The organism is Streptomyces amakusaensis (assembly GCF_039532665.1).
GTDB classification, from domain to species: domain Bacteria; phylum Actinomycetota; class Actinomycetes; order Streptomycetales; family Streptomycetaceae; genus Streptomyces; species Streptomyces amakusaensis.
Genome location: NZ_BAAASB010000025.1, coordinates 1 through 99,563, shown reverse-complemented (window position 1 = coordinate 99,563; position 99,563 = coordinate 1). Strand labels below are relative to the sequence as shown.

At 71.0% G+C, this 99,563-nt stretch carries 38 protein-coding genes; 14 read left to right on the top strand and 24 right to left on the bottom strand.

Translation table 11 applies throughout. The features are described 5' to 3' along the window. From ABD371_RS31720 to ABD371_RS31705, 4 genes are all read right to left on the bottom strand, one after another. The coding region (locus ABD371_RS31720) for a type I polyketide synthase (protein ID WP_381735653.1) at positions 1 to 2,068 on the bottom strand (2,068 nt) is incomplete at its 3' end. Positions 2,069 to 2,233: 165 nt separating this feature from the next. Next, positions 2,234 to 22,507, bottom strand: a complete 20,274-nt coding sequence (locus ABD371_RS31715; RefSeq protein ID WP_344484721.1) for a type I polyketide synthase — start codon at positions 22,505 to 22,507, stop codon at positions 2,234 to 2,236. Between the two features lie 24 nt (positions 22,508 to 22,531). Continuing rightward, complete coding sequence (locus ABD371_RS31710) at positions 22,532 to 32,869, bottom strand: type I polyketide synthase (protein WP_344484719.1); 10,338 nt, start codon at positions 32,867 to 32,869, stop codon at positions 22,532 to 22,534. 107 nt (positions 32,870 to 32,976) lie between these two features. Continuing rightward, positions 32,977 to 57,387, bottom strand: a complete 24,411-nt coding sequence (locus ABD371_RS31705) for a type I polyketide synthase (RefSeq protein WP_344484716.1) — start codon at positions 57,385 to 57,387, stop codon at positions 32,977 to 32,979. A gap of 254 nt (positions 57,388 to 57,641) precedes the next feature. On the opposite strand from ABD371_RS31705, the gene ABD371_RS31700 reads away from it, so the two are divergent. Further along, positions 57,642 to 58,766: a nucleotide disphospho-sugar-binding domain-containing protein gene (locus ABD371_RS31700; protein WP_344484713.1), complete on the top strand. Its 1,125-nt coding sequence runs from the start codon at positions 57,642 to 57,644 to the stop codon at positions 58,764 to 58,766. A 122-nt stretch (positions 58,767 to 58,888) separates the two neighbouring features. Here ABD371_RS31700 and asnB read toward each other — a convergent pair whose 3' ends face one another. The 4 genes from asnB to ABD371_RS31680 form a co-directional block, all read right to left on the bottom strand. Next, positions 58,889 to 60,733: an asparagine synthase (glutamine-hydrolyzing) gene (gene asnB / locus ABD371_RS31695; protein ID WP_344484710.1), complete on the bottom strand. Its 1,845-nt coding sequence runs from the start codon at positions 60,731 to 60,733 to the stop codon at positions 58,889 to 58,891. A 288-nt stretch (positions 60,734 to 61,021) separates the two neighbouring features. After that, positions 61,022 to 62,569 (bottom strand): PH domain-containing protein, encoded by a 1,548-nt coding sequence (locus ABD371_RS31690; RefSeq protein ID WP_344484707.1) that lies wholly within the window; start codon positions 62,567 to 62,569, stop codon positions 61,022 to 61,024. After that, a complete protein-coding gene (locus ABD371_RS31685) occupies positions 62,566 to 63,066 on the bottom strand; it encodes a PH domain-containing protein (RefSeq protein WP_344484704.1) in 501 nt (166 codons plus the stop codon). Before ABD371_RS31685 ends, ABD371_RS31690 begins: the two co-directional genes overlap by 4 nt. A gap of 69 nt (positions 63,067 to 63,135) precedes the next feature. After that, positions 63,136 to 63,702: a hypothetical protein gene (locus ABD371_RS31680; protein WP_344484701.1), complete on the bottom strand. Its 567-nt coding sequence runs from the start codon at positions 63,700 to 63,702 to the stop codon at positions 63,136 to 63,138. Between the two features lie 181 nt (positions 63,703 to 63,883). Here ABD371_RS31680 and ABD371_RS31675 point away from each other — a divergent pair, with 181 nt between their 5' ends. Both ABD371_RS31675 and ABD371_RS31670 read left to right on the top strand, forming a co-directional pair. Continuing rightward, the gene (locus ABD371_RS31675; protein WP_344484698.1) at positions 63,884 to 65,137 is read left to right on the top strand and encodes a sensor histidine kinase; all 1,254 of its coding nucleotides are present in this window, start codon (positions 63,884 to 63,886) and stop codon (positions 65,135 to 65,137) included. After that, complete coding sequence (locus tag ABD371_RS31670; RefSeq protein WP_344484695.1) at positions 65,134 to 65,751, top strand: response regulator; 618 nt, start codon at positions 65,134 to 65,136, stop codon at positions 65,749 to 65,751. Before ABD371_RS31675 ends, ABD371_RS31670 begins: the two co-directional genes overlap by 4 nt. Before the next feature lie 53 nt (positions 65,752 to 65,804). On the opposite strand, the gene ABD371_RS31665 is transcribed toward ABD371_RS31670, so the two are convergent. Together ABD371_RS31665 and ABD371_RS31660 are read right to left on the bottom strand one after the other, a co-directional pair. After that, the gene (locus ABD371_RS31665) at positions 65,805 to 68,726 is read right to left on the bottom strand and encodes a helix-turn-helix transcriptional regulator (protein ID WP_344484692.1); all 2,922 of its coding nucleotides are present in this window, start codon (positions 68,724 to 68,726) and stop codon (positions 65,805 to 65,807) included. Between the two features lie 263 nt (positions 68,727 to 68,989). Continuing rightward, on the bottom strand, positions 68,990 to 69,754 hold the full coding sequence (locus ABD371_RS31660; protein WP_344484689.1) for a thioesterase II family protein: 765 nt from the start codon (positions 69,752 to 69,754) through the stop codon (positions 68,990 to 68,992). Between the two features lie 561 nt (positions 69,755 to 70,315). On the opposite strand from ABD371_RS31660, the gene ABD371_RS31655 reads away from it, so the two are divergent. Next, a complete protein-coding gene (locus ABD371_RS31655) occupies positions 70,316 to 70,738 on the top strand; it encodes a DUF350 domain-containing protein (RefSeq protein ID WP_344484686.1) in 423 nt (140 codons plus the stop codon). A gap of 98 nt (positions 70,739 to 70,836) precedes the next feature. Here the strand turns inward: ABD371_RS31655 and ABD371_RS31650 are convergent, their stop codons facing one another. Genes ABD371_RS31650 through ABD371_RS31640 form a run of 3 tightly spaced genes read right to left on the bottom strand, consistent with a single transcriptional unit; the run spans position 70,837 to position 75,016 of the window. Next, the gene (locus tag ABD371_RS31650; protein ID WP_381734141.1) at positions 70,837 to 72,081 is read right to left on the bottom strand and encodes an NAD(P)/FAD-dependent oxidoreductase; all 1,245 of its coding nucleotides are present in this window, start codon (positions 72,079 to 72,081) and stop codon (positions 70,837 to 70,839) included. Between the two features lie 50 nt (positions 72,082 to 72,131). Beyond that, positions 72,132 to 73,562 carry an FAD-dependent oxidoreductase gene (locus ABD371_RS31645; RefSeq protein ID WP_344484680.1) on the bottom strand — a complete coding sequence of 477 codons (1,431 nt, stop codon included), beginning with the start codon at positions 73,560 to 73,562 and terminating at the stop codon, positions 72,132 to 72,134. Between the two features lie 5 nt (positions 73,563 to 73,567). Continuing rightward, entirely contained in the window at positions 73,568 to 75,016 is a 1,449-nt protein-coding gene (locus tag ABD371_RS31640; RefSeq protein WP_344484677.1) for an FGGY family carbohydrate kinase, read from the bottom strand. A 337-nt stretch (positions 75,017 to 75,353) separates the two neighbouring features. On the opposite strand from ABD371_RS31640, the gene ABD371_RS31635 reads away from it, so the two are divergent. Then, positions 75,354 to 76,346 (top strand): hypothetical protein, encoded by a 993-nt coding sequence (locus ABD371_RS31635; protein WP_344484674.1) that lies wholly within the window; start codon positions 75,354 to 75,356, stop codon positions 76,344 to 76,346. A 119-nt stretch (positions 76,347 to 76,465) separates the two neighbouring features. Beyond that, positions 76,466 to 77,995: an amino acid permease gene (locus tag ABD371_RS31630; RefSeq protein ID WP_190124317.1), complete on the top strand. Its 1,530-nt coding sequence runs from the start codon at positions 76,466 to 76,468 to the stop codon at positions 77,993 to 77,995. 68 nt (positions 77,996 to 78,063) lie between these two features. Here the strand turns inward: ABD371_RS31630 and ABD371_RS31625 are convergent, their stop codons facing one another. Then, positions 78,064 to 78,483 carry a DoxX family protein gene (locus ABD371_RS31625; RefSeq protein WP_344484669.1) on the bottom strand — a complete coding sequence of 140 codons (420 nt, stop codon included), beginning with the start codon at positions 78,481 to 78,483 and terminating at the stop codon, positions 78,064 to 78,066. 303 nt (positions 78,484 to 78,786) lie between these two features. On the opposite strand from ABD371_RS31625, the gene ABD371_RS31620 reads away from it, so the two are divergent. Next, complete coding sequence (locus ABD371_RS31620; protein ID WP_344484666.1) at positions 78,787 to 79,050, top strand: hypothetical protein; 264 nt, start codon at positions 78,787 to 78,789, stop codon at positions 79,048 to 79,050. 199 nt (positions 79,051 to 79,249) lie between these two features. Further along, a complete protein-coding gene (locus ABD371_RS31615) occupies positions 79,250 to 80,374 on the top strand; it encodes a hypothetical protein (RefSeq protein WP_344484663.1) in 1,125 nt (374 codons plus the stop codon). Here ABD371_RS31615 and ABD371_RS31610 read toward each other — a convergent pair. Continuing rightward, complete coding sequence (locus tag ABD371_RS31610; RefSeq protein WP_344484660.1) at positions 80,325 to 81,095, bottom strand: GNAT family N-acetyltransferase; 771 nt, start codon at positions 81,093 to 81,095, stop codon at positions 80,325 to 80,327. The genes ABD371_RS31615 and ABD371_RS31610 overlap by 50 nt on opposite strands. Before the next feature lie 56 nt (positions 81,096 to 81,151). Continuing rightward, on the bottom strand, positions 81,152 to 82,009 hold the full coding sequence (locus ABD371_RS31605; RefSeq protein WP_344484657.1) for a class I SAM-dependent methyltransferase: 858 nt from the start codon (positions 82,007 to 82,009) through the stop codon (positions 81,152 to 81,154). Positions 82,010 to 82,235: 226 nt separating this feature from the next. Here ABD371_RS31605 and ABD371_RS31600 point away from each other — a divergent pair, with 226 nt between their 5' ends. Next, the gene (locus ABD371_RS31600; RefSeq protein WP_344484653.1) at positions 82,236 to 83,687 is read left to right on the top strand and encodes a N,N-dimethylformamidase beta subunit family domain-containing protein; all 1,452 of its coding nucleotides are present in this window, start codon (positions 82,236 to 82,238) and stop codon (positions 83,685 to 83,687) included. On the opposite strand, the gene ABD371_RS31595 is transcribed toward ABD371_RS31600, so the two are convergent. Beyond that, positions 83,671 to 84,402 carry an HAD family hydrolase gene (locus tag ABD371_RS31595; RefSeq protein ID WP_344484650.1) on the bottom strand — a complete coding sequence of 244 codons (732 nt, stop codon included), beginning with the start codon at positions 84,400 to 84,402 and terminating at the stop codon, positions 83,671 to 83,673. The two genes, ABD371_RS31600 and ABD371_RS31595, sit on opposite strands and share 17 nt — an antisense overlap. 6 nt (positions 84,403 to 84,408) lie before the next feature. Further along, positions 84,409 to 85,572 (bottom strand): serine/threonine protein kinase, encoded by a 1,164-nt coding sequence (locus ABD371_RS31590; protein ID WP_344484647.1) that lies wholly within the window; start codon positions 85,570 to 85,572, stop codon positions 84,409 to 84,411. Positions 85,573 to 85,875: 303 nt separating this feature from the next. Here ABD371_RS31590 and ABD371_RS31585 point away from each other — a divergent pair, with 303 nt between their 5' ends. The 4 genes from ABD371_RS31585 to ABD371_RS31570 all read left to right on the top strand — a co-directional run bounded on the left by ABD371_RS31585 (position 85,876) and on the right by ABD371_RS31570 (position 90,371). Next, entirely contained in the window at positions 85,876 to 87,177 is a 1,302-nt protein-coding gene (locus tag ABD371_RS31585) for an extracellular solute-binding protein (RefSeq protein ID WP_344484644.1), read from the top strand. Positions 87,178 to 87,235: 58 nt separating this feature from the next. Further along, positions 87,236 to 88,234 carry a carbohydrate ABC transporter permease gene (locus ABD371_RS31580; protein WP_344484641.1) on the top strand — a complete coding sequence of 333 codons (999 nt, stop codon included), beginning with the start codon at positions 87,236 to 87,238 and terminating at the stop codon, positions 88,232 to 88,234. A 128-nt stretch (positions 88,235 to 88,362) separates the two neighbouring features. After that, the gene (locus ABD371_RS31575) at positions 88,363 to 89,130 is read left to right on the top strand and encodes a carbohydrate ABC transporter permease (protein ID WP_344484636.1); all 768 of its coding nucleotides are present in this window, start codon (positions 88,363 to 88,365) and stop codon (positions 89,128 to 89,130) included. A gap of 143 nt (positions 89,131 to 89,273) precedes the next feature. Beyond that, complete coding sequence (locus ABD371_RS31570) at positions 89,274 to 90,371, top strand: radical SAM protein (RefSeq protein ID WP_344484633.1); 1,098 nt, start codon at positions 89,274 to 89,276, stop codon at positions 90,369 to 90,371. A gap of 28 nt (positions 90,372 to 90,399) precedes the next feature. On the opposite strand, the gene ABD371_RS31565 is transcribed toward ABD371_RS31570, so the two are convergent. The 3 genes from ABD371_RS31565 to ABD371_RS31555 are packed head-to-tail and all read right to left on the bottom strand — an operon-like array spanning position 90,400 to position 93,010. Continuing rightward, positions 90,400 to 91,386 carry a GHMP family kinase ATP-binding protein gene (locus tag ABD371_RS31565; RefSeq protein WP_344484630.1) on the bottom strand — a complete coding sequence of 329 codons (987 nt, stop codon included), beginning with the start codon at positions 91,384 to 91,386 and terminating at the stop codon, positions 90,400 to 90,402. Continuing rightward, positions 91,383 to 91,937: an NUDIX domain-containing protein gene (locus tag ABD371_RS31560; RefSeq protein WP_344484627.1), complete on the bottom strand. Its 555-nt coding sequence runs from the start codon at positions 91,935 to 91,937 to the stop codon at positions 91,383 to 91,385. Before ABD371_RS31560 ends, ABD371_RS31565 begins: the two co-directional genes overlap by 4 nt. Further along, on the bottom strand, positions 91,934 to 93,010 hold the full coding sequence (locus tag ABD371_RS31555) for an NAD-dependent epimerase/dehydratase family protein (RefSeq protein ID WP_344484624.1): 1,077 nt from the start codon (positions 93,008 to 93,010) through the stop codon (positions 91,934 to 91,936). The genes ABD371_RS31560 and ABD371_RS31555 overlap by 4 nt, the downstream gene beginning before the upstream one ends. A gap of 302 nt (positions 93,011 to 93,312) precedes the next feature. On the opposite strand from ABD371_RS31555, the gene ABD371_RS31550 reads away from it, so the two are divergent. Next, positions 93,313 to 94,968, top strand: a complete 1,656-nt coding sequence (locus ABD371_RS31550) for an NAD-dependent epimerase/dehydratase family protein (RefSeq protein WP_344484621.1) — start codon at positions 93,313 to 93,315, stop codon at positions 94,966 to 94,968. 126 nt (positions 94,969 to 95,094) lie between these two features. Here ABD371_RS31550 and ABD371_RS31545 read toward each other — a convergent pair whose 3' ends face one another. The 3 genes from ABD371_RS31545 to ABD371_RS31535 all read right to left on the bottom strand — a co-directional run. After that, complete coding sequence (locus tag ABD371_RS31545; RefSeq protein ID WP_344484618.1) at positions 95,095 to 95,796, bottom strand: nitroreductase family protein; 702 nt, start codon at positions 95,794 to 95,796, stop codon at positions 95,095 to 95,097. Positions 95,797 to 95,866: 70 nt separating this feature from the next. Further along, on the bottom strand, positions 95,867 to 98,029 hold the full coding sequence (locus tag ABD371_RS31540) for an ATP-binding protein (RefSeq protein WP_344484615.1): 2,163 nt from the start codon (positions 98,027 to 98,029) through the stop codon (positions 95,867 to 95,869). A 5-nt stretch (positions 98,030 to 98,034) separates the two neighbouring features. Further along, positions 98,035 to 99,563: hypothetical protein (locus ABD371_RS31535; RefSeq protein WP_344484612.1), on the bottom strand; the 1,529-nt coding region annotated here is incomplete at its 5' end.

The following is a 99,563-nucleotide window of genomic DNA, read 5'->3' as shown; positions in this document are numbered from 1 at the left end:
CCCCACCGATCGCCCGACTCCGCAACGCGACCACCCGAGCCGCATCCTCCAACGACAGAATCCCCGCCACACACGCAGCCGCGATCTCACCCTGAGAGTGACCGACCACCGCACCCGGGCGCACCCCGGCAGCGCGCCAGACCTCAGCCAGCGACACCATCACCGCGAACAGCGCCGGCTGCACCACATCCACACGCTCCAACGACGGAGCGCCGTCGACACCCCGCAGGACATCGCTCAGCGACCAGTCCGTGAACGGCTCCAGCGCCTTCGCACACTCATCCACCCGGGCAGCGAACACCGGCGAAGCGTCCAACAGGCCCGCAGCCATCCCCACCCACTGCGAACCCTGCCCCGGGAACACGAACACCGTCTTCCCCGACACCACCGAACCACTCACCACACCAGCAGCGAGCGAACCCGACGCCACCGCCCCCACACCCGCCACATGATCCGCCAGCACCACCGCACGATGATCCAAACCCGCACGCGACGACGCCAACGACCACCCCACATCCACCACACCAGCATCGGGAACAGCCGACAACCACCCCGACAACCGCTCCGCCTGCCCACGCAACGCCACCGCACTACGCCCCGACAACACCCACGGAACAACCGACAGGTCGGAACCCGGCTCCACCACCTCAGCCGACTCCTCCACCGGAGCCTGCTCCACAATCACATGCGCGTTCGTCCCACTGAAACCGAACGACGACACACCCGCACGACGGGGATGTGTGGTCTCGGGCCAGGCCGTCGGCTCGGTGAGCAGGGAGACCGAGCCCTCCGACCAGTCCACATGGGGCGAGGGCTCGTCGATGTGCAGGCTCTTCGGCAGCACGCCGTGGCGCATGGCCATGACCATCTTGATGACGCCGGCGACTCCGGCGGCGGCCTGGGTGTGGCCGATGTTCGACTTCACCGAGCCCAGCAGCAGCGGCTGTCCGCCGGCACGGTCCTGGCCGTAGGTGGCGATCAGAGCCTGGGCCTCGATGGGGTCGCCGAGGCTGGTGCCGGTGCCGTGGGCCTCGACGGCGTCGACCTGGTCGGCGGAGAGCCGGGCATTGGCCAGGGCCTGGCGGATGACGCGCTGCTGCGACGGCCCGTTGGGGGCCGTCAGACCGTTCGAAGCGCCGTCCTGATTGATCGCCGAACCGCGTACCAGGGCAAGGACCGGATGACCGTTGCGCCGCGCGTCGGAGAGCCGCTCAAGGAGCAGCACTCCCACGCCTTCCGCCGGGCCGAATCCGTCGGCTCCCGCCGCGAAGGCCTTGCAGCGCCCGTCCGCGGACAGTCCGCGCTGCTTGCTGAACTCGACGAAGAGTCCAGGCGTGGACATCACATGGACGCCGCCCGCGAGCGCGAGGGAGCATTCGCCGTTGCGCAGCGCCTGCGCCGCCAGATGCAGCGCGACGAGCGAGGCCGAGCAGGCGGTGTCGACGGTGACCGCCGGGCCTTCGAGACCGAAGGTGTACGAGAGCCGGCCGGACATCACACTGGCAGCGTTGCCGGTGCCCAGATGGCCCGCGTAGTCCTCAGACGCCTCCAGGAGCGGGGTGAGGTAGTCGGAGCCGTTGATGCCGACGAAGACACCCGCCTGGCTGCCGCGCAGGGACGAGGGGTCGATACCCGCCCGCTCGAACGCCTCCCACGAGGTTTCGAGGAGAAGACGCTGCTGAGGGTCCATCGCCATCGCCTCACGCGGCGAGATCCCGAAGAACGCGGCGTCGAACGAGGAGGCGTCACGGAGGAACCCGCCCTCGCGGGTGACCGACGTGCCCTGGTCGTCGGGGTCGTCCGAGAAGAGATTGTCGAGGTCCCAGCCCCGGTCCGCCGGGAATTCGGTGAGTGCGTCCCCGCCGGAGACGATCAGTTCCCAGAGTTCCTCGGGAGAGTTCACACCGCCCGGGAAACGGCAGCTGATCGCCGTAATGGCGATGGGCTCATGGGCCTGGCTCTCGATTTCCCGCAGCCGTCCGTGTGCCTCATTGAGATCCGTCGTGACCTTCTTGAGGTACTCGCGGAGCTTTGCTTCGTTCGCCACTGGCGCTTCACCTATTCGCATGGTCGAGATCGTGGAGGTATTCGCACGCGCTCGGAATGTCTTGGGGTGTCTCAGGTGTCTCAGGTCTCTCGGTCCAAGACCTGAGGCGTCAGATCCTGGTTCCTGAATTCGGGGTCCGGTGCCGGACGTACCGCCGGGCTCCCGGCGGTACGTCCGGCTTCCGGGTCACCCCTGGCCGAACTTCTGGTCGATGAGGGCGAACAGCTCGTCGTCGCTCGCGTCCTCGATCTCCTTGGCCCCGCCGTCGCCGTCCGCCGCCCGGGCGTCGTTCCACTGGCTCAGCAGGGCCTGGAGGCGCACCGCCACCCGCGCGTGCGCGGCCTCGTCGCCGACCGTGGCCGACAGTTCCTCGGGTGCCAGCGAGGAGAAGGTGCTCTCCAGCCGGTCGAGTTCCTCCATGACGGAGAGCTTGCGCTCGACCGGTTCCGGGGCCACCTCGCTCAGCAGGTGCTCGGCGAGCGCGGCCGGGTTGGGGTGATCGTAGACCAGGGTGGCCTGGAGCCGCAGGCCGCTGGCGGCCACCAGCCGGTTGCGCAGCTCGACCGCCGTCAGCGAGTCGAAGCCCAGCTCCTTGAAGGCCTGCCCGCCGCCGATGGCCTCGGCCGACTTGTATCCGAGCACGGCGGCTACCTGACCCCGTACCAGATCCAGTACGGTCCGCTCCCGTTCGGCGGCCGACAGCTCGGCCAGCCGGTCGGCGAGCGTGCGCTCCCCCGTGCCGCCAGCCGTCGCGTTCGTCGCCGCGTTCGCCGCGTTCGTGCGGCTCGCGCTCCGCACCGACCTGCGCGCCGGGGTCCGTACCAGGGAGCGGAACATCGGCAGGACGCCGCCGTCGGCGGCCCGTGCCCGCAGGGTCGCGGAGTGGATTCCGACCGGCAGGAGTACGGCCTCGTCCATCGTGACGGCGGTGTCGAAGAGCGCGAGGCCCTCCGCCGCCGACAGCGGTGCGACACCGCCCCTGGCGGCCCTGCTCCGCTCCGCCTCGGTCAGCCGGCCCGCCATGCCCTTCTCCTCGGCCCACATGCCCCAGGCCAGGGAGAGCGCGGTGAGTCCGCGCGCCCTGCGGTGCCGGGCGAGCGCGTCGAGGAACACATTGGCCGTCGCGTAGTTGGCCTGTCCCGCGCCGCCCAGTGTGCCCGCCGCGGCCGAGAACAGGATGAACGCCGACAGATCGAGATCGCGCGTCAGCTCGTGCAGATGCAGCGCCGCCTCGGCCTTCGGCCGCAGGACCAGGTCCATTCGCTCCGGAGTGAGCAGATCCACGACTCCGTCGTCCAGTACGGCCGCGGTGTGCACGACAGCCGTCAGCGGACGGCTTTCCGGCACGGACTCCAGCAGCCCGGCCAGCGCGTCCCGGTCGGCCACGTCGCACGCCGCCCAGGTCGCCTCGGCCCCCAGCTCCCTCAGTTCCGCCGTCAGTTCGGCCGCGCCGTCGGCCCGCCCGCCCCGCCGGCTGGTGAGCAGCAGATGCCGTACGCCGTGCTCCGCGACCAGGTGCCGGGCGAAGAGCCCGGCCAGCCCGCCGCTCGCACCGGTGATCAGCACCGTGCCCTCCGGGTCGATCCGGCGGGCCGTCGTGGCCGGGAGGCCCGTACCTGGCCCCGTACCGAGGCCCGTACCGAGGCCCGTACCGCCGCTCGTCCTGGCCAGCCTCGGTACGTACGGCGCACCGCCGCGTACGGCCGTCTCGGGCTCGGCGGAGGCGAGGACCCCCGGCAGTGCCCGGCAGGAGCCGGCGGCCGAGTCCGCGCGACCGGGATCGAGGTCGACGAGTACGAAACGGTCCGGGTTCTCCGTCTGCGCCGCGCGCAGCAGCCCCCACACCGGAGCGTGCGCCAGATCGACGTCCGTCTCCTCGTCGGTGGCCACCGCGCCGCTGGTGACGACGGCCAGCCGCGCGCCGGCGAACCGGGCGCTCTCCAGCCAGCCGCGTACGAGCCCCAGCGCCCGGTGCGCGACCTCGCGCACTTCCCGCGCGAGGTGCGCGGCCTCCGTGGCCGTGTCGGCGGAGAGGGGCCGCGCCCGGTCCGCGATGAACGGTACGAGAACCGTGTCCGGCACCGGGCGTCCGGCCGCGACCGCCGCGTCGAGCGCGGCCAGGTCGTCGTACGCGTCGGCGGTGAGCCCGGCAGCCGTCAGCCCGGCGAGCAGCGAACGGTCGCCGTCTGCGTCCCCGACGACGGCGAGGTTCATGAGCCCCTGATGTCCAGGTGCCCGGGTGGGCACCCAGTCGAGCCGGAACAGCGAGTCGTCGGCCCCGGCGGGCGTCACCGCGGACGCCACCGCGAACCGTTCGGCGTCGACCTCCTCCGTCACCAGCGCTTCGACCGAGCCGACCGGCACCCCCTTCTCGTCGCTCAGGGCGACGGAAACGGTGTCCTGGCCGCCCGGGGTGAGGCTCAGCCGCAGGACGTCGGCCCCGACGGCGTGCAGCCGCACACCGCGCCAGGCGACGGGCAGCCGACCCGTGGCCGTGTCCTCGGCAGTGGCCGCGAGCGCCTGCGACGCGGCGTCGAGGAGCGCCGGGTGGAGCGAGAACCGCCCGGCCGAGATGTGCTGCTCCTCGGAGAGCCTCGCCTCAGCGTAAAGCTCCGCACCGCGCGTCCACACCTGGGTCAGGGTCCGGAAGGCCGGCCCGTGGTGGAGACCGGCGGCCGTCAGACACTCGCGCACCGCGTCGACGGAGACCGGCCGGGCCCCGGCGGGCGGCCACTGCGCCGACTCCTGCGGACCGTCGGCGTCCGCCGCGCCGCCCCCGGCAGAGAGGAAGCCCATGGCATTGCGCGACCACGCGCCACCCGCGAGTTCGTTCCCGCCCTCGGGCTCGACCCTGCTGTGCGCCTGTACCGCGCGCCGCCCGGTCCCGTCCGCCGCGCCCACGGTGAGGCGCAGCTGTACGGCTCCCTTCTCGGGGAGCACGAGCGGCGCTTCGAGCGTCAACTCGTCCACCGTGTCACAGCCGACCTCGTCACCGGCGCGCACCGCCAGCTCGATGAAGGCCGCGCCGGGAACCACGACGGTGTCGGCCACCATGTGGTCGGCGAGCCAGCCGTGCGTACGGAGCGAGAGCCGGCCCGTGAAGAGGAACCCGTCCGAGTCCGGCAGCTCGACCGCCGCCCCCAGCAGCGGATGCCCGGCCTTGCCGATACCGACCGAGGCAACGTCGTCGAACTCGGCGAACGAGTCGATCCAGTACCGCTCCCGCTGGAAGGCGTACGTCGGCAGATCGACCCGCTGTGCGCCGGTGCCCGCGAAATACGCCGTCCAGTCGACGGCGATGCCCCGCGTATATGCCCTGGCCAGGGCCGACGTCACCGTCTCGGCCTCCGGCCTGCCCTTGCGCAGAACCGGCAGGAAGGCGGCGGCCTCAGCGTGCTTGACGCAGTCCTGGGCGAGGGCGGAGAGGACTCCGTCCGGGCCGAGTTCCACGTACGAGGTGACTCCGGCGGCTTCGAGGGCGCGGACGCCGTCGAGGAAGCGGACGGCCTCACGGACGTGGCGTACCCAGAAGTCCGCCGAGCCCATCTCGTCCGTGACGAGGGCGCCGGTGAGGTTGGAGACGACCGGGATCGTCGGGCTGTCGTACGAGAGTCCCTCGGCGACTTCGCGGAAGTCGGCGAGCATGCCGTCCATGTGCGGCGAGTGGAACGCGTGGCTGACCGTAAGACGCTTGGACTTGCGGTCGGCGAACTGCTCGACCACGGCGAGAGCAGCGCTCTCGTCACCCGCGATGACCACCGACTGCGGACCGTTGATCGCGGCGATGCTCACCCGGTCGGTCAGGAGCGGGAGGATCTCGTCCTCCGAGGCCTGGACGGCGATCATCACACCGCCGGTGGGCAGCGCCTCCATCAACCGGCCACGCGCCGCGACCAGGGTGCAGGCGTCCTCCAGCGAGAACACCCCCGCCACATGCGCAGCCGCGATCTCACCGATCGAATGACCGGACAGGAAGTCGGGGCGTACGCCCCAGCTCTCCAGGAGCCGGAAGAGGGCAACCTCGACCGCGAACAGCGCGGGCTGCGTCACCGCCGTCTGGTCGAGAGCACCGCTCTCATCACCGAACAGTGCTTCCTTCAGCGACAGATCGCCGGCGAACCCGGCACACACCGCGTCCAGAGCGTCCGCGAAGGCCGGATACACCTCATACAGCTCACGGCCCATCCCCAGCCGCTGACTCCCCTGGCCGGTGAACAGGAACGCCACCTGGTGGTCGGGGTTCACGATGCCCCGAATCGTCTCTGCAGAGTGGTCTCCCGTGGCCAGTGCGGTGAGTTCCGCCAGGAATCCGTCCCGGTCGGCGGCGACGAGCACCGCACGGTGATCGAGCGCCGCCCGTCCGGTCGCGAGGGAGAGTCCGACATCCACCGGGCGGACCGCGCTGTCGGCCACGAGACGGCCGTGCAGACGCTCCGCCTGCTCGCTCAGGGCCGCCTCGGTCCGGCCGGAAAGAACCCACGCGGTCGTCGCGGGGATGCCCTCGGACCTGCCGCTATCCGGCTGATCAACCGAGGTCAAAGCCGTCCCGGCAACGGCCGGGGCCTGCTCCAGGATGGTGTGGGCATTCGTACCGCTCACACCGAACGACGACACGGCTGCCCGGCGCGGACGGCCGGTCTCCGGCCACTCCACCGCCTCCGTCAGCAGGGAGATGTCACCGGCCTCCCAGTCGACCTGAGGAGTCGGAGCGTCGACGTGCAGGGTCTGCGGCAGGACCCCGTTCTGCATCGCCAGCACCATCTTCATCACCCCGGCGACACCGGCAGCGGCCTGCGTGTGACCGATGTTGGACTTGATGGAGCCCAGCAGCAGCGGACGGTCCTCGGACCGGCCCTGGCCGTAGGTGGCGAGGAGGGCCTGTGCCTCGATCGGGTCACCGAGCCGGGTGCCCGTGCCGTGCGCCTCCACCGCGTCCACATCCGTGGTCGAAAGCCCGGCACTGGCCAGAGCCTGGCGGATCACCCGCTGCTGGGAGGGGCCATTGGGGGCGGTGAGCCCATTGGACGCGCCGTCCTGGTTGACCGCCGAACCACGGACCACCGCGAGGACCGAGTGACCGTTCTTCCGGGCATCGGAGAGCCGCTCCACGAGCAGCATGCCGACACCCTCACCCCAGCCCGTACCGTCCGCACCGGCCGCGAACGCCTTGATACGACCGTCCTCCGCGAGCCCGCCCTGACGGCTGAATTCGACGAACGCGCCCGGAGTGGACATCACCGTCACACCACCGGCCAGCGCCAGCGAGCACTCACCGTTCCGCAGCGCCTGCACCGCCAGGTGCAGAGCGACCAGCGAGGCCGAGCAGGCGGTGTCAACGGTGACGGCGGGACCTTCGAGACCGAAGGTGTAGGAGAGCCGGCCGGACACCACGCTCGCCGAGTTGCCGGTGCTCATGAAGCCGTCGCCGCCGTCGGCCGAGTTCAGCACGAGGGAGAGATAGTCCTGGCCGTTGGTGCCGACGAAGACACCCGCCTGGCTGCCGCGCAGGGACGAGGGGTCGATGCCCGCCCGCTCGAACGCCTCCCACGAGGTTTCAAGGAGAAGACGCTGCTGAGGGTCCATCGCCAGCGCCTCACGCGGCGAGATCCCGAAGAAGCCGGGGTCAAAGTCAGCCACGTCGTACAGGAAGCCGCCCTCACGGGTGTACGAGGCGTCCTGCCCGTGTCCCGTGCCGAACAGCGACTCCGCGTCCCAGCCACGGTCGGCCGGGAACTCACCCATGGCGTCCCCGCCGCTCTCCAGCAGCTGCCAGAGGTCCTCCGGGGTGCGTACGCCGCCGGGGAAGCGGCAGCTCATCGCCACGATCGCGATCGGATCGTCATCGGTGGCGACCGCGAGCACCGTCGGCACGGCCACCTCAGCCTCCGTACCGAGCAGCTCGCCACGCAGATACCCCGCGAGAGCGACCGACGTCGGGTAGTCGTAGACCAGCGTCGCCGGGAGACGCAGCCCGGTCGCCGCGCCCAGCCGGTTCCGCAGCTCGACCGCCGTCAGCGAGTCGAAACCCAGCTCCTTGAACGCACGTCCCGCGCCGACGGTCTCCATACCCATGTGGCCAAGTACTCCGGCCACTTCCTTACGGACGAGATCGACCAGGACCCGGTCCCGCTCCGAGGCGGAGAGTCCCGCCAGCCTCCGGGCCGGCGAATCTTCCTCGGCTGAACCCTGGCCATCGCCGTCACGGTCGGCGGACACGCCATCCGCGAGAAGGCCGAGAGCACGCTGTGCCTCAGGCAGTTCCGCCAGAAGTCCACTGGCCCGTACCGCCGTGAATCCGGGTGCGAATCGTTCCCACTCGACGTCCACAACGGTGATCACTGCGTCGTTTCCACCCACAGCCTGCCTCAAGGCGCTCATGGCCGCGTCCGCATTCATGGGCGGTACTCCGCCCCGGCGCATGCGCGCGTCGAGAGCGTCGTCAGCGGCCATGCCACCGTCCGCCCACGGACCCCACGCCAGCGACGTCGCCACCAGACCATCAGCACGACGCTGCTCCGCCAAAGCATCCAGATAAGCATTCGCAGCCGCGTAGTTCGCCTGCCCAGCGGTTCCCCAGGTGCTTGTGACGGAGGAGAAGAGGACGAAGGCGTCCAGCTCGATCCCGAGTTCACCCGTCAGCTCATGCAGATGCAGAGCCGAGACAGCCTTGGCGCGCAGGACGCTCTCAAACCTGTCCGGGGTCAGCGCATCGAGTACGCCGTCGTCCAGGACACCCGCCGTATGCACCACAGCCGTCAGCGAACCCGACACCGAGGACAGCAGTACACGCAGAGCGTCACGGTCAGCGGCGTCACACGCCACCACCTCAGCCTCAACACCCAGCCCGGCCAGCTCCGCGACAAGCTCCACCGCGCCCGGGGCATCCATGCCCCGACGGCTCGTCAGCACCAGACGCTCAGCACCCGCGCCCGCCAACCACCTGGCGATCCGACCACCCAACGCGCCCGTACCGCCCGTGACCAGCACCGTGCCACCCGGCACCCAGCCCACAGCACCCGCAGCACGAGGAGCACGCACCAACCGCCGGCCGAACACACCCGACGAACGAACCGCAACCTGATCCTCACCCCGGCCCCGACCCGCGAGCACCCCCACCAGGCGAGCAGCCGCACGATCGTCCAGAACGGAGGGGAGGTCGATCAGGCCGCCCCAGCGCTCGGGAACCTCCAGAGCAGCCACCCGGCCCAGACCCCACACACACGCCTGAAGCGGCGACACCAAACGGTCAGAACGGCCCACCGACACAGCGCCACGCGTCACACACCACAGCGGGGCCACAACATGAACATCGCCCAGCGCCTGCACCACACACACCGTCGACACCAGCCCGGACACCTCGTCCAAAGCCAGCAACGACACCACACCAGAAACAGAACCAGAACCGGCGTCGCTCAGCAGACCGGCCAGAACCTCACGATCCACACCCGACCCGACCTCAACACGCCGGACCTCAGCACCACGACCCGCCAGAACACCCACCACAGCAGCGTCATCGACACCCGCCGGCACCAACACCAGCCACACACCCGACAACCCAGCACCCGACACATCCGCCAAAGGCTTCCACGACACCCGATAACGCCAGGCATCCACCTCCGACTGTTCCTGTCCGTGTCGCCGCCAGGCCGAGAGGGCCGGGATCAGCTCGCTGATGGGTGCGTCACCGTCCACATCCAGCTCGGCGACCAACGACTCCAGGTCTTCCCGCTCCACCGCGTCCCAGAACCGAGCGTCCACCCCGCCGACGAGCCCCTCGGCGACCGGACCGGCCGTCGACAAGGAAGGCTGCGGCCAGTAACGCTGCCGCTGGAAGGCGTACGTCGGCAGGTCCGCCGGCTGAACCCCGGAGCCGGAGTAGTAAGCGGCCCAGTCAATGGCGATGCCGCGCACATGCGTCTTGGCCAGGGCCATGGTCACCGTCTCGACCTCATCACGCCCCGCGCGCAGGAGGGGCACGAAGGCCGCGTCCGTACGCTCGGCGCAGTCCTGGGCGAGGGCGGAGAGGATCCCGTCGGGGCCGAGTTCGAGGTAGGTGGTGACTCCGGCGGCTTCGAGGGCGCGGACGCCGTCCAGGAAGCGGACCGCCTCACGGACGTGGCGTACCCAGAAGTCGGGAGTCGACATATCGTCGCCGACCAGCGCACCGGTCAGGTTGGAGACGACCGGGATCGCCGGGGAGCCGTACGAAAGGGTCTCGGCGACCTCGCGGAAGTCGGCGAGCATGCCGTCCATCAGCGGCGAGTGGAACGCGTGGCTGACCGTAAGACGCTTGGACTTGCGGTCGGCGAACTGCTCAACCACGGCCAGAGCAGCGCTCTCGTCACCGGCGATGACGACGGACGTCGGACCGTTGATCGCCGCGATGCTGACCCGGTCGTTCAGCAGCGGAAGGATCTCCTCCTCCGAGGCCTGCACGGCGATCATCACACCGCCGGTGGGCAGCGCCTGCATCAAACGCCCACGCGCCGCCACCAGCGTGCACGCATCAGCCAGCGAGAACACCCCCGCCACATGAGCAGCCGCGATCTCACCAATGGAGTGACCGGACAGGAAGTCCGGCCGCACACCCCACGACTCAAGCAGCCGGAACAGCGCCACCTCGACCGCGAACAACGCCGGCTGCGTCACCGCCGTCTCATCGAGAGCACCGCTCTCATCACTGAACAGCGCTTCCTTCAACGGCACATCAAGACGCCCGCACACCTCATCCAGAGCGTCCGCGAACACCGGATACGCGCCGTACAACTCACGACCCATCCCCAGCCGCTGACTCCCCTGCCCCGTAAACAGGAACGCCAACTTCCCACCCACCGGAGAACCCTCAACCACACCAGCGGCGGAACCACCACCAGCCAGCACAGCCAACCCCGCGAGGAAACCCTCACGCCCGTCAGCCACCACCACCGCGCGGTCCTCGAATGCCGACCGACCAGTGGTCAGCGTGCGACCGATGGCGGAGAGGTCCGCTTCCGGTGTGGCGAGGAGCTTTGCGCGCAGGTTGGCGGCCTGCGCGTGGAGTGCGGTGGTGTTCTTCGCGGAGAGCACGAGCGGAAGGGCGGCGAGCCGCGCAGGGGCCGCCGGGGTCTCGGCCGACTCGGTCTCAGGGGCAGCCGGGGCCTGCTCGATGATGGTGTGGGCGTTCGTACCGCTGAAGCCGAACGACGAGATGCCCGCGCGGCGCGGACGGCCGGTCTCCGGCCACTCCACCGCCTCCGTCAGCAGCGAGACCTCACCGGCCTCCCAGTCGACCTGGGGGGACGGCTCATCGATGTGCAGGGTCTGCGGCAGGACCCCGTTCTGCATCGCCAGCACCATCTTCATCACCCCGGCGACACCGGCCGCAGCCTGCGTGTGACCGATGTTCGACTTGATGGAGCCCAACAGCAGCGGCCGGTCCTCGGACCGGCCCTGGCCGTAGGTGGCGAGGAGCGCCTGTGCCTCGATCGGGTCACCGAGCCGGGTGCCCGTGCCGTGCGCCTCCACCGCGTCCACATCCGTGGTCGAAAGCCCGGCGCTCGCCAGGGCCTGACGGATCACGCGCTGCTGCGAAGGCCCGTTCGGAGCCGTCAGCCCGTTGGACGCGCCGTCCTGGTTGATCGCCGAGCCACGCACGATCGCGAGAACGGGGTGCCCGTTGCGCCGCGCGTCCGAGAGCCGCTCCACAAGGAGCATGCCGACGCCCTCGCCCCAGCCCGTGCCATCGGCAGCCGCAGCGAACGCCTTGACACGGCCGTCGGCCGCGAGACCGCGCTGACGGCTGAACTCGATGAAGGTACCCGGGGTGGACATCACTGTCACACCACCGGCCAGCGCCAGCGAGCACTCACCGTTCCGCAGCGACTGAATGGCCCAGTGCAGCGCGACCAGCGAAGCCGAGCAGGCGGTGTCGACCGTGACGGCGGGACCTTCGAGACCGAAGGTGTAGGAGAGCCGGCCGGAGACGACACTCGCCGCGTTGCCCGTACCCAAGTGGCCTTCAAGGCCTTCTGGCTCTTCCAGCAGAACGGACAGATAGTCCTGGCCGTTGGTGCCGACGAAGACACCCGCCTGGCTGCCGCGCAGGGACGAGGGGTCAATTCCCGCCCGCTCGAACGCCTCCCAGGAGGTTTCGAGGAGAAGACGCTGCTGAGGGTCCATGGCGAGGGCCTCGCGCGGCGAGATCCCGAAGAAGTCGGCGTCGAACTCGGCAGCGTCGTACAGGAAGCCGCCCGCGCGGGCGTACGAGGTGCCCTGCGCGCCGGGATCGGCGTCGTACAGCGACTCGACGTCCCAGCCACGGTCGAGCGGAAGGTCCGAGATGGCGTCACCGCCGGTGACGAGGAGTTGCCAGAGGTCTTCCGGGGTGCGTACGCCGCCGGGGAAGCGGCAGCTCATCGCCACGATCGCGATCGGATCGTCATCGGTGGCGACTGCGGCGGGAAGCAGCGTGTCAGCGACCCGCACACTGCCCACCAGATCACCGCGCAGATACTCCGCGAGAGCCGCCGACGTCGGATAGTCGTAAACCAGCGTGGCCGGGAGGCGCAGCCCGGTCGCCGCGCCCAGCCGGTTCCGCAGCTCGACCGCCGTCAGCGAGTCGAAGCCGATCTCACGGAACGCACGTCCTGCCTCGATGTCGTCCGCGCCGGAGTGCCCGAGCACTTCGGCGACCTGCGCCCTGACGAGTTCAAGGATGAACGGCTCGCGGTCCGCCTCGGTCATCTTCTGAAGCCGGGCGACGAGCGACGATACTGCCCGCTCGGAGCGGTCGTCACCGTTGTCTGCCCCGATGGGCGCAGTCGCTGCCTCAGGGAGTTCCGCGAGGAGGTTGCTGGGGCGTACCGACATGAATCCGGGTGCGAACCGCGCCCAGTCGAAGTCAACAACGGTCAAAGCCGCATCGGTGGAACCGACGGCCTGCTCAAGCACGGTGATCGCGAGTTCCGCGTCCATGGGCGGTACTCCGCCCCGGCGCATGCGTGCGTCGAGAGCGTCGTCGGCGGCCATGCCGCCGTCCGCCCACGGACCCCACGCCAGCGACGTCGCCACCAGACCGTCAGCACGACGCTGCTCCGCCAAAGCATCCAGATAAGCATTCGCAGCCGCGTAGTTCGCCTGCCCCGCCGCACCCACCGTGCCGCTCATCGAGGAGAACAGGACGAAGGCGTCCAGCTCGATCCCGAGTTCACCCGTCAGCTCATGCAGATGGAACGCGGAGACAGCCTTGGCACGCAGGACGTTCTCAAACCTGTCCGGGGTCAGCGCATCGAGCACGCCGTCGTCCAGGACACCCGCCGTATGCACCACAGCCGTCAGCGAACCCGACACCGTGCCGAGCAGTACACGCAGGGCATCGCGGTCGGCGACGTCACACGCCACCACCTCAGCCTCAACACCCAGCCCCGACAGCTCCGCGACCAGCTCGGCAGCCCCGGGGGCATCCATGCCCCGACGGCTCGTCAGCACCAGACGCTCAACACCAGCACCCGCCAACCACCGCGCGACCCGACCACCCAACGCACCCGTACCGCCCGTGACCAACACCGTGCCACCCGGCACCCAACCCACAGCACCCGCAGCACGAGGAGCACGCACCAACCGCCGGCCGAACACACCCGACGAACGAACCGCGACCTGATCCTCACCCCGGCCCCGACCCGCGAGCACCCCCACCAGGCGAGCAGCGGCGCGATCGTCCAGAACGGAGGGGAGGTCGATCAGGCCGCCCCAGCGCTCGGGAACCTCCAGAGCAGCCACCCGGCCCAGACCCCACACACACGCCTGAAGCGGCGACACCAAACGGTCGGAACGACCCACCGACACAGCGCCACGCGTCACACACCACAACGCCGCACCCACACCAGCGTCACCCAACGCCTGCACCACACACACCGTCGACACCAGCCCGGACACCTCGTCCAAAGCCAGCAACGACACCACACCAGACACAGAACCGGCATCAGCCTCAGCCAGCAGAGCCGTCAGCACCTCACGATCCACACCCGGCTCAACCACCACACGCCGGACCTCAGCACCACGACCCGCCAGAACACCCACCACAGCGGAGTCATCGACACCGGCCGGCACCAACACCAGCCACACACCCGACAACCCAGCACCCGACACATCCGCCAACGGCTTCCACGACACCCGATAACGCCAGGCATCCACCTCCGACTGCACACGCCGATCCCGACGCCACGCCGACAGAGCCGGAACCAACTCCCCGAGCGACTCCTCACCCACACCCAGCTCAGCAACCAGAGACGAGAGATCCTCACGCTCCACCGCATCCCAGAACCGAGCGTCCTCACCACTGGCGAGCCCACCGACGACCGGACCGACCGTCGACAAAACGGTCTGCGGCCAGTAGCGCTGCCGCTGGAAGGCGTACGTCGGCAGATCCACACGCCGCGCGCCGCTTCCGGCGAAGAACGCGACCCAGTCCACAGCCACCCCACGCACATGCGCCTGAGCGAGAACGGTGACAACCGTCTCCGCCTCGGAACGCCCCTTACGCAGAACCGGCAGGAAAGCAACGGCAGCGCTGTCGGTGACGCAGTCCTGGGCGAGGGCGGAGAGGATCCCGTCCGGACCGAGTTCGACGTACGAGGTGACCCCGGCAGCCTCCAGTGCGCGGACACCGTCCAGGAAACGGACCGCCTCTCGGACATGGCGCACCCAGAAGTCCGCCGAGCCCATCTCGTCCGTGACGAGGGTGCCGGTCAGGTTGGAGACAACTGGAATCGTCGGGCTGTCGTACGAAAGGGTCTCGGCGACCTCGCGGAAGGCGTCGAGCATCCCGTCCATGTGCGGCGAGTGGAACGCGTGACTCACCGTAAGACGCTTGGACTTGCGGTCGGCGAACTGCTCAACCACGGCGAGAGCAGCGCTCTCGTCACCCGCGATCACGACCGACGTCGGGCCGTTGATCGCGGCGATGCTCACGCGATCGTTCAGCAGCGGAAGGATCTCCTCCTCCGACGCCTGGACGGCGACCATCACACCACCCGTGGGCAGCGCCTGCATCAGGCGACCACGAGCAGCGATCAGGGTGCAGGCGTCCTCCAGCGAGAACACCCCCGCCACATGAGCAGCCGCGATCTCACCAATCGAATGACCGGACAGGAAGTCGGGACGCACACCCCACGACTCAAGGAGCCGGAACAGCGCCACCTCGACCGCGAACAACGCCGGCTGCGTCACCGCCGTCTCATCGAGAGCACCGCTCTCAACACCGAACAGCGCTTCCTTCAACGGCACATCAAGATGCGCGCAGATCTCATCCAGAGCATCCGCGAACACCGGATACGCGCCGTACAACTCACGCCCCATCCCCAGCCGCTGACTCCCCTGCCCCGTAAACAGGAACGCCAGCCCACCACCCGTCACCGAGGACTGCACCAGACCCGGTACGGGCTCCCCTGCCGCCAGTGCGGACAGTCGGGAGGTCAGTGCGGGGCCGTCGGTGCCGAGGAGGACGGCTCGGTGTTCCAGGGCCGCGCGGCTCGTCGCCAGGGAGTGGGCGAGGTCGAGTGCGCCCGGGGTGCCGGAGGCGGTCACAAGGTCGGTGGCCGTGGTGCGGAGCCGTTCCGCCTGGGCCCGGAGGGCTGCGGGGGTGCGGCCCGAGAGGAGCCACGGCAGCACCGGCAGGGTGCGGGGCGCGCTCGGAGCGTCGGCGCTCTGCGGAGCCGGAGCAGGAGCCAGGGCCGGAGCCGGGGCCTGCTCGATGATCGCGTGCGCGTTCGTACCGCTGTAGCCGAACGAGGAGACGCCGGCCCGGCGCGGACGGCCGGTCTCCGGCCACTCCACCGCCTCCGTCAGCAGGGAGATGTCACCGGTCGACCAGTCCACGAAGGGGGTGGGCTCGTCGATGTGGAGGGTCTGCGGAAGCACCCCGTGGCGGATGGCCATGACCATCTTGATGACACCGGCCGCGCCGGCCACGGCCTGGGTGTGGCCGATGTTCGACTTCACCGAGCCCAGCCACAGCGGACGGCCCTCGGGCCGTCCCTGGCCGTAGGTGGCGAGGAGCGCCTGAGCCTCGATCGGGTCGCCGAGGGTCGTGCCGGTGCCGTGCGCCTCGACGGCGTCGATGTCGGGGGCGGTGAGACCCGCGTCGGCGAGGGCTTCGCGGATGACGCGCTGCTGCGAAGGACCATTCGGGGCCGTCAGACCGTTGGACGCGCCGTCCTGGTTGACGGCGGTGCCGCGTACGACGGCGAGGACGGGGTGGCCGTTGCGGCGGGCGTCGGAGAGGCGCTCCACGAGGAGCATGCCGACGCCTTCGGACCAGCCGGTGCCGTCGGCGGCGGCGGCGAATGCCTTGATGCGGCCGTCGGCGGCGAGGCCGCGCTGACGGCTGAACTCGGTGAACGCGCCCGGCGTGGACATGATGGTCACCGCACCGGCGAGCGCCATCGAGCACTCGCCGCGCCGCAGCGCCTGGGCGGCGAGGTGCAGGGTGACGAGGGAGGAGGAGCAGGCGGTGTCGATGGTGACCGCCGGGCCCTCCAGGCCGAAGGTGTAGGAGAGCCGGCCGGAGACGACACTCGCCGCGTTGCCCGTACCCAGGTGGCCTTCGAGGCCGTCGGCGTCGTTCAGCCAGAGCTGGAGGTAGTCCTGTGCGTTGGAGCCGACGAAGACGCCGGTTCGGCTGCCGCGCAGCGCCGTCGGGTCGATCCCGGCACGCTCGAAGGTCTCCCAGGTGGTCTCCAGCAGGATGCGCTGCTGGGGGTCCATGGCGAGGGCCTCGCGCGGCGAGATCCCGAAGAAGGGGGCGTCGAACTCGGCAGCTTCGTGCAGGAAGCCGCCCTCGCGGGCGTAGCTGGTGCCTTCGCGGTCGGGGTCGTCGCTGTAGAGGGTGTCGAGGTCCCAGCCTCGGTCGGCGGGGAAGCCGGTGATGCCGTCGCGGCCGTCGGCGAGCAGCTGCCACAGATCCTCGGGGGATTCGACGCCGCCGGGGAAGCGGCAGCTCATCGCGATGATCGCGATGGGGTCGTCGTCCTCGGCGCGGGCGCGTCCCGTCGGTGCGAGGGCCGTGCCCGGAAGGGCGGCCGGGTCGAGGCCGGCGGTGAGGTCGCCGACGAGTTCGTCGCGCAGATGGGCGGCGAGCGCGGCGGCGGTCGGGTAGTCGAAGACGAGGGTGGCGGGCAGTCGGCGGCCGGTGGCGTCGCCGAGGAGATTGCGCAGCTCGACGGCGGTGAGCGAATCGAAGCCGAGTTCCTTGAAGGAGCGGCCGGGCTCGACGGAGGCGGGGCCCGGGTGGCCGAGTGCCGTGGCGACCTGTCGGCGGACCAGTTCGAGGAGGGTGCGGTCCTGTTCGGCGGCGGAGAGTGCGGCGAGGCGCTGTCGCAGGCCGGACTCGCCGTCGGAACCGGCCGTTCCGCGCGCGGTTCGGCGGGCGGGCACTCGTACGAGGCCGCGCAGCAGGGGTGACATCGTGCCGGCGGCGGCCTGGGTGCGCAGGGCGGTGAGGTCGGCGCGCATCAGGACCGGGGCGGCGTGGCCGGTGCGGTGGGCGAGGTCGAAGAGTTTGAGGCCTTCGTCCGAGGAGAGCGGGGGCAGTCCGGCACGCCGCATCCGGGTGATGTCGGCCTGGTCGAGTCCGCCCGCCATGCCCGCGCTGTCGGCCCACAGGGCCCAGGCCATGGAGGTGGCGGCGAGTCCCTGGGCGTGCCGGTGGTGGGCGAGGGCGTCGAGGAAGACGTTGGCGGCGGCGTAGTTGCCCTGTCCGGGGCCGCCGAAGACACCGGCGATGGAGGAGAAGAGGACGAAGGCGGAGAGGTCGAGGCCGTGGGTCAGCTCGTGCAGATTCCAGGCCGCGTCGACCTTGGGGCGCAGCACGGCGGAGAGCCGTTCGGGGGTGAGGGAGGAGATCACTCCGTCGTCGAGCACACCGGCGGTGTGGAGGACGGCTCCGAGCGGGTGTTCGGCGGGGACTGCGGCCAGCGCGGCGGCGAGGGCGTCCCGGTCGGCCGCGTCGCAGGCCGCCCAGGTGACGGACGCGCCCGCTTCGGTGAGGTCCGCGGTGAGCTGTTCCGCTTCGGGGGTGTCGCCGCCTCGGCGGCCCATCAGCAGCAGGTGCCGTACGCCGTGTTCGGCGACGATCCGGCGGGCGACGAGTCCGCCCAGCATGCCGCCCGCGCCGGTGATGAGGACGGTGGCGTCAGGGGCGTACGGGGTGGTGTCCTGCGGAGCGGCGGTGATCCGGGCGAGTCGCGGGGCGAGCACGGAGCCCGCGCGCAGGGCGAGCCGCGGCTCGTCGCCGGCGAGGGCGGCGGGGGCGGTGCCCGGGGCTGCGGCCGGGTCTGTGGCCAGGGCTGCGGACAGGGCGCTTACGGAGGCGTCCTGGCCGTCGGTGTCGATCAGCAGCAGCCGGTCCGGGTGCTCGGACTGGGCCGAGCCGAGCAGTCCTCGTACGGCCGCGTTGACGGGGTCGGTCAGCGGGTCGTCGTCGGCTGCGGCGACCGCGCCCCGGGTGAGGACGACGAGACGGGTGGCGGCGAAGCGCTCGCCGGTGAAGGGCTCGTCGCCGAGCCAGGTCCGCACTGTTTCGAGGGCGTGCCGGGTGGCCCGGTGCACGGCTTCGGCGGAGATGTCGGCGACCGGTGCGTAGCCGATGAGGACGGCGTCGGGCACGTCGGCTCCGGCGTCGACGGCTGCCGCGAGACCGGCCAGATCGGGGTAGGAGGCGACGTCGCCGGGCAGGGCGGTGATGCCGTCCAGTGTGCCGAGGACCGCCCAGCGGCCCTGGGGTGTCTCGGTGCCGGGGGCAGCGGGCAGCGGCGTCCACTCGGTGCGGAACGCCGACTCGTGGCGTTCGGCGCCGGCGGACCGGACCTGGTCGGCCGTCACGGTGCGCAGGACGAGGGAGTCGACGGTCGCGACGGGTGAGCCGGTCGCGTCGGCGATCTCCAGGCGTATGCCGCTGGGGCCCGCCGGGGAGAGGCGTACGCGCAGTGCCTCGGCACCGGCCGCGTGGAGGGTGACGCCGCTCCAGGCGAAGGGGAGGCGGCCTTCGCCGTCGGTGCCGCCGAGCACGCCGAGCCCGAGGGTGTGCAGTGCGGCGTCGAGCAGGGCGGGGTGGAGTCCGAAGTCGCGCGCGGCGGCGGCGTTCTCCTCGGGCAGGGCGACTTCCGCGTAGACGCTGTCGCCGTGCCGCCATGCGGCGGTGAGGCCGCGGAACACCGATCCGTAGGCCATGCCGACCTCGACGAGGTCCGGGTAGAGGCTGTCGGTGGGGATGACCTCCGCGCCCGCCGGGGGCCACTGGGCGGGCATCGCGTCCGGCTGGGCCGGCTGGGCCGTGCCCTGGGCGAGGACACCGCCGGCGTGCCGGGTCCACGGTTCGTCGGCGGCGCTGTCCTGGATGCGGGAGGAGAGCGTGAACGCACGGCGTCCGCTGCCGTCCGCGTCCGGGGTGCCCACATGTATCTGGACCTGTACCGCGCCGCGCTCGGGGAGTACGAGCGGCGCTTCCAGCGTCAGTTCCTCCACGGTGTCGCAGCCGACCTGGTCGCCGGCCCGGATCGCGAGCTCCACGAAGGCGGTGCCGGGCAGCAGGACGGTGTCCATGACCGTGTGGTCGGCCAGCCACGGGTGGGTGTCGAGGCCGAGACGGCCGGTGAAGAGGAACCCGTCCGAGTCGGCGAGCGCCACCGTGGCCCCGAGCAGCGGATGCCCGGCCGCTTCCAGTCCCGCGGCGCTCAGGTCGCCGGGGCCGGTGGCCGGTGCGATCCAGTAGCGCTGCCGCTGGAAGGCGTACGTGGGCAGGTCGACGCGGCGCGCGCCGGACTCCGAGAGATGCGCCTGCCAGTCGACGGCGATACCCCGGGTGTGGGCCTTGGCGAGAGCGGTAACGGCGGTCTCGGCCTCGGGTCGGTCCTTGCGGAGTACGGGGATGAAGGCCGCGTCCGTACGCTCGGCGCACTCCTGGGCGAGAGCGGAGAGGATCCCGTCCGGGCCGAGTTCCACGTACGTGGTGACTCCGGCGGCTTCAAGGGCGCGGACGCCGTCGAGGAAACGGACGGCTTCGCGGACGTGGCGTACCCAGAAGTCAGGAGTCGACATGTCATCGCCGACCAAAGCACCGGTCAGGTTCGAGACGACCGGGATCGCCGGGGAGCCGTACGAAAGGGTCTCGGCGACCTCGCGGAAGTCGGCGAGCATGCCGTCCATGTGCGGCGAGTGGAACGCGTGGCTGACCGTCAGGCGCTTGGTCTTCCGGTCCGGGAACCGCTCGACCACGGCGAGAGCGGCGCTCTCGTCACCCGCGATCACGACCGACGTCGGGCCGTTGATCGCGGCGATGCTCACGCGATCGTTCAGCAGCGGAAGGATCTCCTCCTCCGACGCCTGGACGGCGACCATCACACCACCCGTGGGCAGCGCCTGCATCAGGCGACCACGAGCAGCGATCAGGGTGCAGGCGTCCTCCAGCGAGAACACCCCCGCCACATGAGCAGCCGCGATCTCACCAATCGAATGACCGGACAGGAAGTCGGGACGCACACCCCACGACTCAAGGAGCCGGAACAGCGCCACCTCGACCGCGAACAACGCCGGCTGCGTCACCGCCGTCTCATCGAGAGCACCGCTCTCATCACCGAACAGTGCTTCCTTCAACGGCACATCGAGATGCGCGCAGATCTCGTCCAGAGCATCCGCGAACACCGGGTACGCGCCGTACAGCTCACGCCCCATCCCCAGCCGCTGACTCCCCTGCCCGGTGAACAGGAACGCCAGCTTCCCGCCCACCGGAGAGCCCTTGACCACACCCGTGGCCGACCCACCGTCGACCAGCGCCGCCAGCCCCGCGAGGAGAGCCTCACGGTCCGCCGCCACGACCACCGCGCGGTCTTCGAAGGATGCCCGACCGGCGGCGAGTGAGTGGGCGATGTCGACCGGGCGGACCTCGGAGTGCCGCTCGACGTGGGCGTACAGAGCGCTCGCCTGGTCGCGCAGGGCGTCCTGCCCCTTGGCCGAGAGCAGCCACGGCACCATCGGCGGGGCGGTGGTCCCGTGCTCAGGGGCCGAATCGGCGAGGGCCTGAGACGGGACAGGGGCGGGGGCGGGGGCCTGCTCGATGATCGTGTGGACATTGGTGCCGCTGACGCCGAAGGCGGAGACGCCGACGCGGCGCGGACGGCCGGTCTCCGGCCACTCCACCGCGTCCGTCAGCAGCGACACGCCACCTGTCGACCAGTCGACGTGCGAGGTCGGCCGGTCGACGTGGAGGGTCTTCGGAAGCACCCCGTGGCGCATGGCCATGACCATCTTGATGATGCCCGCGACACCGGCGGCGTTCTGGGTGTGGCCGATGTTGGACTTGAGCGAGCCGAGCCAGAGGGGACGGTCCTCGGGACGGTCCTGACCGTAGGTGGCGAGCAGCGCCTGTGCCTCGATCGGGTCACCCAGGGTGGTCCCCGTGCCGTGCGCCTCGACGGCGTCGATGTCGGCGGGGGTCAGCCGGGCGCTCTCCAGGGCCTGGTGGATGACGCGCTGCTGCGCGGGGCCGTTGGGTGCGGTGAGTCCGTTGGACGCGCCGTCCTGGTTGATCGCAGAGCCGCGTACGACGGCGAGGATCTGGTGGCCGTTGCGCCGCGCGTCGGAGAGGCGCTCCACCAGCAGGACGCCGACGCCCTCGGACCAGCCGGTGCCGTCGGCGGACTCGGCGAAGGAACGGCAGCGGCCGTCGGGGGACAGCCCGCGCTGACGGCTGAACTCGACGAAGACGTCGGGGCCGGCGAGCACGGTGACGCCCGCGGCGAGCGCGAGGGAGCACTCGCCCTGGCGCAGCGCCTGGACGGCCATGTGCAGGGCGACGGAGGAGGACGAGCAGGCCGTGTCGATGGTGGCGGCCGGGCCCTCAAGACCGAAGACGTAGGCGAGACGGCCGGACACCACGCTGGAGGCGGTGCCGGTGAGGAGGTGGCCCTCCACCCCGTCGGGCAGATCGTGCGAGCCCGCTCCGTACGCGTTGGCGGACGCGCCGACGAAGACTCCCGCCCGGCTACCGCGCAGGGAGGCGGGGTCGATCCCGGCGCGCTCGAAGACCTCCCAGGAGGTTTCGAGGAGGAGCCGCTGCTGCGGGTCCATGGCGAGGGCCTCGCGCGGCGAGATCCCGAAGAAGCCGGGGTCAAAATCGGCGGCGTCGTGCAGGAAGCCGCCGTCGCGGGCGTAGGTGGTGCCCTCGTGGTCGGGGTCGGGGTCGTACAGCGACTCGATGTCCCAGCCGCGGTTGACGGGGAAGCCCGAAATGGCGTCGCCGCCGTTCTCGACGAGGCTCCACAGCTCCTCGGGCGAGCGGACGCCGCCGGGGAAGCGGCAGCTCATGCCGACGATCGCGATCGGTTCACGCGCGGCGTCGGTCAGCTCTTGGTTCCGGCGACGCAGCCGCTCGGCTTCCTTCAGGGAGGCCCGCAGCGCTACAACGACTTTTTCGTTGGGGGTTGTCATCACTTACTCCGCACTTCGGGCGCGTCAGGAACGGTTGCTGTCGTTGTCGCTGTCGGGGCCGCTGAGCCCGTCGAGATCGTGATCGTCGAGGTCGCCGAGGGCCAGACCGAGGAGGTCTTCGAGGTCCATCGAGTCGATGGAGGAGCCGTCGGGGGAGTCGCCCTCGGCGGCGGGGCTCGTGGCGTCGGCGGGGGTGTCGGGTCCGGCGAGCCGCAGGAGGGTGTCCAGCAGCCCGGCCTGGCGGATCCGGCCCAGGGGGATGGTGGCCAGCGTCCGGCGCAGCTCCGCCTCCTGCGGGTCGGTGCCGGCGGCGGGGCCGACGGGGTCGCCGGTAAGTTGCGGGAAGAGGGTGTGCAGCAGATGCCCGGCCAGTGCCCGCGGGTTGGGGTGGTCGAAGACAAGGCTGCTGGGAAGCCTCAGGTCGCATGCCTCGCCCAGTCGGTTCCGCAGTTCGACGGCGGTCAGCGAGTCGAAGCCGAGGTCCTTGAAGGCCCGGTCGGGTGCGACCGCTTCGGCGGACGCGTGGCCGAGTGCGGCTGCGACCTGTTCGCGCACGAGCCCGAGCAGCGCCTCCTCCCGGTCGTTCGCCGGAAGCTCCGAGATCCGCCGGAGTACGGCGGGCGTGCCACCGTCGGCGGTCCCGGCGGTGCCTTCGGCGGCCGTGGTGCCGGTGCGCAGCGCTTCCCGGACCTCGGGCAGTTCGCCGATGAGCGGCCGGGGCCGGGCGGCGGCGAACACGGGGGCGAAGCGGGCCCAGTCGACGTCCGCGACGGTCAGGGCCGCGTCCGGGCCGGTGACCGCGCGCTCCAGCGCCAGCAGGTTGGCCGCCGGGTCCATGGGCGGCAGCCCTCGGCGGCGCAGCTGCTCCTCCGCGTCGCCCTCCGCCGCCATGCCGCCGTCGGCCCACGGGCCCCAGGCGATGGCCGTGGCCGTGAGACCACGGGCCTTGCGCTGTTCGGCGAGCGTGTCGAGGAAGGCGTTGGCCGCCGCGTACGCGCCCTGGCCGCCGCTGCCCCAGATGCCGGCGATGGAGGAGAAGAGGATGAACGCGTCGAGGGAGTCCGGGGTGTCGAACAGGGCGTCGAGGTGGATCGCTCCGGCGGTCTTCGCGGCCACGACGTGGGCGAAGCCGGGGAGGTCGGTTCCGGTGCCGGGAGGCTGGGAGACACCGGCGGCGTGGACCACGGCGCGTACCGGGGTGCCGTCGGCGGCGAGCCGTGCGACGAGGGTTTCGAGCGCGGCCCGGTCGGCGACGTCGCAGGCCGCCAGGGTGACGGCCGCGCCCAGCGCGGACAGTTCCGCCTCGATCTCGGCGGCTCCGGGAGCCTCGGCACCCCGGCGGCTGACGAGGACGAGGTGCTCGGCGCCGCGCTCGGCGAGCCGGCGCGCCGTGTGGCGGCCGAGGGCGCCGGTGCCGCCGGTGATGAGCACGGTGCCGCGCGGGGTCCATGCGGCCTTGGCCGGTCCGCGCCGCGCCGTGGCGCGTTCCAGCCGTCGTACGAGGGTGCCCGAGGCGCGGATCGCAAGCTGATCCTCGTCACCGGCCTCGGCTGCGGCTCCGGCTCCGGCTCCGGCTCCGGTGAGCGCTGTCATGAGCCGGTCCAGGTCGCGGTCTTCGCAGGTGAGCGGCGCGTCGATGAGTCCGCCCCAGCGGTCGGGGTGCTCCAGGGCGAGCGTCCGGCCGAGGCCCCAGACCTGTGCCTGCGCCGCCCCGCTCAGTGTGTCGGACTCGACCGCGGCGACGGCGTCCCGTGTGACGCACCACAAGGGCGCTTCGATGCCTTCGGCCGCTTCCGCCAGCGTGGCCGTGAGCGCGAGGCCGACGGGAACACCGGGGTGCTCGGGGTGCGGTCGCTCGTCCAGCGCGAGCAGGGACAGAACACCGGCGAGCACCGGCGCGTCCTCGCCGGACTCCTCGCGCAGCCGCTCGCGCAGCAGCGCGGCCAGCGCGGCGGGGTCGCTGTCGGAGGCGTCGACCGTCACCGGTACGAGCCGTGCGCCGCCTTCACGCATCCGGTCGGTGAGGGCGCCGACCCAGGGATCATCCGCGTGCGATACGGGCAGTACCGCCAGCCAGGTGCCTGCGGGCGTGCCGTGCTCCGTCCCGGACCACGGCCGCCACGCGATGCGGTACCGGTGGGCGTCCGCCAGCGACCGCGACCGCTCGTCCCGCCGCCAGGCGGACAGCGCGGGCAGTACGTCACTGAGCGGCCGGTCCCCGTCGAACTCCAGCTCATCGGCGAGCGATGCCAGATCCGCCCGCTCAACCGCGTCCCAGAATCGCGCGTCCACCTCGCTGCCCGCCACCGAACCGGCGGCCGGCTCGGGCCAGTAGCGCTTGCCCTGGAAGGCGTACGTCGGCAGGTCGACGCGCTGCGCGCCGGTGCCGGAGAAGTACGTCTCCCAGCCGACGGCGATGCCCCGGGTGTGGACCTGGGCGAGAACGGCGACAGCCGTCTCCGTCTCGGGGCGGTCCTTGCGGAGTACGGGCGCGAAAGCAGCGTCCGTACGCTCAACGCAGTCCTGGGCGAGGGCGCAGAGGATCCCGTCCGGGCCGAGTTCGACGTACGAGGTGACCCCGGCAGCCTCCAGCGCACGGACGCCGTCCAGGAAGCGGACCGCCTCGCGGACATGGCGCACCCAGAAGTCCGCCGAGCCCATCTCATCCGTGACGAGGGCACCGGTCAGGTTGGAGACGACCGGAATCGCCGGGGAGCCGTACGAAAGCGTCTCGGCGACCTCGCGGAAGGCATCGAGCATCCCGTCCATGTGCGGCGAGTGGAACGCGTGACTCACCGTAAGACGCTTGGACTTACGGTCCGGGAACTGCTCAGTGATCTTCGCGGCGGCGTCCTCGTCACCGGCGATCACGACCGACGTCGGGCCGTTGATCGCGGCGATGCTCACGCGATCGGTCAGCAGCGGGAGGATCTCGTCCTCCGATGCCTGGACGGCGATCATCACACCGCCGGTGGGCAGCGCCTGCATCAGGCGACCACGCGCCGCGACCAGGGTGCAGGCGTCCTCCAGCGAGAACACCCCGGCCACATGCGCCGCCGCGATCTCACCGATCGAGTGACCGGACAGGAAGTCCGGCCGCACGCCCCACGACTCAAGGAGGCGGAACAGCGCCACCTCAACAGCGAACAACGCCGGCTGCGTCACCGCCGTCTCATCGAGAGCACCGCTCTCAACACCGAACAGTGCTTCCTTCAAAGGCACATCAAGCCGCGCGCAGATCTCATCCAGAGCCCGCGCGAACACTGGATACGCCTCGTACAGCTCACGACCCATCCCCAGCCGCTGACTCCCCTGCCCCGTAAACAGGAAGGCGAGCCCGCCACCCCTCACCGTGGACCGGACGAGACCCGGCGCGGGCTCCCCCGCCGCCAGCGCGGCGAGTGCGCGCGTCAGAGCGCTTCGGTCGGCGGCGACGATCGCCGCTCGGTGTTCGAGTGCCGCGCGCCCCGTCGCCAGGGAGTGGGCGAGGTCGGTGCCCCGGGGGCCGTCGGCTGCCTCGACCATCGGCAGGAGTCGGCCGGCCTGGGCGTGGAGAGCTTCCGCGCTCTTGCCGGAGAGCAGGTACGGCAGGGGGCCGGACGGCGCGGCGGCCGTCGGCGACGCGATCGGCGCGGTGTCGGCCGCCGTCTCCGGGGCCTGCTCGATGATGGTGTGGGCGTTCGTCCCGCTGATGCCGAACGACGAGACACCCGCTCGCCGGGGCCGTTCGGTGACCGGCCATTCGGCGGCCTCCGTCAGCAGGGCGATGTCACCGGCCGACCAGTCCACCTGCGGCGAGGGCTCATCGATGTGCAGGCTCTTCGGCAGCACTCCGTGCCGCATGGCCATGACCATCTTGATGATGCCCGCGACACCGGCCGCGGCCTGCGTGTGACCGATGTTCGACTTCACCGAGCCCAGCAGCAGCGGACGGCCCTCGGACCGGTCCTGACCGTACGTCGCGAGCAGCGCCTGTGCCTCGATCGGGTCGCCCAGCCGGGTGCCCGTGCCGTGCGCCTCCACCGCGTCCACCTCGGCGGCGGACAGACCCGCACTCGCCAGGGCCTGGCGGATCACCCGCTGCTGAGACGGGCCGTTCGGAGCCGTCAGACCGTTCGAAGCGCCGTCCTGATTGACGGCGGAGCCTCGTACGACCGCGAGGACCTGGTGGCCGTTGCGCCGCGCGTCCGACAGCCGCTCCACCAGCAGCATCCCGACACCCTCACCCCAGCCCGTACCGTCGGCAGCCGCCGCGAAGGGCTTGCAGCGGCCGTCGGGCGAGAGGCCGCCCTGCTGGCTGAACTCGCTGAAGGTGCTGGGGGTGGACATCACCGTCACACCACCGGCCAGCGCCATCGTGCACTCGCCGCTGCGCAGCGCCTGGATCGCCCAGTGCAGCGCGACCAGCGAGGAGGAGCAGGCCGTGTCGACGGTGACCGCCGGGCCCTCCAGACCGAAGGCGTACGAGACCCGGCCGGAGGCGATGCTGCCCGCGTTGCCGGTCATCACATGGCCGAGGACACCCTCCGTGCCGGACTGCTCCAGCTGTGCGTCGTAACCGCTGTACGCGGCTCCGACGAACACTCCGGCGCGGCTGCCGCGCAGGGACACGGGGTCGATTCCGGCCCGTTCGATCGCCTCCCAGGAGGTTTCGAGGAGGAGACGCTGCTGAGGGTCCATCGCCAGCGCCTCACGCGGCGAGATCCCGAAGAAGTCGGCGTCGAAGGTGTCGGCGTCGTACAGGAAACCGCCCTTGAAGGCCGGGCCGCCGTCGGCGTCGTCGTACAGGTCTTCCGTGTCCCATCCCCGGTTGCCGGGAAGGCCGGCGATCGCGTCGCCCCCGCTCGCCACGAGCCGCCACAGCTCCTCGGGGGAACGGACTCCTCCGGGGAAGCGGCAGCTCATCGCGACGATCGCGACGGGGTCGTCGGCGAGGCCCGTACCGGCGGCGGTGAGCGCTCCCCGCCCGTCGGTCTCGCGCTCGTCCTGCGGCTCGCCGAGGAGTTCGGTGCGCAGGAGTCGTACGAGCGCGGTGGGCGACGGGTGGTCGAAGACGAGGGTGGTGGCCAGCCGCAGGCCGGTGGCGGCCCCCAGTCGGTTGCGCAGTTCGACCGCTGTCAGCGAGTCGAAGCCGAGGTCCTTGAAGGCGCGGGTGGGCTCGATCTGTTCGGCGGACGCGTGGCCGAGCACGGAGGCGACCTGGGTGCGTACGAGATCGAGCAGCGCCCGGTCCCGCTCGGGGCCGGTGAGCCGGCTCAGCCGCTCGGCCAGCGGCGTACCGCCGTCGGTACGGGTCCGGGCGGTGCGCCGGCCGCCCGCGCCGAGGAGGGCGCGGAAGATCGGGGCGACCGGGCCGGGGCCGCCTGCGGTGCGCAGCGCGGGGAGGTTGAGCTTGGCCGGGACGAGTACGGGCCGGTCGGCGGCGGCGAGCGCGGCGTCGAGCAGGCGCATCCCTTCGGGGGCGGTGAGCGCGCCCATGCCGTGCTGTTCCATGCGCCGCAGCTGGGCCTCGTCCAGGCCGCCGGTCATTCCGCTCGCGTCGGCCCACAGGCCCCAGGCGAGCGAGGTGCCCGGGAGTCCCTGGGCGTGCCGGTGGTGGGCGAGGGCGTCGAGGAAGACGTTGGCGGCGGCGTAGTTGGCCTGTCCCGCGCTGCCGAGGGTGCCCGCGATCGCGGAGAAGAGGACGAAGGCGGACAGGGGGAGTTCGCGGGTGAGTTCGTGGAGGTGGAGGGCGGCATCGGCCTTGGGCCGCAGGACGGCGGAGAGCCGCTCCGGGGTGAGGGACTCGATCACACCGTCGTCGAGCACACCGGCCGTGTGCACGACGGCCGTCAGCGGGCGGTCTTCCGGCACGGCTGCCAGTACGGCGGCGAGCGCGTCCCGGTCGGCCGCGTCGCACGCCGCCCACCGGACCTCCGCACCCAGACCGGCCAGCTCAGCCGTGCGTTCGGCGGCACCGGGGGCGTCGGAGCCCCGGCGGCTGAGGAGGAGCAGGTGGCGGATTCCGTGCGCGGTGGCGAGATGGCGGGCGACGATTCCGGCGAGGGTGCCGGAGCCGCCGGTGATCAGGACGGTGCCGTTCGGGTCGAGCGGCGTGGCTGCGGCTGCGGCCGTCGTACGGGCTCGGTTCAGCCGGGGCACCTGTACGGTGCCGGGCCGCAGCAGCAGTTCCGGTTCGTCGGAGGCGAGGGCGGCGGTCAGCGCGTCCTGGACCTCTTGGCCGTCCGGGGCGGGAGGCAGGTCCGCGAGGACGAAGCGTCCGGGGTTCTCGGTCTCCGCCGAGCGCACCAGGCCCCACACCGCCGCGTGCGGCAGGTCGGCGACTCCTTCGCCCGGCGCGGCGACCGCGCCCCGGGTCATGACGACGAGCTTCGACGCCGCGAACCGGTCGTCGGCCAGCCAGCTCCGCACCAGGGCGAGCGCCCGGTGCGTCGCCGCTCCGGCGGTTCCGGTGCGATCGGCATGAGGATGGGCATGGGCATCGGCGTCCGGGGTCAGCGGGACGAGGACATGGCCGGGTACAGGTGTGCCCGCGTCGACAGCCTCGCCCAGTGCGGCCAGGTCCGCGTATCGCGCGGCCGGGCCGAAGCCTGCCGAGCCCAGTACCGCCCACTCTCCCGGAGAGGCGGTCGTCGCCCCGGCGACGGGGAGGGGGGTCCAGTCGAGCTGGAAGAGCGACTCGTGGGACGCGGCGGGGGCGTCGGCAGGTGTCGCCGACGCGAAGGCGCGCGGGGTCAAGGAGCCCACGGTGGCGACGGGTTCGCCGAGGTCGTCGGCGAGTTCCAGGGCGAATGCCCCGTCGTCGGCGGCGCTGATCCGCACCCGGAGGGCTCCGGCGCCCACCGCGTGCAGGGTCACGTCCGACCAGGAGCCCGGCTCGTCGCCGTGGTGAGTGGGCGCGTCCGGGTCGGCGTCCAGGGCGAGGGCGACGGCCACATGCGCGGCGGCGTCGAGCAGTACGGGGTGCAGACCGAATCCGGCTCCCTCCGGGTGCGGATGAGCGCCGCCCTCGGGCAGCCGCACCTCGGCGAAGAGGGCGCCCTCGTGCCGCCAGACGGCCTCCACGGCCCGGAACAGCGGGCCGCGCTCGGGGCCCCTCGGGGCAGTACCGGCTTCGGCCGTCCCCTCGTACGCGTACAGGCTCGCGATGTCCACGGCCTCGGCCCCCGCCGGGGGCCACTGCGCCAGGTCGAACGGCCGCGCGGACGGCCCGGTGCGGGCGAGGACGCCGTGGGCGTGGCGGATCCAGGGGACGCCGGCGGAAGCGTCGGCGGAGGCATCGGCGGGCGCGGCCTCGGGGCGGGAGGAGACGGTGACGGGACGCCGACCGCTGTCGTCGGGGCCGCCGACGAGCACCTGAAGCCTGACGGCCCCTTCAACGGGCAGGGCCAGCGGCGCGTCGAGGATCAGCTCCTCCAGGTGCCGGCAGTCGGCTCCGTCACCGGCGCGCACCGCCAGTTCGACAAAGGCCGCGCCGGGCAGCACAGCGGCTCCGGCGGCGGTGTGCTCGGCGAGCCAGGGGTGGGTGCGCAGCGAGAGCCGGCCGGTGAACAGCACACTCTCGGATTCGGCCAGGGTGACGGCGGCGCCGAGCAGCGGATGCGCGGCCGGGTCGAGCCCCGCCCCGCTCACATCGCCGGTGCCGGCCGCCGCGGGCTCCAGCCAGTACCGCTCGTGCTGGAAGGCGTACGTCGGCAGCTCGACGCGGCGCGCGCCGGTCCCGGCGAAGTACGCCTCCCAGTCGACCGGCACACCGTGGACATGAGCCCGGGCCAGCGCCTCGATCAGCGTCTCGGCCTCCGGGCGGGCGGCCCGGAGGACGGGAACGAAGAGGGACTCATCGCCTGTCACACACTCCTGGGCGAGGGCGGAGAGGATGCCTTCGGGGCCGAGTTCGAGGTACGAGGTGACTCCGGCGGCTTCGAGGGCGCGGACGCCGTCGAGGAAGCGGACGGCTTCACGGACGTGGCGTACCCAGAAGTCCGCCGAGCCCATCTCGTCCGTGACGAGGGTGCCGGTCAGGTTGGAGACGATCGGGATCTTCGGGGTGCCGTACGAAAGCCCCGCGATCGCCGTACGGAACGCCTCCAGCATGCCGTCCATGTGCGGCGAGTGGAACGCGTGACTCACCGTAAGACGCTTGGACTTGCGGTCCGGGAACTGCTCGACCACGGCGAGAGCGGCGCTCTCGTCACCCGCGATCACGACCGACTGCGGACCATTGATCGCCGCGATGCTGACCCGGTCGGTCAGCAGCGGAAGGATCTCCTCCTCCGAGGCCTGGACCGCGATCATCACACCGCCGGTGGGCAGCGCCTGCATCAGCCGGCCACGCGCCGCCACCAGCGTGCACGCATCAGCCAGCGAGAACACCCCGGCCACATGAGCAGCCGCGATCTCACCGATCGAATGACCGGACAGGAAGTCGGGACGCACACCCCACGACTCAAGCAGCCGGAAGAGGGCCACCTCGACCGCGAACAACGCGGGCTGCGTCACCGCCGTCTCATCGAGAGCACCGCTCTCGTCTCCGAACAGTGCTTCCTTCAAAGACAGATCGGGAGCGAACCGAGCACACACCTCATCCAGAGCGTCCGCGAACACCGGATACGCGCCGTACAGCTCACGCCCCATCCCCAGCCGCTGACTCCCCTGCCCCGTAAACAGGAACGCCACCCGCTGTTCGGTGGCGGTCCCCGTCGCCAGGCCGTTGGCCCGCTCGCCGTCGGCGAGCGCGGTGAGGGCCGTGCGGAGGTCGCCCTCGGAGCGGCCGACGAGCACGGCGCGGTGCTCCAGCGTGGCGCGGGTGGTGGCGAGCGAGTGGCCGATGTCGAGCGGGCTGCCGTGGGCGTCGAGCAGCCGGGCGGCCTGGGCGCGGAGCGCGGCGGCGGACCGGCCCGACAGGGTCCAGGGCAGGATCGCGGGGGCGGCGGCGGGGCGGGAGCCCTCGTCCGTCGGCGTCTCGTCTGGCTCGGGGGCCTGCTCGATGATGGTGTGGGCGTTGGTGCCGCTGACGCCGAACGCGGAGACGGCGGCCCGGCGCGGAGCACCGGTCTCCGGCCAGTCCATCGCCTCGGTGAGGAGGGCGACGTCCCCCGCCGACCAGTCGACGTCCGGGGTGGGCTCATTGATGTGCAGGGTCTTGGGCAGCGTGCCGTGGCGCATGGCCATGACCATCTTGATGATGCCCGCGACACCGGCGGCGGCCTGCGTATGGCCCAGATTGGACTTGAGCGAGCCCAGCCGCAGGGGTCGGCCGGCCGGCCGGTCCTGGCCGTAGGTGGCGAGCAGCGCCTGCGCCTCGATCGGGTCGCCGAGCGTCGTGCCCGTGCCGTGCGCCTCGACGGCGTCGACCTCGGCGGCCGACAGCCGGGCGTTCTCCAGTGCCTGGCGGATGACCCGCTGCTGCGCCGGACCGTTCGGAGCGGTCAGACCGTTCGAAGCGCCGTCCTGGTTGACGGCGGAGCCGCGTACGACCGCGAGAACCTGGTGGCCGTTGCGCCGCGCGTCGGAGAGGCGCTCCACGAGGAGGACGCCGACGCCCTCGGACCAGCCGGTGCCGTCGGCGGCGGCGGCGAAGGACTTGCAGCGGCCGTCGGCGGCGAGACCGCGCTGACGGCTGAACTCGACGAAGACGTCGGGGGTGGGCATCACGCACACGCCGCCGACCAGGGCGAGCGTGCACTCACCGGCGCGCAGCGCCTGGGTGGCGAGGTGCAGGGCGACGAGGGAGGACGAGCAGGCGGTGTCGATGGTGGCGGCGGGGCCCTCCAGGCCGAAGACATAGCTGACCCGGCCGGACAGCACACTGGTCGCGCCGCCCGTCAGCAGCAGCCCTTCGAGGCCTTCCGGAACCTCCTTCAGGTCGGCTCCGTAGCCCATGGCCCCCGCGCCGACATAGACACCGGTCCGGCTGCCCCGCAGGGTCGAGGGGTCGATGCCCGCCCGCTCGAAGACCTCCCACGAGGCCTCCAGCAGCTGACGCTGCTGGGGGTCCATCGCGAGTGCCTCGCGCGGCGATATGCCGAAGAATCCGGGGTCAAAAACGGTGGCGTCGTCCAGGAATCCGCCGCCGGTGTTGTAGAAAGTACCCTTCCGGTCCGGGTCCGGATCGGCGAGGGAATCGATGTCCCAGCCACGGTCCTCCGGGAATCCGGTGATGGCGTCACCACCCGATTCGACCAGTCGCCACAATTCCTCGGGGGAACGCACCCCGTGGGGGAACCGGCAGCTCATCGCGACGATCGCGATCGGCTCCTGGGCATCGGACTCGACCTCTTGGAGGCGGCGTCGGGCCCGACGCAGCTCAGTGGTCATCCACTTCAGGTTTTCGAGAAGCTTTTCTTCGTTCGCGCTGGCCACTGGAACGTCACCCCCTGGGGAAGTACGGAATACGTGCGGACACGGAGTCGGGCATGGATTCAGGCATGGATTCAGGCATGGAGCCGGGCATCGGATCGGTCATCAGGTCAGGCTTTTCCGAATTCGTTGTTGATGATGTCGAAGAGGTCGTCGGCGGACGCCGACTCGATTTCGAGCTCTTCGTCCTCTCCGATGGTCGCTCGTTCTGCCTTGTTCCAGTTCTGGAGGAGTGATTCGAGCCGCGCGGTGACACGGGCGCGTTCGGTGGTGTCCTCGGGCACCGACGAGAGGAGGAACTCCAGCTTGTCGATCTCCGCGAGCGCCGGGAGTCCCGGTTCGATGTCCTCGCCGAGGAGTTCGGCCCGGATGTGGGCGGCCAGCGCGGCCGTCGTCGGGTAGTCGAAGACCAGGGTGGCCGGCAGCCGCAGCCCGGTGGCGGACTTGAGTCGGTTGCGCAGTTCGACCGCGGTGAGCGAGTCGAAGCCCAGCTCCTTGAAGGCGCGCCCCGCCTCGATCGTCGCCGCGCCCTCGTGCCCGAGCACATCGGCGACCTGCGCGCGGACGAGGTCGAGCACCGCCCGTTCCGCGTCGGGGCCGCTGAGGCCCCGCAGCTCCGCCTCGAATCCGGCGGGCTCACCGGCCTCGGCGCGCCCGCCCTCCCGCTCCGCGGCGAGCGCGCGGCGCACCTCGGGAAGGTCGGCGATCAGCGGACGGGGACGGGCGGCGGTGAAGGCGGGGACGAACAGGTCCCAGTCGACGTCGGCGACCGTCAGCGCGGTCTCGTCGCCGTCCAGCGCCTGCTGGAGGGCGACGATCGCCAGCTCCGGCGACATGACGGGCAGTCCCCGGCGGCGCAGCTGCTCGGCCGCCTCGTCGTCGGCGACCAGTCCGCCCTGCCCCCACGGGCCCCAGGCCACCGAGGTGGCCTTCGCTCCCCGGTCGCGGCGCTGGTGCGCCAGCGCGTCGAGATGGGCGTTGGCCGCCGCGTACGCGCCCTGCCCGCCACTGCCCCACACACCGGCGATGGAGGAGAACAGCACGAAGGCGTCCAGCTCGGTTTTGGCCAGCAGTTCGTCCAGGTGCGCCGCGCCCGCGACCTTGGCGGCGACGACGTCGGCGACATCGGCGGGGCCGGTCTCCGCGAGCGGCGCGAACTGGCCCGCGCCCGCGGTGTGGAAGACGGCGGTGAGTCCGCTCTCCCGTCCACTCCCCCGCCCGTTCCCCCGTCCGTCCTCGGCGAGGTCCGCGAGCAAGGCGGAGACCGCGTCACGGTCGGTCACGTCACAGGCGACCGCCGTGGCGCGCCCGCCGAGCCCGGCGACCTCCGCGACCAAGGCGTCCGCACCGGGTGCGGACGGTCCGCGACGGCTCGCGAGAACCACGTGCTCCGCGCCGTTCGCCGCGAGCCAGCGGGCGACATGCGCGCCGAGCGCTCCCGTACCGCCGGTCACGAGGACCGTGCCCCGGGGCCGCCAGTGCGGGCGGCCCGCCGCGCCGCCGGAGTCGGCCGTCGCCACCGGGGCGTGTCCGATGCGCCGGACGAGCGGGCCCGCGGCCCGTATCGCGATCTGGTCCTCGTCCCCCGCGTCCGCGAGGACGGCGAGCACCCGCTCGGCGGTACGTCCGTCGAGTGTGCCGGGCAGGTCCACGAGACCGCCCCAGCGCTCGGGGTGCTCCAGCGCGACAACCCGGCCGAGGCCCCAGATCTGCGCCTGCGCGGCGCTCCTGATCCGGTCGGACGGGGTCGTCGCCACGGCTCCGGAGGTGAGGCACCACAGCGGAGCGTCGACTTCCGCGTCCCCCAGCGCCTGGACGAGCACCCCGGTCAGCAACAGCCCGGCGGGAACCGCCGGGTGGGCCGGGTGCGGGTGCTCCGCGAGCGCCAGCAGGGACAGTACGCCGTCGGCCCGGCCGCCCGCGAGCGCGTCGGCGAGCTGCTCGGCCACGGCCTCCCGGCCCCCCGTGCCGGTCCCGGTCACGGCCTCGTCGAGCGTCACCTGCCGTACGTCCACACCGTGCGCCACAAGGGCTTCGGACACGGCCCGGAGATCGTCGGCACCGGTCGCGGGCGTCACGACGAGCCAGGTCCCCGAGGGCCGGGAGACGGCCGGCTCGGTCATCGGCTTCCAGGTGACGGAGTAGCGACGGCCGTCGACCACCGACCGCTCCCGCTGCTGCCGCCGCCACGCCGACAGCGCCGGCATCAGAGCGCTCAGCGGCTGATCCGCGTCGATGTCCAGAGTCGCGGTGAGCGCGGCGAGATCCGCGTTGTCCACCGCCGCCCAGAACTGCGCGTCCACCGCCGCCGCCAGGGCCCCACCGCCGTTCTCGTCGGCCGCCGCCGCCGGGGCCTCTTCCAGCCAGTAGCGCTTGCGCTGGAAGGCGTACGTGGGCAGGTCGACGCGCTGTGCGCCGGTACCGGAGAAGTACGCGTCCCAGTCGACGGCGATGCCCCGGGTGTGGGCTTGGGCGAGCGCGGTGGTGAGGGTCTCGGTCTCGGGGCGGTCCTTGCGGAGTACGGGGAGGAAGGCCGCCGTATCCGGGTGCTCGGCACACTCCTGGGCGAGGGCGGAGAGGATCCCGTCCGGGCCGAGTTCCACATACGAGGTAACCCCGGCGGCTTCAAGGGCGCGGACGCCGTCGAGGAAACGGACGGCCTCGCGGACATGGCGTACCCAGAAGTCCGCCGAGCCCATCTCGTCCGTGACGAGGGTGCCGGTCAGGTTGGAGACGACCGGGATCGTCGGACTGCCGTACGAAAGCGTCTCGGCGATCTCGCGGAAGTCGGCGAGCATGCCGTCCATGTGCGGCGAGTGGAACGCGTGGCTCACCGTAAGACGCTTGGTCTTCCGGTCACCGAACTGCTCAGTGATCTTCGCGGCGGCGTCCTCGTCACCGGCGATGACCACGGACATCGGGCCGTTGATGGCCGCGATGCTCACCCGGTCCGTGAGGAGCGGGAGAATCTCCTCCTCCGAGGCCTGCACGGCGACCATCACACCGCCCGAGGGCAGGGCCTGCATCAACCGGCCACGTGCCGCCACCAGCGTGCACGCATCAGCCAGCGAGAACACCCCCGCCACATGCGCAGCAGCGATCTCACCGATCGAATGACCGGACAGGAAGTCCGGCTTCACCCCCCACGACTCAAGGAGCCGGAAGAGGGCCACCTCGACCGCGAACAGCGCGGGCTGCGTCACCGCCGTCTCATCGAGAGCACCGCTCTCGTCTCCGAACAGCGCTTCCTTCAACGGCAGATCGTCGGCGAACCCGGCACACACTGCGTCCAATGCGTCCGCGAACACCGGATACGCCTCGTACAGCTCACGCCCCATCCCCAGCCGCTGACTCCCCTGCCCCGTAAACAGGAAGGCGAGACCGCCGTCAGTGGCCGTGCCCTGGATCAGCCCCGGCGTCCGCTCGCCGGCCGCCAGCGCCTTCAAGGCGGTCAGGAAACCGTCCCGCTCGGTCGCCACGACCACAGCACGCCGGTCCAGCGCCGCACGCGACGTTGCCAGGGAGTACGCCACATCCGTCGGCTCAAGCAGGAGGTCGGACTCGATACGTGTCCGCAGTCGCTCGGCCTGCGCACACAGCGCCGTCTCGCTCTTGGCCGAGAGCACCCACGGCGCCCGGCCGGCCGGGCGCGACCGCTCGGTGTCCCCCGCGCCGTCCACCACGGGCGGGGCCTGCTCCAGCACGGTGTGGGCGTTCGTACCGCTGAAGCCGAACGACGACACACCCGCGCGGCGCGGACGGCCGGTCTCCGGCCACTCCACCGCCTCCGTCAGCAGCGAGATGTCGCCCGCCGACCAGTCGACATGCGGAGTCGGCTCATCGACATGCAGGGTCTGCGGAAGCACCCCGTACCGCATCGCCAGCACCATCTTCATCACCCCGGCGACACCGGCCGCAGCCTGCGTGTGACCGATGTTCGACTTGATCGAGCCCAGCCACAGCGGACGGCCCTCCATGCGCCCACGGCCGTACGTAGCCATCAGCGCCTGCGCCTCGATCGGGTCGCCCAGCCGGGTGCCCGTCCCGTGCGCCTCCACCGCGTCCACATCAGCGGCAGCCAGCCCGGCGCTGGCCAGGGCCTGACGGATGACACGCTGCTGAGACGGGCCGTTCGGGGCCGTCAGACCGTTGGACGCGCCGTCCTGGTTGATCGCCGAGCCACGCACGATCGCGAGGACCGGGTGACCATTACGCCGCGCGTCCGACAGCCGCTCCACGAGCAGCATGCCGACGCCCTCGCCCCAGCCCGTGCCATCGGCAGCCGCCGCGAACGCCTTGATCCGGCCGTCCTCGGCCAACCCACGCTGACGGCTGAAGTCGATATAGGCACCCGGCGACGACATCACCGTCACACCACCGGCGAGCGCCATGTCGCACTCACCGCTGCGCAGCGCCTGAACCGCCCAGTGCAGCGCCACCAGCGACGCCGAGCAGGCCGTGTCGACCGTGACGGCCGGGCCTTCCAGGCCGAAGGCGTACGACAGCCGGCCCGAGACCACACTCGCCGCGTTGCCCGTCCCGAGAAAGCCCTCGATGCCGTCCGGGATCGTCCGCAGCGTCGAACCGTAGTCCTGGCCGTTGGTGCCGACGAAGACACCCGCCTGGCTGCCGCGCAGGGACGAGGGGTCGATGCCCGCCCGCTCGAACGCCTCCCACGAGGTTTCGAGGAGAAGACGCTGCTGAGGGTCCATGGCGAGGGCCTCGCGCGGCGAGATCCCGAAGAAGTCGGCGTCGAACTCGGCAGCGTCGTACAGGAATCCGCCCTCACGGGCATAGAACGTGCCCTGCTTGTCAGGGTCGGGACTGTAGAGCCGGTCCAGGTCCCAGCCACGGTCGGCCGGGAACTCGCCCATGGCGTCCCCGCCGTTCATCAGCAGCTGCCAGAGGTCTTCCGGGGTGCGTACGCCACCGGGGAAACGGCAGCTCATCGCCACGATCGCGATCGGATCGTCATCGGTGGCGACCACGGCGGGAAGCAGTGTGTCAGCGACCTGTTCGGTGCCGAGCAGCTCATCACGCAGATACTCGGCGAGCGCGGCGGCCGTCGGATAGTCGAAGATCAGCGTGGCCGGCAGCCGTACACCCGTCGCCGAGCCGAGACGGTTCCGCAGTTCGACCGCCGTCAGCGAGTCGAAGCCCAGCTCCTTGAACGCCCGCTCGGCACCCACCGTGTCCGAACCCTCGTGACCGAGGACAGCGGCGACATGCGTACGGACCAGGCTCAGCAACTCCCGCCGCCGCTCAGCCTCTCCAAGCGCTGCCAGTCGCTCCGCCAGCGTGCCGGCTTCCATCACCGGCGATGCCGTATCGGCGCTCCCCCCGGCGGACCGAGGCCGGAACAGCTCCCCAAGGAAGCCACTGGGCCGCACGACCGTGAACGCGGGCGCGAACCGATCCCACTCCACATCGGCCACCAGCAGAGCCGGATCACCGGAACCAACGCTCCGGCCCAGAACCGTCAGCGCCGCGTCGGGCGACATGGGAGGCAGCCCCTCGCGTCGCATGCGTGCGTCGAGAGCGTCGTCGGCGGCCATGCCGCCGTCCGCCCACGGACCCCACGCCAGCGACGTCGCCACCAGACCATCAGCACGACGCTGCTCCGCCAAAGCATCCAGATAAGCATTCGCAGCCGCGTAGTTGCCCTGACCTGCCGCACCCACCGTGCCGCTCATCGAGGAGAACAGGACGAAGGCGTCCAGCTCGATCCCGAGTTCACCCGTCAGCTCATGCAGATGGAACGCGGAGACAGCCTTGGCGCGCAGGACGCTCTCAAACCTGTCCGGTGTCAGCGCATCGAGCACGCCGTCGTCCAGGACACCCGCCGTATGCACCACAGCCGTCAGCGAACCCGACACCGTGGACAGCAGTACACGCAGAGCGTCACGGTCAGCGGCGTCACAGGCAACGACATCCGCCTCAACACCCAGATCGGTCAGCTCCGCGACCAGCTCCACCGCGCCCGGGGCATCCATGCCCCGACGGCTCGTCAGCACCAGACGCTCAGCACCCGCACCCGCCAACCACCTGGCGACCCGACCACCCAACGCGCCCGTACCGCCCGTGACCAACACCGTGCCACCCGGCATCCACGACGACACACCCGCAGCGCGAGGAGCACGCACCAACCGCCGGCCGAACACACCCGACGAACGAACCGCGACCTGATCCTCGCCCTGAGCCTGACCGGCGAGCACCCCGACCAGGCGAGCAGCGGCGCGATCGTCCAGAACGGAGGGGAGGTCGATCAGGCCGCCCCAGCGCTCGGGGACCTCCAGAGCCGCGACCCGGCCCAGACCCCAGACACGCGCCTGAAGCGGCGACACCAACCGGTCGGAACGACCCACCGACACCGCGCCACGCGTCACACACCACAACGCCGCACCCACACCAGCGTCACCCAGCGCCTGCACCGCACACACCGTCGACACCAACCCGGACACCTCGTCCAAAGCCAGCAACGACACCACACCAGACACAGAACCGGCATCAGCCTCGGTCAGGAGACCGGCAAGCGCCTCACGATCCACACCCGGCTCAACCACCACACGCCGGACCTCAGCACCACGACCCGCCAGAACATCAACCACAGCGGAGTCATCGACACCCGCCGGCACCAACACCAGCCACACACCCGACAACCCAGCACCCGACACATCCGCCAAAGGCTTCCACGACACCCGATAACGCCAGGCATCCACCTCCGACTGCACACGCCGATCCCGACGCCACGCCGACAGAGCCGGAAGCACGCTGCTCCAAGCACTCTCGTCTTCGCCTTCGACAGTGGCGACCAGCGACTCCAGGTCTTCCCGCTCCACCGCGTCCCAGAAACGGGCGTCCAGCTCATCAGCGACAACCGGCCTCTGTGCCGCGTCAGCCGACTCAAGCCAGTAGCGCTGCCGCTGGAAGGCGTACGTCGGCAGATCGACCCGCCGCGCACCGCTTCCGGCGAAGAACGCGACCCAGTCCACAGCCACCCCGCGCACATGCGCCTGAGCAAGGACGGTGACAACCGTCTCCGCCTCGGAACGCCCCTTCCGCAGAACCGGCAGGAAGGCGGCGGCCTCAGCGTGCTCGACGCACTCCTGAGCGAGGGCGGAGAGGACCCCGTCCGGACCCAGTTCCACGTACGAGGTAACCCCGGCAGCCTCCAGTGCGCGGACACCGTCCAGGAAACGGACCGCCTCGCGGACATGGCGCACCCAGAAGTCCGCCGATCCCATCTCATCCGTGACGAGGGCACCGGTCAGATTCGAGACGACCGGAATCGTCGGACTGCCGTACGAAAGGGTCTCGGCGACCTCGCGGAAGTCGGCAAGCATCCCGTCCATGTGCGGCGAGTGGAACGCGTGGCTGACCGTAAGACGCTTGGACTTGCGGTCGGCGAACTGCTCGACCACAGCGAGAGCAGCGCTCTCGTCACCCGCGATCACCACCGACTGCGGACCATTGATCGCGGCAATGCTGACCCGATCGGTCAACAGCGGAAGGATCTCCTCCTCCGAGGCCTGGACCGCGATCATCACACCGCCCGTGGGCAGCGCCTGCATCAAACGCCCACGAGCAGCCACCAGCGTGCACGCATCAGCCAGCGAGAACACCCCCGCCACATGAGCAGCCGCGATCTCACCAATCGAATGACCGGACAGGAAGTCCGGCTTCACACCCCAGCTCTCCAGCAGCCGGAACAACGCCACCTCAACCGCGAACAACGCCGGCTGCGTCACCGCCGTCTCATCGAGAGCACCGCTCTCGTCGCCGAACAGCGCTTCCTTCAACAGCAGATCGGAAGCGAACCGAGCACACACCTCATCCAGAGCCTCGGCGAACACCGGATACACGCCGTACAGCTCACGACCCATCCCCAGCCGCTGACTCCCCTGCCCCGTAAACAGGAACGCCAACTTCCCACCCACCGGAGAACCCTCAACCACACCAGCGGCGGAACCACCACCAGCCAGCACAGCCAACCCCGCGAGGAAACCCTCACGCCCGTCAGCCACCACCACCGCGCGGTCCTCGAAGGACGCACGGCCGACCACGAGAGAGTGGGCGACGTCCAGCGGACGCGGTTCCGGTGCGGAGAGAATGTACGACCGAAGCTGGTGGGCCTGTGCCCGCAGGGCGTCTTCGCCCTTCGCGGAGAGGACCCACGGCAGGAGCGGCGGTGTGGCCGACTCGGGGGTGGCCGTGGCCGGGGCGCTCTCCGGGGCCTGCTCGATGATGGTGTGAGCGTTGGTGCCGCTGATGCCGAAGGACGACACACCCGCGCGGCGCGGACGGCCGGTCTCAGGCCACTCCACCGCCTCCGTCAGCAGCGAGACCTCACCGGCCTCCCAGTCGATCTGCGGCGAAGGCTCGTCGACGTGCAGCGTCCGGGGAAGCACCCCGTACCGCATCGCCATGACCATCTTGATGATGCCCGCGACACCGGCGGCAGCCTGCGTGTGCCCGATGTTCGACTTGATGGAACCCAGCCACAGCGGGCGCTCCGCCGACTTCTCCCGCCCGTAGGTCGCGAGCAGCGCCTGAGCCTCGATCGGGTCGCCCAGCCGGGTGCCCGTCCCGTGCGCCTCCACCGCGTCCACATCAGCGGCAGCAAGCCCGGCGCTGGCCAGGGCCTCGCGGATCACCCGCTGCTGAGACGGACCGTTCGGAGCCGTCAGACCGTTCGAAGCGCCGTCCTGATTGACCGCCGAACCACGGACCACCGCCAGCACGGGATGACCATTGCGCCGCGCGTCCGACAGCCGCTCCACCAGCAGCATGCCAACACCCTCACCCCAGCCCGTACCGTCGGCAGCCGCCGCGAAGGACTTGCAACGGCCGTCGACCGAGAGGCCGCGCTGACGGCTGAAGTCGACAAAGGTCTCGGGCGTGGACATGATCGCCACGCCGCCGGCGAGCGCCATGTCGCACTCGCCGCTGCGCAGCGCCTGGATCGCCCAGTGCAGCGCGACCAGCGAGGACGAGCAGGCCGTGTCGACGGTGACCGCCGGACCCTCCAGACCGAAGGTGTAGGCGAGCCGGCCGGAGGCGATGCTGCCCGCGTTGCCGGTGCCGATGTATCCCTCGACGCCCTCGGGCAGCTCACCGCCGTCGGCGATGCCGGTCACATAGTCGTGGTACATGACACCGGCGAAGACGCCGGTACGGCTGCCGCGCAGCGTCGCCGGGTCGATTCCGGCACGCTCGAAGGCCTCCCAGGAGGTTTCGAGGAGAAGACGCTGCTGAGGGTCCATCGCCAGCGCCTCACGCGGCGAGATCCCGAAGAAGGCGGGGTCAAAGTCGGCCGCGTCGTGCAGGAAGCCGCCTTCGCGGGTGTAGGACGTCCCCGTGTGATCCGGGTCCGGGTGGTACAGCGACTCCAGGTCCCAGCCACGGTCCGACGGGAAGGGGCTGACGCCGTCTCCGCCGGTCGCGACCAGTTGCCACAGCTCCTCGGGCGATCGCACTCCGCCCGGGAACCGGCAGCCCATGCCGACGATCACGATCGGGTCGTCGCCGGTCGGGGCGGTGGGGGGAGACACGCGCGGAGTGTGGGGTGCGGCCGTCATCGCCGCGCTCGCGGTCAGTTCCTCAAGGAGGTGCCGTGCGAGGGCGAGCGGGGACGGATAGTCGAAGACCAGTGTGGCCGAAAGTCGTAGACCGGTCTCCGTCTTCAGGACATTGCGCAGCTCGACGGCCGTCAGCGAGTCGAAGCCCAGCTCCTTGAAAGCTCGCTCCGCCTCGATGGCCTGCGCGCCCGTATGACCGAGGACTTCGGCCACCCGCGCGCACACCAGGTCAAGCAGCACGTCCTCACGCTCGGCGGCGGGCAGGCCCAGCAGCCGTGCCGCCAGCGGTGAAGCGCCGCCGGATGCCGTGCCCGATTCGACCACTCGGCGCGACGGCACCCGTACCAGGCCGCGCAGCAGCGCGGGAACCTCGCCGGCCGACACCGCCTGCGCACGCAGTACGGCGAGATCCAGCCGCATCGGGAGAAGTACCGGGGTGTCCACCGTCATCGCGGTGTCGAAGAGCGCCAGGCCCTCGTCCCCGGAGAGAGCGCCGACACCGTCGCGGGCGATACGCCGCAGGTCGACCTCGTCGAGGCGCTGGGCCATGCCGCCTTCCTGCGGGGCCCAGAGGCCCCAGGCCAGCGCCGTGCCCGGCAGGCCCTCGGCCCGGCGGCGCTCGGCGAGGGCCTCCAGGAAGGCGTTCGCCGCCGCGTAGTTGGCCTGTCCCGCCGCGCCGAAGGCCGCGGCGGCCCCCGAGAACAGGACGAACGCCGACAGTCCGAGGCCCCGGGTCAGCTCATGCAGATTCCACGCCGCGTCCACCTTCGGCCGCAGCACCGCCGTCACTCGCTCGGCGGTCAGGGAGGCGAGCACACCGTCGTCCAGTACGCCCGCCGTGTGCACCACGGCCGACAGCGGATGTTCGGCGGGCACCGTCTCAAGGAGTGCGGTGAGCGCGTCGCGGTCGGCCAGGTCACAGGCCGCGACGGTGACAGCCGCGCCAAGGCCGGTCAGTTCTTCATACAGATCGGTCGCGCCAGGAGCCTCCGGGCCTCGACGGCTGGTGAGCAGCAGCCGCTTCGCTCCGTACGCCGTCACCAGATGGCGGGCGAACAGCCGGCCCAGGGTGCCGGTGGCACCCGTCACCAGGACGGTGCCGTCGGCCGCGCCGAGGACGTCCGGCCGCTCGTCGGAGGCGTGCGCCGAAGGAACCCGGGTCAGGCGCGGCACACTGATCTCACCGGCGCGGATCGCGGACTCCGGTTCCCCGGACGCCAGCGCGGCGGGTACGGCGGCGATCGAGGCCGTGTCCTCGTCGAGGTCGATCATGACCAGCTGGCCGGGGTTCTCCGACTGCGCCGAGCGCAGCAGGCCCCGGACCGCGCCGCCCGCGAGATCCCGCACGCCGGTTTCGGCGGCCGTGGCCACGGCGCCCGAGGTCAGCCACACCAGTGGGGTACCGGCGAACCGCTCGTCCGCCAGCAACACCTGCGTCAGCGACAACGCGCGCTGAACAGCCGCATGCGTCGAAGCGGCCGACTCATCGTCCGACATGTCGACAAAGGGTACGAAGACGGCTTCGGGCAGTTCTTCGCCCTCCGCCAGCATCGCGCCGAGCGCCGCGACGTCCATGTACTCCGACACCTCTGCTCCGGCCCCGGCCAGCCCGAACACGTCCGGGCCCAGCACGGCCCAGCGCCGGCCCTGAGCCGTGGCGTCCGCCGCCTGGGCCGGGGCCGGGACAGCGCCGCCCGTCAGCGGCGTCCACTCCACCCGGAACAGCGACTCCAGGTGCCCGCCGTCGGCCGCGCGGATCTGGTCGGCCGACGCGGTACGGAGGGTGAGCGACCGCACGGACGCCACCGGGCGGCCGTTCTCGTCCGCGACACACAGCGCGAGGGTGTGCGGATCGCCGGGCGAGTGCTCGGTCAGCCGCATGCGCAGCGAGGACGCCCCCACCGCGTACAGCGAGACCCCGGCCCACGCGAACGGCAGCAGGGCTCCGGCCGTGGTGCGGTCGGAGACTCCGTGGCCGATCGCGTGCAGACCGGCGTCCAGCAGGGCGGGATGCAGCCCGAACCTGGCGGCCTCACGCCGGGCGTCACCCGGCAGGGCGACCTCGGTGAACAGTTCGCCGTCCCGCCGCCATGCGGCCTTCAGCCCCTGGAACAGCGGCCCGTACGCGACACCACCGTCCGTCAGCTCTTCATACAAATCCTGGACATCCACCGGGTCGGCCCCGGCGGGCGGCCACTCGGCCGCCAGCTCGCCGAACCCTTCGGACAGCTCCTCCCGTACGCCGGACGCCAGCACACCGGAGGCGTGACGCGTCCACGGCTCCTCCGCCAGGGCGTCCTGCCTGCGGGAGTGAACGCTGAACGGCCGCTGCCCGGGGCCGCTGGGAGCCTCCACGACAAGCTGGAGCTGCACTCCGCCGCGTTCGGGGACGACGAGCGGCGCTTGCAGCGTCAGCTCTTCCACCGTGTCGCAGCCGACCTGGTCAGCAGCGCGGATCGCCAGATCGACAAAGGCGGTGCCCGGCAGCAGAGCGCTGCCGAGGATGGCGTGGTCCGCGAGCCAGGGGTGCGTCTCCAACGACAGCCGGCCCGTGAAGAGCAGCCCCTCCGAGTCGGCGAGCGCGACCGCCGCACCCAGCAGCGGATGCCCGGCCTCACCGAGCCCGATCGCCGCCGGGTCACCCATGTCCGCGAGAGCCGCCGCGCTGGGCCAGTACCGCTGCCGCTGGAAGGCGTACGTCGGCAGCTCCACGCGCCGCGCACCGGCACCGGCACCGGCACCGGCGAAGAACGCGGGCCACTCCACGGTCACCCCGCGTACATACGCCCGCGCGACAGCGGCGACGACCGTCTCCACCTCGGGGCGACCGCCGCGCAGCGCCGCGGCGAATGCGCCGCCGTCACCGACCACACAGTTCTGCGCCATGGCCGAGAGCACGCCGTCGGGGCCGAGTTCGAGGTAGGTGGTGACCCCGGCGGCTTCGAGGACGCGTATGCCGTCGAGGAAACGGACGGCTTCACGGACGTGGCGTACCCAGAACTCGGCGGTCGACATGTCGTCGCCGACCAGTGCACCGGTCAGGTTGGAGACGATCGGGATCGTCGGGCTGTCGTACGAGAGTCCCTCGGCGACTTCGCGGAAGTCGGCGAGCATGCCGTCCATGTGCGGCGAGTGGAACGCGTGGCTGACCGTCAGGCGCTTGGTCTTCCGTTCCGGGAACCGCTCGACCACGGCGAGAGCGGCGCTCTCGTCACCCGCGATCACGACCGACGTCGGGCCGTTGATCGCGGCGATGCTCACGCGGTCCGTGAGGAGCGGGAGGATCTCCTCCTCCGAGGCCTGGACGGCGATCATCACGCCACCCGTGGGCAGCGCCTGCATCAGGCGACCACGCGCCGCCACCAGGGTGCAGGCATCCTCCAGCGAGAACACCCCCGCCACATGCGCAGCCGCGATCTCACCGATCGAATGACCGGACAGGAAGTCGGGGCGTACGCCCCAGCTCTCCAGGAGCCGGAAGAGGGCAACCTCCACAGCGAACAGCGCGGGCTGAGTGACGGCCGTCTGGTCGAGAGCACCGCTCTCGTCGCCGAACAGTGCTTCCTTCAACGGCAGATCGGAAGCGAACTGGGCACACACCGCGTCCAACGCGTCCGCGAAGGCCGGATACGCCTCATACAGCTCACGGCCCATCCCCAGCCGCTGACTCCCCTGCCCAGTGAACAGGAAGGCAGTACGGCCGTCGCTCACCGTACCGGCGGTGATCCGGGGTGAGGTCTCGCCGTCGGCCAGGCTCGTGAGTACGTCCGTGAGTTCCTGGGGACCGGCGGCGGTCAACACCGCGCGGTGGTCGAGGTGAGCACGGGAGGTGGCAAGCGAGAAGGCCAGATCAAGTGCGTCGAAACGGCCCGTCTCGGCGATGGTCTCCAGGTGTGTCCGGAGCGCCGTCGCCTGGGCACGCAGGGCCTCCGGGCTCTTCGCGGAGAGGACGTACGGGAGGGTCCCGGCCGTGGGGACGGCGGATGCCGGGGCCTGCTCGGCGTCGGCATCCGGGGCCTGCTCGATGATGGTGTGCGCGTTGGTACCGCTGATACCGAACGAGGAGATGCCCGCGCGGCGCGGACGGCCGGTCTCCGGCCACTCCGTCTGCTCGGTCAGCAGGGAGATGTCACCGGTCGACCAGTCGACATGAGGAGTCGGAGCGTCGACGTGCAAAGTCTGCGGCAGCACCCCGTTCCGCATCGCCAGCACCATCTTGATGATGCCCGCGACACCCGCCGCGGCCTGCGTGTGACCGATGTTGGACTTGATGGAGCCCAGCAGCAGCGGACGGTCCTCGGACCGGCCCTGGCCGTAGGTGGCGAGGAGCGCCTGTGCCTCGATCGGGTCACCGAGCCGGGTGCCCGTGCCGTGCGCCTCCACCGCGTCCACATCCGTGGTCGAAAGCCCGGCGCTCGCCAGCGCCTGACGGATCACGCGCTGCTGCGAAGGCCCGTTCGGAGCCGTCAGCCCGTTCGACGCGCCGTCCTGGTTGACCGCCGAGCCACGGACCACCGCGAGGACCGGGTGACCGTTCTTCCGGGCATCGGAGAGCCGCTCCACGAGCAGCATGCCAGCACCCTCGCCCCAGCCCGTACCGTCGGCCGCCGCCGCGAACGCCTTGATACGACCGTCCTCGGCGAGGCCGCGCTGACGGCTGAAGTCAATGAAGTTCTCGGGCGTGGACATGACGGTGACACCACCGGCCAGCGCCATCGTGCACTCGCCGTTACGCAGCGACTGAATCGCCCAGTGCAGCGCGACGAGCGACGACGAGCAGGCCGTGTCGACCGTGACCGCCGGACCCTCCAGGCCCAGGGCGTAGGAGACCCGGCCGGACATGACGCTGCCCGCGTTGCCGGTACCCAGATGGCCTTCCAGGCCGTCCTGTTCGCGGGTGATGAGGGAGAGGTAGTCCTGGCCGTTGGTGCCGACGAAGACACCGGCCTGGCTGCCGCGCAGGGACGAGGGGTCAATGCCCGCCCGCTCGAACGCCTCCCAGGAGGTTTCAAGAAGGAGACGCTGCTGAGGGTCCATCGCCAGCGCCTCGCGCGGCGAGATCCCGAAGAAGGCGGGGTCGAAGTCCGCAGCCCCCTCGAAGAAGCCGCCTTCGCGGGTGTAGGTCGTGCCCGGCTGGTCGGGGTTCGCGCTGTAGAGCCGGTCCAGGTCCCAGCCACGGTCGGCCGGGAACTCGGCGACGGCATCGGTACCGTCCGCGAGAAGCCGCCAGAGGTCTTCCGGGGTGCGTACGCCGCCAGGGAAGCGGCAGCTCATCGCCACGATCGCGATCGGATCGTCATCGGTGGTGACCACGGCGGGAAGCAGCGTGTCAGCGACCCGCACACTGCCCACCAGCTCACCGCGCAGATACTCCGCGAGAGCCGCCGACGTCGGATAGTCGTAGATCAACGTGGCCGGGAGGCGCAGTTCGGTCGCCGCGCCCAGCCGGTTCCGCAGCTCGACCGCCGTCAGCGAGTCGAAGCCCAGCTCCTTGAACGCCCGCTCCGCACCGACCGCATCCGAACCCTCGTGACCGAGAACAGCCGCGACATGCGTACGCACCAACCCCAGCAGCTCACGCTCCTGCTCAACGAGTGCGAGGGCGGACAGCCGCCCGGCGAGGGAGAGCGAACGGTCGGAGTCCGACTCGTGTGCCGTCTGGGCACGGGAGTGCGCGACGCGGGTCTCGCGGACTTCGCGCAGCTGGGCGAACAGCTCGCTCGGCCGTCCGGCGGTAAAGCCCGAGAGGAATCGATCCCATGCGACATCAGCCACGGTGAGAACCGCGTCATCGCCTCCCACGGCCTGGCTGAGCGCCGTGATCGCACGGCCCGCCGGCATCGGCGGCACTCCATCGCGGCGCATGCGTGCGTCGAGAGCGTCGTCAGCGGCCATGCCACCGTCCGCCCACGGACCCCACGCCAGCGACGTCGCCACCAGACCATCAGCACGACGCTGCTCCGCCAAAGCATCCAGATAGGCATTCGCAGCCGCGTAGTTGCCCTGACCGGCCGCACCCACCGTGCCGCTCATCGAGGAGAACAGGACGAAGGCGTCCAGCTCGATCCCGAGTTCACCCGTCAGCTCATGCAGATGCAGAGCCGAAACAGCCTTGGCGCGCAGGACGTTCTCAAACCTGTCCGGCGTCAGCGCATCGAGCACACCGTCGTCCAGGACACCCGCCGTATGCACCACAGCCGTCAGCGAACCCGCAACGGTTGACAGCAGTACACGCAGAGCGTCACGGTCGGCGGCGTCACACGCCACCACCTCAGCCTCAACACCCAGCCCGGCCAGCTCCGCGACCAGCTCCGCAGCCCCGGGAGCGTCCATGCCCCGACGGCTCGTCAGCACCAGACGCTCAACCCCAGCACCCGCCAACCACCTGGCGACCCGACCACCCAAAGCACCCGTACCGCCCGTGACCAGCACCGTGCCACCCGGCACCCAGCCCACAGCACCCGCAGCACGAGGAGCACGCACCAGACGTCGGCCGAACACACCCGACGAACGAACCGCGACCTGATCCTCACCCCGGCCCCGACCCGCGAGCACCCCCACCAGACGAGCAGCCGCACGATCATCCAGAACAGCCGGGAGGTCGATCAGGCCGCCCCAGCGCTCGGGAACCTCCAAAGCAGCCACCCGGCCCAGACCCCACACACGCGCCTGAAGCGGCGACACCAAACGGTCAGAACGGCCCACCGACACCGCGCCACGCGTCACACACCACAGCGGGGCCACAACACCAGCGTCACCCAGTGCCTGCACCGCACACACCGTCGACACCAACCCGGACACCTCGTCCAAAGCCAGCAACGACACCACACCAGACACAGAACCGGCATCAGCCTCGGCCAGCAGAGCCGTCAGCGACTCACGATCCACACCCGGCTCAACCACCACACGCCGGACCTCAGCACCACGACCCGCCAAAGCGCCAACCACAGCAGAGTCATCGACACCCGCCGGCACCAACACCAGCCACACACCCGACAACCCAGCCCCCGACACATCCGCCAAAGGCTTCCACGACACCCGATAACGCCAGGCATCCACCTCCGACTGCACACGCCGATCCCGACGCCACGCCGACAGAGCCGGAACCAACTCCCCGAGCGACTCCTCACCCACACCCAGCTCAGCAACCAGAGACGAGAGATCCTCACGCTCCACCGCATCCCAGAACCGAGCATCCACCGCATCGACCACACCGCTGACGGATGCGATGCCCGACAGGGCCGCCTCCGGCCAATAGCGCTGCCGCTGGAAGGCATAGGTGGGCACATCGACTCGGCGGGTACCGGTGCCGGCGAAGTACGCCTCCCAGTCCACCACGATGCCGCGCGTGTACATCTGGGCGAGAGCCGTGACGACCGTCTCCGCCTCGGAGCGGCTGCCACGCAGTACGGGCGCGAAAGCAGCGTCCGTACGCTCGGCGCAGTCCTGGGCGAGGGCGGAGAGGATCCCGTCCGGGCCGAGTTCCACGTACGAGGTGACCCCGGCAGCCTCCAGCGCACGGACACCGTCGAGGAAACGCACCGCCTCGCGGACATGGCGCACCCAGAAGTCCGCCGAGCCCATCTCGTCCGTGACCAGGGCACCGGTCAGGTTCGAGACGACCGGAATCGCCGGACTGCCGTACGAAAGCGTCTCGGCGACCTCGCGGAAGTCGGCGAGCATCCCGTCCATGTGCGGCGAATGGAACGCGTGACTCACCGTAAGACGCTTCGACTTACGGTCGGCGAACTGCTCGACCACGGCGAGAGCAGCGCTCTCGTCACCCGCGATCACGACCGACCGCGGACCATTGATCGCCGCGATGCTCACCCGGTCCGTGAGGAGCGGAAGGATCTCCTCCTCCGAGGCCTGGACCGCGATCATCACACCACCCGTGGGCAGCGCCTGCATCAAACGCCCACGAGCCGCCACCAGCGTGCACGCATCAGCCAGCGAGAACACCCCCGCCACATGAGCAGCCGCGATCTCACCAATCGAATGACCAGACAGGAAGTCGGGACGCACGCCCCAGCTCTCCAGCAGCCGGAACAACGCCACCTCAACAGCGAACAACGCCGGCTGCGTCACCGCCGTCTCATCGAGAGCACCGCTCTCGTCGCCGAACAGCGCTTCCTTCAACAGCAGATCGGAAGCGAACTGGGCGCATACCGCGTCCAACGCGTCCGCGAACACCGGATACGCCTCGTACAGCTCACGGCCCATCCCCAGCCGCTGACTCCCCTGCCCCGTGAACAGGAAGGCGAGTCCTCCGTCAGTGGTCGTGCCCTCGGTAAGGCCGGGAGCCTGACGGCCGGCGGCGAGGTCGCGCAGGGCTGAAGTAAGGGTGTCGCGGTCGCCGAGAGTGGCGACGAGGACCGCGCGGGTCTCCAGCGGGGCGCGGCCGGTGGCCAAGGAGTGGGCGATGTCACCGACGGTGGCGGTCGGGTGGGCCGTCAGGAAGGAAGCGAGGCGCTCGGCCTGGGCGCGGAGGGCTGTGGTGTTCCGGGCGGAGAGGACGAGGGGCAGTGCCGGCGGGGTGGTGCCGTTCTGGGGGTTCTCCGCGTCGGCCGTTGCGAGTGCGGGTGCCTCTTCGATGATGGTGTGGGCGTTGGTGCCGCTCAGGCCGAAGGACGACACGCCCGCGCGGCGCGGTCGGCCGGTCTCCGGCCACTCCACCGCCTCCGTCAGCAGGGAGATGTCACCGGTCGACCAGTCGACATGAGGAGTCGGAGCGTCGACGTGCAAAGTCTGCGGCAGCACCCCGTACCGCATCGCCAGCACCATCTTGATGATGCCCGCGACACCGGCAGCCGCCTGCGTGTGCCCGATGTTCGACTTCACCGAGCCCAGCAGCACCGGCTGACCGGCCGGGCGGCCTTGGCCGTACGTGGCGAGCAGGGCCTGTGCCTCGATCGGGTCACCGAGCCGGGTGCCCGTGCCGTGCGCCTCCACCGCGTCCACATCAGCGGCGGACAGACCGGCGCTGGCCAGGGCCTGGCGGATGACGCGCTGCTGGGAAGGACCATTCGGGGCGGTCAGACCGTTGGACGCGCCGTCCTGGTTGATCGCCGAGCCACGGACCACGGCGAGGACCGGGTGGCCCTTGGCGCGGGCATCGGAGAGGCGCTCCACGAGCAGCATGCCGACGCCCTCGCCCCAGCCCGTACCGTCGGCAGCCGCCGCGAACGCCTTGATCCGACCGTCCTCGGCAAGACCACGCTGACGGCTGAAGTCAATGAAGGCATCGGGTGTGGACATGACGGTGACACCACCGGCCAGCGCCACTGTGCACTCGCCGTTGCGCAGCGACTGAACGGCCAGGTGGAGCGCGACGAGCGACGATGAGCAGGCGGTGTCGACGGTGATCGCCGGGCCTTCGAGGCCGAACGCGTAGGAGATCCGTCCGGATACCACGCTCGCGGCGTTGCCCGTGCCGACATGGCCTTCGAGGCCGTCCGCTTCGCGCGCGACCAGGGAGAGATAGTCCTGGCCGTTGGTGCCGACGAAGACACCCGCCTGGCTGCCGCGCAGGGACGAGGGGTCGATGCCCGCCCGCTCGAACGCCTCCCAGGAGGTTTCAAGAAGGAGACGCTGCTGAGGGTCCATCGCCAGCGCCTCACGCGGCGAGATACCAAAAAGGTCCGCGTCGAAGTCGGCGGCTTCGTAGAGGAAGCCGCCTTCGCGGGTGTAGGTCGTGCCCGGCTGGTCGGGGTTCGCGCTGTAGAGCCGGTCCAGTTCCCAGCCACGGTCGGCCGGGAACTCGGCGACAGCGTCCCCACCGTTCACCAACAGCTGCCAGAGGTCTTCCGGGGTGCGTACGCCACCGGGGAAGCGGCAGCTCATCGCCACGATCGCGATCGGATCGTCATCGGTGGTGACCACGGCGGGAAGCAGCGTGTCAGCGACCCGCACACTGCCCACCAGCTCACCGCGCAGATACTCCGCGAGAGCCGCCGACGTCGGATAGTCGTAGATCAACGTGGCCGGGAGGCGCAGTTCGGTCGCCGCGCCCAGCCGGTTCCGCAGCTCGACCGCCGTCAGCGAGTCGAAGCCCAGCTCCTTGAACGCCCGCTCCGCACCGACCGCATCCGAACCCTCGTGACCGAGAACAGCCGCGACATGCGTACGCACCAACCCCAGCAGCTCACGCTCCTGCTCGGCCTCGGTCAGCCCGGCCAGCTGTCCGACCACGGTGCCCATGACGTCAGCGCCCGTGACCACCGCGCCTCGGCCGGTGACGGCGGCCGCGCCCTCGGCACCGGTGACGAAGTCGGCGATCAAGGGCTGAGGGCGCACTGCCGTGACGATGGACGCGAAACGGTCCCAGTCGATGTCAGCGACGGTCAGAGCGGCATCTGAGGAACCGACGGCCTGCTCAAGCGCGGTGATCGCGGAGTCGGGCGACATGGGGGGCATGCCCTCACGGCGCATGCGTGCGTCGAGAGCGTCGTCGGCGGCCATGCCGCCGTCCGCCCACGGACCCCACGCCAGCGACGTCGCCACCAGACCATCAGCACGACGCTGCTCCGCCAAAGCATCCAGATAAGCATTCGCTGCGGCATAGTTGCCCTGACCGCCCGCGCCGAGAACTCCTGTGACGGAGGAGAAGAGGACGAAGGCGTCCAGCTCGATACCGAGTTCGCCCGTCAGCTCATGCAGATGCAGGGCCGAGACAGCCTTGGCGCGCAGGACGTTCTCAAACCTGTCCGGGGTCAGCGCATCGAGTACGCCGTCGTCCAGGACACCCGCCGTATGCACCACAGCCGTCAGCGAACCCGACACCGAGGACAACAGCGCACGCAGGGCATCGCGGTCGGCGGCGTCACACGCCACGACATCCGCCTGAACACCCAGATCGGCCAGCTCCGCGACCAGCTCGACAGCCCCCGGGGCATCCAGGCCCCGACGGCTCGTCAGCACCAGACGCTCAGCACCCGCGCCCGCCAACCACCTGGCGACCCGACCACCCAACGCGCCCGTACCGCCCGTGACCAACACCGTGCCACCCGGCACCCAGCCCACAGCACCCGCAGTACGAGGAGCACGCACCAGACGTCGGCCGAACACACCCGACGAACGAACCGCGACCTGATCCTCGCCCTGAGCCTGACCGGCGAGCACCCCGACCAGGCGAGTAGCGGCGCGATCGTCCAGAACAGCGGGGAGGTCGATCAGGCCGCCCCAGCGCTCGGGAACCTCCAGAGCAGCCACCCGGCCCAGACCCCACACACACGCCTGAAGCGACGACACCAACCGGTCGGAACGACCCACCGACACAGCGCCACGCGTCACACACCACAACGCCGCACCCACACCAGCGTCACCCAACGCCTGCACCACACACACCGTCGACACCAGCCCGGACACCTCGTCCAAAGCCAGCAACGACACCACACCAGAAACAGAACCGGCATCAGCCTCAGCCAGCAGAGCCGTCAGCACCTCACGATCCGCACCCGGCTCAACCACCACACGCCGGACCTCAGCACCACGACCCGCCAAAGCGCCAACCACGGTCGAGTCATCGACACCCGCCGGCACCAACACCAGCCACACACCCGACAACCCAGCACCAGAAACCTCACCCAACGGCTTCCACGACACCCGATAACGCCAGGCATCCACCTCCGACTGCACACGGTGCCTGCGACGCCACGCCGACAGAGCCGGGATCAGCTCGCTGATGGATGCGTCGCTGTCCACATCCAGCTCGGCGGCGAGGCCGGCGACGTCCTCGTGCTCGATCGCGTCCCAGAAGGCGCGGTCGGCCGGGTCGGCGGCGTGGGTGGTGGGGCCGGAGGCGGTGGGGCGCGAGTCCATCCAGTAGGAGGCGCGCTGGAAGGCGTACGTCGGGAGATCGACGCGCCGCGCGCCGGTACCGTCGAAGAGCGCCTGCCAGTTCACGGCGGCTCCCCGGACATGGGCCCGGGCGACGGCGGTGAGGAGGGTGTCCTGCTCGGCGCGGCCGAGGATCAGGGCGGGGACGAAGGCGGTGGCGGACGTGTCCACGCAGTCCTGTGCCATGGCGGTGAGGACCGCGCCGGGGCCGAGTTCGAGGAAGGTGCCGACGCCGCTCTCCGAGAGGGTCCGCATGCCATCGAGGAAGCGGACGGCTTCACGGACGTGGCGCACCCAGTACTCGGGGGAGCACAGCTCGTCGGCGCTCGCGCCGCGCCCGGTGAGGAGGGAGACGACGGGGATGGTGGGTGCCGAGTAGTCGAGGAGCTGCGCCACCCGGAGGAATTCCGCCAGCATGCCGTCCATGTGCGGCGAGTGGAACGCGTGACTGACCGTAAGGCGCTTGGTCCTCCGGCCCTGGGCCTCGAAGGACGCCACGATGGCGGTCGCCGCGTCCTCGTCGCCTGCGATCACGACCGACTGCGGACCGTTGATCGCGGCGATGCTCACGCGATCGGTCAGCAGCGGGAGAATCTCTTCCTCCGAGGCCTGGACGGCGACCATCACGCCACCCGAAGGCAGCGCCTGCATCAAACGCCCACGAGCCGCCACCAGCGTGCACGCGTCCTCCAGCGAGAACACCCCCGCCACATGAGCAGCCGCTATCTCACCGATCGAATGACCGGACAGGAAGTCGGGACGCACACCCCAGCTCTCCACCAGCCGGAACAGCGCCACCTCGACCGCGAACAGCGCGGGCTGGGTGTAGGCGGTCTGGTGGAGGAGGGCGGCCTCCTCCGTGTCCTCGTCGGCGAAGAGGACGTCGAGAAGGGGGAGTTCCAGCTGATCGTCGAGGTGCCAGCACGCGTCGTCGAGCGCGTCGGCGAAGACGGGGTACGCCTCGTACAGCTCGCGGCCCATCGCGAGCCGCTGGCTGCCCTGGCCGGTGAAGAGGAGGGCGAGCTTGCCCGGGGCGGGCGCGCCCTGGACGAGGGCCGGGGTCTGGGCCGGGGTCCGGGTGTCCTCGGCGAGGGCGTCGAGGCCGCGCAGCAGTGTCTCGCGGTCGTCGCCGAGGACGACGGCGCGGTGGGCGAAGACGCCTCGGGTGGCGGCCAGTGAGTGGCCGATGTCGGCGGCCGAGGCAGTGGCCTCGGGTTCCGTTTCGACGTGGGCGCGGAGCCGGCGGGCCGCCGCGCGCAGGGCTTCCGGGGTCTTGGCGGACAGGGCCCAGGGGAGAAGCGCTCCCGTGCCGGTACCGGTGTCGGCACCCGGCTGGTCGTCGTCGCCCCGGAGGGGGTTCCGGGCGGCGGCGTCCTCGGCGTCCGGCTCTTCGATGATGGCGTGGGCGTTGGTGCCGCTCATGCCGAACGAGGAGACGCCGGCCCGGCGCGGGCGGTCGCCTGCGGGCCACTGGCGTGCCTCGGTGAGCAGCGAGACCGCGCCGGACTCCCAGTCGACATGGGGGGTGGGCGCGTCGACGTGCAGGGTCTTCGGGAGGACTCCGTGCCGCATCGCCATGATCATCTTGATGATGCCCGCGACTCCGGCGGCGGCCTGGGTGTGGCCGATGTTCGACTTGAGGGAGCCGAGCCAGAGCGGGCGGTCCTCGGGGCGGTCCTGGCCGTAGGCGGCGAGCAGGGCCTGTGCCTCGATCGGGTCGCCGAGCTTGGTTCCGGTGCCGTGCGCCTCGACTGCGTCGACGTCTTCGGCGGTCAGGCGCGCGTTGGCCAGGGCCTGGCGGATGACGCGCTGCTGGGAGGGTCCGCTGGGGGCGGTGAGTCCGTTGGACGCGCCGTCCTGGTTGATGGCGGAGCCGCGTACGACGGCGAGGACCTGGTGGCCGTTGGCGCGCGCGTCGGAGAGCCGCTCGACGAGGAGCATGCCGACGCCCTCGCCCCAGCCGGTGCCGTCGGCGGCGGCGGCGAAGGGCTTGCAGCGGCCGTCGGCTGCGAGGCCGCGCTGACGACTGAAGGAGACGAACGAGCCGGGGCTCGCCATGACGGCGGCTCCGCCGGCGAGGGCGAGGGAGCATTCGCCGGTACGCAGCGCCTGTACGGCGAGGTGGAGGGCGGCCAGCGAGGAGGAGCAGGCGGTGTCGACGGTGACCGTCGGGCCCTCGAATCCGAAGGTGTAGGCGATACGGCCGGAGGCGACGCTCGCCGCGTTTCCGGTGACGAGGTATCCCTCGAATCCGTCGACCGCGTCCTCAAGCCGGGGACCGTATTCCTGGGTCTCGACGCCGACGAAGACGCCGACCTGGCTGGCGTGTGCGGCAGTCGGGTCGACACCCGCCCGCTCGAATGCCTCCCAGGAGGTTTCGAGGAGAAGTCGCTGCTGCGGATCCATGGCGAGCGCTTCGCGCGGGGAGACCCCGAAGAATGCCGCGTCGAATTGGTCGGCGTCGTGGAGGAATCCGCCCTCGCGGGTGTAGCTCGTACCGGACTTGTCGGGGTCGGGGTCGTACAGCGCGTCGAGGTCCCAGCCGCGGCCCGTGGGGAATTCGGAGATGGCGTCGGCGCCGGCCGCGACGAGGTCCCAGAGGGCTTCGGGGGTCTGGACGTCGCCGGGGAAGCGGCAGCCGATGCCGACGATGGCGATGGGTTCGTCACTGCCGAGGGCGGCGGTGACGGGCGGGCCGGCGGGGCCGGTCAGGCCGAGGATCTCGCCGTGCAGCCGGCGGGCGAGAGCGGCGGGGGTGGGGTGGTCGAAGGCGAGGGTGACGGGCAGTCGCAGTCCGGTCCCGGCGGTGATCCTGCTGTGCAGGTCGACGGCGGCGAGCGAGTCGAAGCCCAGTTCCAGGAAGGGGCGGTGGGGGTCGAGCGTGGCGGGGGCGGCGTCCCGGAGTGCGGCGGAGACCAGCGAGGTGACCCATTCCAGCAGCGCGGCGTGCTGTTCGGTCTCGGCGAGGCCGGTCAGCCGGCGCTGCCACGATGTCTGTCCCTCGCCGCCGGCGTCCCGGGTTCCCTCAGTGGTTCCTTCGGCGGTTCCCTCGGCCCCGGAGGCGACATTGATTTCGGCTGCGAAATCCTGGGACTCGTTCAACATCGCGCGCTCCATACCCCCGGAATGAGAATCCAAGACCAGAGGTAACCCTTCCATGGGAAAGGGGTGGGAAAAACCCCTAACAACCCCCTACGGACCCTTATCCAATAGCCTTGGGTGATTCCTTGACGCGATGCTCACGACTGCATCAGGATGCCCTTCGAGGGCAGGTAATTGCAAGAATTTCGACACTGTCTCTTTGTCGGCTGAATCTCCGGCATCGCAAATACGCGGCTATACGGGAGGAACGCTTTTCCATGCGCGTGCTGTTCGTGACCTATCCGGCCATCGGCCATGTTTTTCCCACTGTTCCGCTGGCCTGGGCGTTGCGCTCGGCGGGCCATGACGTCCTGGTCGCCAGCGCGGGTGACGCGCTGAAGGCGGCGGACGCCGGTCTGCATGTGGCGGACGTCTCCCCCGGGTTCGTCCTGGAGGACTTCCTCCAGTCGACGGCCGGGGAGCTGATCGCGCGGCTGCGGCAGCCCGGGGAGATCGATCCGATGGACGGTCTGCGGCTCTTCGCCCATCTCAATGAGAGCCTGGCGGACGGAATCGTACGGACCGCCGACCGTTTCAAGCCCGATCTGATCGTGTTCGAGCAGATTTTCGTGGCGGGGCTGATCGCCGCCGCGCGGCTGGGCGTTCCGGCCGTTCAGCACAATTTCGGCTTCGCGCGCGGCACCCAGCTGCGGGAGCTGACCGTGTCGATGCTGACGGAGACGATGGCCCGGCACGGGGTGGAGAGCGTGGCCGAGCGGGTGCCGACGCTGGACATCGCGCCGCCGAGCATGGTGGAGCCGGAGCGGGACGGCTGGTCGATGCGGCCGGTTCCGTACAACAGCGGTGCCGTGCTGCCGGACTGGCTGCTGGACGAGCGCCGAAGGCCCCGGGTGGGGGTGACGCTGGGCACGGCGACGGTGCACATCAACGGGCTGGGGCCGGTGCAGCGGCTGGTGGCCGCCGCCGCGGAGGTGGACGCGGAGTTCGTGCTGGCGCTGGGCGAGGTGGACACGGCGGCGCTGGGCACGCTCCCGGACAATGTGCGGGTCGTGGGATGGGTGCCGCTGACGGCGCTGCTGGAGAGGTGTGACGCGGCGGTGCACCACGGGGGCGCGGGTACGACGATGGCGGCGCTCAACGCGGGTGTGCCGCAGCTGGTCCTGCCCGACGGCGCGGACCGGGGGATCAACGCCGGGGCGGTCGGCGACCGGGGCGCGGGGCTGAACGGCACGGCGGACGATCTGGATCCGGTGGTGCTGCGGAGGCTGCTGTCGGACGAGAAGCTGTCGGCGGTGGCGCGGGAGGTCCGGGAGGAGATCGGGTCGATGCCCTCGCCCGCGTCGCTGGTGCCGAGGCTGGAGGCGCTGGCCCTGACCGGCTGAGTGCCGCGAGGCGGGCCTGTGCCAGACGGGACTGTCTGAGGCGGGCCCGCATGAAGAGGCGGTCGGAGCGGCATCCGTACGATGCCGCTCCGACCGCCTTCACCCGCGCGGTGCCATCGTGGCTACATGGTGACCTCGGGCCGGTAGGCGTCCAGCCAGATGGCCGTGTCCAGGGCGCGTTCCAGGCCGTTGCGGGTGGCCAGGGCGAGTTCGCCGGGCGCGGTGGCGACCGACTCGGCGAGCCAGTCGCGGCTGACGATCTGGAAGACGGGTCCGTCCTCGCCGAGGAGCTGCTTGGCCTGCTGCTGGAGCGCCTCGCCGTAGGCCCGGTCCTGGGTGACCGGGTAGGGGCTCTTGCGGCGCTCGACGATCGAGCGCGGCAGGAGGTCGCGGGTCGCGCCGCGGAGCAGGCTCTTCTCCTGCCCGTCGTAGGTCTTCATCGACCAGGGGGTGTTGTACACGTACTCGACGAGCCGGTGGTCGCAGAACGGCACCCGGACCTCCAGGCCGACCGCCATGCTCATGCGGTCCTTGCGGTCGAGCATCATCCGCAGGAAGCGGGTCAGATGCAGATGGGACAGCACCCGCATGCGCTTCTCGTGCGCGCTGTCCGTCTCCAGCTGTCCGATCTCGGCGACGGCGGTCGCGTAGCCGTCGGCCACCGCCTCCAGCGGGTTGGTCGCGATCAGCATGTCGAGGTTGTACATCTCGGCGGGCTGGGTGTTGGGGCTGGCGCCGATCATCCCGGCGGTGATCCAGGGGAACATCTCGCGTTCCTGGACGACGGGGTTGTGGAGCCAGCCGTAGCCGCCGAAGACCTCGTCGGCGGCCTCGCCGGACAGGGCCACGGTGGAGCGTTCGCGGATCGACTTGAAGAGCAGATACAGGGAGACGTCCATGTCGCCGAGGCCGGCCGGGCTGTCCCTGGCGATGACGACCTGTCGGCGCACCTCGGGGTCGGCGAGGTCGGCCGGGCTGAGGACGATGTCGGAGTGGCGGGTGTCCGCGTGGCGGGCCATCTCGGCCGCGTATCCGGCGTCGCGGCTGCCGTGCACCTCGTTGGCGACGAAGTGGTCGGACTCGCCGGCGAAGTCGATGGCGAAGGTGTCCAGCGTCTCGCCCCGGGAGGCCCGGCGGGCGGCGGCGAGGGCGGTGATGGCGCTGGAGTCGAGTCCGCCGGAGAGGAGTACGCAGGTGGGCACGTCGGCGACGAGCTGGCGGGTGACGGTGTCGTCGAGGAGTTCGGTCACCCGGCCGACGGTGGTCTCCAGGTCGTCGGTGTGCTCCTGGGTCTCCAGCCGCCAGTAGGTGCGGCGGTGCACTCCGGCGTGGTCGACGGTGACGACGGTGCCGGGGACGACCTCCTCGACGCCGTCCCAGATCGTCTCTCCGGGCGGGCGGTGGAAGGCGATGAACTCGCGCAGGCCCCGGGCGCTGACCACGGGCTTGGCGAGGGGGTTCGCGAAGATGGCCTTGGGCTCGGACGCGAAGATCACCCCGTCGGCCGTCCGGTGGTAGAAGAGCGGCTTGATGCCCATGCGGTCACGGATCATGGTGAGCTTCTGGGTCCGTGAGTCCCAGACGGCGAAGGCGAACATGCCGTTGAGGCGTTCGGCCATCGCGTCGCCCCACTCCAGATAGGCGTTGAGGACGACCTCGGTGTCACTGACGGTGCGGAAGTGGTGCCCCCGGCCGCGCAGTTCCTCGCGGAGTTCGGTGAAGTTGTAGACCTCGCCGCTGTAGGTGAGGGCGATCCGGCCGGCGGGGGTCCGGATCTGCATCGGCTGGACGCCGCCGGCCAGGTCGATGATGGAGAGCCGGCGGTGGCCCAGGGCGGCGTGGCCGTCGGTCCATGTGCCCCCGGCGTCGGGCCCCCGGTTCGTCAGCGTGCGGACCATGGCTTCCAGGGTCGCGGTCTCCTGGGTCAGCTCACGGTCGAACGATATCCAGCCGGTAATGCCGCACATGCGATGCTCCTCGTCTCTCGGCGCTCTCTGACCGCCTGGGGCGCACAGCTCCCGCCGCCGGCGCCGGAGGACATCACGGCGCGTCGGAACCACGTCCGCGGGAGCGGGGCGCCCCGCGGGCGCGCCTGTCCGCCCCGACAGTATTTTCCGCGCGGGCCCGGTCACATCCCCTACCAGCCCCTGAAGCGGGGCCCGGGACATGAGAACGAGGTTGGAGGGGCGGCCGGGGGGAGGTCCGCCCCTCCAACCTCTCGGGGGTGCGCCAGTTGGTTTATGGGGGTACGGGGGTCAGCCGCGCCCGGGTCGTCGTTCGATGAACTGGGCGAGCACCTGGGGCACCGCCCGGTCGGCGAGGGCGAGTCCGTCGGAGACCGCGATGTCGCGGACCTTGTAGACGCCCGTGCCGGCCGCCGTGGTGGCTCCGAGGGTGAGCAGTCCGGCGCGGCGCTGGAAGGCCGATCGGGTGATGGACCAGCCGATGATCCCCTCGCGCTGGAGGGCGACGGTGCGGCGGGCGAACGTGCCGGACCTGGCGACCAGATAGCGGCCCTGGATCGCGCTGCCGAGGTTGCGGTAGGCGTCGAAGGCGTAGGCCAGCAGGATGGGCAGCAGTACGAGGCCGGTGATCCATCCCGTGTGGACGAGGACCGGGGTGAGCCAGAGGCCGGGGACGGCGAGGAGGGCCGCGGTCAGCGCCGCCGTGCCCAGCGCCAGATTGACCCTGCGGCGCAGGGCGGCGCGGGGGTGGGGGGCGAGTTCGGCGAGGGCGGTCGGGGACCGCTTCTCGGCCAGTACGTCGGCGGCGACGGCGAGGGCCAGCGCGTGCGGGACGGGCGGGGTGAGCCGGCTGCGGCTGCTGTTCTCCTCGTCGTTGCCCAGGCCGCTCGCGACCGCCTTGAGGCGGGCCCCGCCGGCCCAGCGCAGCAGCAGCGGTTCGGCGACCTCGACACCGCGGAGCCGGCGTTCCTCGATGGTGACGGAGCGGGTGACGAGCATTCCGCGCCGGACCCGGAACATGCCGCCGTCCTCGCGCTCCAGGCGGTATCCGGACCACCCCTCGATGAAGGTGACGGTGGAGCCGATGACTCCGATGATCACGACGACGAGGACGGCGACCAGGATGCCGAACCAGAGCGGGACGGAGCCGAAGCGGTCCTCGACGTCCTTGACGATGCCGAGTTCCAGCGGGTCGATCTTCATCTCGTACAGCGTCCGGTAGACCGTGCCGACGGCGACGAAGACTCCGCCGACGCCCCAGATGGTGAGGGGGGCGTAGCGCAGCCAGGCCCAGTCCATCTCGGCGATCGGGCCGTCGGTCTCGTCGACGGTGAGGCCGCGTCCGGCGCTGCGGCGTTCGATGAGCTGTCGGCGCAGTTCGTCGGCGTCCTTCTTGCTGATGCCGTCGAGGGAGAGGCCGGCTCCGGCGGATTCGCCGTGTTCGCCGGTGCCGATCTCCAGGGAGGTGAGGCCGAAGACACGGTGAAGCGGGTTGGCGGTGAGGTCGACGCTGCGGATGCGGTCGACGGGGACCGAGCGGTGGCTGCGGAAGAGGAGGCCCTTGCGGAGTTCGATCCGGTCGTCGGTGAGGAGGTAGCGGGTGGTGAGCAGGCGCATCAGGCTGATGCCCGCCATGACCAGGCAGGTGATGAGGAATGAGCCGAGCGTGATCAGGACCTGGAGGTTGATCTCGCCGCCGGTGACCGCGTGGGTGGCGCCGTAGAGGGCGAGCGGGGCGGCGACGATGCTCAGATTGACGAGGATGAGCCGGGGGTTGAGCCGTCCCCAGGGGTCGGCCGCGGCGTGGGCGCGCCGGCCGGCCGTGGTCTCCGAGGTCATGTGGCGTCTCCCGGTACGGCCTGGGTGGACCTGGTGAGCTGTTCCACCATCTCGGCGGCGACCCGGTGGTCCAGTCCGTTGATCTTCACCGCGCCGGAGGCGGAGGCGCTGGTCACGGTGACTCCGGAGAGTCCGAAGAGCTGTTGGAGCGGGCCGCGCATGGTGTCGACGGTCTGTATGCGGGAGAGGGGGACCACGCGCCAGCGCTGCCAGAGCCAGCCGGAGGCCGCGTAGACGGCGGTGTCGGTGGTCTCCCAGCGGTGGACGCGGTAGCGCCAGAGGGGCATGACGGCCATGTAGAGGATGCCGGGGACGAGGGTGGCGAAGAATGCCCAGACGAAGACGAATCTGGCCGGCGGAATGAACAGGTAGAGCACTCCGAAGACGATCGGCAGCGGCAATGCGAACAGGGAGGATTGCAGGGTCCACCAGCCGATCGCGCGGCTTTCGACACGGTTGCGAGGCGGCCGCAGCCTCAATTCATCATGACGTACCACTTTTTTCACCCTAGCCTTGAAGACCTCTGAACCATCACACGCTTGTACGGAACCCTGTCGACCGTCAATTCACGGTCTCCCTCCGCCCGGCCGTCCGGCCACCGGGTCCGGCGCGTTCGTCCCTTCCGCTCCTTCTGTCCGGTCCGGGACGCGGGCCCTGGACGCCAGGGCCGCGGTCCTGGCCAGCACCATGGCGAGGGACATCAGCGCGGCGGCGCTCACCAGGACCCTCTCGCCGCTGAGTTCGTACTCGGCGGTGAACCGGGCCATGGCGGCGGTGAACCAGTGTTCCGCGCCGTAGGCGAAGACGGCCTGGGCGGCCGTGCAGCCGAGCCAGATCAGCGCGTACCCGATTCCGCCGGAAGTATGGACGCGGCCGGTGTCGTCCCGGTGTACGGGAAGCAGAGTTCCGGCGACGAGTCCGCAGATCACGCCCACGCCGACGCAGGCGAGTTGCAGCGACATGTCGTTGCCGGCCGTGGGAAGGGATCGTACGCAGGCGACGATGACGAGGACGGACACGAGGACGGGGCCCGCCAGCCGTACGGCGGTGATGCGGCGGTGTCCGAGGTCGGCCGCCAGGATGACCGCCAGTGTCGACGCACCGGTGATGAGTGCCGCCCAGAACTGGCTCACGTGACCGACTCCTGCCCTGCCACTGCTGCTCCCCCTCGCGGTGCTGTCACGGTGCTGTCGCGGCGTTCCTCCCGCTGCGTCAAAAGTAGGTCCGGGAGGGTCTTCCACGGGACGACCGATCGATGGGACCGGTTGTCAACCGACCGGTTGACACGGTGGGGCGCATGGTAGGACTTGTAAGGTGCACACTCAGACTCAGGAGGAAAGTTCGCAGGCCAACGCGGGTTACGGCCCCGAATCGGGGACTCGTTGGTTCGGCCTGTGGGACGGTTACTTCGCGATCTCCTACCTCGTCACCACGATCCTGCTGTTCACTTCGGGCGGGGCCGAGGAGCACCGCGCGGTCGCCGTCGGCGCGCTGACGCTGATCGTTCCCTGGTACGCGGGACTCGGCCGGAGACTGATGATCCACCGGACGGCGGGGCGGCGGAACGTCGTCTTCGCGGTGGGGCTCTTCGTGCTGTTCGCGGTGGCGGGCACGGCCGATCTCGCGGGCTCCTTCGCGCTGTTCGCGGTGGTTCCGATGCTGATGATGAGCCTGCCGATGCCGCCGGCGATCGTGCTCGTGATGCTGGCCAATCTGTGGCCGGTGACGGTGGTGTGGCTGCGCGGCGGGGATTTCGACCCTCATATCCTCTCGGTGCTGCCCACCTCGCTGCTGGGGATCGCGCTGTCGGTGCTGCTCGGGCTGTGGATCACCCGGGTGGTGCAGCAGAGCATGGACCGGGGTGATTTGATCAATGAGCTGCGGCGCAGCAGGGAGCGGGTGGCCCGGCTCTCGCACGAGGCGGGGATCTCGGCCGAGCGGGAGCGGTTGGCGCGGGAGATCCACGACACCCTGGCGCAGGGTCTGACCAGCATCATCAGCCTGGTTCAGGTGGCTGAGTCGGAGGTGGTGGAGAGCCCGGACCGGGCGCTCGCCCATCTGGGGCTCGCCGGGCGGGTGGCCAAGGAGAGTCTGGCCGAGGCGCGTGGTTTCGTCGCCGCGCTGACTCCCCCGGCACTGCGGGAGAGTTCGCTGGTCCAGGCCGTGGGCCGGCAGGCGCGGCTGCTGACGGCCGAGACGGGTCTTGAGGTGCGCTGCCGGTCCGAGGGCGAGGAACGGCCGTTGCCGATGGCGGTCAGTGTGGTGCTGCTGCGGTCCGTGCAGGAGGCGTTCGCGAATGTACGGCGGCACGCCGGCACGGCCCGCACGGTGGAGGTGCTGGTGGCGTATGCCGACGACTCCGTACGGCTGGTGATCGGCGACGACGGTGAGGGTTTTGATCCGGACGGCGAGCGGGGCGGCTTCGGGCTGCGCGGCATGCGGGCACGGGTGGAGGAGATCAGCGGGGCGGCGTCCGTCGACAGCCGCCCGGGAGCGGGCACCGTCATCGAGGTGACGGTGCCTCTGGGACCGGTGGCCGGGGAGCCGGCCGGAGCGGGGGCGACATGATCGAGGTTCTGCTGGCCGACGACCACCCGGTGGTACGGGAGGGCTTGTGCGCCATGCTGGAGTCGGCGGACGGCATCGGGGTGGTGGGGCAGGCCGGTTCGGGCGAGGAGGCGGTGCTGCTGGCGGCCCGGCTCACCCCGCACATCGTGCTGCTGGATCTGCGGATGGGCGAGATGGACGGGGTGACCGCGACGGGTCACATCCTGCGGGAGTCGCCGCGCAGCAAGGTGGTGATCGTCACCACCTATGAGGACGACGCCGATATTCTGCGCGCGGTGGAGGCCGGTGCGGCGGGGTATCTGCTCAAGGGCAGTTCCCGGGACGATCTGGTGCACGCGGTGAAGGCGGCGGCGCGCGGCGAGACGGTGCTGACCCCGTCGCTGGCCCCCAAGCTGTTCCGGGCCCGGGCGGTGGATCCGCCGCTGCTGTCGGAGCGTGAGCGCGAGGTGCTGCGGCTGGTGGGCCAGGGGCTGACCAACGCGGACATCGGCCGTGCCCTGTTCATCAGCGAGGCGACGGTGAAGACGCATCTGCTGCGCTCGTTCAAGAAGCTGTCGGTCTCGGACCGGACGGCCGCGGTGATCACCGCGCTGGAGCGCGGGCTGCTGTCGTGAAGCCGTCCGCCCGCCCCGGCGGCGGGGCGGGCGGACGGGCGGACGGCGGTCGTTCAGGCGATGCCGGGGAGGCTCAGATCGGAGAGCCGGGCGGGCAGATCGCGGCGGCGTTTGACCTTGAGCTTGCGGTAGATACGGGTCAGGTGCTGCTCGACTGTCGACACGGTGACATAGAGTTTCGTCGCTATCTCGCGGTTGGTGTGACCGCGCGCCGCCAGCAGCGCCACCCGGGCCTCGGCCTCGGAGAGAACCTCCGCCTCCTTGGGCGGCTCCGTCTCCCGGCCGCTCGGGGACGGCGGCTCGGTGTCTCCCTGGCCGGGCATGAACTGCCGGCACAGGGGTTCCGCGCCGCAGGACTTGGCGACGTGCCAGGCCTTGCGGACCAGCATCCGGGCCCGGTTGAAGTCGCCGAGCGCCCGGTAGGCGCGGCCGAGTTCGCCGAGCGCCATCGCGAGCTGGAGCCGGTCCTCGCCCTCCTCCAGAGTCTCCACCGCTTCGGTGAGCCGCTTGAGCCGGTACTTGAGATCGGTGCTGGTACGGGCCAGCAGGAGCAGCAGCGAGCCGCGCGGCCGGCTGCCCGCGGGCCCCGCCTCGCGCTGCTTCTGCTGCTCGGCGTACTCACGGGCGCGCCCAGGGCTGCCGAGGGCGAGCCAGGCCTCGGCGGCGTCCAGCCGCCAGGGCACCAGTTCGACGGCGTCCATGCCCCAGGACTCCATCATCTCGCCGCAGGTCAGAAAGTCGCGCAGGGCGGCGTGATAGCGGCCGGTGGCGAGGTGGCAGCGGCCCCGGGCCCGGAGGTAGTGCAGTCCGGCCAGGGTGGCGAACATGGCCTCGGGCACGGGCTGGTCGAGCAGGCTGGACGCCTCCTCCTCGTTGCCCATCTGGAGTTCGGCCTCGACGAGGACGGCCAGCGGCAGCGCTATGCCCACGCCCCAGCTCTGGAGCGAGATCCGGGAGAGGGCGGTACGGGCCCGGGTGGCCGCGCCGGGCAGATCGCCCTGGCGGAGCGCTATCTCGGCCCGCACCACGCCCAGCGCGGCCTGCCAGGTCGGCGCGTTGCGGGCGGAGCGTTCGCCGAGCAGCCGTTCGCACCAGGCGAGCGCGAGATCGAGGCGGCCCGCGTAGACGACGGCGAGCAGCGCGAAGATGAGCGGCTGGAGGGTGCGGTCGCTGAGGTGGTAGCGCTGGAGGACCCGGGTGGCCTCGCTGACGGCCGCCTCGGCCTGTCCGCCGCGCAGGGCGGTCCGCATGGCGTCGGCGGCATGGGCGTAGGCGTTGTCCGCCATGTCGTAGGGAATGGTGTTGAGTCCTGCGGCGGACGGGGTGCACGCCGTCTGCGACAGCGTTGTCTGTGGCGGTGCGACGGTGCTGAACAGCGAGGTGAGCGGTGGGCTGACGATGGTGAGCCAGCTCTGGGCGGCGGCGAGCGTCCTCGGGTCGTACGCCGGTACCCGGTCGCTGGTCCGCAGCCGCAGCACCGCCTCGCCCGCGCACCGGGCCTCGCCCACCCAGGAGAGGCAGGAGACGGCCTGGACGAGGTCGCGGTCGGCGAGTCTGCCGGTGGCGAGTTCGCGGGAGAGCTGGCGCAGATGCCCCTCGGCGGCGGCCGGGTTGCTGCGCCAGACGATGCTGACCAGCCGGGACTTCAGCGCGGCGTGCCGGGGTCCCTCGGGGCAGGACAGCACGGCCAGTTCGCCGCAGTGCAGCGCGAATTCGTGCTCGTCGTCGACGAGCGCGTACTCGGCCGCCTCCTGGAGGACGGGGATCGCCCAGTCCTCGACGTTCTTGCGGGCGGCGAGGAGGTGCCGGGCGACGTCGACCGCCGCCGCGCCGTCCTGGTGGAGCAGTTTCGCGGCGCGCAGATGCAGTGCGGAGAGCGCGGCGGGCGGGGTCGCCTCGAGTACGGCGGTACGGGCCGCGGCGTCGCGGAACGCCCCCCGGTGCAGCAGGCCGCAGCGGCGGAGGTCGCGCAGGGCCTGCTCGGTGCCCTTGATGTGGAGGTCGACGATCCGGCTGAGCAGTACGGCGGAGTCCGAGTCCCCGAGGACGGCGATGCCCCGGGCGACGGTGAGCAGTTCGGGGTCGCCCCGGTGGAGACAGTCGAGGACCGCGCGCTCGTAGGCGTCGGCGGGGTCGAGCCGCTTGAGGGGCTCGCTGTCCCCCAGCGCCGTGAGGCCGTCCTCCAGCAGTGCGCCGACCAGCAGCGGATTGCCTCCGGTGGTCTCCTGGCACTCGGCGGAGAGGCGCTGCGCGGTGGAGGCCGAGAAGTGGTCGGCGAGCAGGCTGGCGGTGCCGCTCGTGGTGAGGAGGGGGAGCCGGACGCTGGTGCAGTTCGGCTGGCGCTGGAGTTCGGCCTGGAAGGCGAGTTGCGCGGACCGCAGCGGAACGGTCTCGGTGAGCACGATCATGACGCTCGCCTGGCGCACCCGGCGGGCGAGGGAGAGCAGGAAGTGCAGGGAGAGCTCGTCTCCGTGGTGGACGTCGTCGACGGTGATGATGAGAGTGCGGTCGTGCGCGAGCCGCAGCAGGGCGGTGGAGACCGAGGGCAGGATCCGCTTGGCCTCGTCGAGCGCGCGCTCGGCGTCAGAGGTGCCCGGGGTACCGGAAGTGCCCGGGGCGTCCGGACCGGCCGGGGCGTCGGTGGCGGCGACGGCAGTGGCGGTGGCGTTGGCGGTGACGCGGTCCAGCAGTTCGGTGACGTAGCCGTGGATCTCGGGGGACAGCGGTGCGACGCTGTCCAGGATTCTGCGGAGATTCCCGAAGGGGAGATAGCGTTCCGCGCGGGATCCCGCCGCTTCGAGGACCAGCGCCCCGGAGGCGATGGCCTCTTCGGTGAAGTTCTCCAGCAGAGTCGTCTTCCCGCTGGCGACGCCCCCGCTGATGACGGCGACCCGCCCCCGGCCGCGCCGTGCGCTCCCCAGCAGCTCATTCAGCGTGTGGAGCTGTTTGTCGCGTTCAACCAGCCTTGCGGCCACAGTCTTTCCTTCCCCCGAACTGCACGACTTGCGAAAAAACTTCACGCCAGGCCGGACGCTCGCCCGTGAGGGCGTCGTCGCACCGCGTGGTGATGTGTGAATGAGCGCAGTGCTGATCGCCGGGCCGTCGACGCGGCCTCCCCTTCCGGTCTCGCCCTCGGCGAGCCGGCGGTCATGCGGCTCCCTCCCTCCGCCGTCGGGGGCGGAGGGAGGTTCTCGGGCACACCGGGCGAACCCGGGTGTGCCGCACTGCTGCTTGCGGGTCAGCCCTGTCGGACGGCCGCGGAGAGCTCGTCGGAGACGATCCTCATAATGCTCTGCTGATGGTTCGCCAAGAAGAAATGACCACCGGGATAACGGTGAATGGCGAATTCACCGGTGGTGTGTCCGGCCCATGCCTCAGCCTCTTCGTCGCTGGTTCTGGGGTCGGACTCCCCGGTCAGCACCGTGACCGAAGTGCGCACGGTGTCTTCCGGGGCCGCGCGGTAGTTCTCGATGGCGGTGTAGTCGGTGCGAATGGCGGGCAGCACCATGCGCAGGACTTCCTCGTCGCCGAGGATCCTCGCGTCCGTTCCGCTGAGTTCCTTCATTTCTCTGACGATTCCGTCGTCATCGCGCAGATGGACGGTTTCCGGGCGGAAACTGGCGGGCGAGCGCCGCCCGGAGGCGAAGATCCGCACCGGAGCGGCCCCGTGGTCGCGCTCCAGCCGGCGCGTCACCTCGAAGGCCAGGGCCGCGCCCATGCTGTGACCGAAGAGCGCCATGGGCCGGTCGAGCCAGGGCACGAGCTGTTCGGTCAACTGGTCGGCGAAGAGGCCGAGATCGGTGATCCCCGGTTCGTTCCTGCGGTCCTGCCTCCCGGGGTACTGCACGGACAGGACGTCCACCGCCGGGGCGAGGGACTGGGACATCGGAAAATAGAAGGAGGCGGAGCCTCCCGCGTGTGGCAGACACACCAGCTGGACCGGGCTTTCGTCAGCAGCGTGATAGCGGCGGACCCAGCGACCAGTGTTTCGCTTTTCAATCAATGGACTGAAACTCCCCGTTACAGACCTCAGGTGCGGTCACGCACGTTCGACGATTCATCCCTACGTACGTTTCACTGAGGATATGTCTAGCAGATCAGCCAAACTAGGGGGTACCCCTACTCGCCACCCCTACCATGGCCGAAATGTTTCGGTCTACCGCTCTGACCAGGCATGAGAGCCACCTGACGAAGGATCGCCACCGGTCTGCGGAAGGTCGGGATGGCCTATTCCGCAACACCTCCGGTACCAGATCCGGACATTTGGCGGACTTCAGCGAGGTGGCCTGAACAGACCCCCTCTCGGACGTCAAAGAGGCGCTAATTCCCGCTATTGCGGATACCCCTGAAAGTCCCCCGCGGCCGCGCACGCGCACGGCGGCGGACATGCGGGCAGGGGCCCGGCGAGCACTCCGCCGACCCCGGCCGGCCCGGATCCCGGGCGGCATGGCTGTAACCTACATGAATCTCTGCGGTGGGGTCCCTGAGCCGTTCATCGGTTCGTACGGTAGATTTTGCGCGCCCTTGACCGGTATCACCTCTGGACACGGAGACTGGCTCCTCAATGAGCGACATCGTCAACGGACTTGGCCGCGCGAGCGCCTACGGCGCCCTCGGCCTGGTCCTTCTGATCCTCGGCATGGTCCTGATCGACCTGCTCACTCCGGGCAAGCTCGGCCGGCAGATATGGGAGGACCGCAACCGCAATGCCGCGCTGCTGCTCAGCTCCGCGCTGGTGGGCATCGGCGGGATCGTGTTCACCTCGATCTGGACGACCTATCACGACTTCGGCAAGGGCCTGGTCTCGACCGCCGCGTTCGGCCTGCTCGGCCTGGTGATGATGGCCGTGGCGTTCGTCGTGGTGGACCTCATCACCCCGGGCAAGCTGGGCGCGACCCTGGTGGAGCCGGAGCCGCACCCGGCGGTCTGGGTGACGGCGTCCTGCAACATCGCGGTGTCGGCGATCGTCTCGGCGGCCATCGCCTGAGCCCTGCCCGCCGGTCCGGCCGCGAGCGGCCGTGAGGAAGGGGCCGTGCCCCCGCGACTGCGGGGTCACGGCCTTCGTCGTACGCGGGGCCGCCCGGGTCAGACAGTGATCAGCAGCGCGCCGCCCGCCGGGTCCGCCGCCGCCGTCCAGCCCGAGCCCAGATGGACGGGCCGGCCGGGCAGCACGGGCCGCGGCGGGCGTCGGCGGTACAGGATCCGGCCGTCCTGGCTGACGGTGAGCCTGGGCAGGGCGAGCGGTAGCGCCGTCCGCAGGATGAACCTGCCGTACAGCGGCGGCGGACCGCCGGGGTGGACCCGGTTGGGGGCCGCCCACAGCAGCGGGGCCCCGACCCGTACCGGCAGCCCCGGGCCCGGCCAGGGCTCCCCGGCGAGATGGCGGAGCACCTGTCCGGCCGCGACACGGCCCTCCTCGGCGGCGATCCCGGCGCGCTCGACGCCGTGGAGCAGATTGCCCGCGGCGAAGACACCGGGTTCGGCGGTGCGGTACGCGGTGTCCACGGCGGGCCCCCGGGTGCCCGGATCGAGCGGGATCCCGCCGCGCCGGGCGAGTTCGTGGTCCGGGATCCAGTCGCCGGTGAAGACGACCGTGTCGCAGGCGAGAACGGCGGTCCGGCCGTCCTCGTGACGAAGGCGCACCCCCGTCAGCCGGCCGTGGCCGACGAGTTCGGTGACGGTGGTCCGGTGGAGGACGGTGACGGGGCGGCGCGGCCGGGTTACGGACACGGGCACGGGAAGGGGCAGGGGCGGCCGGGAGCTGATCAGGGCGACGGTCTCGACGCCGGCGGCGCGCAGGGTGAGCACGGCGTTGTGGGCGACGGCGTCCGCGCCGACGACCACGGCACGGCCGCCGATCCGCCGGCCGTGCAGATGGACGGCCTGCTGGAGTTCGCCGGTGGTGAGCACACCGGCGGGCCGGGTGCCGGGGATCAGCCGGGCGGCGCGGGGGCGTTCCCTGGCTCCGGTGGCGAGAACGACGGCGCGCGCGGTGACGCGTTCGATCCCCCGCGGTCCGGTGATCTCCAGGGTGCGGGGTCCGGCCCAGCCGGTGGCGGTGACTCCGGTACGCAGGGCGGCCCCGGCGCTCAGGGCGTCGGCGGCGAGACGGCGGGCGTACTCGGGGCCGTGCAGAAGGCCGGGCAGGAGACCGCGCGGATCGCGCGCCCCGAAGCCGCCGTGGAAGCAGTGGCGGGGGATTCCGCCGGGTTCCCGCTCCCGGTCGAGGACTTCGACGCGTCCCGCTCCGGCGGAGGCGAGCCGGGTCGCGGCGGTGAGCCCGGCGGGTCCGCCGCCGACGACGAGGACGTCGACCGTCCGTTCCACGATCCCCGGGTGCGCCGCCGGGGGATTCGGCCGGGCGCTTCGCTCCTCGGGCCTCATCGGGTCGCCGTCCCGGGGGCGCCCCGCTCGGCCGCGGCGGTGTCGAGGAGGTCGTCGACCGCCGGGCCGCAGTAGAAGCCCTGACAGCGACCGCCCCGGGCACGGGTGCGGCGGCGCAGGCCGTCGGCGGAGCACGCGGGGACGGTGGCGGCCAGGGCGTCGCGGATCTCGCCGAGCGAGACGCGCTCGCAGTGGCAGACGAGGGTGCCGTAGGCGGGGTCCGCCGCGATCAGTTCGGGCCGCTGGTAGGGGCGGGGGAAGGCCTCGCCGATGTTCGGCATCCGGATCGGCTCCAGTTCGTGGGCGGGTCCGGGGTCGAGGCCGGTCTCCGGGAGGAGTTCCATGACATGGGCGGCGATCGCCATCGACGCGGTGAGCCCGGTGGAGCGGATGCCTCCGACGGTGAGGGACCGCTGCCCGGGGTGGGCGCGGATGCGGTAGTCGTCGTGTTCGGTGGCCGACCGCAGACCGGCGTAGACGGTGGTGATCTCCTCGGCGACCAGTTCGGGCATGATGCGTTCACCCTGGTTCAGCAGCGCCCGCAGCCCTCGCTCCGTGGAGTTCGTGGCGCGCTTGTCGTCGAGGTCCTCGGCGGTCGGGCCGAGCATGACATTGCCGTACACCGTCGGGGAGACGAGGACGCCCTTGCCGAGCGCGGTCGGCACCGGCAGCAGGATGTGGTTGACGAGCGGGCGGGCCAGTTTGTCGAAGACGATGAGCTGGCCCCGGCGCGGGGTGACGGTGAAGTCCTCGCGGCCGAGCCGGCGGTCGAGTTCGTCGGCGTGCAGACCGGCCGCGTTGATGAGGTACCGGGTGCGCAGCGGGCCCCGGCCGGTGGTGAGTTCGTGGTGCTCGCCGTCGTCGGCGATGTTCTCGACCCGGCAGTTGAGATGGAGTTCGACACCGCCCCGGACGGCCTGGGTGGCGTAGGCGAGGGTGGTGGTCCAGGGGCAGATGACGCTCTCGCCGGGGACGTCGAGCGCGCCGAGGGCCCCGGGGCCCAGCCGGGGTTCGCGCCGGTAGACCTCGTCGGGGCCGATGATCGCGGCCTCGTGGTAGCCGTTGCGCTCGGCCTTGGCGGCGAGCGCGGGCAGCGCGTCGAGCTGTTCCCGGTCCCAGGCGACGAGGAGCGCGCCGAGCGGTTCGACGGGGATGCCCGTCTCGGCGGCGTACGCGGCGAGCCGGTGTCGTCCCTCGCGCACCAGCCGGGATTCGAGCGAGCCGGGAAAGGCGTCGAAGCCGGTGTGCAGGATGGCCGTGTTGGCTTTGGAGGTGCCGTTGCCGACGTCGTCGCTCGCGTCGACGAGCGCGGTGCGCAGCCGGTGCCGGGCGAGTTCGCGGGCGATGGCGGAGCCGACGACTCCGGCTCCGACGACGACGACATCGTACGTGGCCCCGGGGAGCGGGCCGGTGGTGGTGACTCTCACCCGGCTCAAGGTACCTGGGGGGTGGTTCGCTCCAGGAGTGCGGTCACCTCGGTACGGAAGCGGCCCAGGCGTTCGGCGGCCTCGGCCGCCGAGGCCTTGGGCTCGTAGACGGCGGAGGGCCGCCAGGCCGGGACGGCCTGTTCGGTGCTGAGGCCGGGGTCGAGGCCGAGCCGGGCGAGGGCGCCGACCCCGAGTGCGGTCGCGTCGGGGAGCGCGGAGACCTCGACGGGGATCTGGAGCAGATCGGCCTGGGTCTGCATGAGCAGGGCGGAGCGGGTCAGTCCGCCGTCCACGCGAAGGCTGGTGAGGGGGCGGCCGAGGTCGGCGGCGATGGCGCGGGTCAACTCGGCGACCTGGGCGGCGATGCCTTCGCACAGGGCGCGCACCAGATGGCCGGGGCCGGTGTCGAGGCCGAGTCCGGTGAGGGAGCCCCGGACGTCGCCGCGCCACCAGGGGGCGGCCAGTCCGGCGAGGGCGGGGACGAAGGTGACGGAGCCGCTGTCGGGGACGCTCGATCCGACCCGGTCGAGGTCGGCGGCGCCGGAGATGACGCCGAGGCCGGTGAGCCAGCGGACGGCGGAGGCGACGGTGTAGACCTGTCCGTCGAGGCAGTAGCTGGTCTCTCCGCCGAGTCGCCAGGCCACGCAGCTGACGAGTCCGCCGGTGGTGCGGCGGGGGGTGTTCCCGGTCTGGGCGAGCAGGAACGCGCCGGTTCCGTAGGTGCATTTGGCGGTGCCGGGCTCGGTGACGCTCTGGGCGAGCAGGGCGGCCTGCTGGTCGACGAGGAGGCCGGTGAGCGGGATGCCGGGGCCGAAGGCGGTGGTGTCGCCCACGGGTCCGGCGGCGTCGACGACCTCCGGCAGGCGTTCGCCGGCGAGGCCGTAGACGTCGAGCGCCCGGGGCGACCAGGCGACCTGGTCGAGGTCGAGGAGCTGGGTGCGTCCGGCGGTGGCCGCGTCGGTGACGAAGGCCCCGGTGAGGCGGTGGATCAGCCAGGAGTCGCTGGTGGTGACCACGCCCTCGCGGGTGCGTTCGCGCCGTATCCACGCCATCTTGGGCGCGGCGAAGTAGGGGTCGAGGGGGAGCCCGGTGAGACGGGTCAGTTCGTCCGCGTACGGGGTGAGTTCGGCGCACACGGTCTCGGCGCGCCGGTCCTGCCAGACGATGGCGTCGGTGAGGGGTTCGCCGGTCGCCGGGTCCCAGGCGAGGACGGTCTCGCCCTGGTTGGCGAGTCCGACGGCCGCGACGGGCTCGCCGGCTTCGGCGAGGGCCTGCCGTCCGGCGTCCACGACGGAGGAGAGGAGGGCCTCGGGGTTGATCTCGACGCTTCCGCCGGGGCCGTAGCGGGGGGCGAGCGGCACGGTCCCGGTGCCGATGACCCCGCGCTCGGGGCAGATGACGAGGGCTTTGGTGCCGGAGGTGCCCTGGTCGACGGCGAGTACGGCGTGCGGCATCGGCCACTGCCCTCTTTCCGGGAGGATCCTCGGCCTCCGTCTGTGGCGGAAGTACCGGGAGGATCTTGTTGGTTGACGACATGACAGAGTGGATCAGGTGACGTTTGCCGTCAAGGGAGGGTCAAATGTCCTAGTGCGTCTGTCCGACGTTCCACAATGTGACCGTTCTTTGTCAACTTCTTGTCGTATTCGATTGGTTGAGTAAGATCGGCGCGCATGTGGGAGTGGACCGTGATCTCCTCCCCGACTCAACCCCCCACTTGTCCCTATGAGGACCCATGACGACCTATTCCCGACATCCACGCCGACGCAGAGCGACGGGGGCGGCGGCGGACTGATGGCCCAGGATCAGTTCCGGCCGGTGTACCACCCGGCGGGCCAAGACAATGAGCTGCGCACCGCCATGCAGGATTTACGGACCGGTCGCTGGCTGTCGATGCGCAATCTGCTGAACTCGACGGCCAGTTGGGGGGTGTGGACCCAGCGCACCCAGGTGCTCGCGGCCGTCGCCGCGGGCTCCGACGCGGTGCAGGCGTGGCGGGCCGAGGAGCCCGCTTCGCTGGCCGCGAACGTCATGCAGTGCCGGGTCTCGGTCGAGAGGGCGCTGCGGGCCCACCGCGAGAACCACCCGCAGACACAGCAGTTGTGGCACGAGGCGTGGGAGGCGTGCAGGATCGCCGCCCACCACGGCCCCGACGACCCGGTGCCCTGGGTGTGTCTGCTGGCGCTGGCCCAGCTGGACGAGAAGCAGCGGCTGGACGAGCACCGCCAGGTGCCGCCGGGCCCCATGCTCTTCCCCGGCCCCTGGGGACTGCTCGCGGAGGCCCACAAGAGGGACCCGTACAACCGCGAGGCGTACCACCGGATGCTTCAGTTCGTCTATGCCCGCCGGCCCGGCGGACATCTGTCGGAGGCCGTGAACTTCGTCCAGTGGGCGGCGTCCGCCGCGCCCGCGGGCTCGGCGCTGCTGGCGCTTCCGCTCCATGTCCGGGTGGAGCGCTACCGGCGTGACCGGGGCCATGAGCGGGCGCTGGATCTGCACTGGGTGACGGAGGACGCCACCCGGGAGGCCATGATCGCCCTGGAGGGCTGGTTCGACCACATCGATCCGGCCGAGGCCTCGCTGCTCGACCTCAACCATCTGGCCCACGCGCTGTGGGGCGCGGGCCGGTTCGCGGAGGCGGGCCGGGTGTTCGAATCGCTCGGCCCGTATTTCACCGCTCCACCCTGGCTCTACCGCTCACAGAACCCCGACGACCCGTCGCTGGCCGAGGAGGTCTTCCTCCGCGCCCGTGGACGATGTCTGTCCGCCGCACGCGGCGGCGGCTGATCCGCACCCCCCGGTGCGGTCGGCGTCGACCGCTCACGGCGCGGGCCCCCCGCCCGCGCCCGCCCCTCCCCCACCGATTGTTCAGTGCGAACACCTTTTCCCCCGGAGGTTGATCCATCATGTCCATCCCCTCGCCCAGATGGTCGGGTGCGGACCCCAAGTCCCCCGTCGACGAGGAGGAGCGGCTGCGGGAACTCGGCTATCAGCCGGTTCTCGCGCGCCGCATGGGAGGCTTCGGCAACTTCGCCATCAGCTTCTCCGTCATCTCGATCCTCTCGGGATGCATGACGCTGTACGGCTTCGGCATGAACACCGGCGGCCCCGCGGTGATGATGTGGGGCTGGATAGGAGTCGGCCTGTTCGTCCTCTGCGTCGGCATGGCGCTCGCCGAGGTGACCAGCGCCTACCCCACCTCCGGCGCGCTGTACTACATGGCGGACCGGCTGGGCGGCCGTAAGTGGGGCTGGTACACCGGCTGGCTGAACCTGCTGGGCCTGCTGGGCGCGATCGCCGGTATCGACTACGGCGCGGCCCTGTTCACCGGCGCGTTCCTCAACCTCCAGTGGGGCATCGACCCGACGCCCGGCTCCACCATGATCATCTTCATGATCATCCTGCTGCTCCACGCCACTCTGAACCTCTTCGGCGTGAAGCTGGTCAGCGTGCTGAACTCCATCAGCGTGTGGTGGCACATCGGCGGTGTGGCGCTGATCGTCGGCGTGCTCGCCGTCGTCCCCAAGAACCACCAGTCCCCCGAGTACGTCTTCACGGAGTTCGTGAACGGCACCGGCTGGGAGAACCCCATCTATGTGGCGGCGGTCGGTCTGCTGCTCGCGCAGTACACCTTCTCCGGCTACGACGCCTCCGCGCATCTTTCGGAGGAGACCTCCAACGCCTCCGTCACCGCCGCCAAGGGCATCGTCCGCGCGATCTGGGTCTCCTGGATCGCCGGATTCGCGCTGCTGGCCGGTCTGACCTTCGCCATCCAGGACTACGCGGGCGCGCAGAACTCGGAGACCGGGGTGCCCCCGGCCCAGATCATGGTCGACGCGCTGGGCACCAACGGTGCCTCCGCGCTGCTGCTGATCGTGATCGTGGCCCAGCTGTTCTGCGGCAACGCCGAGGTCGCGGCCGCGAGCCGGATGGTCTTCGCCTTCAGCCGTGACAACGCGCTGCCCGGCTCGGCCCTGTGGCGCAAGGTCAGCAGCCGCACCCAGACCCCGGTGCCCGCGGTGTGGCTGTCGGTGGCCGTCCCCTGCCTGCTCGCCCTGCCCTCGCTGTACTCCTCGACCGCGTACGGCGCGGTGACCGCCATCAACGTCATCGGCATCACCCCGGCGTACGCGATCCCGATCTACCTCAAGCTCCGGGCCGGCGACCGCTTCGAGCAGGGCCCCTGGAACCTGGGCAAGTGGAGCAAGCCGATCGGCTGGATCGCGGTGGTCTGGGTGGCCCTGGTGACGGTGCTGTTCCTGCTGCCGCAGACGAACCCCGTGACCGTGGACACCATGAACTACGCCTCGATCGCCCTGGTCGCGGTGCTGACACTGGCCACCGTCTGGTGGTTCGTGGCGCGCCGCTCCTACGGCACCCCGCAGGCCTACGGCTCGGCCCGTGAGCAGGCCCAGCTGTCGGACCAGATCGTCTGACCGGCCGAAGAGACCGCGAAGGGGCCCGTCCGGCGGACGGGCCCCTTCGTCATGTCCCGCCGCAGGTCTCAGCGGATGTGGAAGAGGGGGCCGGTGAGGGTCAGACCGAGGTCGTGGCCCGCGTACGAGAAGAACGCCAGCAGCATCAGCGCCGCGCCGCCCAGCGAGATCGCCTTGAGGAAGTTGACCGACTCGGTCTGCCGGGCCTGCGGATCGCTCTCCTTCCAGAAGGCGTGCATCAGCAGCGCCGTAGGGAAGAGGAAGACGGCGAGCAGCAGCGCGCCGAGATCCGCCCACACACCGAGGAGCACACTCACCGCGCCCACCAGGATCAGCACCCCGCTGCCTGCGGTGGCGGCGACGGGCGCGGGCACCCCTTTGGACTGGGCGTACCCCGCCAGGGCCCGCGTCTGGGTGAGATGACCGACGGCGGAGTTCAGGAAGAGCAGAACGAACAGGACGCGTCCGATCAGTACCAGGACGTCCATGGTGGCCTCCCGACCAACCGGTTGAACCGCTGACTACCCCCCGTTCAGGGTACGTCCGTTCCCGTCGGCCCGCCCGTCATGCTCACCCTGAGTCACGGAAGGAGGCCGGGCTGTCGCCGTCCACGAGGGCGGCGATCTGGCATATGCCGGTTCGAGAACGGCGCGATCCCGCGGATCGGCGCGCCGCCGAGTGGGTAGGGGTCGTAGGCGCGGGCGGCTTCCTGTCATCGGCTCATCGGCCCGCCTCGCCGGAGAGGTCTCAGGGTGAACCGGAACGGTCTGTACGCGGTCATTGTCCCGGCGGTGGCTTTTCTGAGTCTGGAAGTGACGGCCGTTCATCTCTTCCTCGACGCCGGGACGGCGGTACGACTCTGGGCCGACGCCGCGATCGTCCTCGCCGTCGGCGGCTGCGCCTCGCTCGCCCTGTTCCACCGCCGCGAGCGGGCCGGGGACGGGGCCGGGGACGGGTCGGCGGCCGAGGCGGGGCACCGGCGCGGGGCGCTCGCGCACGGCACGGACCGCGAGCCCCGGGCGCGGGGCGGCGGACGTCCGGGCGGACGTCCCTGAACCGAGGCCCGGCCGAGGCCCGACCGGAGCCCGGATCGAGGCCGGGCCACGGCGGGGCCAGGGCCGGACCCCGTCGGCATCCAGTCGGCGATGGACCGTTTTCGGCCGTCATCACTCCCGGTCCGGCGATGCCCGCCCGGACAGCAGCCATGATCGACACCGAAGTCTCCACTGGTCATTGGCTGAAGGAGTGCCCTCGATGCCCGCAGCACGCGTCAGTTCGGCCGTGATGACCCACCCGGTCCGCCGGGCCCAGGCAGAGGAGCTGTGCGCACGCCTCGGACTGGGCGGACTGGCGATGGACCCGGCCCCCGACGACTCCCCCTCCGCCCTGCGCACCGCGCTGGTGGCCTGGTCCCGGATAGCCGAGGGCGCCACCCATCAGCTCATGATCCAGGACGATGTGGCCGCCCCGCCGGACTTCCTGGACCTGGTGGCGCACTGCGCCGACCGCTTCCCCGGGGAGGCCCTCGCCTTCTACACCAACTGGCACGCGCGCAACGGCGCCGCCGCCCGGCTCGCCGCGCTGGCCGGGGCCGGCTGGGTGCGCGCCGTGCCGGAGGAGTTCGCCCCCACGCTGGCCATCACCCTCCCGGTCGCGCTCGCCCACGCGTTCCGCGCGTACGCGGGCCGGACCGGTGAGCGCCACGACGACGAGGTGATGGCAGCCTTTCTGCGCCAGGACGGACGGCGCAGCGCCCTGCTGGCGGTGCCCACCGTCACCGAGCACATGGGCACCAGCAGCATCAACGGGCACGCGGCACAGGGCGTGCGCCGCGCGGTCTGCCCCGCCGACGCCGCCGACGCCCGCCCGGCGCTCTACGAGGGCTGGGTGCTGGAGGAGCTCGACTGGCTGCCGTACATGCGGTACGGGGAGGGCTTCGTCCGGCTGCCGGGGCAGGACGCCACACCGGAGGCGCGGCACCACTTCACCTGGCGCGAGGCGCTGCCCCGCACGGGGCTGACGGAGGAGCTGATCCGGGACGCGGTGCGCGCGGAGCGCCCCGCGCGGAGCGCGGCCGAGATCGCGGGGCTCTACGGGGAGTCCTTCGCGGACGAGTTCTGGATCCACTGTCTGATGCTGGGACGGCAGGCGCGGCGGGCCGCGCTCCGGCACGCCCCCGGGGGCGCGAACGGGGACGGCTCCGCGGCGGGGGCGCGGCTGCGGGAGGCGGCGGTCTCCACCGTCGGCATCGCCGGGCTGCCGCCCGAGCGCCGCCCGGAGGTGGGCCAGGCGCACACGGAGCTGCTCTCCGCGTACGCCTGGACCGCCGTCAGGTGCGGGGAGGCGCTGCCGGGGCCGGGTCCCGCAGATCGTAGGTGATCCACACGCCGGGCTCCCAGTAGGAGGCCAGGTCGCGCGCGCGGTCCACCCGCAGGGTGCTGAGCCCCTCGGGGAAGACGTACTCGCCGTCCTCGGGGAAGGCCATGCCGGTCCAGGTCTCCCACTCGGCGACCGTGCCGGTGATCCGTGAGGACTCCTCGACGCTGGCGGTGATCCTTCCTCCGAGCCGGACCTGGGCGCGGATCCAGGGGTCGAAGGGCTCACCGTCCTCGCGGGTCCAGGAGGCGTAGCGGCCGATGGGGACGAGCGGGTACCGGTGCTTCCAGATGGGGCGCACCGGCACTATCAGATGGGGCAGGCCGTCCGCGCGGGCCATGTCCGTCATCTGGGTGAGCAGTGCTTTGGAGAGGCTCCTGCCCTGGTGGGCGGGGGCCACTTCGACTCCGAGGGCGACCAGTGCGGTGGGCTTGACGCCGGCGTCGTGGGCGCGGAAGGCGGCGGCGATCGACTCGTCGAGCCCGGAGCCGAGATCCTCCGGGGTGCCGTCCCAGGTGCGGGGCAGGGAGCGGCCCGCGCCGAGGATGTCGTCGTTCTCCTCGTCGTACAGGACAAACTGATGGTCGCCAAACTCGTCGAAGAGCCGGTTCCAGTGGGTTTCGTTGATGTCCCCGTGCAGATTGTATTCGGGGACGACACCGGCGAAGACCTCGGGGATTCTGTCCCAGAGTTCGGGGCGCTCGGAGTGCAGCACGACTCGCATGGTTCCTTCTTTCTTTCCCTGCTTTTCTTGCTTTTCTTGCTCTTCCTGCTCTGCTTTCACGCCTTGACGGCTTCCCAGACGATCACGATGGGAATGCCGCTCCAGGCCGCGCGCGCCGCCTCCGCGATGAATTCCTCGTAGCCGCCCGGGGCGAGCCTGCCGTTGAACACGGGCTCGAAGCAGGCGCGGACGGTCAGTCCGGCGGCTGCGAACGCCTCGATGTAGCTGCTCGGGAGGTGGACGTAATTGCGTACGAAGGCGAGTTTGTCGTCGCCCTCCACGAAGAGACACTGTCCCTGGAGGGTGATGACGAAGGGGTGCATGTCGGAGATGATGACGCGTCCGCCGGGGCGGACCACGCGCGCGAGTTCGGCGACGCCCGCCGAGAGGTCGGGCAGATGGGTCATGGCCAGGGTGCACAGGGCGAGGTCGACGGACTCGTCCTCCAGCGGGAGGCTCTCCAGCCGCCCCTGGCGGAACTCCGCCTCCGGGGCCTTCTCGGCGGCGCGCGCCAGCATCTCGGGCGACTGGTCGACGCCGATGACGCGGTGGCCGCGCGCGGTCAGGGCCGCGGTCTGGCGGCCGGTGCCACAGGCGGCGTCGAGCGCGGTGCCGACCGGGCCCGCGTCCAGGAGCTTGTGGACCACCGGCTCCTCGACCTCGATGTAGGAGCTGGGCAGGGAGTCGTACACCTTCGACCAGGCCGCGTACCCGGCGGAGGCGTCCAGCTCGCTCACCGCGGACCCGCCGTCGGGCAGTCCTTCGGGCGGCCCGTCGGCGGTCTCGGCCGCGAATTTCCTGATCTCCGCGACCCGTTCGCTCAGGAAGTCCTCGTCCGCGTCCATGGCGGTGCGGAGCAGAGCGAGGCCTTCGATGCCCAGGACCAGTTCCCGGACTCGGAATTCATTACTCATGGGGATCCTCTCAAGGGGGGTTTCAACCTGTTCATTCTGTTCATTCGCGCTACCCAGAACGCCGCATCCGCATTCCCCCGTCTATTTTTCTTGGCCTGAACCGGCCAAGGAAAGGCTGATCTTCTCCACTTGGTTGTTGCAGGGGGAATCGTCTTTTAGCATCGGGCCGGACATGTGCCGCGAAGAGCGCGGACGATCACTGGGAGGGCACATGATAGAAGGCTATGTGAACCGTGAAAGCGTGACGGCCGGCGAGGTCCTCACGCTCCATGTCTCGACCGATTCGGATGAATTCAGGGTGCGTTTCTACCGATTGGGCGGCGAGCTTTCCTTCCTGACCGAGTCCGAGCCGTTCCCCGGGGAGTTCAAGGCTCCGCCGCCGCATCCGGACGGGGGCGCGCCGCTCGCCTCGCCCGCCGTGGGCTGGGACTTCCCGGCCTACTCCTTCCGGACTCCGGAGGACTGGACGCCGGGGATCTATCTCGCCCATCTCATCGAGGGCGACGAGTCGTCGGCCAGGGCCGCCCCGCTGCTGGACGACACCGGGATCGAGGGCTTCGCCCGGGAGTTCTTCGTCGTCAGACCGCGGGATCCGGGCCGGCACGGACGGATCCTGTACAAGAAGTCGACGTACACCCGGCACGCGTACAACCAGTCGAACAACGAGAGCGTGTCCCGCACCTGCAATCTGTACGAGAATCCCGTTTATCAGGAGGCCACGGACGGCGAGCCGCGCGGGCACCGGCTGAGCCTGCACCGGCCGGGCGGGGTCATCGACCTGGCCTACTGGGACGCTCCCTTCATCGCCTGGCTGGAGCGCTGCGGCTACGCGGTGGAGTACTGCACCGATCTCGATCTGCACGAGGACCCGGATCTTCTCGCGCCCTACGATCTGCTGCTGAGCGTCGGGCACGACGAGTACTGGAGCGGGGCGATGCGCGACCATGTCTCGGCCCATGTGCGCTCGGGCGGCAATGTGGCGTTCTTCAGCGCCAACACCTGCTGGTGGCGGGTGCATCCGGTGGACGGCGGCAGCGCGTTCGTCTCGGACACCGATCACCGGGTGGGTCAGGAGTATCCGCATCTGCCGGCCACGGATCTGTGGTGGCCCCGGCCGCCCGAGGGCGTCGGGTCGCCGGAGAACTCGCTGACCGGGGTGAGCTTCCGCAACGGCGGCATGTGGCCCGGCGACTGGCCGGGCGACCGGCCGCGCGCCGGATACACCGTGCAGCACGCCGATCACTGGGTCTTCGAGGGGACCGGGCTGCGGGACGGTTCGGACGGCGGGGAGCCGGACGCGCTGGGCGCGGGCACGGCACTGATCGGGTACGAGTGCGACGGCGCGGCCTTCGCCTACGACGGGCGGGGCGTCGCCCGGGCGACCGGCGCGGACGGCACCCCGGACTCCTTTCTGATTCTCGGGATCTATGTGCTGGATCCGGTGAACGAGAGCTTCCACGATCTGAAGTGGGGTCACTGGAACTGCCCGGAGCGGGAGCCGTCGCAGACGGGCCCCCGGGCCGCGACGATGGGCATCCACACGGCGGGCGGCACGGTGTTCGCCGCCGGTACCACCGACTGGTCCGTGGTGTGCGGTCTGGAGCTGGACGCCGGGGTGGTCCGGGTGACCCGCAATGTGCTGGACCGGCTCTCGCACCGGGCTACAGCAGTCCGGTGAGCGCGTGCAGGGTGGTGATCCGCGCCGCCCGGTCGGGCAGCGGCGGGGCCGAGCCCTGCACGGCCCGGTCGGGCCGCCACAGATGGACGGCGCGCATCCCCTGCGCCAGCGGACCCACCACGTCCGGCTCCCACATGTCCCCGACGAAGAGCGACTGCCCGGGGGCCGTGCCGCACGCGTCGAGCACGGCGCGGTAGATGAGCGGATGCGGTTTGCGCGCCCCGGCCCGGGCGGAGCTGACGACGGTGTCGACCAGATCGCCGATGCCGGCCTCGTCCACCGCGCGGTCCAGGTCCCAGAACCAGTTGGAGCAGATCGCGACCGTCAGGCCGTGCTCGCGCAAGCGCGCGAGCACGGCCCGTACATCGGCGAAGAGTTCCAGCCGCAGCTGCTTGATCGCCGTGTCGATCTCGGCGGCGAGATCGGCCGCCTGGTCCTCGGGCACTCCCCGCTCCAGCGCGCGCAGCCGCAGCCGCTCGCGCTCCCAGCGCCGGTAGGTCTCCTCGTCCGCGGAATGGGCGAGATGCTCCTCCCCGTCGCCGGGCCCCGCCGACCACTGGTCCCCCCAGCGCGCGGCGGCCTCGTGCAGCCCCCGGCGCAGAAAGAACGGCTCGTGGCTGGGCGGCAGGGGCGGCACCATACGGACGAGCGTGCCGTAGAAGTCAAAAATCACTGCCTTGACATCGGACGGCCCGCCGGACCGTATGGCGCCCACGGTGGATCAGTACCGTCCGTGCCGGCGGGGGAAGTAGTCCTCGCAGTCGCCGTCGCGCTCGATGTCGACGGTCGCGCAGTGCAGCCCGCCGCCGAAGGGGCCGACGGCCCGGAAGGGCACCGGCACGATCTCGAAGCCGTAGGCGGCCAGCTGCTCGGAGAGGCGGACCTCCTTCTCCTCGATGCACAGCGTGTTCTGGTCCAGGTTCAGCATGTTCCCGGCCAGCCAGGGGCTGCAGTAGGAGAGCTTGGGCGGATGGTCCCAGCTGGCCGGCTGGACCGCCTCGATGATCTCCCAGTCGTTGAGCTTGAAGAAGTCCATCAGCTCCTGGTCGGCGAGGCGTTCGCCGCAGTGCAGCACCAGACCGGGCCGGAGCGGGACCCAGGTGGCGTCGATGTGCAGGGGATGGGTGTTGGTGGAGGTCACCGCGTGCACCCGGTGGTCGGGGTAGTGGCGCTTGAGCCACTGGTAGCCGCTGCGGTTGGTGACGAAGGACAGCTGGACGAAGAGATCCTTGCCGAATCGCGCCACATCGGCGGCGTCGAAGAGGGGCTCCTCCTCGGTGAGCACCAGGTCGTAGTCGCGGACCTTCGCGAGCTGCACATCGGTGGGCAGATCGTTGTAGGTGTCCCAGAAATCGGTGTGGTAACTGGCGTCGGTCAGCCGGGGCTTGGGCGCGGCCTCCCAGCGCATGCGCTCGTCGGACTGGAAGAGCTCCTGGAGGATCGGCCGGTAGGCGAGGTACTCGTGCCATCGGCTGCGGTACGACATGGTCGCTTCCAGGACCTCGTTGCCCACGGTGAGCAGGATGTCCCGGGGGGGCATACACCCGGACATCGTGTCCTGCTCCCAGTCCGGGGTGGAGACCTTCTGGTTGAAGTCGACCGGGGTCGGCCGGTCCACCCGGATACCGCGTCCGCGCAGCATCTCGGCGAAGTCGTCGAGCTGTTCATTGGCCTCGGCCGTCATCTCGGCCGGCATCGGTCCATAGGTGCCCAGGGGGAACCCGTCGTCCGGGAAGTCGCGTCGCACCGCTGGTTCCGGCGCCTGCACCACGGCCTTGTCGGCCCTGCCGACGATGACATGGCGCAGTGGGTCCCAGCCGTTCCACGAGTTGACCCGTATGGGCCTGGTGGCTGATTCGCCAGTCGTTGTGCCGTGCTCAATCACGTGCCAACACCCTTCGATAGGTGACGCGGGAGACACCAGGAGAAAAATGAGTCAGGAGAGGTGTCACCGTCAAGGGTGCCCAAGTGGCGCATCCTAGTGTTTTGCGTCAACTAAGAACGGCCGATCCGCTCCCCCACGTGCTTCCCTCTCTCGCTCACCCGCCTGGCCGGGGGGCTGCACTCAGCAAGAACGTTCAATAATTCGGTGATCCATCCTGGCCAAAAAGCGCCTCACGGGTAGTTTGCCGCTCTTCCCTGGGTAGATACGTGCCCGGTTCAGCCCGTACTCGAAAGGTGGAGACCCATGCCCTGGCGCTTACCTCGCTTCACCTCGGCCGTCGGTACCGTCGCACTCGCGGCGACGCTCGCTTCCTGCACTTCCGGCGGGACCGGGGGCTCGCCGGACGCCGCGAGCCAGAAGGGCGGTCTGACGGTCTGGCTGACCGTGGACGCTCGGGAGAGCTGGCCCGATCTGGTCGCCACCACGAACAAACGATTCGCCGATCGATATCCGAATATCGATGTGAAGGTGCAGTACCAGCAGTGGACCAGCAAGAACCAGAAGATTGACGCGGCCTTCGCGGGCCAGGACGTACCAGATGTTGTCGAGATGGGCAACAGTGAAACCACCAACTACATTGTCAACGGTGCGTTCAGTGCCGTCCCCAAGGAAGATTTCGACCATTCCGCGGAATGGCTCCCGGCGCTTTCGGACGCGTGTCAGTGGAAGGGCGAGACCTACTGTGTCCCCTACTACGCGGGCGCGCGCGTGGGCATCTACCGCACCGATCTGCTGAAGAAGGTCGGGGTCACCAAGGCCCCGCGAACCTACGGCGAGATGCTCTCCGTCCTGGACAAACTGAAGGCGGAGTTCGGTTCCACCGACAAGAATTTCTCCGCCTTCTACATGCCGGGCCGTTACTGGTCCGCCGCGATGGCGTGGGTGAAGGACGCCGGCGGCGAGATGGCCGTCGAACGCGACGGCCGCTGGCACGGCGCGCTCTCCTCCCCCGAGTCCGTCGCCGGACTGACCACCTGGAAAAAGCTGATCGACGACTACTACGTCGGCGACCGCTCCAAGGACAACGCCGACGAGCCCGGCGTGGTCGGCCAGGGCAAGGTCGGCATGTTCTACGGCAATACCTGGGAGGCGAACGCCGCCGCCGATCCCCGCTCCGGCGGCAATCCCGCCCTCCGCGGGAAATTCTCGACCTTCGCCTTCCCCGGCCCCTCCGGCGAGCTGCTGCCGCCCTTCCTCGGCGGCTCCCTGCTCGCGATCCCGGTCAAGTCGAAGAAGCAGCAGCTGGCCAAGGAATGGATCAAGCTGTTCACCGACCGGAGTTCGCAGCAGCAGCTGATCAAGGCCGAGACGCTGCCCAACAACACCGTCCAGCTGCGCGACGTGCCCGCCGACGGCATCAACGGAGCCGCCGCGCTGGCCGCCGAACGGGGCTGGGTCACCCCGCTCGCCCCCGGCTGGGTCGCGGTGGAGAAGTCGAACATCCTGCCCTCGATGCTCCAGGACATAGCGACGGGCAAGAAGAGCGTGCGTCAGGCGACCCAGGACGCCGACCGGGAGATCGACAAGATCGTCAACGAGAACTGACGGCGGCCCACGAGAGCCACAGACGCCCGCGCACGACGACGCGAGGAGCCTCGCCCGCATGGTGACCGCAGGTCCGCCGCGCCCCTCCGGCGCGCCCTCCGCACGCCCGCACCCCGTCCGACCGCCCGCCGGAGGACGGGGCTCCAGGGGCGGCCGGCCCCCGTCGGCGGTGCGGCGGGCCGTCCCGTACCTCCTCATCGCCCCGACCGTCCTCGCGCTCCTCGCGGTCCTCGGCTATCCGCTGGTCGATCTGGTGACGCTGTCGTTCCAGGACATGACCCGCAGAGAGCTGTTCGCGGGGACCGCGCCGCCGTGGGCGGGGCTCCAGCAGTACCGGACCATCGCGGCCGACCCGTTCTTCTGGGAGGTCGTCGGGCGCACCGCGCTCTTCACCGTGGCGTGCGGCGTGGTGACCATGACGGCCGCGATGCTGGTCGCCCTGTTGATGCGCCGGGTCTCGCCCTGGGTGCGGGCGACGATGGCCGGTGTCCTGGTCGCCGTGTGGGCGATGCCGGTGATGGTCGCGGCCTCCGTCTTCCGCTGGCTGGTGGACGCCGACCACGGAGTCGTCAACTGGCTGCTGGGGCGGCTGCCCGGGGCGGACTTCGCCAAGCACAACTGGTTCGAGAATCCCTGGCAGGGGTTCACCGTGATCGTCGCGGTCGTGGTCTGGGGCGCGCTGCCCTTCGCCGCCATCACCCTTCAGGCCGCTCTCACCCAGGTGCCGCCGGAGCTGGAGGAGGCGGCGCGGGTGGACGGCGCGAGACCCTCGCAGGTGTTCCGGCACATCACCTTCCCCGTCATCAAACCCGCGTTCGTGATGGTGACGACGCTGACCGCGATCTGGAACTTCGGCGTCTTCAACCAGATCTGGCTGATGCGGACCGGTCAGCCGGAGAAGGACTACTACCTGCTCGGCGTGTACTCGTTCATCGAGTCGTTCGCCGTGAACCGCTACAGCAGCGGCGCGGCCATCGCGGTGGTCACCGTGCTGCTGCTGCTCGTCGGGGCCGTCGTCTACGTCCGTCAGCTCGTCAGGATGGGAGAGGCCGAGTGAGCGTCACATCCCGTTCACCATCACGCTCCACACCCCGTTCCACGTCTCGCTTCACATCCCGCGCCCGGCGCGCGGCCGGCCGCCGATCGAGGCGGGCCGATCTGCTGGGGCTGCTCTTCTGCGCCGTGATGGCCTTCCCCGTCTACTGGATGCTCCTCACCGCGTTCCGTCCCGCCTCCCAGATCCGCAGCGACCCGCCCTCCTTCTGGCCCTCCGAACCGACCCTGGAGCACTTCCGCCGCGCCATGGAGTCCGAGACCTTCTGGTCCAGCGTCCGCGCGAGCGTCCTCATCGGCGCGGGAACCGTGGTGATCTCCCTGCTCATCGGGGTGCTGGCGGCCTATGCCCTGGCCCGGTTCGCCTTCGCCGGGCGCAAGGCGTTCATCCTGGTGATCCTCTCCGTGCAGATGATCCCGCTGGCGGGCCTGATCATCCCGATCTATCTGCTGCTCAGCGACGCCGGGCTGACGGACAGTCTGACCGGGGTGATCCTGACCTATCTGGTCTTCATGCTGCCCTTCACCGTCTGGCTGCTGCGCGGATTCATCGCGGGCATCCCGGTGGAGCTGGAGGAGGCGGCGATGGTCGACGGCTGCACCAGGGCAGCTGCCTTCCGGCGGGTGCTGCTGCCCCTGCTCGCGCCCGGACTGGTCGCCACCTCCATCTACTCCCTGGTCCAGGCGTGGAACGAGTACGTCCTCGCCTATGTGCTGCTGTCCAGCACCGACAAGCAGACCGTCAGCATCTGGCTGGTGTCCTTCCAGACCAGCTTCGGCACCGACTACGGCGCGCTGATGGCGGGAGCCACGCTCACCGCGCTGCCGGTCGTCGTCTTCTTCATGTTCGTCCAGCGCCGGGTGGCCGCCGGCCTGGCTGCGGGAGCCGTCAAGGGCTGACCGCCGAAGGCCCGCGCACCGCGCGGCGCCGGCAGTGAGCGCCCGACGCACAGGGCGCGGGAGCGGTGTGCGCACCGCTCCGCCGAAATACCGAGAACACCTGGGCCGTCCGGCCCGGTTCTCTTGACCAGCAGGAGATCACTTTGACGTTCGACCGTCTTGACCTGGTGTCCAAGCTGTACCAGCCCTCCGGTTGGCCCCGGGTTCTCGAAGCGGCCTCGGGGCAACGTTCCTCGGGACCGCTGGTGGTGGACCTCGATCCGACGACGTTCTGCGATCTCGCCTGCCCGGAGTGCATCAGCGGCAAGCTGCTGAATCAGGGACGGTTCACTCCCGAGCGGCTGGCCGAACTGGCCGAGGAGCTGATCGAGATGTCCGTGCGGGGCGTGGTCCTCATCGGCGGCGGGGAGCCGCTGGCCCACCGGGGCACCCGCAATGTCCTCCGCGTCCTCGGCGAGGCCGGGGTCGCCATCGGCGTCGTCACCAACGGCACGATGATCAACCAGAACCTGGACGAGCTGTCCCAGTACGCCTCCTGGGTGCGGGTGTCGATGGACGCCGGCACCAGCGAGACGTACGGGGTGTTCCGGCCGGACCGCAAGGGCCGCAGCGTCTTCGACAAGGTGATCGGCAATATGCGGCTGCTGGCCGGGGTCAAGAAGGGCGCCCTCGGCTACTCGTTCCTGGTGATGACCCGCCGGCTGCCGGACGGGACCATGGTGAGCAATCACCACGAGGTGCTGGAGGCGGCGCGGCTGGCCCGGGACATCGGCTGCGACTACTTCGAGACCAAGGCGATGTTCGACGACGGCCACCATGTGATCCAGGTGGCCGAGGACATCCTCAAGTCCGTCGACGAGCAGCTGGCCGAGGCCGAGCAGTGGGCGGACGGCTCCTTCGAGATCATCAACTCCTCGACCCTGACCTCGCTCAGGAACCGGGTGGGGGCGGTGCAGCCGAAGGAGTACCACCACTGCAAGGTGGCCGAGCTGCGGACGCTCATCACCCCGTCCGGGGTCTATGTCTGCTCCTACCACCGGGGCAACTCCCAGGCGAAGATAGGCGACGCGGTCACCGAGCGGCTGCCCGACATATGGAAGAACTCGGACCGAGGGGTCATCGATCCGAGCCGGGACTGCCTCTTCCACTGCGCGCGTCACCGCTCCAATCTCGAAATGGACAAGATCGCGACCGAAGCGGTGACGCCCGAGATGGGCGGTGACTACGACCCCTTCCTCTGATCCCTGTCTCTGATCCCCGTCCGCGGGGTCAGGTCAGACCGGCCGCCGCCCGGGTGGGAATCACCCGGGCGGCGGGGCGGACCTTGGCCAGCGCCCGCCGCAGCGCGGCCGTCCGGTCCGGGAGATCCGCCCGGTGGCAGACGCCGACCAGTGCTCCGCCGCCGCCCGCGCCGCTGAGTTTCAGCCGCAGGCCGGCGGCGCGCAGCGCGGCCGTGCGCAGTTCCTCCAGGACCGGGGTGGACATCCGCTGCTGATCGCGCATGGTGGCGTGGGCCCGGTCCATCGCGGCGGTGAGCCCGTCGAGATCGCGCGCGCCGATCGCGGCCCAGGCCTCGTCCGACGCCCGGTCCGCCTCCTTGAGATAGAGCGCGAGCGCGGGATCCCGGTCGGCGAGCTGTGCCCGTACGACGCGGATGTGGTCGCTGGTGTCCTTGCGGGTCGCCGAGTCCACCACCACCACGGCCCACTCCTCGGGGAAGGTCCGGCGCTCCAGGATGTCGGGCAGCCCGGTGGGCCGGCCCGACAGCAGCAGCGCGCCGCCCTCGATGACGGCCAGATGGTCCATCCCGCCGCCGTTGAAGTGGGCGAACTCGAACTCGTACGCCCACTGGGCGAGGGTCGCGAGCGGGATGCCCGGCGAGCGGGCGGCGCCCTGCCCCGCGTACGCCGTGTACGCCGTGTGTGCCGTGTACGCGCGGAAGAGGCCCACGATCAGGGCGGTCGAGGAGGACAGCCCGCTGGCGGCGGGCGCCTCGCTGTGGACGGCGACGGCGGGCGGCTCCGGTCCGAGACCGGCGATCCGTCCGCGCAGAAACTCCCACACCTGGCCGGACCAGCCCCCCGCCCCGGCCGCCGGAGCGGCCGGGGCGGGGGCGGTGCCGGCGGAGGTGGTCTCGACGGCGGTGGTCAGATCCAGGGCGAGGCTGACGGAGCGACCGCCGAGCCAGTCCAGATCCTCACCGGACAGACAGGCCCGGCAGGGCACCACCGCGCGTATCGCCTCCGACGTGTTCACCGTGCCTGGAACCTTCCGGTCGATTCGAACTCTCGGAGCATCTCCAGCACCACGGCGGTCGGCGGGTGGAGCGGGACGGGGACGTCGTCCGGGTCGCGGAACTCCGCCCGGAGCACTTCGTCCGGTCCCGGCACCAGCTCGCCCGACCAGTCCAGGGCCAGGAAGCAGAGGGCGAAGCAGTGGGTGACGTCGCCGTTGGGGTAGGTGAGCGTGTGCACCCCGGGGTCGGAGAGCGACCCGAACGGAATCAGGTCCTGTCTCCGCACCCGCAGCCCCGTCTCCTCCCGGAGCTCCCGTACGGCGGCGGAGGCGAAGTCGCCGCCCTCCTCGCACGCGCCGGCCGGGATCTCCCAGACGCCCGTGTCGGCACGCTGCTGGAAGAGCACCCGTCCGCCGCCGTCCCGCAGCAGTACCTGCGCGCCCGGGACGAGGAGTGTTCTGCTGCCGACCGCCTGGCGCAGCGACCAGATGTAGGAGCCGGTGTAACTCACCAGTGCACGGCCTTCCTCGGTGCGCGGCCGGTCCCCGGCCGTCTGCGCCAAAGGTGTCACGCGGCCTTCTCCGCGAGCCAGTTCGGCACCGCCTCCGGGGTGGCGGTCAGCCAGCGCACATAGCGCTCCACGCCTTCGGCCACGGTGATGCCGGGCTTCCAGCGCAGCAGTTCGCCGAGCCGGGCGGTCGACGCGTAGCCGCCGAGCGGGTCGTCGGCCGGGCGGGGGGTGATGACGAACTCGGAGCCGGGGAAGTGCGGGGCGATCAGCTCGCCCACCTCCCGCACCGAGGTCGGGACGCCGCTGCCGACGTTGACGGTCTCACCGACCACCCGGTCCTCGACCAGGGCGAGCGCGGTGGCGGCCGCGATGTCGTCGACATGGACGAGGTCGCGCACCTGGACGCCGCCTCCGTTGAGCCGCATGGGCAGTCCGAGCCGGGCGTGCATGGCCAGCCATGCCACCATCCAGGAGTGGCTGCCCGGCTTGGGGACCTGGGGGTCGCCGTAGACGGAGAAGTAGCGCAGTACGGAGTATTCGGTCCCGGTGCCGCCGAGCATCAGCCGGGTCTGGTGCTCGGCCCAGAGCTTGGAGTTGGCGTACACCGACAGCGGGTGCGGGGGCTGGTCCTCGGCGAAGACCTGCGCGCCCTCGGCGGGCGCGACGCCGTTGCCGTAGACGGCGGCCGATGATATGAGAACGAGGCGCCGCACATCGGCGGCCGCGGTTTCCTCCAGAACGACCTCGGTGCCCTCGATATTCGCCTTGAAGGCGATATCGGGACGGCGGGTGCAGGCGGCGACATCAGCGAAAGCGGCGGCATGGACGACATAATCGGCATCGCGCAGCACATCACGCACCCGCTCCCGGTCGCGGATGTCGCCGACGACCAGTCGTGAGGCCGTCTTCTGAGCGCCGAACAGCTCATGCGTGGAATCCGGATAGGCGTCCATCCGGTCGAGTACGGTGACTTCCGCATCGGCCCCGCGCAGCAGGGCGGTGAGTCTGCTGCCCACCAGCCCGGCGCCGCCGGTCACCACCACTCGGGCACCGCTGAGCTTCTCCAGGCGGGAAGCCACGGATTCGGTGGCCCCGGCGGCTTCGGTACCTTCGGCATCGGCCTTCACAGTCATGCGGACTCCTCTATTGGTGATACGCATGTGGTTCACGCGCTGCCAGCATGACGATCATCGTCGGCTGAAACCAGGGTGCCTTTTCGGAAGCCCCGCAGCCTTCAAATGACCCACCGTACTGTCCGAAATCAAATGGTCGGCGGAGAACGCGGACGCGGAAATCCGCCGCCTGCCAGGAACCAGAGCACGGAGGACCTGTGACGCGTTATCGCATCAGTGGCGCGGTGATGACCCACCCCAAGCGCCTGCCGGCCGCGGAGAGACTCGCCGCGTCGGCTCCCCCCGGAGCCTTGAAAGTGGTAATGGATCCCGATCCGGCCGGAAAGCCGTCGGTGCTCCGCACCGCGCTGGCGGCGTGGTCCTCGATCGAGGAGGGCGCCACTCATCAACTTGTCGTCCAGGACGACATGATTCTCTCCGAGACGTTCTTCGAACGGGCCCGCGCGGCGGTGGAGGAAATGCCGGACGCGGCGCTCGCCCTGTTCGCACTGTGGGATTCGCGCAACGGCGCGGCCGTGCGCTTCGGCGCGATGGCGGGAGTGCGCTGGGTCGGCGCGGTCAATGAGTACTTCCCCTGTGTGGCCATCATTCTGCCCCGGCGGGTCGCCGCCGGGTTCGTGGAATACGGCAGACGGCGTCTCGACGCCTGGCCGGACGACATCCTCATGTATCAGTATCTGCGGGCCAACCGGATCCCCGGCTATGTGTCGGTGCCCAGCTTCGCCGAACACGAGGACCACGGCAGCATTTCCGGGAACGCCTTCCGGGGGCCGCGCCGATCGGTGTGCTTTCTCCCCGACGACCGCCCCGGGGACGAGGGGTCGCGGCTGGAGGGGCTGCGGGTCATTCCCTTCTTCAAGCACGGGGTCGCACAGTGCACGGTGAGAGTGGAAGGGCCGGGTCCGGAACGATGGCTGCATCTGGAGTGCGAGGACTATCTGGAAGGGTCCGGGATACGCGTCGGAAGTCTTGAACCAGCCAAGTTGGGGTTGACCGAAGCAGCAGAGAAAGAGGCCGTTCGGGGCACCTGGCTGACCGCCTTCACCATGGGATTCGTCCACCGGAGGGAGGGAAGGGGCACCGACCTTTCCCAGACACCCGCCTGCGCCGAGGCGCTCGCCACCATCGGCCCCGGCGGAGTGAGCCACCACCGGAGCGAGGAGCGGATCGCCGAGATGCGCGAGAGCCTGGCCGAGATCGCCCGGGCCGGTGTCGAGGCGGGCATCGAGGCCGCCGGACGGTCCCTCACCGCCGCCCGGCCCACGCGCGGGGGCCCGGACCATGAGATCGGACTCCTCGGCGGGGCCACCCTGCTCGGCGAGCACGTCCTGCGCGGTCTCGCCGACCGGGGCCACCGGGTCACCGCCGTCACCACCTCGGACGGACGGCTCGACGGCCTCGACACGCTGATCGACCTCCGCCCGCTGGGGGCCGGCGACGGCGCGGGAGCGCATGTCGTGGTGCGCTCCCTGGACCGCGTCACCGGAACCGGCCGCTCCAGGACCGCCCTGTACACCGGCGATCTGTACGGTCCCGGCTGCTCGCTGGACTCGCCGATCGGCCGCATGGTGTGGAGCGCGCTGCGCAGCCACCCGGTGGTCCTCACCGACCCCCCGGGCGAGGGGCTGCGGCCCCTGCACACCACCGACCTCATCGCGGCGCTCTCCCACGCGCTGCGCACGCCTCCCGCCGGGCGCTCGTTCCTCCTCCCCGACCCGGACCCCGTCGGCATGCGCGAACTCGCCGAGAAGGTAAGGGCGGCGGTCCGCCCGGTGCCCGTCGAGACCGTCGACGCCCCGCACGCCACCCGGCCCCCCTCGGCCCCGGCCCCGGGACGGGCCCCCGCTCCGGCCCCGGGGCGGCCCGCGGAGTGGAAGCCCTCCATGGATCTCCACCACGGACTGCACACCTTCGCCCAGTGGCTCGCCTACGAGGGCATCCGGTACGCGTCCGAGTGATCGCCCGACACCCGGCGACGGGGGCCGGACCGTACCGGAAGCACACGGTACGGCCCGGCCCCCGGCCCGGCCCCCGGGGGACACGGGGTCCGCTCCCGCCTCGGCGAGCGAATCCCCGGGGGCGGTTCAGATCTCGGTCATCACCTGGTCCAGGGATTTGCGCACCAGGTCGGGCACCTCGCAGTCCGGGGCCGGATAGCCGACCGGGATGACGGCGAAGGCCTTCTCGTTGGCCGGGCGGCGCAGCACCTCCGAGAGGAAGCGCATCGGGCTCGGGGTGTGCACGAGCGCCGCGAGGCCGGAGAGGTGCAGCGCGGTGAGCAGCATGCCGACGGCGATGCCCACGGACTCGTCGACGTAGTAGTGCTTGCGCTTCTCGCCGTCCTCGCCGAGCCAGTAGCGCTGCTGGAAGACGACGATCAGGGCGGGGGCGTCGGTGAGATGCGGTTTGACGCGGTCGGTGCCGAGCGGACGCAGGGCGGCCAGCCACTCCTCACCGAGCCGGCCGTCGTAGGAGAGCCGTTCCTCCTCCTCGGCCGCCTCCCGGATCCGCCGCCGCACCTCCTCGTCCTGGACCAGGACGAAGGTCCAGGGCTGCTGATGGGCGCCGGAGGGGGCGGTGGCCGCGCAGGCGATGGCGTCCTTGACCACTTGTGCGGGGACCGGGTCGGTGGCGAACTGCCGTACCGTACGGCGCTCGTCCATCCGGGCGCGCAGCTCCGCCGCGCGGGCGAGGGAGTCGGCCGGGTCGGTCCGGCCGGGCCGGTAGGGAACGGGGCGATAGGGATCGCCGTGGATGGGACTCCAGCGCTGTTCTGATGTGGACATGCAGGGGAGTCTGCCGGGTGGCGCGGCCCAGCGGCAGGGGGCGGGAAGTGCGGGAGCACGAGGGTCGCGGTCAGTCCTCCTCGCCGAGCAGGGCCGCGTACTGTCCCAGCTCGCCGGGGCGCAGCAGCCGGGCCTCGCGCTGGAACTGGCGGGCGGCCCCGCGCACGATGTGGCCCATGCCGATCTCGGCGCTGCCGCTGTCGGCGGCGGCCAGCGCGGCGGTGCGGGCGGCGGCGCTGATGCCCGCGCCGGTCATGTCGAGGCGGGAGAGCGCGTCCAGGTCCACATCCGTTCCGAGCGGAGCCTGTGGGGGGAAGGCCAGCCGCCAGAGTCTGCGCCGCTCGGGGATGCCGGGGCGGGGGAAGTGGATCACGAAGTGGAAGCGTCTGGTGAAGGCCGGGTCGATATTGTCCTTGAGGTTGCTGGTGAGGATCACCAGTCCTTCGCTGGCCTCCAGGCGTTGCAGCAGATAGCCGACTTCGAGGTTGGCGTACCGGTCGGTGCCGTGCTTCACCTCGCCGCGTTTGCCGAACAGCGCGTCGGCCTCGTCGAACAGCAGCACGGCGTGGCTCTCCTCGGCCTGGCGGAAGGCGTCCTCCATGTTCTTCTCCGTCTCGCCCACCCATTTGGAGACGACCTGGGAGAGGTCGACCTTGAGCAGTTCGAGGCCGAGCATGCCGGTGACGATCTCGGCGGACATCGTCTTGCCGGTGCCGGGTTCGCCGGTGAAGAGGGCCTTCACTCCGCCGTGCGCCGAGCGGCGGGCGAATCCCCAGGTCTCGGCGATACGGGGCCAGCTGCGGAAGGCCGAGGCGATCTCCAGGATCTGTCGTGACTGGGCCTCGGGCAGGACCAGGTCGCCGGCCGTGCGCCGGGGCACGATCGACTGGACGCCGCTGCCGCCGCGCCCCCGGGTCACCGTGGCGATGGCGGGGGCGACATGGCGGGCGATCGGCTCCGGGCTGCCGTTGCCCGCGAGCCTGGCCCCGGTGTCGGCGACGGACGCGACCGCGCGCAGTTCCCGGCCGCTCATCCGGTACCGGACGGCGAGATCCTCCAGCAGGGTTCCGCCGAGACCGGGGAGGGCGGCCGACCACATCGCCCGCCGCTCGTCGAGCCCCGGTACGGGCAGGGTCAGTTCGGCGTAGGACCGTGCGGCGAGCAGCCCTTCGGGCCGCCAGGGGGCCAGGCCGGTCAGACAGACCGGGACGCGTGAGCGGAGCAGGGCGAGGATCGTCTCGGCGGCGCTCCGGCCGCCGGGCGGGCCGCGCAGCTCGTCGGCGGGGATCCACAGCAGCGCGCCGAGCGCGGCGGCCGTGCGCAGATCGTCCTCGATGTCGTGGGTGAGGGTCCGCAGGGGCCGGCCCGCCACCCGGGCGAGCGCCCGCGCCGCGTCGGGCTGGCCGCCGGGCGGGCAGCCCCACAGTCCGGCGAGGTCGATGTCGCCCGTGCCCAGCGCGCGGCCGAGCCGGACGAGCCGGTCGGAGGCGAGATACGGCGAGAGGTAGGGCGAGAGAAGCGGCGACGGCGGGTGCGGCTCCGGCCCCGCGACCTCGCCGGGGTCGTGGCCGAGCAGCCCGGGGTCGCCGCCCCAGCCGAGCAGATACTCGAAGACGCCCGGGGCGAGGACCAGTTCCCGGGCGAGGTCGACCGGGGCGTCGCCGTGCGGGCGGAGCAGGCCGTATCTGCGCAGGGGGCCCGCCGGGCCCAGCGCGCGCCGCCGGGCGAGCCGGGCCGCCGGGGTGTCGGGGCCGACCGCCGTCAGGAGTTCCGCACAGGGCAGCCGCCGGTTGAGGTTGTCGACGATGTAGGCGTAGATCCGCTGGTATCCCGGGTCGAGTTCGGGCGCGGCGGCCAGCAGCAGCGCGTCCTGGTCGGCGCGGCTCAGACCGAAGCGGGCCGCGAGCGCGTCCAGGGGGAGGGTCGCGCCCCCGGCGGCGGCCCGGCGCCGCAGCTCCCGTTCCGCTTCCGCTCCCTCTTCCGCCTCGGCGTCGGCGTCGGCGTCGGCGTCCGGGGTGTCGGGATCGGCCAGGGTATCGGCGAGGATGTCCACCTCTTCGAGGAGGACGGCGGCCTGTTCGTCGGTCACGCAGTACGGGACGAGATCCGGTCTGCTGAGCCGGGCGGTGATCTCCGCCCGGCGTTCGACGGCGGCGCGCAGCGCCCGGTGCAGTGCGATGAGCCGGATGCTCAGATGTTCCCGTGCCCATCGGTCCGGTGCCGGTCGGTTCATGTCGTTCATCCGCCCGAGAAGGTCAGGCTCCGGCCGCCCAGCCACACCACGTCGGGCACGTCGGCGAGGAGGCCGGAGCGGAGGAGGTCCGCGTGGCGGCGGCCCAGCGGGATCCGCACCCTGACGGTCTCGGGGCCGAAGCGGACGGTGGCGTCCAGGTCCGCGAACCGGAGCAGGGCCGTGAGCGGGTCGGGGGTCTCCCGGTCGCGCCAGAGCGTCCAGGCGACGGTGCTCAGGCCGAGCGTCGCCGCCAGGGTGACGCAGCGCTCCAGGCCGCCGTCCTCGGCGAGGGGCACGGCCCGGCGGTCGTCGACGAGCGCGCGGGCGAGTTCGGTGAGCCGGGCGGCGTGTCCGGGCAGCGCCGCGACCAGCCGGGGGTCCGGTGGCGCGCCCCGCGCGCTCCACACCGGGGTGCGGCCGGGCAGTCGCCGTACCGGGTCGCCGCGCAGCGGCCTCAGCAGGGTGAGGAAGGGGACGCCCGCCGCCGCGAGTTCGCCGAAGGTCCCGGGGGGAAGGGGTCCTTCGCAGATCAGCACGGGGGGCCGGCCGCAGAGCCGCCAGTACGGGAGCAGTTCGGCCGCCCGATCGGCCCAGGCGACGGGGAACAGGCCCTGGGCGTCGACCAGCAGCAGCCGGTCGCCGGCCCCTGTGATCAGCAGGGGGTCGGCGGGGTCGTGGCCCCGGCAGACCGCCAGCGCGAGCACCCCGTCGAGCACCGGGAGCGCGGGGCCCACGAGCCGGGCGAAACGGGTCAGCCGCTCCTCGGGCACGGGCGGGTCGAGTCCGGCGAAGACGGCCGCGGTCTCGCTGTCCCGCTCGGCCCGCCGCCAGCCACGCCCGGTCGCGCCCAGGACCTTGTACGCCAGCGCGGCGGCGAACAGGGGCGCCTCGTCGGCCAGTTCCACACCGGCCAGCGCGGGTCCCAGCGCGTCGAGATAGCCGATCCGCGCGAGCGGCCCGGCGAGCAGGAACGGCAGCACGGACCCCACTCGCGCCTCGCCCCGCGCGGTGGACGCGAGACCGCCCGCGGCGGCCCGTCCGTCGGCGCTCTCGTACCCGGCGGTACGGGGGAACTCCGGGCCGTGCTCGGCGGAGCCGGGCGGCACATCGGCCGGGGGCTGCTCGACGGGCGGTCCTGGCTCGGTCCGCGCGGGTCGGACGCCGTCCTCGTGGCCGGGCGGGGTGTCCACCGCACCGGGGGGAGGGGCGGCGGTGCGCCGGTGCGCCGCGCCGGTGGGCGACGGCGCGAGGGCGGTGGCGGCGTGCCCGGCGAGGAGACGGGCCAGGGCCGTGAGGTCCTCGCTCCCGGCGAGGGGGACGAGAAGCCGGGCGAGGGCGAGGAGATCGTCCTCCGCCGGGGCACCGGCGGCGGTGGGGGCGGCGGCGGCCGGCGTGCCCGCGTCGGCCGGGCCGGGCGGGGCGGCCGGCGTCGGGGCGGGCCCGTGCCCGGCCGCGCGCCGGGCGGGTTCCGCGATCAGCGGTGCCGCCCCCGGCTCGCGGGCCCGGGGCAGCGCGAGCAGATAGACCCGTACCG

Bases quoted from the DNA above. Each gene is read 5' to 3' on its own strand.
- ABD371_RS31715 (WP_344484721.1), bottom strand. From the start codon at position 22,507: ATGACAACCCCCAACGAAAAAGTCGTTGTAGCGCTGCGGGCCTCCCTG.
- ABD371_RS31705 (WP_344484716.1), bottom strand. From the start codon at position 57,387: ATGTTGAACGAGTCCCAGGATTTCGCAGCCGAAATCAATGTCGCCTCC.
- ABD371_RS31700 (WP_344484713.1), top strand. From the start codon at position 57,642: ATGCGCGTGCTGTTCGTGACCTATCCGGCCATCGGCCATGTTTTTCCC.
- asnB (WP_344484710.1), bottom strand. From the start codon at position 60,733: ATGTGCGGCATTACCGGCTGGATATCGTTCGACCGTGAGCTGACCCAG.
- ABD371_RS31690 (WP_344484707.1), bottom strand. From the start codon at position 62,569: ATGACCTCGGAGACCACGGCCGGCCGGCGCGCCCACGCCGCGGCCGAC.
- ABD371_RS31670 (WP_344484695.1), top strand. From the start codon at position 65,134: ATGATCGAGGTTCTGCTGGCCGACGACCACCCGGTGGTACGGGAGGGC.
- ABD371_RS31655 (WP_344484686.1), top strand. From the start codon at position 70,316: ATGAGCGACATCGTCAACGGACTTGGCCGCGCGAGCGCCTACGGCGCC.
- ABD371_RS31640 (WP_344484677.1), bottom strand. From the start codon at position 75,016: ATGCCGCACGCCGTACTCGCCGTCGACCAGGGCACCTCCGGCACCAAA.
- ABD371_RS31635 (WP_344484674.1), top strand. From the start codon at position 75,354: ATGGCCCAGGATCAGTTCCGGCCGGTGTACCACCCGGCGGGCCAAGAC.
- ABD371_RS31630 (WP_190124317.1), top strand. From the start codon at position 76,466: ATGTCCATCCCCTCGCCCAGATGGTCGGGTGCGGACCCCAAGTCCCCC.
- ABD371_RS31625 (WP_344484669.1), bottom strand. From the start codon at position 78,483: ATGGACGTCCTGGTACTGATCGGACGCGTCCTGTTCGTTCTGCTCTTC.
- ABD371_RS31615 (WP_344484663.1), top strand. From the start codon at position 79,250: ATGCCCGCAGCACGCGTCAGTTCGGCCGTGATGACCCACCCGGTCCGC.
- ABD371_RS31610 (WP_344484660.1), bottom strand. From the start codon at position 81,095: ATGCGAGTCGTGCTGCACTCCGAGCGCCCCGAACTCTGGGACAGAATC.
- ABD371_RS31605 (WP_344484657.1), bottom strand. From the start codon at position 82,009: ATGAGTAATGAATTCCGAGTCCGGGAACTGGTCCTGGGCATCGAAGGC.
- ABD371_RS31585 (WP_344484644.1), top strand. From the start codon at position 85,876: ATGCCCTGGCGCTTACCTCGCTTCACCTCGGCCGTCGGTACCGTCGCA.
- ABD371_RS31580 (WP_344484641.1), top strand. From the start codon at position 87,236: ATGGTGACCGCAGGTCCGCCGCGCCCCTCCGGCGCGCCCTCCGCACGC.
- ABD371_RS31575 (WP_344484636.1), top strand. From the start codon at position 88,363: ATGGCCTTCCCCGTCTACTGGATGCTCCTCACCGCGTTCCGTCCCGCC.
- ABD371_RS31555 (WP_344484624.1), bottom strand. From the start codon at position 93,010: ATGACTGTGAAGGCCGATGCCGAAGGTACCGAAGCCGCCGGGGCCACC.
- ABD371_RS31550 (WP_344484621.1), top strand. From the start codon at position 93,313: ATGGATCCCGATCCGGCCGGAAAGCCGTCGGTGCTCCGCACCGCGCTG.
- ABD371_RS31545 (WP_344484618.1), bottom strand. From the start codon at position 95,796: ATGTCCACATCAGAACAGCGCTGGAGTCCCATCCACGGCGATCCCTAT.
- ABD371_RS31540 (WP_344484615.1), bottom strand. From the start codon at position 98,029: ATGAACCGACCGGCACCGGACCGATGGGCACGGGAACATCTGAGCATC.